The organism is Acetobacter farinalis, from assembly GCF_011516935.1.
In the GTDB taxonomy this organism is placed as follows: Bacteria; Pseudomonadota; Alphaproteobacteria; order Acetobacterales; family Acetobacteraceae; genus Acetobacter; species Acetobacter farinalis.
Genome location: NZ_WOTF01000001.1, coordinates 288,358 through 403,453, shown reverse-complemented (window position 1 = coordinate 403,453; position 115,096 = coordinate 288,358). Strand labels below are relative to the sequence as shown.

Below are 115,096 nucleotides of genomic sequence, written 5' to 3'. Positions count from 1 at the left end.
CCACGGCACCGATATTACCGATGGCCTCCCCATTGTCGTGCTGATCAACGGTGGTTCGGCCTCCGCCTCTGAAATTGTTTCCGGGGCGCTGCAGGACCATAACCGCGCCGTGCTGCTGGGCACGCGCACCTTCGGGAAGGGTTCGGTGCAGTCCATCATGCCCATTCCGGGCAACGGTGCCATCCGCCTGACCACGGCCCGCTATTACACGCCCTCCGGCCGCTCCATTCAGGCGCTGGGCATCACGCCCGATATCCCCGTGAAGGAAACGCGGGAAGACCCCGGCTTCAGCCTGCGTGAAGCCGACCTTGAGCACATTCTGAAAAATCAGGGTGGCAACCAGACCAAGGCCCCGCAGCGGACAGACCTGCCCGCCATTGCCAAGACCATTCCGGGCGAACCGCCCGCCAACTGGCCGGAGTTTGACTACACCAAGCCAAAAACGGACTTCCAGCTTCAGCAGGGCCTGAGAGTTGTCCGCTCCATGGCGGGCCTGCCCGCGCCAGACCCGTCCGCCGCCCTGCCCGCCGCCAAGCCACCGGCCGCAGGCAAGGACGAACCCACCCACCACTGATCAGGCAGGAGCCTCGCCATGTCCAGCATTGCCCCCGGCGCGCCGGGACTGCCCTCCGGGGCTTCTCTTTGGCACCAGATGCCCGCATCCGGGCGGGCTTTTGTCCGCTTCTGGGGGGGCTGCACGGCTCTGGCGGGCCTTGTCGCCATAACTTTGCAGATCATGGGGCCGCCCCATTCGGCGGTCGTGGGGCAGGATATTGATGTTGGCGGCGCGTCCGATGCCGCAACCGCCGCGGCCATTGCCAACAAAACGGATATTCCGGTCCCGCAGCCGGATATGCTGGAAAGCGAAACCGGCCCCGGCGGCTTTGCCCTGCCAAAACGCGGCCTGCATGGCCGCATGGCCCGGCAGGTTTATGCCGCCCCCGTGGTGCCCGTGCCCGCAGGCATGGCGCAGGTTGCCCTACTGATTGATGGCGTTGGCCAGTCCGACGCGCTGAGTGATGAAGCCATCGACTCCCTGCCCGGCCCGGTTTCCCTCGCGGTTTCTCCCTATGCATCCGATGCGGAAAGCCTGATGGAGCGGGCCAGAACGCATAAGCACGAAACACTGGTTTCCCTGCCCATACAGGGCAGCACCACGGGCGGGAAAGCCGCCAGCGGGGATGCAGGGCCGAACGCGCTTGGGGCCTCCCTCTCCGCACAGAAAAACAGTGATAATCTGAACTGGGCGCTTTCTCATCTGGCAGGCTATGCCGGTGTGACCAATGCGTTTTCCGGCCAGAATGGCGGGGACTATCCGCATTCCCCCGCTTTCACGCCCATTCTTTCCGCCCTGGACCAGCGCGGCCTGTTCTACCTGAACGCCACCCCCGGCACCCCTTCCAATGGTCCGGGCGCTGTGGGCACGGCGGATGTCGCGATCAATACCGATGCGGATATCGTGACGATTGATATCCAGCTTCTCAAGCTTCAGCAGGCCGCCCGCAAAAACGGGCGCGCCATTGGCATCATAGGGCCGCTCCGCCCCGTGGCGCTGGCCTGCCTGCGGGCCTGGATTCCGCATCTGAAAGACGTGGGCATTACGCTGGTGCCTGTCAGCATGCTGGTTGCCCCCCAGCAGCCCGCACCTCCCACGCAGGGAGCCTCCACCCCCAGCCAGCCAACGGCGGCAAACGGTGCCATGCATGTTCATGTGACCAGTCCCGACATGGGCCGGCAGAACCAGCAGCCTTCCTCCTTCGGACTCCCCCAATGAGCACCAGCCACGCGGCGGAAGCCCTCCCCTACCGTCCGAACGTTGCCGCCATGATCTTCCGGAAAGATGGGCGTATTCTCATCGCCCGCCGCATGGACCAGCCCGGCGCGGGCGGCCCGCTCTCAGAAGGTGTGTGGCAATGCCCGCAGGGCGGCATTGATGAGGGAGAAGACCCGAAAACCGCCGTGTTTCGTGAAGTGCAGGAAGAACTGGGGCTGGATGCCAGCCTGCTGCACCTCCTGCAGGAACACCCGGACTGGATTACCTATGATCTGCCAGAGCACCTGATCGGCAAGGCGCTGGGCGGGCGCTTCCGTGGGCAGACACAGAAATGGTTTGCGCTGGCGTTTAACGGCACGGATGCTGATATCCGGCTGGACGCCCATACACCTGCGGAATTTGATGCCTTCCAGTGGATCAATCTGGCAGACCTGCCCTTCGGGAATGTCGGTTTCAAAAAACCGATCTATGAGCGGCTGGTTCAGGATTTTGGCGCACTCGCCACACCGGCCTGACCCTGCGGGGAAATCCCGAGGCTTCAGCTGCACTGAGAACATACGGGCGCGGCCCGTGTGCATAGACAGGCCACACCACCTGCGGGACATGTTCTGGCGGAGTGGCCTGTGGATGCGCCGCCATCCCATGCGCGGCCCACAGCCATAAGGTCTGTTGAGCCGGACTCCCCGCTCCTCTTCCCCTCCTTCTGCGTCGGACGCGCCGCTCCTGCCTGCCTGTGAGCAGTTCCTGCCGCCCAGCCCTGCTGTTATGCCCTCTGAGAGCGGCGCGCCACGCCCGATGCAGGCGCACGCCTTTGACCTTTCTGTGCAGACCCCACTCTCAACTGCACACCCACGTTATCCGCGACGTTTCGAGAAATTCCGCATACTTGTCGTTTTCAAACATCATAGAGTTATTATATCCGTTCAGATATAGCGTTATATACGGATGGATATGGACAACCTCACACGCGCACGGCAAAAGACCGTATTGCTGCCTTTGTGCCATCGCGGAACTGCCAGACCCATGCATGATCGTTTTCATAGTCTTTTCATCACAGGAACGTTTTCTGCCATCCTTCTGGCCTCATCGGCCCTCGCCGCAGCACCCGTCCGGCAGGACACGCCTGCCAAACAGGGCACGCTCAAAACAGCCCCAGCCAAAACGCCACAGCACCCTGCCACCTCAAGCCCCATTGCGGGCGTTCTGGACGGCTCGAACGGTGAGGCCGTGACTGTGCTCGGCCACCATGCCGCAGATGGCACGGCAGCCAGATATATGAACAAGGTGATCTATCTCGGCCCGCTGGGAAACCGGGATACGCTTGATACGCCATATTCCGTCATGGGGGTTCCGCATGATGTTGTGGTCAATCAGCAGCTCCGCAATCTCAATGACATGGCGCAGTATCTGCCCTCCGTGCAGTTGGAAGTGCGTGGAGACCCCAATACATCCCGCCCGCAGTCCCGCGGCTTTGAAGCCGATGTGGTGGCCAACTCCCGCCTTGATGGGCTGAACGTGGTTTCCACCACCCCGTACCCTGCCGAATGGGTGGACAATCTTCAGGTGCTCAACGGTCTGGCCGGGGCGCTATACGGGCCGGAAAACCCGGCGGGGGTGTTTGAATACACCCTCAAGCGCCCGACAAACCGCCGGACCGAGCGGCTTTCCGTGGGGGTGGACTCCATCGGCACCCCAACGATCAACGGGGATATTTCCGGGCGTCTGGGCCGGAACGGCTGGTTTGGCTACCGCCTGAACATGCTGCATGCGGATGGCACGGCCTATACGCAGGGCAGTTCCGTCCGCCGTGACATGGTCAGCGGGGATTTCGATTTTCATCTGGATGACAGGACGGTGATTGAAATTGACGCCAGCCATTACACCTATGACCAGCGCGGCGGTGCCCCCGCCTTTGGCATTCTGGCAACCGGCGTTGGCGGCAGCGCACTCCCCGAGGCACCGGACCTGAGCAAGCGTCTGGCCCCCGAATGGAGCGGCTACCACATGGAAACCAATACATTCCTCGGCAAGATCAAACACCAGTTCAACCCGGACTGGAGCCTGACACTGGGCGGGTTGTATCAGGATGCGGCGCGGCAGTCCTTCGGCGTGGCCGATACGCTGTGTGACGGCGGCAAAACCTGCTCCGGACGGCGCGGCAGTTCTGGCTGGTTCAGTTCTACCGCCACAGCCACCACCACCGCGAACGATTTCCGCGTGGGCAGCACCATGGCCTACATCAACGGGCGGGTTTACACCGGGCCCATCCGGCATGATCTGGTGATCGGCACCAATGGCTACATGATGGGAAACTACAACCCCATGGGCGCTTCAACCCCTACGCAAAATCTGGGCATTCATAACCTTGATGGCCCAACGCCCTCCGGCGGCACACAGCCCTATTATCACGGGCGCTACAAATCCAGCAGCATCATGAGCCAGTCCTTCATTGTGGGGGATACCCTGCGGCTGAACCGGCACTGGTCGATCATGGGCACATTATCCTGGGGCTGGATCCACCAGAAGGGTGCTCTGAACGCAAGCAGCGCCCTGAGAGACACCTTCCAGACCTCCGCCGCCTTCAGCCCGACCACCAGCATCCTCTACCAGCCGACTGATAACCAGACCTTCTATTTCACCTATGGGCGCACCGTTGCCGCAGGGCCTGTCACGCCCAACAGCAGGAGCTATACGAATACCAACATCGCCCTCCCCGCCGCGCATTCCGAAGAATATGAGGTGGGCTACAAACTGCGTTACCAGGCCATGCAGCTCAACGTAGCGGGCTTCCGCATGACCTCCCCCTACGCCCTGTATGTCGCCGCACCCAACCCCAATGCCGGATGCGCCGCCCTGAGCAACTGCCAGACGTACCAGTATGGCGGCACGCAGCGTAACTATGGTGTGGAAGCCCAGATTTCCGGAGAGGTACTGCCCAACCTGTCTGTTCTTGCCGGGATGACATGGCTGGATGCGGAGCTGGTGGGCGCGGCCTCCCCCGCCCTCAACAAGAAGGAAATTGTGGGAGCGGCCCCGCTTCAGGCCAATCTGCTGCTGGACTATCGCCTGCCCGCCGCCCTTGGCGCCTTTGCCTCCGGCTGGGCCGTGAATGCCAACGTGCACTACATGGGCAACCGGGCCGCCAATGTCACCAACACGCTGCACACGGGAGCCTACACCACGCTGGATCTGGGGGTGCGTAACACGTTTCGCGCCGCAAAGCTTTCCTGGGTGGTGCGCTTTGGCGTGAGTAACGCCACGAATGCGCGGTACTGGGCCTCGGTCTATACCGGCGCGCCAAGCGGCACATCCGGCGCGGCCTCAAGCCTGTATGCCGGCCTGCCGCGTGTCTACCATTTCACCCTCTCGGCGGAATTCTGACCCACGCCCTGCGGGGGAACCGGCGGTGCCTCTCCAGCACCGCCGGGGCCTTTAATGTGCTGCGGTCGGCTTGCCGCCGCCCCTCATATTGGAGAACAGAAAACAGAACGGCACGCACAGGAACGCGCCAATGCCCAGGATCATGAAGACCTCGTTATAGGTCAGCATGGACACCTGACGGGAAAACTCCTGATACTGCACATGCTGCGCCACGGCGCGCGCGGTATCCTCCGTCATGCCCCGGTTCATCCCCGCATTCTGCGCCTGTGTCAGATAGTCGTTATACGGCTGATGATACGGTGTCATCCACTGGGTCATATACGACTGATGCGCCTGCTTGCGCTCCGTCAGAAGGGCCGTGGCCCCTGAAATAGCCAGAGACCCCAGCACGTTGCGCGACATACTGAACAGGGCGGAGGCATCCGCATTCAGGCGTTCCGGTATGGTGGAATAGGCAATGGTTGAAAGCGGCACGAACAGGAAGGCCAGGCACGCGGTCTGGCTCATCCGGTACAGCACCAGATGCCGGAAATCGAGTGCCGGGGCGAGGTGGGCCGAGAAGAACAGGGAAACCCCCATCAGACCAAAGCCCAGCGCAATGACATTACGGACACTGGTGAAGCTCATCAGCCTGCCCACAATGGGAATAAGGATAATCACGGCAATCCCGCCCGGGGAGAGGATCAGCCCGGAGAGTGTTGCCGTATAACCCATCACCTGCTGCGCAAACTGCGGCACGATAATTGCGGAGGCATAGAGCAGCGCGCCCATGGCCCCCATCATGGCGGTGCCGACGGCAAAGTTGCGGTCCTTGAACACCCGCAGGTCCACAGCGGGTTTATCCGTATGCAGCAACCAGAGCACCGCGCCACCAATACCCAGCACGGCCAGCACACCCATCACGCGAATGAAGGTTGAGCCGAACCAGTCCGCATCCTCCCCACGGTCCACCATCACTTCCAGACAGCTGAACCCGAGGGTGATCAGGCTGATGCCAATCACATCAATCGGGGCCTTGCGCTTTCTGGCCCATGGCGGATCTTCCACCATGGCGGCAACGCCCAGCGTCGTCACAATCCCGAACGGCACGTTGATGAAGAAAATCCAGCGCCATGAGAAATTGTCGGTAATCCAGCCGCCCATCGTCGGGCCGATCACCGGGCCGACCACTGTGGCGATCGCTGTCAGCCCGAACGCCGCAGCGCGTTTTTCGGGGGGAAAGCTGTCCAGAATGATGGATTGCTGGTTGGGTTGCAGCCCGCCACCAAAAAAGCCCTGCATCATGCGGAAAATGATCAGCTCCGAAAGACTGGTGGCCATGCCACACAGAAAGGAGGAGACCGTGAACATCACGATACAGATCATGAAGTAGCGTTTTCGGCCAAAAACCTTGCCCAGCCATCCGGAGATGGTGAGCACGATCCCATTGGCGACGAGATAGGCCGTAAGGGTCCATGTCGCATCATCGTAGGTGCTGGAAAGGCTCCCGGCGATGTGCGGCAGGGACACGTTGACGATTGTCGTGTCCAGAATTTCCATGAACGCCGCCATCGTCACAATGAGGGCGACGGTCCATGGATTATGTTTGGGCTTCCACCCTCCGGCGGCCAGCTCGCCCTGCGCACTCATTGCGCAGAGGTCTCATGGCCGGGGGTGGGCGCCTCCTTCTGCCGCTGTGCTACGGCCTGCTGCACATCACGCGGCGCGGCATCGGAGCGGCCCTGCGTATCCACATGCACCACCGGCACAACGGACAGGCCCAGCGCAAGCTGCTGGTTGGGGTCCAGACCATCATCAATCAGGATTTTCACCGGCACGCGCTGCACGATCTTCACGTAGTTGCCCGTTGCGTTTTCCGGCGGGAAGGCACTGAAGGTTGCCCCCGTTCCTTTCTGCAGCGAATCAATATGCCCGTGCAGTTTAAGAGAGGGATAGGCATCCACGCTGATATCCACCGCCTGGCCGGGGCGCATGCGCGTGATCTGCGTTTCCTTGTAGTTGGCCACCACCCAGACTTCCGGCTCAACGATGGAGAAGAGCGCCTGCCCTGCCCGGACATAATTGCCCTGCTCCAGATTACGCTGGGAAATCCAGCCATCACACGGCGCGCGGATAACAGTCCATTCCAGATTGAGGCTCGCATTATCCAGATCAGCCTGATCCGCCTTGGCCTGACCTTCCTGCTGCGTGATCGTAATCAAGGTGTTCTTGATGTTCGGCTGAACGGGGGTGGCAATCTGCACCGCACCCTCTGCTTCCGTCACCTGTGCCTTTGCGGCATCCAGCGCCGCCTTGGCGTAATCAATATCCTGCTGTGAGGTCGCGGCCCGTTCCACGGAATGCTGCCGTTTGTAATCGGTTTCCGCCTTGAAAAGCTGGGCTTTGGCTGCGGCAAGATTCCCCTGCGCCCGGATCAACTGCCCCGGAAAGCTCTGCATGGCCACCTCATGCAGCATGTCACTGGCCCGCATGGAGGCCTGAGACTTCATGAGCATGCCTGCCGCCTTGTCCCGCGTGGCCTGCCAGTCTCTGTGGTCAATCCGGGCAAGAACCTGCCCTTTACGAACAAACTGGTTATCGTTCACCAGCAGTTCTGTCACATAGCCGCTCACATGCGGCGCAATGGAGACAGCGCGCCCTGCGGTAAACGCGTCATCCGTCTCGACTTCATTGCGAGTCAGAAACCAGTAACCCCCGGCCGCCACTGCAAGCACAATCACAATGCTTGTCAGAATAATCCTGCCGCGCGCGCTTTTCTTCTTCCCCGGTGCGCCGCTCCCATTATCAGACGTTGCATCAGACTGTTCGTTATCGTCGTCGGCCATTCTGTTTCCGTCCCTGAACACACTTCATATACAAAACCAGTCAGGGAAACTGTCGTCTCCACTGCTCTGACCGATCGGTTCGGTCAGTATGTTGCATGATCGGAAAACGGCATCAAGCGGGCATAACGCCCGCCACGCCGGTTCAGGCCAAAAAGCCTCCCGAATGCTGAAAAAAAAGCGGCCGGAAAAAGAAGCGCCTAACGCTCCAGCCCCTGTGTGCGCACAAGCCGGGCGTAGAGGCCATCCTGCGCAATCAGTTCATCATGCGTGCCATATTCCACCGCATGGCCTTCCCGCATGACCACCACCAGATCCGCCGAGCGGATGGTGGAAAGCCGGTGCGCAACCACAATGGTCGTGCGGGCATGGCGGAGCGTGCCCAGTGCTTCCTGCACGGCGGCCTCATTCTCACTGTCCAGAGCACTGGTGGCTTCATCCAGCAGCAGCAGGCGCGGATTCCGCAGCAGGGCGCGGGCCAGCGCCACGCGCTGCCGCTGCCCGCCGGAGAGCCGCTGCCCACCGGGGCCAACCACGGTGTCATACCCGTCAGGCAACGCCAGAATGAATGGTTCTGCCGCAGCGGCCCGGGCTGCTTCACGCACGGCCTCATCAGAGGCACCTTCCCGCCCGATCAGGATGTTATCGCGAATGGAGAGGTCAAACAGAAGCGGGTCCTGACTGACATAGGCAATGGCATCCCGCAGGCTGGAAAGTGTGAGGTCCCGCAGGTCCACCCCATCGAGCATGATGCGGCCGGATGTCACGTCATGCAGGCGCGGCACCAGAGAAAGCGCTGTGGATTTCCCTGCGCCGGAAGGCCCGACCAGCGCCACGGTAAAGCCGGGCGCGGCCTCCAGACTCAGCCCGTCCAGCCCCACACGCCCGTCCGAATACACAAACCCGACATTCTCAAACGCCAGATGGCCCTGCCCCGGCGGCAGCGCAACCGCGCCGGGCCGCTCCAGCACAGCCGGTTTTTCATCAATCACATCAAACACACGCACAAGGCCCGCCAGACCTTCCTGCAATGCGGCATTCAACGCGCCCAGTGCCCGCAGGGGGCGGGCCGCCAGCAGCAGCGCCGCCACGAACCCTGAGAAGTCCCCCAGTGTGGCGCCCCCCATAGCCGCGCGCCAGCCTGCAAACCCCAGCACCGCCGCCACGGCGGAACCGCCCAGCGCCTCCAGCAGGGGGTCCACCCGGGCACGACCCCGGGTAATGCGCAGCATGGCGCTGTAGAGATGGTCAAAAGAAAGGGCGGCCCGGGCGCTTTCCAGCTTTTCCATGCCATACACGCGCACGGTGCGGGCCTGAGAAAAGCTTTCCGTCAGGAAGGCTGCGGTTTCCCCGATTCTTTCCTGCATCCCGCCAGAAGCCCGGCGCACGCGCTTGCCCAGTTTCTGGATAGGCACCGCCGCCACCGGATACAGCAGACCGGCAATCAGGCTCAGCTCCCAATCCATGTAGAACATGGAGGCAATCAGCCCGAGCACCGTCACCACATCCCCCAGTGAGTTGACGGCGCGAATCATGGCTTCGCGGATGGACACTGCATCCGTGGTGAAGCGCGCCGCCAGCTTGGCGGGCGGTTCACGCTCGATCCGGGTGACATCCGTCTGCACGAGATGCTCGAACATCTCCCCCTGCAAACCCCGGATCACCACCAGCACCAGCCCCTGTGCCGCCAGCGTCTGGGCGTATTGGGAGGCGGCCTTTGAGATGGTGATCAGCACCACCAACAGCGGCACCTGATACAGGATGCGGGAGTCGTGCGTTGCAAACATGTCCAGCGCGCGCTGGATAACCAGCGGGTATAGCGCCGTGAGGGCGGCCGTCAGCACGGTGAGCAGGATCACCGCGGCAATACGCGCGGGGTGCAGGCGCACCTGCTCCCGCCAGAGGCGTCTGAGCAGAACACGCGAATCATCGGGCAGCAGGGAACGGCGCCGCGCCGCAGCCGCGCCATCAGGCTTTGCAGAAATCATGCGAGACCTCTACCAGTCTCGCCCCCCGCTATGCAAAGGGGCGCGCTGAGGTTTACGGGTTTAAAATGTTTTTCAAAAACGCCAGACACGCCTCGCGCGAGGCGATACACCCCTCTGCCAGCCACCAGGCCCGCACCTGATTCAGCACAACCCCCACCTGCGCCCCCGGCAGAGAGCCAGCGGCCAGCACATCCCGCCCCGCAAGTGGGAAGACAGGCGGCTTCAGGGCGGCCAACCGCGCCCTGATAGCCTTCCAGCCTCGTGCGGAACCATCGGCGCCCCCGTCCTGCCCCGCCTGCCGCAGCCATGTGCGGCCCAGCAGAACCTGAGGGGATGTTTGCACCAGCAGGCGGCGCAGGTCTGCATCCGTCATGGCGGGTTCCGGCACAGGTTCGCCTGAAAGATCAACCAGAAACGCCCTCTCCGCGCCGGACAGTTTCAGGCGTCGGGCCAGAGCGGGCCTGTCTCCCTGCACCAGCAAGGCCAGCCGCAGGACTGCATCCGCCGGAACCCCGGCCTCCAGCGCACGCGCCAGCCGCGCCTGCGCCACACCCTCCGGAAACAGAACCGCCAGCACGCCCGACTGCGCCATAAGCTCCACCACGGATGACACGGCCGGGCCTGTGAGAATCCGTTTCAGTTCGGACCATATCCGCTCGACGGAAAGCCCGCGCAGCAGCTCCGCATGCCGGGCAATGGCCTGCATGGCCTCCGGATCTGGCTGGCCGGTGCCATACCGCGCCTGAAAGCGGAAAAAGCGCAGAATCCGCAGGGCATCTTCCTGAATGCGGGTTGCGGCATCCCCCACAAAGCGCACCCGGCCCTGCTCAAGGTCTGCCCGACCGCCAAAATAGTCATGCAGCACGCCATCCCGCCCGCGGGACATGGCGTTTATGGTAAAGTCACGCCGGGCGGCGTCTTCCTGCCAGTCAGACGTCCATGCCACCACGGCATGCCGCCCGTCTGTCTCCACATCGCGCCGCAGGGTTGTGATTTCATAGGGGGCGGCCTCAAGCACCGCCGTCACGGTTCCGTGCGCCAGCCCTGTCGGCACGGCTTTTATGCCCGCCTGCTTCAGGCTCGCCTGAACCACCTCTGGCGGTTCAGGTGTTGCCAGATCAATATCCGCAACGGGCCGCCTCATGAGCAGATCCCGCACAACACCGCCCACCAGACGCGCCTTGGGCAACACAGCCCAGATGCTGCCAAGCGCTTCGATCTGCTGCGGGGAAAGGCGTGCGAACGCGCCTTCAGATACACTCTCCGGCATGTCTCTCACACAGCGGAGTTTTCAGCAGGCATGCGGGCCAGCGGGAAAAAGCAGTCACAACTCCACACCCCCATGCAGGGCACGCCCTGACACACCCCCGGCTCCGCCAGCGCGGCGAGCTCATACCAGACCGTGCGGGAGAGGCGGGCTTCTATGGGAAACTTCCCCTCCCCTTGTCGCACCAGCAGATAGGGAGGGCATCCGCCATTCCCGCAGGCTTCGTTCGGCACGTCCCACACGGCCCGAATCGGGTGTTCCCGGCAGGCAACCACCGGTTCATCCACATTGGTGCGAAAGCACAGCTTCTGCATCCGCCCGCAGCCCTGCCAGTCCAGCTCCACAGCCAGAAAGGGCACGTCCTCCACCTCGATATACCCGGTCTCGAACGGTGAGCGCAGCAGATAGCCCCCGGCTTCATCACGCGTCAGCAGGGACCCGAACAGGCAGACCATGGCCTTGCGCTTTATGGGCGAGCCCCGATAAAGCCAGACTCCATCACGCCGGACAAGAAAAGGCAATTTTCCCGGCACGGCATCTGCCCGGGCCTTCTCCTCACAGGGAGGAGTCTGGCAAGACGCTGCAATCTTCTGGGTTTGGCCTTCAGCATTCACCGGCGGATAATCCTGTTCATGACTGTTTCACTGCTTTGGGAATGATATAGGGATGATACCCCGCTTGATGTAAGCCCTGTATCTGTCAGACTGGACCCATGACCTCATCAGACACATCGCCCCGCACCAGCCAGCCTGCCCCTCACTCCCCTGCCACCATACCGGATGTGCGTGAAGCAGATATTATCTGCGAGCGTCTCCAGCATGCCCGGCAGGAAACATCCCGCATTATTTTCGGGCAGGAGAAAGTCATCAGCCAGACGCTCACCGCCATTCTGGCGGGCGGGCACGCGCTGCTGGTGGGGGCGCCGGGGCTGGGCAAGACCCTGCTGGTCACAACGCTTGGCACCGTTCTGGGGCTGGATGCCCGCCGCGTGCAGTTCACGCCGGACCTGATGCCCTCTGACATTACCGGCAGTGAAATTCTGGATGAAGACGCCACCGGCCGCCGCAGCTTCCGCTTTGTGCCCGGCCCGGTGTTCTGCCAGCTTCTGATGGCTGATGAAATCAACCGCGCCAGCCCGCGCACGCAATCGGCCCTTCTGCAGGCCATGCAGGAGCGCCGCGTGGCCATTGCCGGGGCCGAGCACCCGCTCCCGCGCCCCTTCCATGTGCTGGCCACCCAGAACCCGCTGGAGCAGGAAGGCACCTACCCTCTGCCGGAAGCACAGCTTGACCGCTTCATGCTGCAAATCCCGCTGACATTCCCGGATGAGCAGGCCGAACGCACCATGCTTCTGGCCACCACCGGAACGCAGGACGCCCTTGCCCAGCCTGTCATGACCACTGAAGAGCTGATGGAGGCACAGGCACTGGTGCGCCGGCTGCCAGTGGGTGAGAAAATTGTGGATGCCATTCTGGCTCTCGTGCGCGCAGCGCGCCCCGAAACATCACCTGATGACACACTCCGCGCCCAGATTGCCTGGGGCCCCGGCCCGCGTGCGGCACAGGCGCTCATGCTGGCCACCCGCGCCCGCGCCCTGCTGGACGGGCGGCTTTCCCCCAGTCTGGATGACGTGATTGCACTGGCCCGCCCCGTGCTGGCGCACCGTATGGCCTTGACCTTCGCCGCCCGGGCGGAGGGTGTGCGTCTGGACGATGTCCTCACCCGTCTTGTCAACAGGCTTGGCTGACGCATTGCCCTTGTTTGATTTCTCTCCTTCCGCCCTGTTCCGGCGCCTGCGGCCTCAGGGGGCTTCCCCCCACGGTACCCCGGCGCAGGCTGGGGCAGCCGGTGCAGGCCCTGCCGCCGTCAGCACGGCCTCCGCTCTGGCGGCGCGCCTGCCGGGGCTGGTGCTTCAGGCAGACCAGAGTGCCGCAACGCTTTTTGCGGGCCAGCACGGCCAGCGCCGCTCCGGCGGGGGAGAGACCTTCTGGCAATATCGGCAGGCACTGCCCGGTGAGCCCGCCAGCGCCATAGACTGGCGGCAGTCCGCCCGCAGCACTCACGCCTATGTGCGGGAGACAGAGGCCGAGTCCGCCCAGACCGTGTTCCTCTGGTGTGATCTCTCCTCCTCCATGGCCTGGCGTTCCGCCTCCTCCCTGCCCGAAAAGCTGGACAGCGCCCTTCTGATCACGCTCGCCACGGCGGCACTGCTGCTGCGCAACGGGGAGCGGGTCCGCCTGCTTGCCCCCACCGGTCCGGCCACGCTGCCCACAGGCGGCAGCCCGCTGGAACGTCTGGCGCTCGGGCTGGCCCAACTCGCGGCGGAACCACCAGCCCGCCGCCCGGCCCTGCCCTCCGGCACCATGCTGCCCCGCCATGCCCACCTGCTGATTGTCAGTGATTTCCTCTGCCCGGAGGAGGATGTCCGAAGCTGCCTGCATCATCTGGCTGCTCGCCCGGTGCGCGCGCATCTGGTGCAGGTGATGGACCCGGCGGAACGCACCCTGCCCTATCAGGGCCGCGTGCGGTTTGAAGGGCTGGAAGGTGAACCCGAGCGTATCCTGCCAAACGTGCAGACACTGCGGCAGGACTATACGCGTCTGGTTGAAGCCCGCACCGAAGAGCTTGCAGCTCTCGCCACCCGATACGGGCATGACCTTGTCCTGCACAGCACGGATGAACCGCCCCTGCCCACCCTTCTGACCCTGCACTCTCTCTTTTCCGGCCGGTTCTCCGGCGCACCGTCCAGGGCGCGGGCGGACACACGCTCTGGCACGCATTCCGGCACGCACGGGGGCCAGTCATGATTTTTCTGGCACCAATCGCCCTTCTCGGCTTTCTGACGCTCCCCATTGTCTGGTGGCTTCTCCGCGCCACGCCGCCTGCCCCGCGCCAGCAGATTTTCCCCGCAGTGGCGCTCCTGCTCGCCCTGCGCCCGCAGCAGAATGACGCCGTGCGCTCCCCGCTCTGGCTGCTCCTTGTTCGTCTGGCCGCCGTAACCTGTCTGGTGCTGGGGCTGGCACAACCCGTGCTGCAGGGAGACCGCCTGCCCAGCACAGGTCAGGGCCCGCTGGTTCTGGTGATGGATGATGGCATGTTCTCGGCATCCGACTGGGGACAGCGCATCGCCACCGCGCAGGGGCTGGTGGATGATGCCGGGCATGCCGGTCGCCCCATCCTGTTTGTACGCACCGCCCCCGCCGCGGACGGACGCCCCACACAGCCGCCCGCCGCCCGCACCGCCCATGCGGTCCGGCAGGAGTTGGACAGTATGCGTCCCGCCCCCTGGGGCACGGACCGCGCCGCCATAGCCCGCACTCTGGAGGCAGCCCCCCGGACAAAAGGCAGCGTGATCTATCTGGCGGACGGCGTTGCCTCTCCCGGTGATGCCGCCTTTGCCCGCGCCCTGCGGTCCTGCGGCCCGGTGAGGGAGATACATTTCCCGGAAGCCTCTGTTCTCGCACTGGCTCCGGCGGCTGAACGCACCAGCACACAAATGGCGCGGCTTCTGGCCCTGCCGCAGCCTGCACCCCGCAGCTTTTCCGTGCGCGTACACGCGCAGGACGGCGGCACACTGGCCGTCATGCCTCTGGTTCTGCCCGCCGGAGCCGCGGAGATGGATGTGCCCGTCACACTCCCCACCGCTGTCCGAAACCGGATTGATCAGCTTTCCCTCTCAGGGCAGGCCAGCGCCGCCACAACCCTGCTGTTTGATGAAGGAGACCGCCTGCGTCCCGTGGGGCTGATGACCTCGGGTGCGGCGGATACCCCCCTGATCGGCCCGCTTTTCTACCTGCGCCGCGCCCTTGCCCCCACGGCGGACCTGCATGAAGGCACACCGGCGGCCCTGCTGGCCCAGCCGCTCTCCGTCATCATCGCGCCGGATGGCACACTGGCAAACCCGGCCATCCGCCGGAAGGTGCAGGACTGGGTGAAAAACGGCGGCACACTGATCCGCTTTGCAGGCCCGGCTCTGGCAGGCGCACAGCATACGGATGCCGCGGGCGCGCTCCCGGACGCACCCACCGGCGCAGACCCGGAGGATAAGGACGCGGACGCACCGCCAGCGCACACCGGCCCCTCGGCGGATGGCACCATGGCAGACCCGACGGCAGACCTCCTGCCGGTTGCCCTGCTGGATGGTTCCCGCCAGCTTGGCGGCACCATGACATGGGGCGCACCGCAAAAGCTGGCTCCGTTTGATGCGTCCTCCCCGTTCCACGGGCTGAGCATCCCGGCGGATGTCACGGTCTCACGGCAGGTTCTGGCCAGCCCGGTGGCCGATCTTTCCGCTCATAGCTGGGCGCGTCTGGCCGATGGCACGCCGCTGGTCACCCATGCCACGCTGGGCAAGGGGGATATTATCCTCTTCCATGTAAGCAGCACGGCGGACTGGTCCAGCCTGCCGCTGTCCGGCCTGTTTGTCGCCATGCTCCAGAGGCTGACAGACCACGCCAATGGCGTGACCCTTCCGCCGGATGACAGCCTTCTGGCCCCGGTGCTGACACTGGATGGAGATGGTGTACTCGCCCCGCCCCCACCTGCCGCACGCGGCCTGAAGGCCAGCGATTTTGCCCGCACGACTGTCTCCCCCGCGCACCCGCCGGGCCTCTACGGCCCGCAGGCGGCCCGCCGCGCGCTGAACGCCAGCACCCCGAACACCCATCTTTCCGCAGCGGCACCGGTAGGCACCGTCACCAGCCCCGGCGGTCGCAGGCCGGATACCGCCTTCGCGCCCTTCTTCCTGTGTGCCGCCGCCGCCCTGCTGCTGCTGGATGGCTTGCTGGTCCTGCTCATGCGGGCGGGTTTTCTGGGCCTGCCGCTCAGAAAAACCCCTCCCGGCAACTCCGCCCTGCCTCTCCTGCTGCTTTGCGGGCTTCTCTCTCCGGCCCTGTTCCCCCCGGCTCCCGCCCACGCCCGGCCAACCGTTGCCCCGGCAGCGGCACCTGCTGAAAATGCATCTCCCGGAAGCGCGCCGGAAGCCGGACAGGGAGTGACACCTGCACCCGCCTCCGTGTCACCCGCCGCCACGAAAAATCCGCCCGTAGCGAGCACCCTCACGCCACCCGGCGCACCGCCTACTCCCGCGAGCCCTACTCAGGTGCCTGGGGCAGCGCTGGAAACACGGCTGGCCTATGTCATCACCGGGCATGACGAGATTGATACGGTCTCCCGTCAGGGACTTCAGGGGCTGTCCGATTATGCCAATGCCCGCACCTCCGCCATGCTCGGGCACCCTGATGGTGTGCGGCCGGGGCAGGATGACCTCAGCTATTACCCGCTGCTCTACTGGCCCATTACGCCGGATGCCGCGCCAACCCCGGCCATGACCGCAGCCCTCACCGCCTACATGGCGCATGGTGGCATCCTGCTGATTGACACACAGGGGCAGGACCCCGCCGCGCAGAGTGAAGAAGGCGGCAGCCCTTTTGCGGGGGATGCCCCCGGCACCCGCTCTGCCCTGCGCCGGGTGACCGCCGGTCTGCCCATCCCGCCTCTCATGACCATGACAGACCACCATCTTCTGGCGCACACGTTCTACATGCTGCATGACTTCCCCGGCCGTTATGCCGGGCAACCGGTATGGGTGGCGCGGGAAGGTGAAGCCGAAAATGATGATGTCAGCCCGGTGATTATCGGCTCGGCAGACTGGGCGCATGCATGGGCGGTGGATGAAAACGGCAATACACCCTTCGCCGTGCTGCCCGAAGGCGCAGACCAGCGGCAACTGGCCTACCGTTTTGGCGTCAACACCATCATTTATGCGCTGACAGGCAACTACAAGGCTGATCAGGTGCATGTGCCCATGTTGCTCAAGCGGCTGGGAGAATAAGCACCATGCCTCACGCTCTTTCCCGCTCCCTTGGCTTTGCCCCCCTTGTTCCGCTCTGGGTGCTGGCGGCCCTTGGCCTCCTTGCACTGGCACTCTGCGGGTATGCCCTCTTCCGCCGCTCGAAAGGCGCCGTCTTCCGGCTGGCGGCTATGCTCTCCCTTCTGCTCTGGCTGGCGGGGCCGCAGCGGCTGCATGAAAGCTGGCATGTCCTGCCCGAAACAGCGCTGCTGCTGGTGGACCAATCCCCCTCCATGTCCGTTGGCCAGCGCGCGGCCATTGCCCGGCAGGCCGCCAGCACTCTGGCGCAGGCCCATACGGAAGGGCTGAACCTGCGCACCGTGCCGGTCCGCTCCTCCGGCCATAATGGTACCCGCCTGTTTGATGCGCTGGATCAGGCCGCGGCCGATATCCCGCCAGACCAGCTTGCTGGCGCGGTGATGATCACGGATGGGCAGGTGACTGACATCCCTCCCGGCATGCCGGACCGCCTGCGCCCGACCACGCCGGACGGCCAGCACCTGACCCTGCCCCTGCATATTCTCCTGCCCGCCAGGGCGGAGGAGACTGACCGGCAGCTCCGCATTCTTCAGGCCCCGCCCTATGCCATTGTCGGCCAGCCTGCCAGCCTGCGCGTGCAGGTGGATGATCTCGGCCCCGGCACCACGCCCGGCATGCAGGCGGATGTGACCTTGCGCGTCAATGGGGAAGAGCCGGTTGTCATCCCCGTGCGCACGGGCTCCCCGCAGGATATTTCCCTTCCGGTGCCGCGCCCGGGGCAGATGCTGGTCAGCCTCTCTGTCTCACCGCTGGAGGGAGAAGTCTCACAGATCAACAACCAGTCCGTCACGCGCATTACCGGCATTCGGGACAGGCTGCGCGTGCTGCTGATTTCCGGCACCCCCAATCAGGGCGAGCGCGTCTGGCGGCGGCTGCTGAAGGCTGATCCTTCGGTTGATCTCATTCACTTCACCATCCTGCGCCCACCAGACAAGGATGATGGCACGCCCCTGTCCGATCTTGCGCTGATAGCCTTCCCCGTACGGGAGCTGTTTCAGGACAAGATCAACCAGTTTGATCTGATCATTCTGGACGGGTTTGAGAACAGAAACATCCTGCCGCATGCCTATCTGAACAACATCGCCAACTTTGTACGCAAAGGGGGCGGGCTGCTGCTGACGGGCGGTCCGGAATTTGTCGGCCCCGGCACCCTTCAGGACACACCGGTGGGGGATATCCTGCCCGCGCATGTGCCGTCTGAAGGGGGTATGGTGGAGCAGCGCTTCCGCCCGAAGCTGACAGCCGAAGGCCGCCGCCACCCGGTAACCGCCGCCCTGCCCGGCGCGCCGCCGCCCAACAGCGTGGGGGCGGATACAGCACTGAGCATCCCCGGACAGTGGGGCCCGTGGTACCGCGCGCTCAAGCCGGACTCCACCCACGGGCAGACGCTGATGAGCGGGCCGGACAACGCCCCTCTTCTGGTGCTGGACCATGTGGATCAGGGGCGTGTGGCGCTGCTGCTGTCTGACCAGATCTGGCTGTGGTCCCGCGGTGAAGGCGGCGGTGGCCCGCAGGCCGAACTGCTCCGCCGGATTTCGCACTGGCTGATGAAAGAGCCGGAGTTGGAGGAAGAACAACTCACGGCGGGCATCGCCGGAGGAGAACTGACTGTCACGCGCCGCAGTTCAACGGGAGACCCGCACCGGAGCGTTACCGTCACATCCCCCTCCGGCGCCACGACATCCCTGCGCCTGCAACCGCCTGCGGAAGATACCGGAAACAGGGAGGACGCCTCGGGCCTCAGCCTTGGCCGCATGCCCGCCGAACAGCCCGGCATCTGGCAGGTGGATGATGGCACGCACAAAGCCTTCGCCGCCCCCGTGCAGGCTGACCCGCAGGAGTTTGCGGACCTGAGAACCACAGCCACCCGCCTGAACGCCCTGACCACAGCCTCCGGTGGTGGCGTGTTCTGGCTGGGGGCAGACAGCGAACATCCCACCGTTCCGGCCCTGCGCCTGACAGATGACAGCACGCCCCACGGAGCGGGCTGGATGGGCTTCCCGCACCGGAACGCCCATGTGGTAACCGGCAGAAGCGCCACCCCCCTGCTCCCGGCATGGGTGATGCTGGTGGCTTCGCTCGGCCTGTTCTTCGCAGGCTGGTGGCGGGAAGGACGGCGCTGAGTGCCTTTTCCTTTCCGCCTGCACGCCAGTATGGTAAATAATGATTCACGTGCCCCTTATGGACAGATCATGACCCGTTCCTTCCGCTTTACTCCGGCTGCTCTCATGGTTTGTGGCAGTCTCCTTTTTGCCTGCGCCACACCCGTTCTGGCCCAGTCCGCCCGTGAGGCCGAGGCTCAGGCTGCAGCGGAAGCCGCGGCCCAGAAAGCGGAAGCCGCCAAGGCCATGAAGCGCGCAGCGCCTCCTGCCGCCATCCCCGGTGCTGTTGAGGATGATGACGAGAATGACCATTACAACACGGATATGGAGCCGACAGCCGCCCTGTTTGACGCCATCAACCGTGGCAGCCTGAATTCCGCCAAGGAAGCGGTGAACCGTGGCGCGGACCTTGAGCACCGCAATGTGCTGGGTCAGACCCCGCTGGATATGTCCATTGATCTGAACCGCAACCCCATCACCTTCCTGCTGCTCTCCCTGCGCGGTGGTGATGAACGCCCCCGCACCGATGTCGCGACGCAAACGCGCGAAATGGATACGGAAAGCGGCTCCGGCCATCTGACCATTGGCGGCACCGCCGGACGGCATAATGCGAAATCAGCCACGGCCAGCCGCTTTGATCATAGCGGCGGCACAGCCCGCCCGGATGTTGGCTTCCTCGGGTTTGGCGGAAGCTAATTTCCGCAACGCCGCAACAGACTTCACCATAAAAAAAGCCGCCCCTGACGGGCGGCTTTTTTTATGAACGGCATCCTGCCCGGAGCAGGGCCAAAGCCCTGCCCCCGTTTTTCAGACAGAAATCACGTTGCTGGCACCCGGCCCGGACTGGTTCAGGCTTTCCTGCCGCAGCACATCCAGCGGCAGCCACACGCCATCCCGCTCAAAGTGCCAGAAGGTCCAGCCATTGCAGGAAGGCGCATTGGTCAACATGGCCCCAATCTTGTGAATGGACCCGCGCTTCATGCCGCTGACCAACGTGCCATCAGGCGAGACCGTGGCATGCACGCGCTGCTTTTTATCCGCCAGCACCACACCGGCGGACAGGAAGCCCTGCTCGACCAGACTGCCAAACGGCACGCGCGGCGCTTCACGCTTGTCCAGCGTGGTCGTCACGGCATCATCCGCCAGAGGCTCTTCCCGCGCCACACGCGCCCGAGCCGCTTCCACATAATCCGGGTGGCGCTCAATCCCGACAAACCGGCGGCGCAGCCGCTTCGCCATGGCCGGTGTGGTGCCTGTGCCCGTGAACGGGTCCAGCACGACATCCCCCACCGAGGTTGAGGCCAGCAGAACCCGGTGCAGCAGGCTTTCGGGCTTCTGGGTGGGGTGCAGCTTCAGGCCGTGCTCATTGCGCAGGCGCTCATTGCCCGTGCACAGCGGCAGATACCAGTCAGACCGCATCTGCACGTCATCATTCAGGGCCTTCATGGCCTGATAGTTGAAGCGATAGCGGCTGTCCTCGCTCCGGGCAGCCCAGATCATCGTTTCATGGGCATTGGTAAAGCGCCGCCCACGGAAATTCGGCATGGGGTTGGACTTGCGCCAGACAATGTCATTCAGAATCCAGAACCCCAGATCCTGCAAAATCGCGCCGATGCGAAAAATATTATGATAGGAGCCAATCACCCAGATCGTGCCATCCTTGTGCAGCACGCGGCGCGCTTCTGTCAGCCAGGCACGGGTAAAGCGGTCATACTCCGCCAGATCGGAAAACTTGTCCCAATCATCATCCACCCCATCCACGAGACTGTCATCCGGCCGACGCAGTTCACCGCGCAGCTGGAGGTTATACGGCGGGTCAGCAAACACACAGTCAACCGAACCGGATGGCAGGCTGCGCATGGTTTCCACACATTCGCCGCGCAGGATCTGATCAAGAGGGAGTTCCATAGTGAGTGATTCAGCGCCGCTCATGCCCGGCCCTCCGTTGCAATATGTTCAATCTGCCGGCGCACTGTGCCGAATGTTTTACGATGGTGCGGGGTAACCCCCACGCTCCCCAGAGCCTCACGGTGGTGTTCCGTGCCGTATCCCGCATTGCGCTCCCAGCCATAGGCGGGCCAGCGCGTATCCAGCCGGGCCATGATGCGGTCACGCACCACCTTGGCCATGATGGACGCCGCGGCAATGGAAAGGCTCAGCCTGTCCCCGCCCACAACGGCTTCCGCGCTGCACCCGAAGGATGGCAGCTTGTTCCCGTCCACCAGAACATGGTCCGGCAGGCGCGGCAGGCGCGCAACGGCACGCTGCATGGCCAGATGCGCGGCGTGATGGATGTTGAGCGTATCAATTTCAGTGGTGGAGGCTGCGCCCAGGGCAATTTCAATGCCGGGCACACTTGGCAGGCGGGCCGCAATAGCCTCACGCACCGCCGGTTTCAGTTTTTTGGAATCATCAATAACGGCTGCCAGATCGTCCGGCACGCCTGCACCGAACACCACAGCGGCAGCCACCACGGGACCAGCAAGCGGACCACGCCCGACTTCATCAACGCCGGCCACGCGACCGCCGTGCTGCTTCTCCCGTGTAAAATCCGGCATGACCCCTCTTTCCACTCATTTTGCTCGACTCGGTTAAAATAACCGAGTCGCACAAATTGCGACTCCGTGGAAAGAGGAGAATCACTTTTCACCGGAACGCGCAAGAGTCCCGGTGAAATGAATTTTCAGGAGCGCTTGGAACGAGGGAACAGCAGCCAGCCGACCAGAATCCCCACGAAGGACACAATACCGAGTGAAAGCAAGGGCTTATCGCGCACAAAGGTGACGGCTTTTTCCACCACACCTTCCCCTTCCTCATACAGATCAGCAAATTCCTGCTGCGCCATTCCGGAGACCTGATCGAACTTGCCTTCGGCCTGCAACCCCAGATCACCCGTCAGACCACCAACGGCGTCTTTCACGCGCCCCTTGGCTTCATCCGCAACACCTTCGAGCTTGTTACCGAGGTTTTTGAGTTTATCGTCAGTCATTTGATCTTTCTCCTTTTTTAGACCGGCCCGTCAGGGTGTCCGTCACTGAAAAATATCGCTTGAGGACGGTCTTCTGTTGCATCACACCGCAAAAACTCGTCTCTGGCCAGCATGCTGTTCATCAGTCGTCCTCACCTGATCGCCCTGATTGTCGCTTCCATGTTTTTCATGGAGCAACTGGACGGGACCATTCTCTCCACGGCCCTGCCCTCCATTGCGCACAGCCTGCATGTGGATACGGTTTCCACATCCATCGCGCTGACGTCCTATATTATCGGGCTGGCCATTTTCATCCCGCCCTCCGGCGCGCTGGCGGACAGGCTGGGCAGCCGCACGGTGCTGACAGGCGCCATCATCATGTTCGTGACCTGCTCGGTGCTGTGCGGTCTGGCCAGCAACCTGCTCTTTCTGGCGTGCATGCGCACACTGCAGGGCATTGGCGGCGCGCTGATGGTGCCGGTCGGGCGGCTGGTGGTCCTGCGCGGCACAGCGCAGGAAGATCTGGTGCGCACCATGACGTGGATGATGCTCCCCGCAACCCTCGGCCCGCTGCTCGGGCCAGTGGTGGGCGGTTTCATCACCACCTATTTTTCCTGGCGCTGGACGTTTTACCTGAATGTGCCGGTGGGCATTCTGGGGCTTCTCCTCACCCGGCGCTTCATCCCCAATACCCGTCCTGCCAATCCGCCGCCGTTTGACCTGAAAGGCATGGCGCTGGCGGGCTGCAGCCTTGCCATTCTCTCCATTGCCGCAGAACTGTTCAGCCACGGAGAAGGCAGTGCAGGCCTGCTTCTCGCCATGCTGGCGGCAGGCGGCAGCCTGATGGGGCTGTATGTCCTGCATGCTGGCCACACAAAAACACCGCTGCTGGATTTAAGCCTGTTTCGCGTGCCCACCTTCTGCATTTCCGTTCTGGGCGGGGCGGCCTCCCGCGTGGCGGTGGGGGCGCTGCCGTTCCTGTTCCCCACCTTTCTGCAGGTGGGCTACAGCCTGAGCGCCGCCCAGAGCGGCATGATCACCTTTGTCGCTCCTATGGGAGCCATTCTCATGCGGCCGTTTGTGCCCGCGGCACTCGCCCGGTGGGGCTTCCGGCGCGTTCTGATGTTCAACGGGTTTTCCGCCGCCATCCTGTTTGCCCTGATAGCCAATTTTCACAGGGGCCAGCCGCTGTGGACCCTCTCTCTCATCCTGTTTGTCGCGGGTATGGCGCAGGCCATGCAGTTTTCCGCCTACAACACCATTGCCTATGCCGATATTCCCGCCTCGAAAATGAGTGCGGCCACCAGCCTCTACTCCACCCTGCAGCAGCTCATGCTTTCCCTTGGCATCTGCACCGCCGCCGGCACGCTGACAGCCACACATATCCTGCGCCAGCACCCCACCCCCACGCTGAATGATTTTTCAATCGCGTTTATTGTCACCGGAGCTGTCTCGATGCTGGCCGTGCCAGCCGCGGCCTGCCTCTCCCCGCGAGCCGGAGCCCGCATGAGCGGCAACAAGGAGTAAGGCCTCCCCTTTCCCCGGCTAAACCGTTTTTTAATTTAATGTTTATAGCGTTCTATTTCCGCAATAAATCTTTGATGCACATTTCAATCCGTGTAAGCTGAAGTCCGGTTTTTGCTACACTCTCAACATGCTTTCAGCCCGCCTGTTTCTTGTCAGAATTGAAATGGAAGCACGGGAAAAAGCTGCTACTGTCTCAACCGGTTTCGGCTGGCCTGCACCCCGCAGGCAATGCCTTCAACCCTAGCTGTCAGGTGAAACGAGCCGCGCGCCCTATGGATGATTATACCACGGACACACGATCCGATTCACCCACGCCCCCCCGTACCTCTGGCAGGAAAAAGCGCCTTATCTGGAGCGGCGTGGCCCTTGCAGGCGTCTGCGTGCTGGCCTTTGCCTTCCTGCGCCCGCATGCCAACAGCCCCGGCGGCACGCATTCGCACCGCCATTCCGGCAGCAAGTCTGGCGGGGGCGAAACAGCCCAGCCGGTTGCTGTACAGGCCGTAAAAACCGGCACCATGCCGGTGGTGCTGACAGAGCTTGGCACGGTTGTGCCCATTACCAATGTCACGGTGCAGACCCGCGTGGAGGGCTACCTGATGCAGGTGCTGTTCACTGAAGGCCAGCATGTGCACAAGGGCGACCTTCTGGCGCTGATCGACCCGCGCCCGTATGAGGTCCAGCTTGCCCAGTATGAAGGCCAGCTTGAGCGGGATCAGGCCCAGCTCGCGCAGGCCCGCGTGGATAACGCCCGATACCAGCGCCTGATCAAGCAGGACAGTATCGACGCCAAAACAGCGCGGGATCAGGAATTTCTGGTCCAGCAGTATGAAGGCACTGTCAAATCCGATCAGGCTCTGGTGGATAACCAGAAGCTCCAGCTGGTCTACTGCCACATCACTGCGCCAGTGGACGGGCGCATCGGTATCCGCGCCGTGGACAAAGGGAACTATGTCACAGCCGGGCAGTCTGGCGGTCTGGCGGTCCTGACGCAGATGCAGCCCATTTCCGTGATCTTCACCCTGCCGCAGAACCAACTCCCGCAGGTTGCCGAGCAACTGCGCACCAAAGGCTCCCTGAAGGTTGAGGCGTGGGATAGTTCAAACAGCACCAAGATTGCGGAAGGCACCGTCAGCGCGCTGGACAGCCAGATTGATACCGCAACCGGCACGGTGCGCCTCCGCGCCATCTATCCCAATGATGATGAACACCTGTTCCCCAACCAGTTTGTGAACGCACGCCTGCTGGTAAAGGATCTGGAGAACGTCATTCTGGTGCCCTCCACATCCCTGCAAACAGGCCCGTCCGGCCAGTTTGTCTATGTGGTGAAGACGGATAACACGGTGGAAGTCCGCCCCGTGACCATCGGCATTTCCGATGGCACGAACACCGTGGTGAACACCGGCCTGAAAGCGGGTGACCGCGTGGTGACAGACGGCGTGGACCACCTGCGCGCAGGCATCAAGGTCTCCATCCCTGACGCCACGGCCGCTACCACCGCCCCCGCCACCCCGCATGCCGGTACGCCTGCCCAGTGACCCCCTCCAGCCTCTTTATACGCAGGCCCGTCGCCACGACGCTGCTGATGCTCGCCATTATGATGAGCGGGCTTCTCGGGTATCACTTCCTCCCGGTTTCGGCCCTGCCGCAGGTGGATTATCCCACCATCACGGTAGAGACCTTCTACCCCGGCGCCGGGCCGAACGTGATGGCAACCTCCGTGACGGCGCCGCTGGAAACCCAGTTTGGCCAGATGCCGGGGCTGGACCAGATGACATCCCGCTCCTCCGGGGGCGCGTCCGTCATCACCCTGCGTTTCAATCTCTCCATGTCCATGGACGTGGCGGAACAGGAAGTGCAGGCCTCCATCAATCAGGCCAGTTCCCTCCTGCCGACTGACCTTCCGGCCCCGCCGATCTACGCCAAGGTCAACCCGGCGGATACGCCCGTGCTCACACTGGGCATCACCTCTTCCACCATTCCGCTGCCGGAAGTGGAAGATTATGTTGATACCCGCCTGGCCCAGAAAATCAGCCAGATTTCCGGTGTCGGGCTGGTCACGCTCTCTGGCGGGAACCGCAAGGCCATCCGTGTGCGCGTGAACGTGCCCAAGCTCACTTCTTACGGGATTGATCTGGATACGCTGCGCACCACCATCGGCAACGTCAACGTCAATTCCCCCACCGGCACGTTCGATGGCGCCACCCGTGCAGCCACACTGCAGGTGGATGGCCAGATTACCAATGTGGAAACACTGCTCAATCAGGTCATTGCGTATCAGAACAGCGGGCCGGTTCGCATCCGGGATGTAGCGACTGTTGTCATCGGCCCGGAAAACACCCAGCTTGCTGCATGGTCCAACCTGACCCCGGCTCTGGTCATGAACGTACAGCGCCAGCCCGGTGCCAACGTGATTGCCGTGGTGGACAATATTCAGGCCGCACTCCCCGTCCTGCGCAAGGCCCTGCCGCCGGGCATTGATATTGTCCCGCTGACAGACCGCACCACCACCATCCGCGCCTCTGTCAAGGATGTGGAATTCGAGCTGTTTCTGGCCCTGGTGCTGGTTGTGGCCGTTATTTTCGTCTTCCTGCGCAATATTCCGGCCACCATCATCCCCAGCCTTTCCGTGCCGCTTTCCATCGTCGGCACGCTGGCCATCATGTATCTGCTCGGCTTCTCGCTGGATAATCTCTCCCTCATGGCCCTGACCATAGCCACCGGCTTTGTGGTGGATGATGCCATCGTGATGATTGAGAACATCTCCCGCTACGTGGAAGCCGGGGAGGACCGGATGTCCGCCTCCATCAAGGGAGCCGGGGAGATTGGCTTCACCATTATCTCTCTGACCATCTCCCTGATTGCCGTGCTGATTCCGCTGCTGTTCATGGGGGATGTGGTCGGTCGCCTGTTCCATGAATTCGCGATGACGCTGGCCATCACCATCGTACTTTCCGCCGTGGTCTCCCTGACACTGGTGCCCATGATGTGCGCCCGTATCCTCAGCGAGCGCCCGCATGATGCCGCCAGCGCGAAAAGCGCCTTCCAGCGCTGGTCCGCACAGATGGAAGTGGCGACGGAAAAGCTGATTGCCGCGTATGACCGCGCTCTGGATGTAGTTCTGGCCCACCGGGTTCTCACACTGTTCGTGGCCGTAGCCACGCTGGTGCTGACCGGTTTTCTGGCCGTGATCATCCCCAAGGGCTTCTTTCCCGTCCAGGATACCGGGGTCATTCAGGGGATTTCGGTCGCCTCGCAGTCTATTTCATTCGAGAACATGAAGGAGCACCAGCAGGCTCTGGCCCGTGTGCTGCTGAAAGACCCGGATGTTGTCTCCCTCTCCTCCTTTGTCGGGGTGGACGGGCAGAACGCCACGCTCAATCAGGGCCGCTTTCTGGTCAACCTGCGCCCGCATGACAAACGTGCGGACAGTGCCGCGACCGTCGCCCGCCGTCTGGAAGAGGAAACCGCGCAGGTTGCCGGTATCAGGCTGTATATGCAGCCCATTCAGGACCTTTCTCTGGATACGACCGTAACCGCCACGCAGTATCAGTTCCTGCTGGAAAACCCGGATGCGGAAGCCTTCAACACCTGGATTCCCAAACTGCTGGAGCGGCTGCGGCAGGAACCCGCGCTGGCCGATGTCACGTCTGACCTTCAGGCGGAAGGTCTTGTGGCCCATGTCACGCTCGATCGCACCACGGGGGCGCGCTACTCCATCACCCCCCAGACCATTGACAACGTGCTGTATGACTCCTTCGGACAGCGGCAGATTTCCACCATCTACACGCAGTCCAACCAGTATCGCGTCATTCTGGAAGCAGACCCCAAATTCCAGACGAACCTGTCCTCCCTCAATCAGCTTTATCTGCCCGGCATTGGCGGAAATTCAGGTGAGAGCAGCTCCGGCCCCACACGCTCCCCCACCTCCGGGCTGGTGCCGCTGGCCGCCGTCACGAAAGTGACAAAGGGGAAAGCCCCCCTGCTGATCACGCATTTCGGGCAGTTCCCGGCCACAACCATCTCGTTCAACCTCAAGCCCGGATATGCGCTGGGAGATGCCACGGCGGCTATCCGCAAGGTGGAAGAAGAGATCAAGCTGCCGTCCTCGTTCCAGACCTCGTTTCAGGGCACCGCAGCGGCGTTTGAAGGCTCCCTGAGCAACGAGCTGTTTCTCGTCGCGGCGGCTCTGGTCGCGGTTTATATCGTGCTGGGCATTCTCTACGAAAGCTTCATTCACCCCATCACCATTCTCTCCACCCTGCCCTCCGCCGCCATCGGCGCGCTGCTGACGCTGATGGTGGCCGGGGTTGATCTGGATGTGATGGGCATTATCGGCATTGTGCTGCTGATTGGCATCGTCAAGAAAAACGCCATCATGATGATCGATTTCGCGCTGGAGGCCGAGCGTGAGCACGGCATGGACTCTCTCCAGTCCATCCGTCAGGCCGCCACCCTGCGTTTCCGCCCCATCCTGATGACAACACTGGCCGCCATGCTGGGGGCCGTGCCCATGGTGATTTCCAACGGCACAGGGTCTGAACTGCGGTACCCGCTGGGGCTGACCATTATCGGCGGTCTGGCCTTCTCCCAGCTTCTCACGCTGTTCACCACCCCCGTTATCTATCTGACACTGGACACGTGGGGGCACCGCTGGAACACATGGCGCCACCGTAATGACGCCCCGGCTGCCGACACACCTCCCGCCGGACAGGCGCACTCGTGAACATCAGCCGGATCTTTATTGACCGGCCTGTTGCCACCATTCTGCTGACCATAGCGCTCCTTCTTGCCGGAGCGCTGGGTTACAGAAGTCTGCCGGTTTCTGACCTGCCGAATGTCGATTTCCCGGTCATTCAGGTTCAGGCCCGTCAGCCCGGCGGTTCACCGGAAGAAGTGGCGAGTTCGGTCGCGGCCCCTCTGGAGAGGCGCCTCGGCCAGATTGCGGACCTCACGGAAATGACGTCCCGCTCCACCCAGAACATGACACGCATCACGCTGCAATTCGCGCTCTCGCGCGATATCAACGGCGCTGCGCGGGATGTTGAGGCAGCCCTTCAGGCCGCCCGTGCGGACCTGCCCACATCGCTGCGGCAGAACCCGGCCTATTTCAAGGCCAACCCGAACGGCGCGCCGATCCTGATCATGGCGCTGAGTTCGGAAACACACACGCAGCCGCAGCTCTATGATTACGCAACCAATGTTCTGGAGCAGCAGCTTTCACAAATTCAGGGTGTGGGACAGGTGGAAATCAGCGGGAGCGCGCTGCCCGCCGTGCGGGTGGAAATCAACCCGCTGCCGCTCTACCGCTACGGAATCAGTTTTGAAGATATCCGGGCGGCTCTCGCCTCCGCCAATGCCAACACGCCCAAAGGGATTATTGACCAGAACGGCCTGCGCTTCACGCTGGATACGAATGATCAGGCCCGCACCGCACAGGATTACCGCGATCTGATTATTGCATGGCGCAACAACCGCCCCGTGCGGCTGTCGGACGTGGCCTATGTGAAGGATAGCGTGGAAGACCTCCGGAACGCGGGCTACTATAATGGCACCCATTCCGTCATTGCCGTTGTGTTCCCGCAGGCGGGGGCCAACACCATCAAGACCGTTGATGAAATCAACGCGAAAATGCCGCTGTTGCGGGCGGCTCTCCCCGGAGGGGTCGCCCTGCATATCGGGCTGGACCGTTCGCTGACAATCCGGGCCTCACTGGCCGATACGCAATATACGCTTGTCATCTCCGTCATGCTGGTGGTGCTGGTGGTGCTGGCATTCCTGCATTCGGGGCGCATGACGCTTATCCCGGCCGTTGTGGTGCCAACGTCCATTGTCGCAACATTCGGTGCCATGGCGCTGCTGGGCTATTCGCTGGACAACATGTCCCTCATGGCCTTGACGGTTTCCACCGGCTTTGTGGTGGATGATGCCATTGTGGTGGTGGAAAATATCGCCCGCTATATCGAAAAGGGCTATTCCGCGCGGGAGGCCGCTATCCGTGGCACAGGAGAAGTCGCCTTTACGGTGCTGTCCATCTCCATTTCCCTGATTGCGGTTTTTCTGCCCATCCTGCTGCTGGGGGGGCTGGCCGGGCGGCTGTTTCATGAATTCGCGATGACAGTGTCCATCACCATTCTGGTGTCCATGGTGCTGTCCCTCACCCTTACTCCCATGATGGCGGCCCAGCTTCTTGGCCCGCGCCGGCCCGGCCATACGCCGGAAATCCTGCGGCGCATCACCGCCTTCATTACCCGTATGCTGGATGGCATGCAGGCGGGCTATGCCCGCACGCTGGAAGGCGCTCTGGCGCACCGCTGGCTCGTGCTGCTCAGCCTGCCTCTGACACTGGTGCTAATTGTGGCCCTCTTCATCCAGATGCCCAAAGGCTTCTTCCCCACGGAAGATACCGGCCTGCTGATGGGGCATCTGCAGGGGGACCAGTCCATTTCCTTCGCAGCCCTCTCCCGGAAGCTGGCTGAAGTGCAGGCGGTTATTATCAAAGACCGGGACGTGAAGAGTGTCTCCAGCTTTATTGGCGCGCGCGGCTCCAATCAGGCGAACCTGTTCCTGCAACTAAAAGACAAAAGCCAGCGGACAGACACCCCGGCAGATCTGATTGCGCGTATGTCGCGCAAGCTGCGCAACCTTGTCGGGGCACAGTTCTTCCTGATGCAGCCCGGCGCTGTCCGCGCGGGCGCGCGGCAGAGCAATGCCGCATATCAATATACGCTGGAAGGAGAATCCGCCTCCGAGCTGTACACCTGGACCAGCAAGCTTCAGGCAGCCCTGCAACGCCGCCCGGAATTTACCGATCTCTCATCAGACGTGCAGCAAGGTGGCTCCGCGATTGATGTCAAGATTGACCGTAACACCTCCGCACGCATGCAGATCACGCCGCAGCTTTTGTCCAACACGCTGTATGACGCCTTCGGCCAGCGCTCAGCCTCCGTTATTTACAACACCCTCAACCAGTACCGGGTGGTGATGGAAGCAGACCCGCAGCACTGGTCCAGCCCCAACTCCCTGACTCAGGTCTGGGTCAGCGTTGCCGGTGGCTCCGCCGGGGGTGGCACACGCTCCAACACCATACGGGTGCGGCGCGATGCCTCCGGACGCAATTCCTCTGGTAACAGCGCATCCTCCAGCACCAGCAGCCAGTCCTTCAAAAACCAGATTGCCAATGCTCTGGCGGGTGGGGCGAGTGCGTCCAACGGGTCGGCTGTCACCACCTCTTCAGAAACCATGGTTCCGCTTACGCTGGTCTCCCAACTGGCTTCAGCGACCACCCCCCTGTCCATCAACCATCAGGGGCAGTCTGTCGCCACCACCATTTCATTCAACCTCGCCAAAGGGGTTTCTCTGGGAACCGCCACGCAGATCATGCAGGCCACGCAGGTAGCCCTGCATATTCCGCCCACCATCCACGGCAGCTTTGCCGGAAATGCCGCACAGTTCCAGAAAACCGTGAATGATGAACCCCTGCTGGTGATCGCAGCGCTCGCGGCGGTCTATATTACGCTGGGCGTGCTGTATGAAAGCTACGTGCATCCGCTGACCATCCTCTCCACCCTGCCCTCTGCTGGTGTGGGCGCCCTGCTGGCGCTGCAACTCGCCGGGGAGGAGTTTTCACTCATCGCCATGATCGGCGTGATCCTGCTGATTGGCATCGTCAAGAAAAACGCCATCATGCTGGTGGATTTCGCCATCGAAGCCGAGCGGGAGCAGAATCTCTCCTCTCTGGAGGCCATCCGCACGGCCTGCCTGCTGCGGTTCCGCCCGATCATGATGACATCCGTCGCCGCGGCTCTTGGGGCGACCCCGCTGATTATTGCCAACGGATACGGAGCCGAGTTGCGCCGCCCGCTGGGAATTGCGATTGTGGGGGGGCTGATCGTCAGTCAGGCGCTCACCCTCTATACGACACCCGTCATCTACCTCATGCTGGATGGCCTGCGTCTGCGGTTCAGCCGCAGGCACCGCCGCCCTCTCCTTCTTTCCCGCAACATGCAAGATACCTGATACGCCCGATGAAGCTCTCCTCCCTCCGCCCGTCTTCTCGCCGCCTGAGTATCCTGCTGGCACCTCTTGTTCTGAGCGGCTGCATGGTCGGCCCCAACTACAAGCGCCCTGCGGCCATCATCTCCCCACAGTTCAAGGAGCTGCGGCCGGCTCCGGGCTGGAACTATGCCAACCCGGCACTTGCGGAACTGCCCAAGGGCACATGGTGGACCATTTATAATGACCCCATCCTGAACCAGCTTGAGGCACAGGTCGCGCTAAACAACCAGAACGTTCTGGAATATGACGCCCGCTATCGGAACGCCCGCGCCACCATCAATGCCGTGCGCGCCCAGCTTTACCCCACACTCAGTGGCTCCCTGTCCTTCAACCGGCAGAGTGCTGGTCGTGGCTCTCGTTCCTCCGGCACCATTATCAATTACGGCGGCAACGCAACCTCGGCCTCTCCGCCGTCCAACAGCACGGAAAACACCTACGGCATGGGGCCGACAGCCTCATGGGATCTGGATCTGTGGGGCAAGATCCGCCGCCAGATTCAGGCACAGGTGACAGAAGCACAGGCCAGCGCTGCGGATCTGGCCAATGCGCGCCTGTCCTATCAGGCACAGCTTGCCACCGCTTATTTCAACATGCGGTATCAGGACAGCCTGCATGATCTGCTGGAGCGGAATGTCAAATTCTACGAACGCTCCTACCAGATTACCAAAAACCAGTACGATGCCGGGACAGCCACCCCCACCACACTGCTTCAGGCCCAGACCCAGCTTGAACAGACCCGCGCGCAATCCACCGCCACGCAAGCGGCTCGCGCCCAGTATGAGCACGCCATTGCCATCCTGATTGGCAAACCCCCGGCAGAGGTATCCATCGCACCGGGTGCCCTGCCCCGCACCATTCCCGCCATTCCCGTCACGGTGCCCGCGGCCCTGCTGCAGCGCCGCCCGGATGTGGCGGCGGCAGAACGCCGCATGGAGGAATATAACGCCCAGATTGGCGCGGCCATTGCCGCGTTCTACCCGGACGTGAAGCTTCAGGCCTCCTATTCTTACAGCGGGGACCCTGTGGGCACGCTGGTGCAGGTGGCCAACCGGATCTGGTCTCTGGGGGCTTCTGCCACAGAAACGCTGTTCTCCGGTGGCAGCCGTACCGCCGCCGTGCATGAGGCCAACGCCAATTATGATTACTACGTTGCCACCTATCGTCAGGCCGTGCTGACTGCCCTGCAGGGCGTGGAAGATCAGCTTGCCAACCTCCGTGTTCTCGCCCAGCAGGCAGAGCAGCAGAACGTGGCCGTGCAGGCTTCAAACCGTGCGGTCACCGTGGCGCTCAACCAGTATATGGCAGGCACGGAAATCTATACGACCGTCATCACCTCGGAAATCACGGCCCTTTCCAACGCGCAAACAGCGCTCCAGATCCAGCAGAGCAGAATGCTGGATTCCGTCACCCTGATTGAAAATCTGGGCGGCGGCTGGGATGCCTCCGAACTGCCAAGCAAAAATTCCATGCAGACGGATAACCCGTTCCTTCCGTCTTTCATTCAGAAAGACAAAAACTGACCAATCTGGAATAATCCGGGTTTCGTAACAAAGTCCTTGCTGTTTTCAGCAGGGACTTTTTTTTATGGGGTGTGTTTCTCCATCACGCGTCGGGCACCACTCACATGCTGAAACGCCTGCCAACACTGCCCGCTCTGCTCTGCCTGTTTCAGGCCGCCGTGCTTGGCATGCCTGCTCCCTGCCTGTCCGCCAGTCTGCCTACCAGTCTGCCCACCCGCCCGCTTATCAGTTCGGCTGCCAGTCCCACGTCCAGGCTGATAGAAAAACCGCATTTGCTCCCGGCGGCAGACATCAGAACGCAGAGCATTCTGCCACCAGAGGCCCTCTCTTTTCGGGCGCAGCAGGCCCCGGCGTCCTCAGGGCTTCCGTCCTGGTTCTCAGAGGATCTGACCGTCCACGGCACACGCCGCCGGCTTCTTCCTCCGCCTGACCACCCTTTCCTGCGCCAGTATGACGACGGCCACGCCGAAGGCCGCGTCCCTCTCTGGAAAGACATGACGATCCATATGCAGTTTGGTGAAGACACAAAGCATGACCCGGTTACGGGATCATATATCGCACCGTTTGGAGAAGCCTATCGCCTCAGCAACCCTCTCAAGCAGCGCTGACAGGCATAAAAAAAGCCCCCGCCATGTCTGACGGGGGCTTTTCCATAAACGCCTGAACACCCTATCGGGTCAGAGCCTGCCCCGCCATCAGGGCGATCACAATAAACACCACGAACAGGATAATCGCGATAAAGAACAGGATTTTCGCAATCCCGGCGGCGGCAGCGGAAATCCCCCCAAAGCCGAACAGACCCGCAATGAGAGACACTACCAAAAAGAAAAGCGCCAATTTCAGCATTGATGTACGTCCTTCGGACTGAAAACCGATAAAGCCATCGGCCTGTTTAAATCAGGGTCTCCGGGCAATCATAGCGCCCAAAATAAAACCGAACAGCCCCGCCGTGGCAAGCGCCACACCCGGCTGGTCCGCAACGCAGTCCCGCACGGCATCCAGCGCCGCGCATCCGCCACCGCATGAGGCACCGTCAGCCTGAGCCGCAGCTTCGCCGGTGGCGCTTTCCACGCTCTCCTGAACATGCTCCACGCCTTTTTCCAGAGCGCGCTCAGCTTTCTTCTTTTTCCCACTCATGGGCACCCTCCCCCTTGGCATGTCTCCCGATAACGCACATCTGCGCCCGAAGATGCGTCCTGAGTGGTATGCCCTGCAAAAAACTAGATCTCGGCCGAGCGCCAGTAGGGAGCACCGCCGGGGTCCGGTTCTCCGGCAATCATCGCGCGCAGGCGGGCGGCATATATCCTGAACGCTGGCGAATCCGGCTCCTTCTGCTCCGCCTCAAGACGCAACTCGCCTGAAAGACCAGCCGGAGTGCCGGAAAGCACCACAATGCGGGTCGCCAGCTTCAGCGCCTCATCAATATCATGGGTTACGAACAGCACCGTTTTCCGGGTCTGCTGCCAGATCCGCAGCAATTCATCCTGCAAGCTGCTCCGCGTAATGGGGTCCAGTGCGCCAAAGGGTTCGTCCATCAGCAGCAGGTCCGGGTCCACCGTCAGAGCCCGTGCAACACCCACGCGCTGCCGCTGGCCACCAGACAGACGCTTGGGCCAGCGGTCCGCCGCCTCTTCCAGCCCGACCAGCCGCAGTGCCGCCAGAGCCCGCTCCCGCCTGTCCTGCCGGTTCAGGCCCAATCCTTCCAGACCAAACGCCACATTCTGCAGGACCGAGCGCCAGGGCATCAGCCGGGCATCCTGAAAAACCAGCGCCTGTGCACGCCGCCTGTGTGCTGAAGCCCCTGCACCCTGCGGCATGCTCTCCTGCGAGGGGCCTGCCACATCTCCCTCTGATGGCTTGCTCAGGCCCATCAGCACACGCAGGAGCGTGGATTTCCCGACACCCGACGGCCCCAGCAGGGCAACAAATTCGCCCGGTTGCAACGTCAGGCTGACATGGCGGAAGACGAAGCTCTTTCCTCCATCATGAGAAAGCCCGACATCCTCCAGCCGGGCCAGCGCCTCAGCCCCGCTCATGCCTGCCACCGCAACACGCGGATGCGCACAAATCCGAACAGGAAATCCGTCACCGCATAAAGAAGAGCCATGGTCAGCATATAAACCACGACCACATCGGTCGCCAGAAGGCTGGAGGCCTGCATCATCCGCGCGCCAATACCCGGCACACCAAACAGTTCCGCTGCCACGACAGACATCCAGCCCTGCCCCAGACCGGTTCTGAGCCCGGCCATGACACCGGGAGCCGAGGCCGGCAGCACAACCTTGAAGAGACGCCCCGGAAAGCTGCCATGCCCAAAGGCGGCCGCCAGCTCATACAGCTCCGGGTCCACACTGCGCACCGCCGCGTAGGTTGCATAAAAATTGATCCAGAACACCGAAATAGCGATGATAAATGTCGCGCCCGCCATGTTGAGCCCGAACCACAAAATGGCAAAAGGCACCCATGCCAGCCCCGGAACAGGCCGCAGCAGATGCACAATGCCTGACAAAAACGCATCCAGCACAGGCACCATACCGCAGAGCAGGCCTATCCCCGCCCCCAGCAGCGAACCTGCCAGCAACCCCAGCGCATAATGGCTCAGGCTGTCCAGAATCGCCTGCTGCCAGAAGCCGCCATGCACTTCATCCAACCATGCCGGCCACAGGGAGCTTGGGGCCGGAACCATGCCGGATGGCAGCAGGCCGGTGCGAACAGCGGCTTCCCATCCTCCAAAAAACACCACAAGACCAAGGCACGACAGCACCACGCGCTGCCGCCGGGAGACTGCCGCCATCACGGTTTAAGCTGCCGCCACAGGTCCAGATCAAAAAGCCCTTCAACCGGCTGAGCCTGCCGCAGCAGCCCCTGCTCGACCTCAAACGCCTGCAACTGCCGCACACCCTCGATAATCCGCGCCGGGTCACTCACAAAACGGGACGCGGACCCTTCCAGCGCCTTTTTCATGACATCCTCACTCAGAATGCCACCACCCAGAGCACGGGTGACAAACGGTGCGGCCTCATCCGGATGCGTTGCCAGCAACGTGGTCGCCCGCACAAAAAGCCCGCCAAGCACTTTGGCCCAGACTTGCCGGTCCGGTGCATCCGGCTTGACAACCGCCAGCACGGAACCGGGTTGATCGGGCATCAGATCATGCCCGCTGGCAAGAATGCCGGCGTCTTTCAGGCGACTGCGCACGACGGTCAGCGCAGGTTCTCTCAGCACAGCCGCATCCACAGCACCTGCAAGAAACGCCTGCTGCGCGGCATCAATATCCACACCGATAATCGTCACAGCGGACGTCACCGGGTTCACGCCAACCCGCTTTTGCAGCCAATAGCGCAGCAGGCTATCGGGCACCGAACCCGCAGGCTGCGCGGCAATGCGCGGAAGGTGAGACTGTTCCTGTTTAAATTTCTCCAGAACCGTTTTCACAGCCTCTGGAGCAAGGTTCCCGTTTGCCCCGGCAGGCAGCAATACTGCCAGAGGGCCGCGCGCCACCACTTCCAGTTCCTCGATGGACGCCGCCGTCACAACCTTCACGTCCGCACCATGCGCCCGTGCCTGTAGCAGCGGCAGGACACCAGCCACATAGGCATCGATCCGCCCTGAAACCAGCGCCTGAATCGCCTGAGGGCCGGAGGTGAAGCGAACCAGATTCAGGTCCAACCCGGCTTCTTTTGCCCAGCCCTCGCCATCCAGAACAAACAAGGCGGAAGACCCCAGAACAGGGATGTAGCCAATCCGCACCGGGGTGCCAGCCTGCGCCGCACCACCCACCGTGGACACCGCCAGAGCCCCCAGAACCATCAAGAACGAAAACAGCCGTTTCATTTCATCACCACGCTGAGCAAAAGCGTTTAATACTCTAGAGGCATAGTGAGAAAATACGGAACTCTGTCAATATCACAAATTGAAGTGGGGATTATTCGCTCACGTCATAGGCCGCGGGAAAATCCAACCGTGACACCACAGCGCATTCACAACCGCCAAACCGTCCCGCCACACACCGGGCATGATCTGACACGAACACACGCACTCAACAGGCTACCAGCTCACCCATCCTGACGCAGGCATGGGTATGGGTAGGGGTATGAGCATGGCCACGAGCACGAGCACGAGCATCACTCTCGGGCTTTAACTCTGACACCCGTCACCTCGGACACCCACCCCTTCGGTTGCGGCCGTCACACGCTTTCCTTGCGGGTTAACACTCATTTCTGGACTTCAGACCGAGGCCATGAGGAGTTACCCCAGCGCGCTCCAAACCCTCTTGAAGAAGCCTGACACTGGGCACATCCGGGAGGAAAACCATACCCGCCAAACGTCAACATCTTGTGCCGGCACGAGGATGAGAACCGAGTTGCCATCGGACTCACTCTGCCCTGCCACCATACGCAGGCAGTTGCAAAAAGACGCCTCGCCACCCGACAAAAGAGGCCGATCTTCAGCATGCGGAAAAGTATGCCGACACGCGCACAAACGCACCCAAAAGACTTTCCGGTGCAATGCATCTGGCAGATATCAAGCGGAAAGAGAGAGAGAGAGAGAGAGAGAGAGCTTCTCGAGCCCACTCATCAGCCGTCAGACGGAGTTAACCTCAACATCCGGGCTGAAACATACCTGCCGGGAGCAGGCGCAGCGCCACAGGGTGGCTAAAGAGACCGGCATTATTACGCCGGTCTCCCAGTCAGCGTCTGAAAGCCTCAGGCTGCCAGATCGTGTGCGTCCGTCACTTCCGGACGCGGGCCGCTATCCTGGCCCTTCGCGCTGATATCGCGATCAACCAGTTCGATCACAGCCATATCAGCGGCATCACCGTAGCGCATGCCAGCACGTATGACACGTGAGTAACCGCCCGTGCGGCCTTTGTAACGCTCAGCAATCGCGGAGAAGAGTTTCTTCACGATCACTTCGTCACGCAGCATGGCATAAGCCTGACGACGTGCATGCAGATCACCACGTTTGCCCAGCGTGATCAGCTTTTCGACGACGGGACGCAGTTCCTTCGCCTTGGGCAGAGTCGTTGTGATCTGCTCGTGTTTGATAAGAGCGACGGCCATGTTGCGAAACATTGCCGCGCGGTGAGAAGAGGTTACGCCGAGCTTTCTGCCGGCCATCCGGTGACGCATAGTTCAGTTCCTAGTCAGTAAGACGTGGGCTTAGAACGGCTCATCAAGCCGCTTTGCCAGATCTTCAATATTTTCCGGCGGCCAGGCCGGCACATTCATACCCAAAGAAAGCCCCATGGAGGTCAGGACTTCCTTGATCTCGTTCAGAGACTTCCGGCCAAAGTTCGGAGTGCGCAGCATTTCCTGCTCGCTCTTCTGGACCAGGTCCCCGATATAGATAATGTTGTCGTTCTTCAGGCAGTTCGCGCTACGAACAGACAGTTCCAGCTCGTCAACCTTGCGGAGCAGGTTACGGTTGAAGGGCAGGTCATCCTGCGGCTCTTCAGCCTGAACCGGGCGAGGCTCATCAAAGTTAATGAACAGCTGAAGCTGATCCTGAAGGATTCGCGCTGCAAGCGCAACGGCATCTTCCGGCGTGATGGCGCCGTTGGTTTCCACCGTGAGCAGCAGTTTGTCGAAGTCGGTCACCTGCCCGACACGGGTCGGCTCGACCTTGTAAGACACGCGCTTGACCGGTGAGTAGATGGCATCAATCGGAATCAGACCGATCGGAGCATCTTCCGGGCGGTTCGCGGCGGCAGGAACATAGCCCTTGCCCATGTTCACCACGAATTCCATGCCCAGCTTCACGCCGTCATCCAGCGTGCAGATCACCAGATCAGGATTCATGATTTCGATATCATGCCCGGTCTGGATCTGGCCTGCACGCACTTCGCCGGGGCCAGTGGCCGTCAGCACCATACGCTTCGGCCCTTCGCCATGCATACGCAGCGCAAGCTGTTTGATATTCAGGACAATGTCCGTCACATCTTCACGCACGCCGGCAACGGAAGAGAACTCATGCAGGACGCCGTCAATCTGCACTGCCGTAACGGCAGCCCCCTGCAGGGAAGACAACAGCACGCGACGCAGGGCGTTGCCCAGTGTCATACCAAAACCGCGTTCCAGCGGTTCTGCCACAACTGTCGCAATACGTGTCGGTTCCACACCGGATTCGACCTCAAGCTTTTCGGGCTTGATCAGAGATTGCCAGTTTTTCTGAAGGACCAAGGTACCGGCCTTTCAATATGAAAAAACACTGCCGATGCAGCGGTTTCTCAGAAAATTAACAGAACAGAAGAACGACTGCGGCTACAGTGAAGCAGCCGCATACTTCCAATGCTTAAACGCGACGACGCTTGCGCGGACGGCAGCCGTTGTGCGGCACCGGTGTCATGTCACGAATGGAAGTGATGGAAAAACCGACGGCCTGCAGAGCACGCAGAGCGCTTTCACGCCCTGACCCAGGACCGGAAACTTCGATTTCCAGCGTTTCCATACCATGTTCACGAGCCTTGCGGCCTGCGTCTTCAGCAGCAACCTGCGCCGCATACGGCGTGGATTTACGGGAGCCTTTGAAGCCCTGGGCACCAGCGGAAGACCAGGAAATGGCATTCCCCTGAGCATCAGAGATGGTGATCATGGTGTTGTTAAACGTGGACAGAACATGTGCCACGCCGGAGATAATGTTCTTGCGCTCTTTTTTACGAATGCGCGGTGTAGCGGCTTTCGCCATGTCTTTTCTACCTCAGTCCCTGCCCAGAAGCCCGCAAAAGCCGTCCGGCAATCTTCAACAAATCAGATTAACGCGTGGCTTTCTTCTTACCAGCGATCGCAACAGCTTTCCCCTTGCGGGTACGAGCGTTGGTATGGGTTCTCTGACCACGCACCGGCAGACCACGACGGTGACGAAGACCGCGGTAGCACCCCAGATCCATCAGACGCTTGATGTTCATTGCGACTTCACGACGCAGATCACCTTCAACGCGATAGTCGTTATCAATCAGCTCACGCAGCTTCGTGATTTCGTCATCGCTCAGCTCGTTAACCCGCTTTGCGTCGGCAATGCCAACTTTCTCGCAGATCTGAGCCGCTTTGGTTGCGCCAATTCCGTAAATATACTGAAGCCCGATAACAACCCGTTTGTTTGTCGGGACATTCACGCCGGCGATACGTGCCACGCCTTACACTCCTGTCGATTCAGCCCACTGGCCAAATACTACTGGCATCCTCATGGATGCATGATTTCAATCAGTGGCCGCGAAATATACCGGCCACCCGCACAAGTCAACGAAAACAGATCACTTTTTCGTGAGCTGTCACTTCCCTGCCATGACAGCTTCAATGTCTGCCGTGACCTGAGCGGTCGGTAGCATTCCATTAATTTTATAAAGCCGTCCGGTTTTTTCATAAAAAGGAAGAATCGGAGCCGTAAGATTCCGATACTCCTTCAGGCGCTCCACAACCGTTTCGCGCTTGTCATCCGCCCTGCGTGTGAACTCATGGCTACCGCACACATCGCATTCTCCAGCCTTCTGAGGGGGCTTGGAGACCTCATTGTACGTCGCGCCACACTTGCTGCACGTAAAGCGTCCAGAGATTCTGTCTGCCAGAATGTCTTCATCAACATCCAGAAAAAGAACCACATCGATTTTCTTGTTTTCGGCGGAAAGCATCTTATCCAGCGCATCCGCCTGCCCCAGCGTGCGGGGGAATCCATCCAGGATGAACCCCTTCGCACAATCCGGCTGAGAAATACGCGAATGCAGCATGGCGATAATCAGCTCATCCGGCACCAGTTTCCCGGCATCCATGAGCGACTTCGCCTGCTTCCCGATCTCAGAAGCCCGCGCCACTTCCGCACGCAACATGTCGCCCGTGGAAATCTGCACAAGGCCGTACTGCTCTTCCAGCCGCTTTGACTGCGTCCCCTTCCCGGCACCGGGAGGCCCCAGAAAAATAACGTTCATCGTCTGATAACCCTCTGCTTCTTTCCGCCACGAGAGCGACGCATCAGCCCCTGATACTGGTGCGCGACAAGATGCGACTGCACCTGTGTCACGGTATCAATCGTGACTGACACGATAATGATCAGACTGGTGCCGCCAAAATAGAAAGGCACGTTGTAACGGCTGATCAGAATCTGCGGCAGGAGACACACAAGAACCATATAGGCCGCACCGATCGTCGTCAGGCGCGTGAGAATCTTGTCGAAATAGGTTGCCGTTGCAGCACCCGGGCGAATCCCGGGAATAAACCCGCCCTGCTTGCGCAGGTTATCCGCTGTTTCAGCCGGGTTGAACGTGACCGCTGCGTAAAAATACGAGAAGAACACGATCATCGCAGCATAGAACAGCATATAGAGCGGCTGCCCCTGCCCCAGTTCCTCACCCAGGAACGAAAGCCATCCCGGCATGGACTTGCCATTCATGAAGCCGGAAATCGTTACCGGGATCAACAGCACGGATGATGCGAAAATCGGCGGGATAACGCCTGCTGTGTTCACCTTGAGAGGCATATGGGTGGTATCCCCCCCAAACATCCTCTGCCCCATCTGGCGCTTGGGATACTGGATCACAACGCGTCTCTGGGCCTGCTCCATGAAGACGATGAACGTAATCGTCACCGCGGCAAGAACAAGAAAAACCAGCACGAAAAATGGTGAGAGCGCGCCTGTATAGCCAAGCTGGAAGAGGCTCGCCATGGCATGCGGCAGATTGGCCACGATACCGGCGAAAATAATCAGCGAGATCCCGTTACCCACACCGCGGGACGTAATCTGCTCACCCAGCCACATCAGGAACATGGTGCCACCCACCAGGGTGATCACACAGGAAACCAGAAAGAATACACCGGGAGTCACCACGGCAGATCCAGCCGCGCTATGCATATTCTCAAGCCCGACAGCAATGCCGTACGCCTGGAACAACGCAATAATCACAGTGAGATAGCGGGTATACTGATTAAGCTTTTTCCGCCCCTGCTCACCCTCTTTTTTAAGGGCTTCCAGAGAAGGAACAGCCGTAGACATCAGCTGCACAATAATCGAGGCAGAGATGTAGGGCATGATGTTGAGGGCAAAAACGGTCATACGCCCGAGCGCACCACCGGTGAACATGTTGAACATGCCCAGAATGCCACCCTGATGCTGAGCCAGAAGCTGCCCCATCACCGTGGCATCAACACCCGGAACCGGAATGTATGTACCCAGGCGATAGATAATCAGCGCACCAAGCGTGAACCAAATCCGCTTTTTGAGTTCGGTTGCCTTGGCAAAGGAGCCCACATTAAAGTTGGCAGCCAACTGTTCGGCCGCGGAAGCCATGCGTCCGTCCTTTCACACAAACAGCGCCACCACATAACGCGGGACGCTGTCATGATAGTCTAAGAGTTAACCCAGACCACATCTGGAGACGCACAGGGCGGGAGAACAGTAAGAACCTGTCCTTCCCGCCCCGGACATCAGGATGCGCTGGCTTCAGCAGCTTTCGGTGCCACCAGGACCTTGATGGATCCGCCAGCTTTCTCAATAGCTGCCACTGCGGAAGCAGAAGCACCAGACACTTCGAACGTGACAGCACGGGTCAGTTCGCCTTCAGCCAGAATGCGCACACCGGCATACTTGCCAGTGCCGACAAGACCGGCATTTTTCAGCGTATCTTCCGTAACAGCCGCGCCAGCTTCAAGCTTGCCATCAGCAAAGGCTTTTTCAATCGCACCGAGGTTAACCGGAGCATAAACCTTGCGGAAGATGTTCTTGAAGCCGCGTTTCGGCAGACGACGGTAAATCGGGAGCTGACCACCTTCAAAGCCGTTCAGGGACACGCCTTCACGTGCTTTCTGCCCCTTCACACCTTTACCGGACGTCTTGCCCTTACCAGAACCGATACCACGACCGAGACGCTTTTTGCGGTAACGAGAGCCTTCGTTATCGCGCAGTTCGTTCAGATTCATATCAATCCTCCACCTTCACAAGGTGGGCCACCTTACGGACCATACCGCGGGTTGAAGGGGTATCTTCCAATACCCGCTCACGACCGATCTTGTTCAGGCCGAGACCCACGAGGGTCTCTTTCTGACCAGGCTTGCGACCGTTACCGGACGCAATCTGGATGACTTTAAATGTCTTGACCTCAGGCATCTGCCGCCTCCACAGCCGAAGCAGCCTGGTCGCGCTTACCGAAGATTTCAGCAACCTTCTTGCCACGACGATTGGCTACAGAACGCGGGCTTGCACACCGTTCCAGCGCCGCGAACGTCGCTTTCACCATGTTATGCGGGTTACGGGTCCCGAGGGACTTGGCAACCACGTCATTAATGCCCAGGCTTTCAAACACAGCGCGCATCGGACCGCCAGCGATGATCCCCGTCCCTGCTTCAGCAGAGCGCAGAATCACCTTACCGGCACCGAAGTGGCCAGCTACATCATGATGCAGCGTGCGGCCTTCCTTCATCGGCACGCGGATCATGCCACGTTTGGCACGTTCCGTCGCCTTGCGGATAGCTTCAGGCACTTCGCGAGCTTTACCAGCACCATACCCAACGCGGCCTTTCTGGTCACCAACGACAACCAGTGCAGCGAAGGCAAAACGCCGACCACCCTTAACAACCTTAGCAACGCGATTGATGGTTACCAGCTTATCAACCAGTTCATCGCCTTCGCGTTCACGATCACGGCCGCCTCGACCGCCTTCTCTTGGTTCACGAGCCATTACGTGATCCTTTCCTCAGAAGGAGAGACCGCCCTCGCGGGCAGCCTCCGCCAGGGCTTTCACGCGCCCATGATAAAGATACGACCCCCTGTCGAAAACAACCTGGGAGACGCCTGCGGCCACGGCACGCTGCGCAACAAGTTTGCCGACAGCGCCTGCGCTGTCCTTGTTGGCACCGGTCTTCAGAGACGTACGGAGTTCTTTATCCAGGCTGGAAGCGGCAGCAAGGGTGCACCCACGCACATCGTCAATGACCTGCGCATAGATGTTCTTGCCAGACCGGAAGACCGACAGACGCGGACGACCACCAGCCTTGCGACGGAGCTGAAAACGCAGGCGAGCACGCCGGCGATTCCGCAGTTCCTGCTGAGTGCTCATTATTTCTTCTTGCCTTCCTTGCGACGAATGGTTTCCGTCTCATAACGCACACCCTTGCCTTTATAGGGCTCAGGCTTGCGGAAACTGCGAATATCAAGAGCGACCTGCCCAACACGCTGCTTGTCGATACCTTCGACAAGGATAGCTGTCGGACGCGGCGTGGAGATCTTGATACCCTGCGGGATCGGATAAACCACGTCGTGAGAATAGCCGAGGTTCATCACAAGATTTGAACCCTGAACGGCAGCACGGTAACCAGTGCCGTTAATCTCAAGAGCCTTTGAAAAGCCTTCAGACACACCCTTGACTGCTGTCGCAATCAGAGCGCGGGTTGTACCCCACATCATACGAGCCTGCGCTGCAGTCCCAACCGGACGCACCGCAACCTTCCCGTCTGAAATTTCCGCCTCAATATGAGAGGAAAGCGGCAAAGATAATTCGCCCAGCTTCCCTTTCGCCTTGAAGACACCGTCTGCAATCGAGACAGTCACCCCGGCGGGAACATCAACGGGATATTTGCCTACACGTGACATTTATCCCTCCTCAGAACACGCGACAGAGGACTTCGCCGCCAACATTGGCAGCGCGAGCCTCGACATCAGACAGAACACCACGAGGCGTGGACAGGATCGAAACCCCGAGCCCAGCGCTCACACGCGGCAATTCCTTGATCTTGGAATATACGCGACGGCCCGGACGGGACACGCGATGAATTTCTTTAATGACCGGCTCGCCTTCGGAATATTTCAGCTCGATATGAAGCTGAGTGACGCCTTTGCGAATTTCTTCGTGTGAATAGCCACGGATGTAGCCTTCACGCTGCAGGGCATCGAGAACATTCGAACGCAGCTTGGAAGCCGGTGACACACAGGAGACATGACGTGCACGCTGTGCGTTACGAATACGGGTGAGCATATCACCCAGCGGATCAGAAAGTGACATTGTGCGCCCTTACCAGCTAGCTTTGACCAGGCCCGGGATCTGCCCGTTTGAAGCCAGATCACGCAGTGCAATACGGCACAGCTCAAACTTGCGGTAATTCCCGCGAGAGCGTCCCGTAAGTTTGCAACGAAGACGCACGCGAACGCGTGAGCCATTCCGCGGCAGTTCAGCCAGCTTTAAAGACGCATCAAACCGATCTTCCACAGGAAGCGAGCGGTCCATAACGATATTCTTCAGCGCCGCACGCTTTTCCTTGTCCCGCGCAGCCATGCGTGCCCGCTTGGCATTACGCGTGATGGCAGAAGTCTTAGCCATATAATTTTATCCTCCGGAACCCTTCGAAAACCTCCGACGGTTTTCCAAGACAACAACACTTGGTGACTGGTAGCCTATTTCACTCAAGCCGCAAAGGGGAGATCGAATGCTTTAAGAAGCGCCTTGGCTTCGGCATCCGTCTTTGCGCTCGTCACGAACACGACATCCATCCCGCGAATTTCATCTACCTTATCGTAGTCGATTTCGGGGAAAATGATCTGCTCTTTCAGACCGAGTGCGAAGTTACCGCGTCCGTCAAATCCCTTATTGGCCGGCAGCCCGCGGAAATCGCGAATGCGGGGCATTGCGATCGTGACCAGACGATCCAGGAATTCGTACATCTGTGCACGACGCAGCGTAACCTTACAGCCAATCGGCAGACCTTCACGGATCTTGAAACCCGCAATTGCCTTCTTGGCAACGGTCTTGACCGGCTTCTGCCCTGCAATCAGCGTCATTTCAGCAACGGCCGCGTCCAGCTTCTTCTGGTCGCCCGCAGCTTCACCAACGCCCATATTCAGGACAATTTTTTCCAGCCGAGGAACCTGCATCAGGTTTTTGTAACCAAACTGCTCACGCAACTTGGCGCGCAGCTCGGCTTCATAACGTTCCTGCATACGAGGAACGGAACGAACGCCCTTAGACTCACTCATTCTCGCCCCCTCAGCCTTCAATCACTTCGCCGGTCGCTTTAGCAACGCGAACTTTCCGACCATCTTCCAGAACACGGAACCCAACGCGGGTCGGCTTCTTGGAAGCCGGATCGATCAGTTTCAGATTAGACAGATGAATAGCGGCTTCACGTGTAATGATGCCACCTTCTTCACCCATACGCGTTGCTTTCTGGTGACGCTTGATCAGCGCAGCACCACGCACAACAGCACGGTTTTCAGCCGGACGGACGGAAAGGACTTCACCCTGCGTTCCCTTGGAGGAACCGCTGATGACAACAACCGTATCGCCTTTTTTAATGCGAGCAGCCATTTATAGAACCTCCGGCGCCAGAGAGATAATTTTCATGAACTTGCGCGCACGCAGTTCACGAACAACCGGGCCGAAGATACGGGTGCCGATCGGCTCCTGCTGCTTGTTGATCAGAACAGCAGCATTCTTATCAAAGCGGATGGCGCTCCCATCGGGGCGACGAACCGGATAAGAGGTACGCACGATAACAGCTTGGTGGACGTCGCCTTTTTTCACCTTCCCGCGGGGGATGGCTTCCTTGACAGACACGACGATCACGTCGCCGACCGAGGCGGATTTCCGTTTGGAACCGCCCAGCACCTTGATGCACTGCACCTGACGCGCACCAGAATTGTCGGCCACGTCGAGGTTGGTCTCGGGATGGATCATGATCTAGATATCCTTACCTTACGCCGACACGCCAGCGGAGGACGCATCAACGACCTCGCCGTTGCGTGCCACCACGGCCCACGTCTTGCGGCGGGAGATCGGTGCACACTCGATGATGCGCACGGTATCGCCAACTTTGCAGACATTCTCTTCATCGTGCGCTGCATATTTCTTTGAGCGACGGATGAACTTCTTATACAGCGGATGCATGACGCGACGATCGACAAGAACCGTTACGGTCTTGTCCATCTTGTCGCTGGTCACACGTCCGGTAAGGACGCGCCTTGGCATCGTCCAACTCCCTTCAGGAAATGGCAGCAGATGTTTTCGCACCTGCCGCAGACTTCTCAGTATTCTGCGCAGCAATCGTTTTGATGCGCGCAATTTCACGACGGACCACACGAATGCGGCTCTGGCCTTCGTTCTGCCCGGTTGCCTTCTGGAACCGGAGATTGAGCTGCTCACGCTTCAGCTCCAGCAGAAGCGTGTTCAGTTCATCGGCCGTCTTGGCACGCAGGTCAGCGGGCTTTGTTGCCTTCGCCATCTTACGCATCTCCAATTCGGGTCACAAATTTCGTCTTGATCGGCAGCTTTGCCGCACCCAGAGCCAGCGCTTCACGCGCAACTTCAGGCGGCACGCCTTCGATTTCAAACAAGATGCGACCGGGTTTCACACGGGCCACCCAGTATTCTGGTGATCCCTTGCCCGAGCCCATACGCACTTCTGCAGGCTTTGTCGAGACCGGAAGGTCAGGAAAAATACGAATCCACACGCGACCTGCGCGTTTCATCGCCCTGGTGATAGCCCGACGAGAGGCTTCAATCTGCCGTGCGGTGATACGTTCGGGCTGAAGAGCCTTCAGACCGAACGTACCGAAGTTGAGCGTCGTACCGCTTTTGGCCAGGCCGTGAATACGACCTTTGTGAGCCTTGCGGAATTTAGTTCGCTTCGGAGAGAGCATTGTCTTCTATCCTTCGCCTCAGCGCTGAGGGGCCTGCTCGGCCGCCCGGCGGTCCTGAGCCAGTGGGTCATGCGCAAGGATCTCACCTTTGAAGATCCAGACCTTCACGCCGCAGCTGCCGTAGGTCGTCCGCGCGGTGGCTGTTCCATAATCGATGTCAGCGCGCAGCGTGTGAAGCGGCACGCGCCCTTCACGGTACCACTCGATACGAGCGATTTCTGCGCCACCCAGACGACCGGAACAGTTGATACGGATACCCTGTGCGCCAAGACGCATAGCGGACTGCACGGCGCGCTTCATGGCGCGACGGAAGGCCACACGACGTTCAAGCTGCTGCGCAATGTTGTCAGCAACCAGCGTGGCATCGATTTCGGGCTTGCGGATCTCAACAATGTTGAGAGCCACTTCCGTACCGGCCATTTTGGTCAGCTCTTTGCGCAGAGCATCGATGTCCTGACCCTTCTTGCCGATCACAACACCCGGACGCGCGGCGTAGATGGTCACACGCGGCTTCTTGGCCGGGCGTTCGATCACGACGCGAGACACACCAGCACCGGAAAGCTTGCGGCGCAGGAACGCACGCAGCTTCAGGTCTTCATGCAGCAGGCGGGAATAGTCGGAGTCAGCGTACCAACGGCTATCCCAGGTGCGATTGATTCCGAGCCGCAGCCCGATTGGATTGACTTTATGTCCCATACGTCAGGCCGCCTTCTGCTCAGGAGAAGCTGCTTCGGGCTCCGGAGCCCGTTCGGCAACAACAATCTTCAGATGGCTGAAGAACTTTTCCACACGGGCGGAGCGACCACGGCCACGCGCATGGAAGCGACGCATGACGATGGATTTTCCGACCTCAGCCGTCTTCACAACCAGCTGGTCAACGTCCAGCTGATGATTGTTCTCTGCATTGGCAATCGCGCTTTCCAGGGTCTTTTTGACTTCCTGGGCAATGCGACGCTTGGAGAACGTCAAGGTTGCGACAGCCTGAGACGCGGGCTTGTTGCGGATCAGACCCGCAACAAGGTTCAACTTACGGGGACTAACCCGGATGTTGCGCGTAATAGCCTGCGCTTCTGTTTCCGCGAGCGTGCGCGGATGCTTCGGCTTGCTCATCTTAGCCCCGCTTCGACTTCTTATCGGCCCCATGCCCGTGGAATGTACGGGTGGGAGAAAATTCGCCGAACTTGTGTCCGACCATGTTCTCCGTCACCTGCACGGGCAGGAACTTCTGACCATTATAAACACCGAACGTCAAACCAACGAACTGCGGAAGGATCGTAGAACGACGTGACCAGATCTTGATCACTTCATTACGACCCGACGCGCGGGACGCCTCAGCCTTGTTCAGCAGATACCCGTCGACGAACGGGCCTTTCCAGACGGAACGTGCCATCTTCTATTGCCCCTTACTTGCCGGTCTTCCGACGACGGATAATCAGACTGTCCGTACGCTTGTTGACCCGAGTTTTATAACCTTTGGTGGGCTTGCCCCACGGCGTGACCGGATGACGGCCACCAGAGGTGCGGCCTTCACCACCACCATGCGGATGGTCAACCGGGTTCATCACAACGCCTCGGTTATGCGGACGACGGCCCAGCCAGCGCGAACGGCCAGCTTTACCGATATGCTGGTTCATGTTGTCCGGGTTGGAGACAGCGCCAACCGTAGCCATGCATTCACCACGCACAACGCGCAGCTCACCAGACTGCAGCTTGATCTGCGCATAACCGGCATCTTTACCGACGAGCTGCGCATACGTTCCAGCGGAACGGGCCAGCTTGCCACCGGCGCCCTGCTTCATCTCGATGTTATGCACGATCGTGCCAACCGGAATAGCGGCCAGCGGCATTGCGTTACCCGGCTTGATGTCCACGCGCGTGCCGGAGATGACATTGTCACCAACCTTCAGACGCTGCGGTGCCAGGATATAAGCCAGCTCACCATCTTCGTACTTCACCAGCGCGATGAAGGCGGTACGGTTGGGGTCGTATTCCAGACGCTCAACCGTGCCCAGCACATCAAACTTGCGACGCTTGAAGTCGATATAGCGGTAAGACTGCTTGTGCCCGCCGCCACGGAAACGAGACGTGGTGCGACCGTTATTGTTACGGCCGCCCGTCTTGTTTTTACCTTCCGTCAGCTGCTTGACCGGCTTGCCCTTCCAAAGGTCGGAACGATCGATCAGAACCGTACCACGAAGGCTCGGCGTGACGGGATTAAAGTGCTTCAGTGCCATTTGTTCCTACCCCACGTCACGCCAGTTTGGCGGTAAGGTCGATGGACTGACCTTCCGCGAGCTGAACGAACGCCTTCTTGATATCAGAACGCTGCCCCATACGCCCTTTGAAGCGCTTGGTCTTGCCCTTCTGGACAAGGGTGTTAACGCCAACGACCTTGACGCCGAACAGTGTTTCCACAGCCACTTTGATTTCAGGCTTGGTTGCAGAAATCGCAACCTTGAAAACAACCTGATTCTTCTCTGAAAGCGCAGTTGCCTTTTCCGTGATCAGCGGCGCACGAACAATGTCGTACATCGCTTCACGGGAAAGACGCTCGGCTTTCTTGCGCAGAGCAAGAATGTTCGTCATGCCAGGCGCTCCTTCAGACCCTCGAGGCCAGCCTGCGTAATCGCCAGGACCTCGTGATTAAGAATGTCATAAACATTGGCGCCAATTGTCGGCAGGACATCAATGCGCGGCAGGTTGCTTGCAGCGCGCAGGAAGCCTTCATCAACAGTTGCGTCAACAATAAGGGCAGACTTCCAGCCAAGCGTCTTCAGCTTCGCTGCCAGTTCGCTCGTGCGTGCCACACCGGAAGCGGACTGAAGGACAACCAGCTTGCCTTCTTTCGCTTTCTGGGACAGCGCAGAGATCAGACCGAGGCGACGCACCTTCTTGGGAAGGTCATACCCGTGATCACGCACAACCGGACCGTGGACCACGCCACCGGTGCGATACTGCGGTGCACGGAGAGAGCCCTGACGAGCGCTACCGGTGCCTTTCTGGCGATACGGCTTCTTGGTCGTGCCGGACACTTCGCCCATGCCTTTGACCTTGTGCGTACCAGCGCGGCGCTTGGCCAGCTGCCAGTGCACGACGCGCGCCATGATGTCATTGCGCGGCGCTACGGAAAACAGCGCATCGGGAAGCGTAGCAGATCCGGCGGTGCCGTTATCAAGCGTTTTGATTTCGATTTCCATGACCTCAGCCCTCCGCCGTCACGAGAGCGGCCGGATAAGGCGCATCGACATGGCGGGGTTTTTTAATCGCATCACGGACCAGAACGACACCGTTTTTAGCTCCGGGGACGGAACCACGGATCATGATCAGGTTCTTTTCCGGATCGATCGCAGCAATTTCAAGATTCAGCGTGGTAATCCGCTCGTCGCCGAGGTGACCAGCCATCTTCTTGTTCTTGAAGGTCTTACCCGGATCCTGACGGTTACCGGTAGAACCATGTGAACGGTGAGAGATGGAAACGCCGTGGGAGGCTTCCAGACCGGCAAAGTTCCAGCGCTTCATGGCGCCCGCGAACCCTTTACCCTTGCTGGTGCCTGTCACGTCGACTTTCTGCCCCACGACGAAGTGAGCAGCGGAAAGAGAAGCGCCGATATCCAGCGTAGCATCGTCTGCTACACGGAATTCAACCAGCTTCTTCTTCGGCTCAACCTGCGTGCGGGCAAAATGGCCGCGGTTCGGCTTAGAGACATTTTTTACCTTGGCTTTGCCCATACCCAGCTGAATAGCTGTATAGCCATCCCGCTCCTGGGTACGAACATCCACCACCTGCACGGAATCCACATGCAGGACGGTAACGGGCACATGTGTGCCATCTTCCTTGAACAGTCGGGACATACCCAACTTCTTTGCGATCAATCCGGTGCGCATCGTCTGGACCTTAAAGTTTGATCTCGACATCCACGCCAGCGGCGAGGTCGAGTTTCATGAGAGCGTCCACGGTCTGCGGAGTCGGCTCGACAATGTCGAGCAGGCGGCGATGAGTCCGAATTTCGAACTGTTCGCGACTTTTCTTATCCACGTGGGGGGAACGGTTCACTGTAAACCGCTCGATATGCGTCGGCAGCGGGATAGGACCCCGAACCCGCGCACCCGTACGCTTCGCCGTATTGACGATCTCTTTTGTGCTGTTGTCCAGCACACGATGATCGTACGCCTTCAGGCGAATGCGGATGTTCTGGTTGTCCATTGTTTCTTAGTCCAACACTTTACTGGTCCGGGGTAGCCCGGCCGCCAAGTAAGACCCCGACTGAAGAACTCAGCCGGGGTCATCCAGTCCTAGGCCTCTAGCCGATTACTCGGTGATAGAAGCAACCACGCCGGCACCAACGGTGCGGCCACCTTCGCGAATAGCGAAGCGCAGGCCTTCATCCATGGCGATCGGAGCGATCAGCTCAACATCCATAGCGCAGTTATCGCCAGGCATGACCATTTCCGTGCCTTCCGGCAGGTGAACAACGCCGGTGACGTCGGTCGTGCGGAAATAGAACTGCGGACGATAGTTGGTGAAGAACGGCGTGTGACGGCCACCTTCATCCTTCGTCAGGATGTATGCTTCAGCTTTAAACTTCTTGTGCGGGGTGATGGAACCCGGCTTTGCAAGAACCTGGCCACGCTCAACGTCTTCACGCTTCGTGCCACGCACCAGCGCGCCGATGTTGTCACCTGCTTCACCGCGATCAAGCAGCTTACGGAACATTTCAACGCCCGTAACGGTCGTCTTGATAGTGTCCTTCAGGCCGACGATTTCAACTTCGTCACCCACGTTCACAACACCACGTTCAACACGACCCGTCACCACGGTGCCACGACCGGAGATGGAGAACACGTCTTCGATCGGCATCAGGAACGGACGGTCAACCGGACGTTCCGGCTGCGGGATGTATGCGTCAACCGCATCCATCAGGTCGCGCACGCGGTTTTCACCGATTTCCGGATCACCATCTTCCAGAGTCACCAGAGCGGAACCCTTGACGATGGGGATATCGTCGCCAGGGAACTGGTAGGAAGACAGAAGTTCACGAACTTCCATTTCAACCAGCTCAAGCAGTTCCGGATCGTCAACCTGGTCAACCTTGTTCAGGAAGACAACCAGAGCCGGCACGCCGACCTGACGAGCGAGCAGGATGTGCTCACGGGTCTGCGGCATCGGGCCATCAGCTGCGGAAACCACGAGAATCGCGCCGTCCATCTGCGCTGCACCCGTGATCATGTTCTTCACGTAGTCAGCATGTCCGGGGCAGTCGACGTGTGCGTAGTGACGCTTTGCGGTTTCATATTCCACGTGAGCTGTGGAAATGGTGATCCCACGAGCGCGCTCTTCAGGAGCGGCGTCAATCTGGTCGTATGCCTTGAATTCAGCACCACCGACTTTCGCCAGCGTCTTCGTGATAGCAGCCGTCAGAGACGTCTTGCCATGGTCAACGTGACCGATGGTGCCGATGTTGCAGTGCGGTTTATTCCGCTCAAACTTAGCCTTAGCCATTTCTCTACTCCATGCCCCGAAAATTTATCGGGATGCAGTTTTTAATAAGTCCGCCCTCACTCCACAAGGAGTGAATGCCACACCTAAAAGATTACCAGCGATAGTGACTGAACGCCTTGTTCGCTTCAGCCATACGGTGGGTATCTTCACGCTTCTTCACAGCAGCGCCACGGTTGTTCACAGCGTCCATCAGCTCATTGGACAACCGGTCCTGCATGGTGTTCTCACCCCGCTTGCGGGAGGCGTCGATCACCCAACGAATAGCCAGCGCCTGACGACGCTCGGCACGCACTTCAACAGGCACCTGATAGGTCGCACCACCAACACGGCGGGAACGAACTTCTACTGCAGGCTTAACGTTATCCAGGGCATTGTGAAACAATGCGACCGGATCAGCGGAAGCTCCACTCCGGCGAACCATCGCCTCGAGAGCTCCGTAAACAATCCTCTCCGCAGTGGATTTTTTGCCATCATACATCAGAGCGTTCATGAAACGCGTAATGACAATATCTCCGAACTTCGGATCAGGAAGAATCTCACGCTTAACAGCGCGGTGACGGCGGCTCATACCTTAACTTCCTCTTACTTCGGACGCTTCGCGCCGTAGAGCGAACGCCGCTGACGACGCTTAGCAATACCCTGGGTATCCAGGACACCGCGAAGGATGTGATAACGCACACCCGGAAGGTCTTTTACTCGACCGCCACGGATAAGCACGACGCTATGTTCCTGAAGGTTGTGGCCTTCACCCGGAATATAACTCACCACCTCATAGCCATTCGTCAGACGCACCTTTGCAACTTTACGCAGTGCGGAGTTCGGCTTTTTAGGCGTCGTCGTATAAACACGGGTGCAAACACCACGTTTCTGGGGGCAACCCTGCAGTGCGGGCACTTTGTTGCGCTTAACCGCAGGCTTGCGCCCCTTGGCAATGAGCTGGTTGATGGTCGGCATGCGCCTTTCCCGATCCTTACACAGTTCGGCCGGCTAGTCTTTTTATCGACTGCCGACTGTCATTTGAAAAACCCACCAGGCAACAACACCCGTGTGGGGCTATCTAGGCATCCGGCCCCGCCTCCTACTGGAAGCCCACCGCATGCTTACACAAGAATTACGAATTTACCCCCGCTCCGGCACAGGAGCAGAAGCTGAGGGCTGCTAACTACCGCTCCCCCCCCCTTAAGTCAAGCGGGGTCTGCGATTCTCGGCCTTTAAAATGTAAAGAAGGCCTTTCATAAAAAGAAAGGGACCAAAGCGATGCTCTGGTCCCTCTCCTCTTCTCAGTCTTTACAGACGAATGCTGCGTTATTCGGCAGCAGATTTTCCGACACGCTGGCGGTCCTGAGACGCTGCGATAGCCCGCAGACGATTCATGACACTCCCCGTGCCCGCCGGGATCAGGCGGCCGACAATGACGTTCTCTTTGAGACCGTTCAGTGTATCCACCTTCCCTGCCGTTGCCGCTTCTGTCAGGACACGCGTGGTCTCCTGGAAGGACGCTGCAGAGATAAAGGACTGCGTCTGGAGAGACGCCTTCGTAATACCCTGCAACACCGGCATGGCATGCGCCGGACGTTCACCCGCGTTCAGGCGCTTGGTGTTTTCCGTCTCGTACTCAATCCGGTCAACGGTTTCGCCAATGAGGTACGTCGTATCTCCAGGCTCCAGAATTTCAACCTTCTGAAGCATCTGGCGCACGATGACTTCAATGTGCTTGTCGTTGATCTTCACGCCCTGAAGACGATACACATCCTGAATTTCATTCACGAGGTAGTCGGAAAGAGCCTCAACCCCCATGACTTTCAGAATGTCATGCGGCACGCGGGGACCGTCGACCAGCGGATCGCCTTTTTCGACGAAGTCGCCTTCCTGAACAGACACGTGCTTGCCTTTGGGGATCAGATATTCAGTCTCTTCACCCGTCTCATCGTTCTTCACGATAATACGGCGCTTGGACTTGTAGTCCTTCCCAAACTCAACACGGCCTTCCATTTCCGCGATAATCGCATGGTCTTTCGGGCGGCGGGCTTCAAAAAGTTCAGCCACACGCGGCAGACCACCGGTAATATCGCGGGTCTTGGAGCCTTCACGCGGCAGACGTGCCAGCACGTCACCCGCATGCACCTCGGCACCGTTTTCAACGGACAGAAGCGATTCAGGCGGCAGGAAGTAGCGGGCATCGTTGCCGTTATCCAGCTTGATGACCTCACCGTTGGCACCCTTGAGCTGCAGACGCGGACGCAGATCAACGCCCTTGCCTGCCTGCTTGTAGTCCACCACCGTCTTGGCTGTCAGACCAGTCACTTCGTCCATACGCTCGACGAGCGTGATGGAGTCGATCAGGTCAAGATACTCAACCTTACCGGCTTTTTCGGTGATGATCGGCAGGGTGTAGGGATCCCACTCGGCCAGCTTCTGGCCGCGCGCGACTTCCGCACCTTCCGTTGTCAGCAGGCGCGCACCATACGGCACACGATAGCGGGCTTTTTCCACCCCGGCTTCGTCGGTCAGCAGGATTTCACAGTTACGGGCCATGACAACCGGCACGCCCTGACTGTTCTGCACCACGTTCCGGTTGCGGATAAGAACCTTACCGTCACGAGAGGCTTCAATCATGGACTGCTCGGCACCACGCTGCGCCGCGCCACCGATATGGAAGGTACGCATGGTGAGCTGCGTGCCCGGTTCACCGATGGACTGCGCGGCAATAACACCCACAGCTTCACCAATGTTGACCGGCGTGCCGCGTGCAAGGTCACGGCCATAGCAGTGACCACACACGCCCACGCGGCTATCGCAGGTCAGCACGGAGCGGATCTGAACCGTTTCCACGCCAGAGGCTTCAATCCGTTCTGCATCAGCTTCGTCGATCAGGCGGTTGCGGGGAGCAACCACGCTTCCGGACGCAGGATCGATCACATCAGCAGCCAGAGTCCGGCCGAGGATCCGTTCGGACAGGGAGGAGACAACCTCACCACCATCCATGACAGCGCGAATGGTCAATCCACGCTCGGTGCCGCAATCATTTTCAACAATGATGCAGTCCTGCGCAACGTCAACCAGACGACGTGTCAGATACCCGGAGTTCGCGGTCTTCAGAGCGGTATCGGCCAGCCCCTTACGTGCACCGTGGGTGGACGTAAAGTAATCGAGAACCGACAGACCTTCTTTAAAGTTGGCGATAATCGGCTGTTCGATAATCTCACCGGACGGCTTGGCCATCAGGCCGCGCATCCCGGCAAGCTGCTTCATCTGAGCCGGCGACCCACGAGCCCCGGAGTGGCTCATCATCCACACAGAGTTGATGGGCTTGCCAATTTCCTGACGGGAAATCTCTTTGGTCATGGCCGCCTGGACTTCGTCCGTGCAGCGTGACCAGGCATCCACCACCTTGTTGTAGCGTTCGCCAGCCGTGATCAGACCATCCTGATACTGCTGTTCAAACTCTTTGACTTCAGCCGTCGTGCGGTCAACCAGAACTTTCTTTTCAGCCGGGATGATCATGTCATCCTTACCGAAGGAAATACCGGCTTTCGCAGCGTGGCGGAACCCGAGCGCCATCAGGCGGTCACAGAAGATCACCGCTTCTTTCTGACCACAGTGACGGTAAACCGTATCAATAACGTCAGACACGGCCTTCTTGGTCAGCTGCTTGTTGATCAGCGAGAACGGGATCGCGTCACTCTTCGGCAGAATCTGAGCAATCAGCACGCGGCCGGGTGTGGTCACGATCGTTTCGTGATGCTTCTTGCCGTCAGCGTCAATGCTCTCGAAGCGCGCACGGATCTTGTCATGCAGCTTCAGCACGCCGGCAGTCAGGGCGTATTCCACCTCACTGATAGACGAGAAGGACGGTGCACCTTTTTTGATCAGCTCACCGGTTGTGTCGTCATACTCATTGCGGTCCGGTGTCGCGCCGAATTCAGGCGTTTCGAGGCTGAGATAATACAGCCCGAGAACAATATCCTGAGACGGCACGATAATGGGCTTACCATTTGCCGGGCTGAGAATGTTGTTGGTGGACATCATCAGCACGCGTGCTTCAAGCTGCGCCTCAAGGCTCAGCGGCACGTGCACGGCCATCTGGTCACCGTCGAAGTCCGCGTTGAAGGCGGTGCAGACGAGCGGGTGAAGCTGAATGGCTTTGCCTTCAACCAGAACCGGCTCGAACGCCTGAATACCCAGACGGTGAAGGGTCGGGGCGCGGTTCAGCATCACGGGATGCTCGCGGATGACCTCTTCAAGGATATCCCAGACTTCCGGACGCTCTTTTTCCACCATCCGCTTCGCGGCCTTGATGGTTGTGGCGTGACCGTACTTTTCCAGCTTGGAGTAGATGAACGGCTTGAACAGTTCCAGCGCCATCTTCTTGGGAAGACCGCACTGGTGCAGCTTCATTTCCGGGCCGACCACGATGACCGAACGGCCGGAGTAGTCAACGCGCTTACCAAGAAGGTTCTGACGGAAGCGGCCCTGCTTGCCTTTCAGCATATCGGACAGAGACTTCAGTGGACGCTTGTTGGCACCGGTAATGGCACGGCCACGACGACCGTTGTCAAACAGGGCATCAACAGCTTCCTGAAGCATACGCTTTTCGTTACGCACGATGATATCGGGCGCACGCAGCTCCATCAGGCGCTTCAGACGGTTGTTACGGTTGATCACGCGACGATACAGATCGTTCAGATCGGACGTTGCGAAACGACCACCATCCAGCGGCACCAGCGGGCGCAGTTCCGGCGGAATGACCGGGACCAGATCAAGAATCATCCACTCGGGGCGTGAGCCGCTTTCCGAGAAGGCCTCAACCAGCTTCAGGCGCTTGACGAACTTCTTGCGCTTGGCTTCAGAGGTCGTCTCTTTCAGTTCCTGGCGCAGCTCGACTTTTTCGGCATCACAATCGATGCGTTCGAGCACCTTCTTGATCGCTTCAGCACCGATCCCGACTTCAATACCTTCTTCGCCATATTCATCCATGGCATCGAGGTACTGTTCTTCCGTCAGCAGGGAGTACTGCTTGAGCGGAGACGTGCCGGGTTCAAGAACCAGATAGTTCTCGAAATACAGAACCTTTTCGAGATCTTTCAGCGTCATGTCGACCATCAGGCCGATACGGCTGGGGAGAGACTTCAGAAACCAGATATGGGCGACAGGGCTGGCAAGCTGGATGTGACCCATCCGCTCGCGCCGCACCTTTGCCAGAGTGACTTCAACGCCGCATTTTTCACAGACAATACCGCGGAACTTCATCCGCTTGTATTTGCCGCACAGGCATTCGTAGTCCTTGATCGGACCAAAAATACGCGCGCAGAACAGACCATCGCGTTCCGGTTTGAATGTCCGGTAGTTGATTGTCTCGGGCTTCTTGATTTCACCAAACGACCAGGACCGGATCTGCTCAGGCGATGCAAGCTGAATCTTGATCTGGTCGAAGGTCATCGCCTGGCCGGTCTGGCCAAGAATTTTCATGAGTTCATTCATGTGCCGAAGCCCCCAAAGGGAAATGAGGAGCCGGAATCGTCATTCCGGCCTCCCCCTTAAAATAAGAACGGATCGTGGTGCGAAGGGTCACCTTTATTTGGTCCCCTGCTCCAGCTCAACATTAAGGCCAAGGGATTTCAGTTCCTTGATCAGAACGTTAAAGCTTTCCGGAATGCCGGCTTCGAAGTCATCCTGCTCACGCACAATGGCTTCATAGACCTTGGTTCGACCGGACACGTCATCCGATTTCACCGTCAGCATTTCCTGCAGCGTATAGGCCGCACCATAGGCTTCCAGAGCCCAGACTTCCATTTCACCAAAGCGCTGGCCACCGAACTGCGCCTTACCACCCAGCGGCTGCTGGGTCACAAGCGAATACGGACCGATGGAGCGTGCATGGATCTTGTCATCAACAAGGTGATGCAGCTTGAGCATGTAGATGTAACCGACTGTGGTCTTGCGCTCGAACGGCTCACCCGTACGACCATCAATCAGCTGCGACTGCCCGGATTTATCAACCCCTGCCTTTTCAAGCATGGCTTCGATATCCGGAATGGACGCACCATCAAACACCGGCGTTGCAATGGGCACGCCCTTGCGCAGGTTGTTGCACAGCTCGGTCAGCTCTTTGTTGTCCATATTGGCAATGGCATCATCATAGATGTTCTGCCCATAGACATCCTTGAGACGATCCAGCAGTTCCTGACGCTTCTCACCCGTGCGCTGGTATTCATCCACCAGATCACCGATGCCGCGCCCGATATTGGCGCATGCCCAGCCAAGATGCGTTTCCAGAATCTGCCCCACGTTCATACGAGACGGCACACCCAGCGGATTCAGCACGATGTCGACCGACGTGCCATCTTCCAGGAACGGCATGTCTTCAACCGGCACCACGCGTGAGACCACACCCTTGTTTCCGTGACGACCGGCCATTTTGTCACCCGGCTGAAGCTTGCGCTTCACGGCAACAAAGACCTTGACCATTTTCATCACGCCGGGCGGCAGTTCATCACCGCGCTGCAGCTTTTCAACCTTGCTTTCGAAGCGGGCCTGAATTTTTGCCACAGAGGCATCAAATTCACGACGCAGCGTTTCCAGCTCAGCCATCACCTCATCAGAGGCCACAACAATGTTGCGCCATGCGCCGCGAGGATGCTCGTCCAGAACCTCATCCGTGATCACGGTGCCGGAGCGAATACCCTTGAAGCCCGCACCAGCGGTCTGATCCAGCAGCTTCTCACGCAGACGGCTGTAGAAGGAACGTTCCTGAATGGCGCGCTCGTCATCACGGTCCTTGGACAGACGTTCGATTTCGGCGCGTTCAATCGCCATCGCACGTTCGTCCTTGTCCACGCCACGGCGTGAGAACACGCGGACGTCAACAATGGTGCCGGTGGTGCCGGGCGGCAGGCGCAGAGACGTATCCCGCACATCGGATGCTTTTTCACCGAAGATGGCACGCAGAAGCTTTTCTTCCGGTGTCATCGGGCTTTCACCCTTTGGCGTGACCTTACCGATGAGAATATCACCGGGGTTCACTTCAGCGCCGACATACACAATGCCTGCTTCGTCCAGGTTCCGCAGCGCTTCTTCACCCACATTGGGGATGTCACGCGTGATTTCTTCCTGACCGAGCTTGGTATCACGCGCCATGACTTCGAATTCCTCGATATGGATCGAGGTAAACACGTCATCTTTCGCAATACGTTCGGAGATCAGGATGGAGTCTTCGAAGTTGTAACCATTCCAGGGCATGAACGCGACGAGCGTGTTACGGCCCAGAGCCAGTTCACCCAGCTCCGTGGACGGACCATCCGCAATAATATCACCAGCGCGAACCGTATCCCCCACATGGACCAGCGGACGCTGGTTGATGCAGGTGGACTGGTTGGAGCGGGAATACTTCCGCAGACGATAGATATCGACACCCTGCGTGGAACCGTTTTCATCCGTTGCACGGACAACGATACGCGCACCGTCGATCTGGTCCACAATACCCTGACGGCGGGCAACGATTGTCGCACCGGAGTCATGAGCCACTGCGGCTTCCATCCCTGTGCCAACCAGCGGCGCATCAGAGCGCACCAGCGGCACAGCCTGACGCTGCATGTTCGAGCCCATCAGTGCGCGGTTCGCGTCATCGTTCTCAAGGAACGGGATCAGCGCCGCAGCAACAGACACAAGCTGCTTGGGGGAAACGTCACACGCCGTCACTTCAGTCGGCGGCACGAGGCGGAAGTCCCCACCACGACGCACGGACACCAGTTCACCCGTCAGCGTGCCATCGGCGCTCTGCTTGGCATCCGCCTGCGCCACGACCAGCTTTTCTTCTTCCATGGCGGACAGATATTTCCAGCCATCCTGAAGAACGCCGTCTTTCACCAGGCGATACGGCGTTTCAATAAAGCCGTACTTGTTCACCTTGGCGTAGGTGGAGAGCGAGTTGATCAGACCGATGTTCGGGCCTTCCGGCGTTTCAATCGGGCAGATACGGCCATAATGGGTCGGATGAACGTCACGCACTTCAAAGCCTGCGCGTTCACGGGTCAGACCGCCCGGGCCAAGCGCTGAAAGACGACGCTTGTGCGTGACTTCAGAGAGCGGGTTGGTCTGGTCCATGAACTGGCTGAGCTGGGAAGACCCGAAGAACTCACGCACAGCAGCGGCGGCAGGCTTCGCGTTGATCAGGTCATGCGGCATGACCGTATCAATATCGACAGAGCCCATACGCTCGCGAATGGCGCGTTCCATACGCAGCAGGCCAACGCGATACTGGTTTTCCATCAGTTCACCAACCGAGCGGACGCGGCGGTTACCAAGGTTATCAATATCATCGACCTGACCGCGGCCGTCTTTCAGTTCACACATGACCTTGATGGTGCGCAGGATATCTTCCTTGCGCAGCACGCGCACGGTGTCCGGCACATCAATATCAAGCCGCATGTTCATTTTCACACGACCGACCGAAGAGAGGTCATAACGGTCCGGGTCAAAGAACAGGCCATGGAACATGGCATCGGCGGTTTCAGCCGTCGGCGGCTCACCGGGGCGCATGACGCGGTAGATATCAATCAGCGCTTCATCACGTGAGCTGTTTTTATCAACAACCAGCGTATTCCGGATCCACGGCCCCTTGGCGGCATCAATCGCCAGAACCGGCAGGTCCGTAATCCCGGCTTCAGCCAGATCCGTCAGCGTAGCTTCAGTGATTTCGTCACCGGCTTCGGCATAGATCTCGCCCGTGTCCGTGTTGACGATATCGTGGGCGATAAAGCGGCCCAGCAGATCAATATCACCAACCAGCACTTCGCGGGTTTTTTCGGCAATCTTGCGCACCATGCGCGCTGTCAGCTTCGCTTCTGCCTCGGCGACGATTTCACCGGTTTCAGCATCCACCAGCGGCGCAAGCAGCTTCATGCCACGGAAGGAGTCCGCATCGAACGGACGTGCCCAGCCCTTGGCGGTTTTCGTGAAGACGACGGTGTCATAGAAATAGGAGAGGATTTCGTTATCATCCATCCCCTTGATATCCAGAGCATCAACATCGCCCCCTTCCGCCAGCTTTGCCTTGCGGGCAGCAGCGGAGGCAGCGCCTTCCAGCGCATAGAGCAGCGTGGTGACAGGCAGCTTGCGCTTGCGGTCGATACGCACATAGATCAGGTCTTTGGCATCGAACTCGAAGTCCAGCCAGGACCCGCGATACGGGATGACGCGGGCAGCAAACAGATATTTGCCTGAAGAGTGCGTCTTGCCCTTGTCGTGATCAAAGAACACGCCGGGAGAACGGTGCATCTGGCTGACGATGACACGCTCGGTCCCGTTGATGATAAAGGTGCCGTTATCGGTCATCAGGGGCATGTCGCCCATATAGACCGGCTGCTCCTTGATATCCCGGATAGAACGGGACCCTGTGTCTTCATCCACATCCCATACAATGAGACGGAGGATGACTTTCAGCGGAGCGGAATAGGTCAGCCCGCGCTGAATGCATTCTTCAACATCATATTTCGGCTCTTCGAATTCGTAGCTGACGAATTCGAGCCGCCCGCGACCTGCAAAGTCGTTAATCGGGAATACAGACCGGAAAACCTCCTGCAAACCTGTCGGTGTGCGCGCATCAGGCGACACATTCGCCTGAAGAAACGTCTCGTAAGACGCACGCTGCACGTCAATCAGGTTCGGCATCGGAGCGATTTCGGGGATCCGCCCGAAACTCTTGCGAATCCGCTTCCGTCCTGTGAACGATTTGGTGATTGCGTTCATCGTCGCTCCTGCCCCGCCCTTGTCTCGGACCATCAGGCCCGCCGCTTTACCGCGGGCCTGATGGTCCGATCTGTAGTAACCGGCCTTCACTCACGCCGGGAAATCCCGACTTATATACCCGCCCCGAACCGGATCCGGAACAGGCAAACGGGCAGAGGCAACACACCCCCACCCGAAAACCTCTTGCATCACCCCGCCAGCCTGAGGCAGCGGGGTTCTGGCAAACTTATTTAATTTCGACGGTCGCGCCGTTTTCTTCAAGAATCTTCTTGATTTTGTCGGCTTCGTCTTTCGTTGCGCCTTCTTTGACGGTCTTCGGTGCACCTTCAACCAGGTCCTTGGCTTCTTTCAGGCCCAGACCCGTGATGGCACGGATTTCCTTAATGACGTTAATTTTCTTGTCGCCAGCAGCGGCCAGAATGACGTCGAATTCGGTCTTTTCTTCAACCGGAGCAGCGGCAGCAGCCGGACCAGCAGCAGCAACTGCAACCGGAGCAGCAGCAGAAACGCCCCACTTTTCTTCGAGCAGCTTGGAGAGTTCAGCAGCTTCAAGAACCGTCAGAGCGGACAGTTCGTCAACGAGCTTGTTCAGATCAGCCATGATTGGACTTCCTAATATAATCACTGGTTTGCAAAGCACAACCTCCCAGATGAAAGGTCGTGCGATTTCTTGAACACGTCTTCAGAAGAAGGCGTGCTTCAGGCGGCTTCCGCCTCACCCGTTTTGGCATAGGCCCCAAAAACCCGGGCAAGCTGCGCTGCCGGCGCCTGGGTGACCGCTGCGATACGCGTAGCGGGCGTGGAGATAAGACCCACGAGCTGCGCGCGCAGTTCATCCAGAGACGGCAGTTCGGCCAGAGCCTTCAGTCCAGCGGCGTCAAGCACCTGTGAACCAAGAGAACCCCCGACCAGCTCAAGCTTGTCATTGGTTTTGGCGAACTCGACGATCACCTTTGCCACTGCTACCGGATCAGCTGCCCAAGCAAGGGCGGTTGGTCCTTTAAGCATCGGCACGATGCCGTCGAACTGGGTCCCATCCAGGGCGAGAGTTGCCAGCCGGTTTTTTGCGACCTTGTAAGTTGCACCCGCTGCACGCACTTTGCGTCGCAGATCCGTCACATCAGCTACGGTCAACCCGGCATTCCGGGTCACCACAACCATGGACGTTTCGGCAAACACGGCGGCAAGGGCTGCAACAGCGGCCTGCTTTTCCGTACGGTTCAAATCCCGTCTCCGTCTTGCTTTATCCAGCCTTGGCCAGACAAAGCGGGTTGCCCTCAGGATTTCACAAAGCAACGTGAAATCCGCTCGCCTGTCCTTCAAACGGAATACCCGGAGCCTGCCGAAAAACAGCCTGCAACCAGCATCCCCGTCTTACACGCGCAAACCCCAGGGGTTTTTATGGCATGACGCCACGTGTGATCTCGGACAGGTCGGGAAGCACAGCCCGAAGGCCGACTTCCCTTAATGTGCCGCACCGGACCGAGGCCCGATGCAGCAGCATCTCAAACTCAGCCTGCGAAGGCTGAGACGTCCAGCTGAACGCCCGGACCCATGGTGGAGGAAAGAGCAACCTTCTTGAGGTATGTGCCCTTCGCACCAGACGGACGAGCCTTCTGCACGGCATCAACGAACGCGCGGGCATTTTCAGCCAGCTTCGCTTCATCGAAAGAAGCCTTGCCGATGCCAGCGTGAACGATACCGGCTTTTTCAGCGCGGTATTCAACCTGACCGGACTTGGCTGCCGTAACGGCACCCTTCACGTCCATGGTCACGGTGCCCAGCTTGGGGTTCGGCATCAGGCCACGCGGACCGAGGATCTTACCCAGACGACCAACCAGAGCCATCATGTCCGGGGTTGCAATGCAGCGGTCGAATGCGATTTCGCCAGCCTGCACTTTTTCCATCAGGTCTTCAGCGCCAACAACGTCAGCACCAGCGGCGGTCGCTTCTTCAGCCTTCGCACCGCGTGCGAACACGCCAACGCGCAGTGTCTTGCCCGTGCCGTTCGGCAGGGAGACGAAGCCACGAACCATCTGGTCAGCATGACGCGGGTCGATACCCAGGTTGAGGGAGATTTCAACCGTTTCGTCGAACTTTGCCGTCGCGTTACCCTTCACCAGAGCAATCGCTTCGTCCAGCCCGTAAATGTGGCCGTGTGTCACCTTGCTGCGTGCAGCGGCAATACGCTTGTTCTTAGCCATATTCTCAGCCCTCCACCGTCAGACCGATGGAACGGGCGGAACCAACCAGCATCCGCACGGCACCGTCGATATCGTTGGCGTTCATGTCCTGGAATTTCTGTTCCGCGATTTCGCGCAACTGACCCATGGTCACCTTGCCAATTGGGGCAGACTTGCCAACCGTCTGGCTGCCTTTGGAGATCTTGGCGGCCTTGAGCAGGAAGTGCGTGTTCGGCGGGGTTTTGGTGATGAAGCTGAACGTACGGTCTGCATAAGCGGTGATGACGACCGGAATCGGCATACCAGGCTCAAGATTCTGCGTCTTGGCGTTGAACTCTTTACAGAACTGCATGATGTTCAGACCACGCTGACCGAGCGCGGGACCAACCGGCGGCGAAGGGTTCGCCTTGCCAGCGGGAATCTGAAGCTTGATGTAGCCAACAACTTTTTTGGCCATATCCGGGACTCCTCATTATTGAACCCGGACCGCGGTTCTCGCGACTCTCTGCGCCATACGTCATGGCACAGGATGAGCCTCCCGCGTTCCGATAGGAAAGGCGCGCTTACCGGTGCGCGCCGGACCTGTCAAGGGGGTGGGACACATTTGCGTCACCCGAGGTGAGATCAGCCGCTGCCGGATCACCCTGCGTGCTGATGCCCGCCAGAGGGGCCGCATGGCGCAGATGCCCATACTGCAGCGGCTGGAACGGCATGATCTTGTCCGACTGAGGCAGATCCGCGCGGGACCACCCCCCACCCAGAGCGCGAATCAGCTCCACACGCGCATTCACCGCGCGCGTCTGCACCTGCACAAGGGCAATGCGGGCATTCAGGGCCGCCACCTGTGCCACCACGACATCCAGATAGTTTGTCAGCCCGCCGGTATACAGGGCCATGGTCATGGTCTGTGTATGCAGTGCGGCATCCACGGCATTACTCTGCTGGCCTGCTTCCGTCTTCAGGCGCGTGGTGCGTGTCAGGTTATCTTCCACCTCCTGAAACGCATCGAGCACCGTGCTGCGGTACAGGTCTTCCTGCTGCCGGTATTGTGACCAGTTCCGCTGGAGTTCCGCACGCCTCAAACCACCCTGAAACAGCGGAAGCAGAGCCTGCACGCCAAACTGGTACATGGAGTTGGACAGGGATGCGAGATCAAACCCGTTATCCATGAAGCCTGTCATGGCGTTGAAGGTGATATGCGGATAGAACGCCGCGCGCGACACACCAATGGCCCTGTTGGCCTGCGCCATGCGCCGCTCGGCTTCCGCGATATCAGGCCTCCGCTCCAGCAGGGTGGAAGGGAGCGCCACCGGCGGCTGCACATCTGCAAAGGCCAGATGCTGCACCGGCGCGATATGGAAGGACGCCGGAGCCTGATTCACCAGCACCGCAATGGCATGTTCCATCACGTCACGCTGGGTGTGTACCTCTGTTTCCTGCGCCTGCGTGGTGTAAAGCTGCGTTTCCGCGCGGGAGACATCCATACCCGGCGCAATCGCCCCGGCCAGACGCATTTTGGTGACCTGCACCGCGGTCTGATAGTAGCGGATAGAGTCCCGGTAGACGGCATCCTGCGCATCCAGCCCGCGCAGCGCGACATAATCGCTCGCCAGTTCGGCCTGCAGGCTCAGGCGGGCCAGCGCATAGGCCGCGGCGGCTGCCTGCGTGCCCTGCTTGGCCATCCGTACCTTATTCCGGATAGCTGACCAGAAATCAGGCTCCCATGATGCCGTGCCCGAATACTGCTCGGAAGACATGTAGACCGGCCCTTGTGAGCCTGCCCCCCGCCACAGCCTGTGGCGGGACCCTTTGTATTTCTCTCCCCCGGCCGCGCCACTCACCTGCGGGTAGAGGTGGGATTTCGCTTCCATCGCCATATCACGCGCCTGCATGAAGGCTTCCGCTTGCGCCTGGATGTCCGCGTTCAGGCGCATGGCCTGCTCCTCCAGACGGTTCAGCTCAGGGTCTCCCAGCATGGTCCACCAGTCAGGCCGGATGGCATCATCCGCCGGGCGGGCGGACTGAAGCACACCATGCTCCTGCCCTTCCCACTGGGCGGGGAGTTTCAGCTTTGTCGGGTTATAGCGCGGGGCCATATCGCACCCCGAGAGCATTGTTGCCAGCGAAAGACCAACCAGAAAACTTCGCCTGATCCGCAGGGACACGACCCGCCCTGTCATGGGCGGCCTCCGGCTTCAATGGGGGGGCGGTTATCTTCCGGCATGGCGCGGGTATCGATCCTCTCCTGCCCGGCTTTCATCTGGCTACCCTCAGCCTCCCCTTTGGGTGGTTCGGGCTTTTTGGGGGGAAGATTATAGCCGGGGGTGCCTTTCACAATCCGTACCTCCTGCCCGTCCAGTAACCCGGCAGAGGGGCTGTTCACCAGACGGTCCGTTTTTTTCACGCCCCGCAGGATCTGCACCGTTGTGCCCAGATTTTTGCCCAGCGTCACCCCGACCAGATGCACATGGTTGGTTCCATCCACCAGCGCGACCTGCGTGCCTTCCGCCCGAAAGATAATCGCGCCTTCGGGCAGGATGAGCATGTCCGGGTCTCCCGGTGCCTTGAAGTTGGCCGTGGCGTAGGAATTCGGCCAAAGCTCACCGGATTTGTTGTCAATGGTGAGTTCTGTCGTCACCGTGCGGGTTGTGGGGTTGAACGCGGTGGCCGTTGCGAGGAATTTCGCCTTGAACGTGCGGTCCGGATATTGCGGGATGCTCAGATCCGCCTCCAGACGCGGGGAGATGATATCCGCATAATCCTGCGGCACCGCGACGAACACACGCATGGCATGCACATCCGCCACGCTGAACAGTTCCGTGGCATTCCCGTGGGAGTCCACATCACCGCGCCCGGCGTTCACATAATCCCCCACATCGGCGAAACGCGATGTCACGACACCATCAAACGGTGCGACAATTTTCTTGAAGCCTTCCAGCGCGGCAAAACGCTCCACCTCGTGGCGGGCCGCTTCCACCTGCGCCTGCTGGGCCTCGGCATTGGCCGCCTGCACGTCCACTTCCTGCTGAGAGACCGCCTGCGTGCCCTGCAGGGCTTTCCAGCGCCGTGCCGTGATCTGCGCCAGCTTGTAGCGGGCAAGAGCGACATCAAGATTGGCCTTCGCGGCGGCGTACTGGGCGTCCAGCCCCGGCGTATCGATAAGCGCCAGAACATCTCCCGTTTTCACAACGGCCCCGAAATCCTTGTACCACATTTTCACGTAGCCGGAGACCTGCGCGTAAATGGGGGCCTGATACCAGGCGGCAATATTGGCAGGCAGGGAAAGCGTGCGGATGGACGGCCCCGGCTGTGGAGAAATCACCTGCACAACGGGTATGGCGTTTTCCGCCGTTTCCTTTGCCAGATGCATATAGTGCGCCTGCCGCTGCACGATCCCGAGACCAGCCAGCCCTATGGCCACCACGGCAACAACACCAACCCCGATAACCCGTTTGCGGGAAGACGCCGCATCATGCCGTGTGGTCTGCTCCGGCTGGCCACCGTCTTCATGATACCCGCTCATGCGCCTTCTCCCTGTTCCGTCGTCGTGGTCTGCTTTTTCCGATTATGCAGCATGGCGAAAACACATGGCACAAACAGCAAGGTTGCAACTGTTGCCACCAGCAGGCCACCCATGACGGCTTTGCCCAGCGGCGCGTTTTGAGAATTACTGAGGGACATTGGCAGCATCCCGATAATCATGGCGGAAGCTGTCATCAGCACGGGGCGGATACGCTCAAACCCGGCTTCAATGGCCGCGGCAATCGCATCCCCGTGGGCCTCCAGCCTCTCCCGCGCGAAGGATACCACAAGAATGGCGTTGGCTGTGGCCGTGCCCATGCACATGATGGCCCCTGTCAGCGCCGGCACGGAAAGCGTGGTGTGTGTCAGGAACAGGCTCCAGGAAATGCCCGCCAGAGCCCCGGGCAGCGCCGTGATGATAATGAACGGGTCCAGCCAGGACTGGAAATTGACCACAATCAGCAGGTAGACTAGCAGCACGGACATGGCGAGGCCGCCCAGCAACTGCACATACGCATTGTTCATGGTCACAGCCTGCCCACGCACCACCAGTGTTGAGCCACGCGGCAGATCGGGGCGAACTTCATCCACAATCCGGCTGACTGCGCGTGAGACGGTGCCGAGATCGATCCCCTCATTGGACGCATAGATATCGAACACCGGCATGATGTTGTAGTGCGAGACTTCCCCCGGCGTGCCGGTCTGCACGATCTTGCTCAGACCGCCCAGAATTTGCGGCGGCTGCCCCGTCGGGTTGCCATCGCCCTTGTCAATCGGGGTCAGTTCCAGATCATTCAGGGTTTGCAGGAAGGTGGCGGGCGTCTGGATATTAATCAGATGCGAGACACCGGTTTTTGTATCCAGCCAGTAAACCTGCCCGACCTGAGAACTGCCGGAGAGGGAAACCAGCGCGTTGTTCGCCACGTCTGCTTCCGTGATCCCCGTCCCCAAAGCGTAGGTCCGTCGGGCGTTCACCCGCAGGGTCGGGGTTGTCATGGGCTGCTGGACAGAGATATCCGTCAGCCCCGTCACATGCCGCAGGCGGTCCGCCAGCCGGTTTGCAAAGCGGAAATTCTCTACAAGATTGCGCCCGGTAACCTGCACATCAATCGGGGCTGGCAAGCCGAAATTCAGAATTTTGGCTGTCAGGTCTCCCGGCAGGAAAGACACCTGCGTGCCGGGAAATTTCTGCCTCAGAGACTGGCGGATCATCTTGCGATATTCCGCCACCGGAGAATCCGGGCTTTTCAGAGCGACTGCAAGGTCGCAATCCTGCGTGCCCACAGTCGGGGTGGGGATAAAGGCCTGATTGAGCGCGCTGACGGGCTGGCCGCAATTATCAACAATACTTTCCACCTGCCCCGGCAGTGTGCGTTCAATCTCATCATTCACAAGCTGGGAGATCTTGCCTGCTTCTGAAAGCTTGGTGCCAAGTGGCGCACGGATATGGATTGCCATGGCATCGGAATTGATTTCGGGGAAGAAATCCTGCCCCACAAAAATCAACAGCCCCAGAGACGCGAGCGAACACACCACAAAGACCGGCACAAACGTGCCACGTGTGGCCACCAGATGCTTCAGCAGGTTCTGGTACCCGTAGCGGAACTTTTCGAACTTGCGTTCAAACGCTTTCTGGAAGCGCCCGAAAATGGTTTTGGGCTGCTGCGGGCCATGCGCATGCGCGGCCACCTGTGCCGCGAGCATGTATTTCGCCATGGTCGGCACGAGTGTCCGGGAGAGGATGAAGGAGGCAATCATCGCGAAGATGATGGCTTCCGCCATCGGCATGAACAGCCACCCCGCAACCCCGGTCAACTGGAACAGCGGCATCCACACGATACAGATACACAGGGTGGACACAAAGGTGGGGATAACGATCTGGTTGGCGGCATCGATAATCGCGGTCTCGAGATCTTTTTCCATCTCAAGGTGCGCATCGATGTTTTCAATCATCACGGTGGCATCATCCACCAGAATACCAACCGCCAGCGCCAGCCCGCCAAGCGTCATGACATTGATGGTCTGCCCGGCCCAGCCCAGCCCGATAATGGAGCACAGCATGGCCAGCGGAATGGAGGTGGCGATAATCACTGTTGAACGCCAGGACCCGAGGAACAGCAGCACCACAAGGCCGGTCAGGCAGGCGGCTGTCACCATTTCCCGCAGAACGTCCTCCACGGACTCTTTCACAAAGGTGGAGGCATCATTCAGCACCTTGATGCTCACCCCCTCCGGCAGGGTGCTGACAATTCCGGGCAGCAGCTTCTTCACACCCGCCACGACATCCAGCGTGGAGGCATCCCCACTTTTCATGACCACAATCAGAACGCCCTGCTGCCCCTTGACCAGCACAAGGTTGGTCTGCGGCGGGCCGCCCTGATGCACCCACGCCACATCCTGCAGGCGCACCACCGCATTGCCCACCTGCTTGATGGGCAGCATGTTCAGGTCGTTCATATCCCGTGGGGAGGCGTTGGTCTGCACCATCCAGTCAAACGCGCCAATCCGCTGATCCCCCGCGGGCAGCACGATGTTCTGGCTGTTCAGGGCCTTGGAGACATCAACGGGGGACATCCGGTGGGCCAGCAGCTTCACGGGGTCCAGATCCACCATGATGTTGCCGGGCTGGCCGCCATACGGGTTCGGGATTGCCGCCCCCGCCACGGACACCAGCGCAGGCCGGATGAGGTTGGACGACATATCGTAAATCTGTGAGGCCGTCATGGAGGTCGAGGAGACCTGCAACGTGATAACCGGCACAGAAGATGCGTTATAGGCCAGAACCAGCGGCGGCGTGGAGCCGGTGGGCATCTGCTTGATCACGGTCTGGGAGACGGAGGTGATCTGCGTCTGCGCTACGGAGGTATCCGTGCCCGGCTGGAAAAAGATTTTTACAATACCGCGGCCGTAATAGGACTGGCTTTCAATATGTTCGATATTATTGACCGTCGCGGTCAGAGCGCGTTCGTAGTAATAAATAACGCGGCCGGACATATCTTCCGGCATCAGCCCAGTATAGGTCCAGACCACAGCCACAACAGGGATCTTGATACTGGGGAAAACGTCCGTCGGGGTCGTGAAGATACCCCTGATACCAAACACCAGAATAAGAATGGAAAGAACAACGAAGGTATACGGCCTTTTCAGCGCCGTTACGACAATCTCATTCATACGCGGCAGCTCCTGCCGACACGCCCGAACGCCAGCATCCAGATAAATCCCTCATGCAGCCAGAGATACAGACATCACCCCTGAACGCCAATAAAAATGGTTTTAATCCGGGCTTTTCAGGGATGTTGTAATACAAAAGTAATATTGACGCGTGTCCCGCGTCCGCCAGGTCCGGCTTCAATCGCCACCGTGGCATCATGCAGATCCGCAATAGCGGCAACAAGGCTGAGCCCCAGCCCGCTGCCCGGCACATGCCGGCTTTTATCAGACCGATAAAAGCGTGAAAGCACAGCCCCACGTTCTTCCGGGGCAATGCCTATCCCGGTATCGGTCACCGAGAGGCATACGGAAGAGTCCAGAGGCGTGATGCTCACTGTCACCTGTCCGCCTTCGGGCGTGAACTTGATGGCGTTATCCACCAGATTAACCAGAAGCTCGATCAGCAGGTGCCGGTCTCCATTCAGGCAGACCGGCATGGCCGTGGGCTGCATGACCAAGGTCACCCCCTCGGTTTCGGCTATCGGCTCATAAAGATCCACCACATCGGCGCCCAGATCATTCAGGCTGACCGTCTCAAACCCCGCCCGGCGGCGGCTGCTTTCCAGTTCCGCAATCCGCAGCAGTGCCGTGATGATACCAAGACACTGGTCCAGATTATCCACGGCGCCACCCACAGCGGCCTCCAGTGCTTCACGCTCCCCGCCGGAAGCCAGAGCGCGCTCCAGCTTGGCCCGCACGCGGGAAAGCGGTGTGCGCAGGTCATGCGCAATATCGTTCCCCACTTCCCGCATGCCGTCCATCAGCCGTTCCAGCCGGTCCAGCATACGGTTCACGCTGCCAGCCAGACGCTCCACATCATCCCGCTCCTTCCCTGCGGGCAGGCGTTCATGAATATCCCCGGCCATGATCAGATCAATGGCCTCGTGCATTTCCTTCACCCGGAACAGGGCACGACGGCTGAGCACAATGCCCAGCAGCAGGGCGAACAGCAGTGTCGGCACCGCCGCCACCAGCGTGGCGTGGCGCAGCATCAGTTTCTGTTCGCCCAGCAGATGAAAACTGCGGCCCAGCACCAGAATTGTGCCATCCGGCAGAGGCTCGGCCAGCAGGCGCAGGGGGTAGGGCGCGCCTTCTTCGGGGTAGATTTCAATATTGTGGGATTTGCCGTCCGCCACCAGCCCCTTGGGCCATGAGTGCAGGTCTCCGGTAATCACGGCGTGGCTGGCGTCAAACAGCCCGGCACTGCTGATAACCAACCGCAAGTCATCCGTCGCGCGTTTGCGGATGACATATTCCAGATGCTCGGGCGTCATCTGCGCCAGCAGGCGCGCCTCTCCGCGCAGCAGTGCGGTTGAGCGCCGGGATTCCACAGCTTCCATCTGGGTATAAACCAGCGTGAACTGCATCACCATCACGCCCGCCATGGCCGCAACGGCCATCAGGGTCAGGCGGAAGGTCGCCGTGCGGAAAAGTTCAGTCAGGAACACGCAGCAGGAATCCCGTACCGCGGATACTGCGGATCAATGGCTCTTCTCCGGGGGCATCCACCTTCCGGCGCAGCTTGCCGATATGCACATCCACCAGATTGGTGCGCGGTATGAAGCGATACTGCCAGACATCTTCCAGCATCATGGAGCGAGTGAGCACCTGCTCCGGCCGCCGCATCAGATATTCCAGCAGGCGGAACTCACGCGGCAGCAGTTCAATTTCCCGCCCATCACGCCAGACGCGCCGCTCGATCAGATCCATGGAAAGCGGCCCCACCCGCAGCTTTGTGCTCCGGGTATCATCCGGGCGGCGCAGCAGGGCTTCCACCCGCGCCACAAGCTCTTCCATGGCGAACGGCTTGGTCAGATAGTCATCCCCCCCGGCCTTCAGGCCCCTCACCCGGTCATCCACGGCGGAGAGGGCGGAGAGCACCAGCACCGGTGTGCGGATGCCGCGCTGGCGGACCGTTTCAATCACCGTCAGACCATCCATGCCGGGCAGGAGACGGTCCACCACCATCACATGCGCCTCCCCCAGCAGGGCGGCTGTCAGGCCTGCATCGCCAGTTTCCTCATGGCGCACATCAAAACCGCGCGCCATCAGTTCCCCCACGATCTCCTCGGCAATGGCGCTGTCATCTTCTATCAGCAGCACGACACCGCCAGACGGACCGGGGGGAACCGGGTCTTCAAACTCTGCCTGTCTGTTCAGCTCTGTCTCTTCAGTCATGCCTGTCCTGATGCTGTGTTCCCTGGTGCGGGACCAGTAAATTCCATTTCAGAGTTCATTTCCATGCCCTCTGCCTCCGGGGCATCCAGTTCCCTCAAACGCCGGCTGACCACGCGGGTTCGCCTGCGGGCTTCCTCGATGGATGTTGACATGGCCTGTGCGTTCCGTGCCAGCTTTTCCAGCACGCCATCCATGCGGAGCATTTCCTGCCGTGTTGCCCCCAGCAGGCGGGCAATGGTTTCCGTGCGGTCTTCCAGCGCCAGGGTGACATACCCCAGATGCACCGTGCGCAGCAGGGCGGGCATGAGGGCCGGCCCCATGATCATCACCCGGCAGGTCCGCCCGATTTCATCAATCAGGCCGGGAATGCGGGCGGCCTCGGCATACAGGCCATCTGTCGGCAGATACAGCACCGCGAATTCCACCGTGCGGGGCGGGTGGATGTATTTGGTCGCAATTTTCCGTGATTCCAGACGCAGCGTGTTTTCCAGAGACTTGCGGGCAGCTTTTTCCGCCCCTGCATCCCCCTCCTCCACGGCATTCAGCAGGCGTTCATAGGCTTCAGTCGGGAATTTGCTGTCCACCGGCAGCACTGGCGGCGTGCTGGAGCGCACAGGCATACGGATGGCGAATTCCACCACATCGCTCCCCGGCCCCAGGCGCACGTTCGACTCGTAAGCCCCTTCAGGCAGCACATCATCCAGAATGGCCTTGAGCTGTGCCTCTCCCCACCCGCCCCGGGTTTTCACGTTCCCGAACAGCCGCTTGAGGTCACTGATCTGCGCGGTCATGGCCCGCACTTCCCCCATGGCTTTCTGCATGGCGGTAAACTGCTCCAGCACACGCTGGAAGGAGGTTTGCATCTGCCGCTCCACGGCTTCATGCAACTGGTCTGTCACCGCGACACGGATGGCGGAAAGCTGGCGGGCGGAGGTTTCGGCCATCTCCCGCAGGGCTTCGGCCTGAGCGGCCCGCACCTCGGCCTGCTCCCGCCCCATACTGCCGACCATACCGGCCAGACGCTCGGCCAGTTCCGTGCGCACCTGCTCGATCCGGCCTGTCATCACCCGTTCCAGTTCGCCCAGATGGGTTCTCTGGTGCATGGCTTCTGTGCGGGTTGCCGCGGCTTCCTGTTCGACCAGCACATAGAGGCGCGCCAGCAGGTCCGCATCGGCCCCACCTGCTCCGGCGCGCCCGCGCTTTCCCGCACCCAGCGCCCATGCCAGAACAGCCCCGCCGCCAAGCCCCGCCAGCAGCACTCCAAAAGCCACAACACCCGGCATTATCCCATCATCCATCCGTGATCTGCCTCATTTTCTCTCGGCAGGAAGGCCGGTTCGTGCTGATCTGCTCTGCGTGGTAGACTATATCGTTAATGTAATAACACCCGTGCATCGTCAGGTCGTGTATACATCACCACACGAGATTTGCCGCCCTGCCCGTGCGTTGGCAAGAATAATGAACAATCAGGGGACGTAACCCTTTGGCCATATCTTCTTCTCCCGCTTCCACCGCTTCCCGCGCGCACCTGCTCTACATTCAGGTTATCATCGCCGTCGTTGCCGGTGTTCTGACCGGCTACTTCTTTCCCGATCTCGGCGCGGCACTGCGCCCGCTGGGGGACGGCTTTGTCAAACTCATAAAAATGGTCATTGCCCCCGTCATTTTTCTGACGGTGTGTACCGGCATAGCCGGGATGGCGGACCTGAAACAGACAGGCCGCGTGGCGGGAAAGGCCATGGCCTATTTCCTGTGTTTTTCAACACTGGCCCTGATTGTGGGCATGGTGGTGGCCAACCTCTTCCAGCCGGGTGCGGGGCTGCACATCAAGCCTGCCTCGCTGGATACCGGGTCCATCGCAACATTTGTTTCTGAAGCGCATTCCCACTCCTTCACCGAATTCCTGATGCGCATCATCCCCAGCACCACTGCGGGGGCCTTTACCTCGGGCGAGATCCTTCAGGTTCTGCTGATTGCCATCCTGTTTGGCGTCAGTCTCGCGAATATGGGGAAGAACGGTGAAAAGGTGCTTGGCCTGTTCCGTTCCCTGACAGAGCTGGTCTTCGGCGTGGTGCGTCTGGTGATGTATGTGGCACCGATTGGCGCTTTCGGAGCCATGGCCTTTACCGTTGGCAAATTCGGTGTTGCCTCCGTCGGGCATCTGATCGGGCTGGTGCTGGCTTTCTACCTGACGTCCCTCCTCTTTGTCTGTGGCATTCTGGGGCTTGTCACACGCTGTCTGGGAATCAGCATTTTCCGGCTTCTGGCCTATATCAAAGAGGAACTGCTGATTGTTCTGGGCACAAGCTCTTCAGAATCCGGGCTGCCGGGCCTGATTTCCAAACTGGAAAATGCGGGTTGCCCACAGGGCATTGTCGGGCTGGTTGTGCCCATGGGGTATTCCTTCAATCTTGATGGCACGAATATCTACATGACGCTTGCGGCTCTTTTCATTGCACAGGCCACGGATGTGCATCTCGGGCTGGGCGAACAACTCGCCCTTCTGCTGGTTGCCATGGTCAGCTCCAAAGGCGCGGCCGGGGTCACAGGGGCCGGATTCATCACACTTGCCGCAACGCTTTCAGTTGTTCCCAGCGTGCCGGTAGGGGGCATGGCCCTCATTCTGGGCGTTGACCGCTTCATGTCCGAATGCCGCTCCCTGACCAACCTTGTCGGGAATGCCGTTGCGGCCCTTGTCATTTCCCGTTGGGAAAACACCTTGGATACACAGAAACTTCACAACGCTCTGGGTGACAAATCCGCCGCCCGCACCACCCCGGAGCCCACAGGAGACGCTGAATGACAGCGGCGCAACGCCTTCGAGGCATTCTGGCAGGATCCGCGGGAAACCTGCTCGAATATTACGACTGGTATGTCTATTCTTCCTTTGCCATCTATTTTGCACATGTGTTCTTTCCACACGGAAACCAGACAGCAGAACTGCTGAATGCGGCTGCCGTTTTTGCTGTTGGCTTCTTCATGCGGCCTGTGGGCGGGTGGCTGCTGGGCGTGGCGGCGGACAAGTATGGACGCCGCACGGCGCTCACGCTTTCCGTCACGGGTATGTGTCTTGGCTCCCTCGCCATAGCGGTCTGCCCGACCTATGAGCAGGTCGGCCTGCTGGCCCCGACCATTCTGGTGCTGGCCCGGCTCGCACAGGGGCTCAGCCTTGGGGGAGAATACGGGGCCTCGGCAACCTATCTGGCGGAAATGTCCTCTCCCGAGCATCGGGGTTTCTGGTCCGGCTTCCTGTATGTCACGCTGGTGATGGGCCAGTTGCTCGCCCTGCTGATCCTGCTGCTGATGCAGTATGTGCTGCTCACGCCGCAACAGATCGGCGCATGGGGCTGGCGGATTCCGTTCTTTCTTGGCGCGCTGGGGGCATTGCTGGTTTTCTGGCTGCGGCGGCAGATGCAGGAAAGCGAGCGTTTTGAAAAGACCAGAACCCGTCAGGAAAAAGGCGGTGTTCTCGCCCTGCTCCATTACCCCCGCGCGGTGCTGACCGTATGCGGCATGACGCTGGGCGGCACTGTCATTTTTTATACCTACACAATCTATATGCAGAAATATCTTGTGAACACCGTGGGGTTTCCAAAAGATACCGCAACGCTCATTTCCTCCGCATGCCTTCTCTTTTTTGCAGCCATACAGCCCGCATTCGGCGCACTCTCTGACCGTGTGGGCCGCCGCCCGCTGCTGCTGTTTTTCGGCATTGGCGCAACGCTGGGCACCGTACCCCTGCTGACAACACTTTCGGGTGTCACATCCCCCTGGGCGGCCTTCGCCCTGATTAGTACGGCCCTGTTTATCGCCTCGGGCTATACGTCCATCAATGCCGTGGTGAAGGCCGAACTCTTCCCCACGCGCATCCGTGCGTTGGGAGTCGCTTTTCCCTACGCTGTGACTGTCTCGGTTTTTGGCGGCACAACGGAATATGTCGCCCTGTGGTGCCGGCAGATGGGGCATGAAAGCTGGTTTGCCTGGTATGTTTCCGCCTGTGCTGCCGTCACGCTGTTTACCGTGCTGACACTGCGCAAAACGGATGAAATTGGCGGGACCTGATCCCGCCGCCGCCTAATTTTTTATACGAACACAAATCGCCCGGATGCGGCCTTGAAATTGCCATGAGGCGGCGCGTTACTGTGCAGTGAGAGAGGATACGCTCCGGCGTTTCCTCCTACTGTTTCGAGGAGGCACACTATGCGCCGTATAACAAAATTTCTTCTCGCCCTGCCTGTTATTGCAGGAACCGCACTGGCCACAGTTCCCACCGCGCAGGCGCATCCCGGTGGCTGGGGGTACGGTGGTTGGGGCCATGGTGGCTGGGGTCACGGTGGCTGGGGTCATGGTGGTGGATACTGGGGCCACAGAGAGTGGCGCCGTGGCCCGGGTGGCGGCGCCATTGCCGGCGCCCTGATTGGCGGCCTCGCTGTGGGCGCGCTGGCTGGCGCAGCAATTGGCGGCGGTGCCCCGCCGCCAGTCTATGCTCCGCCCCCGCCGCCTGCCATGGGGTATGCCGTGCCGGTTGTTCCGGCGGTGCCTGTCGCACCGGTTGCTCCGGGCTATTATTACAGCGCCCCCGGCAGCTATTACTCCGGCTGGTAACGCCAGTCGCCCCGGCTCAGCCTGTCCGACTGGGCAGGCGCTCGCCGGGTGAAAATCACGCGGACCAGAAAATGGTCCAAAAATACGCAAAAAGCCTCTGAACAGAAAAACTGAAGGCAGGATTTCCTGCCTTCAGGGTTCAGGCGCTGTATAACCCGCCGCACGCCCTTGCGCGGACAAGCCCTTCAGCAGCCTTCTCCCCCCCCTTGAATTCAGGCTCCCCACTTCAGTTTTCCTGAAGCAGGGCTCCTGTTTCGGCCCCCTGTTTCAGGCCAGAGCCTGCGCGGCAGCAAGCACCGCTTCAACATGCCCAGGCACCTTCACCTTGTGCCAGATCCGGGCAATCCGCCCTTCCGCGTCAATTAGGAATGTTGTCCGGTCAATGCCCATATATGTCCGGCCATACAGCGATTTTTCGACCCACACCCCATAGGCCTCCGTCACCGCACCACTCTCATCCGAGGCCAGAGGGAAGGTCAGGGCATATTTCTCTGCAAATTTATCCAGCTTTTTAACCGGGTCGCGCGAGACGCCAATCACCGTCAGGCCCGCTTTTTCAAACTGGGCAAGGGCTTCATTAAAACCGCAGGCTTCCGTGGTGCAGCCGGGTGTGTCCGCCTTGGGATAAAAATACAGCACAAACGGTTTTCCCTTCTGGGCCGCAAGGCTCACCGTGCGCGCCCGGCTGGCGTCCATGCTGAAATCCGGGGCGAGATCCCCTTCTTTCAGAACGATTTTTTCAGCATCGTGTGTGTCTGTCATTGTCAGTTTCTCCCTGAAACCCTGTGTCTTCGGACTTTAAACGGCGGAGGACGCCGGGCGTTCTTTGTCTGTTGCGCCCGCCGCCTCAATGGCTCCGGTTGAACGTCCCGCCACACCTACCGGGCCAACACGCTGCTCAAACACCTGCCGCACAGACTGCGCGAGCAGATTTGTCCGCGCGATGAGATCCGGCAGACTGGCATCCCCCATGGCGCGCAGCAGAACTTTCACAGCCGCGGGTGCCATCTCCCGCTCCAGATCAACCGGCGGCACAGGGCCGCACAGCAGGCGCAACAGACACTGCAGCTGCCGCCACACGGCATCGGCTTCCAGCAGAAGCTGCGTATCCGCCGCATTCAGAAAACCGCCTGATTTCAGCAGCATCAACGCCCGCCGGGTGCAGGAATTACGCGCTGCTTTCGTGCCCGCCACAAGCTGCATGATCTGGGCGATGAATTCCACCTCCATCAGCCCGCCATCCCGCCGCTTGATATCCCACGGGCCGGAGGCTGGCAGATCCCGCGCCAGACGCACGCGCATCTGCCGGGCATCCTCCAGCAAAGCCTTGGGAGAAGGCCGGGGCTTGCGCACCGCGCCATCCAGAATACGCGCCAGATCCTCCTGCAGCAGCTTTTTCAGCGCTACCGGGCCGGTAATCAGGCGCGCACGGGTCAGGGCCATGCGCTCCCATGTCCAGGCGGCTTCTTCATGATATTTCAGGAACGCTGTGCGGAACACCGCCACCGGCCCCGCGGCACCGGAGGGGCGCAGGCGCATATCCACCGCGTAAAGCGGCCCTTCCGGCCCCGGAGCCGTGAGGGCAGCAATAAAGGCATGTGCCAGACGGGTGTAATATTGTGAGACGGCAAGAGACCGGGGCGGGCGCACTGGCAGGCCATCCGCGCGCTTCGGGCTGCGTTGTGGCACCTGACTCGCCTGCACTCCCTCCGGGTGGTCAAACACCAGAAGGAGGTCAAGGTCGGAACCAGGCATCATCTCGCGGGAGCCTGCCTTGCCCAGCGCCAGCACAACCATCCCGCCGCCGGGCACACGCCCGTAGCGCTCCCGGTGCTCCTTCTCCACGGCCCGCATCAGCACGGTCATGATGGTATCCGCCAGTTCCGTGCGCTGCTTTTCGGCTTCGTTCTCCGTCAGCCGTCCTTCCAGAACCGCCACGGAAAAACGGAACTCCTCCCCGCGCAGCAGAGGGCGCAGGGCTGTAACCAGTGTTTCCACACTGTCTGCTTCCGTTGCCAGATGCAGCAGGCGCTCCAGCACGTTGCGGCCTTCCTCGGGCTCCGGCTCCAGCAGGCCTTCCAGCGCGGAAGGCGTATCGGCCAGATGATTTGCCAGAAACGCCGAGGAATCGAACAGAGCGGCAATCCGGTCTATCAGCGCCGGGTTCCGCTCGAACAGGGAGAGCAACTGAACCCCGGCATGCTGCCGCGCAAGCAGCGCCTCAAACCGCCGCAGGCAGGCCAGCGGGTTGCTCCGCGCCGCGAAACTGGCCAGCAGCGCGGGCAGCAGGCCACGCAGCAGGGCGCGCGCGCGTTCGGAGCGGAGGGCGCGCAGGCTGTTATTGTGCCAGCGCGCCAGCACCCGCACCGCCTCCTCCGTCTGGCTGGGGGGGAAGCCGAAACTTTCAAGCAGGGCTGGAGAATTTTCATCATCCGGCGCCACGGCCAGCAGGGTGGCCTCCTGCCCCGGCGCGCTGGCCTGCGGCGTGGCGAAATGCCGCTCAAAAATCCGCCGGGCTTCACGCATGCGTGGCAGCATATCCAGCGCCAGCGCTTCACCATCCGTGTAGTTCATGAAGACGGCAAAGGCATCGAACGCGTCCGGGCGGTCCGGCAGGGCGTGTGTCTGGTGGTCCGCCCGCATCTGGAGCCGATGCTCCGCATCCCGCAGGAAGCGGTAGGTGCGGGCCAGCACTTCCGCTTCCTCTCGCGGGAGATAGGCCGAGCCCACCAGCTTTTTCAGTGCGCCAAAGGTTGTGCGCTCCCGCAGGGCGGGCACCCGCCCACCCCAGACAAGCTGCATGGCTTGCGCAAGAAACTCAATTTCCCGAATACCGCCCTGCCCCAGCTTGACGTTATGGCCCAGAAGCCAGTCCCGGCTGGCCGCAGGGTCTGCCAGCACGGCATCCGGCAGGTCCGCAAGCCCTGTGCGCCCGGCCTTGCGATAGCGGTCGATGCGCGCTTTCATGTCATGAATATCGTCAATCAGCGCGAAATCGAGGTGCCGCCGCCAGACAAACGGGCGGATTGCCGCCAGAAAGCTCCGCCCCAGCGTGATATCCCCCGCCACGGGACGCGCCTTGATCATGGCAGCGCGTTCCCATGTCTGCCCCAGGCTTTCGTAATACTGAATGGCGGCCTGCACGGACACCGCCGGAGGGGTTGAGGACGGGTCTGGCCTCAGGCGCAGATCAGTCCGAAAAACGTAGCCATCTGCATCCCGTGCTTCCATGAGGCTGACAAGATCGCTAGTCATACGAATGAACACACGCCGTACGGCGTCCGGCTGTGCGTGCGCAGACGGATCATACAGCACCATCAGATCAATATCTGAGGAGAAATTCAGTTCCCGTGCCCCATGCTTCCCCATTGCCAGGACAACCAGACCACAGGCATGCGCCGGGCGTTTCGGGTCTCGCAACTGAAGCTGGCCAGAACAATGGGCGGCCCACAGCAGGTGTTTGAGCGCAACATCCAGCGCGGCATCAGCCAGACGGCTGAGGGTCTGCGTGACGTCCTCCAGAGACCATATCCCTCCGAGGTCCGCCACGGCGCAGATCAGGGCTGTGCGTTTTTTGGCCTGACGCAGGAAGCTTGCAACACACTCTCGCCCCGATGTGATGTCAAACTCGGCAAATGCCGCAAACACATCCTTTGCACAGGGTTCGGGCCCATCCTGCACCAGAGCCGCGAAGGAAACAGGGTCCTGCCGTGCCAGATCAGAGAGATACGGGCTGTTTCCGCCCAGACATGCCACCAGTTCCGCCGCACCGGGCAGGGCCAGCACATCGGTCGGTACATGCGCGTTCTGCATGGCTTCGGCCATATCGGCCGCAAAATGCGTAGCCGCCTGCGTATCGGCCGGAGCGGGCCATCTGGCATCCGGCCAGATGCGGGCGGGCGCGCCACGTGGCGCCCTGACATCTCGAAAGCAAGAAGAAACAACTGCCGTCATACTCTGACCATTCTTATGGAACGCAAAGGCTTGCTGTGTTGACGCCCACCGGTCAAGACCTTCCGCGCCCCCTGCATAAGCGGGCCTTGCGCGTTCTGACTGTTCTGGCGGCTGCCGTGCTGGTGGTGCCGGTGCTGTGTGCTGCCATGCTGCTGGTACGGATGATATTCGGGCCAGTCAACATCACACCGCTCATGCGCCCCTTCCTGCCGCTGGCCGTCATGGCGGGCCGCCCTGGTGAACCGGCCGCCGCCACCATCACCCTTCGCCATGCCGATATCAGGTGGAATGGCCTGCGCGGCGGGATGAGCGCGCCGGTTGTGCTCACACTCCATGATATCCGCATCCTCAAGGCCGACAAAACCACAGCCGACACCATTCGCACAGCCAGCATCACCATGAACCCGCTGGCGCTGATGCACGGAAACCTGGCATTGCGCACGGTGGACCTGAATGGCGTGCGCATGGCGCTGCGCCGGGGGCGCGATGGAGCCATCGGGTTTGATATTGATACACCCCCCGCCCGGGGAGGCTCATCCGGTGGCAACGCAGCACTCGACCCATCCAGTCTGGAACGCCTGAGCCTGACCGATGCACAGGTCACGATTGATGACAGGCTGACCAACACCCGCTGGATTGCCTCCCCCATTACCTCCACGCTTCATGCCGTCAGCCTGCATGGGGCAAGCGGGCTGACCGGTACGGTCGCCATCACATTTCAGGCCCAGCAGGACAATTCCCCTGCCCTCAGCCTGACAGCGGAAGGCACGCAGGCAGATCAGGACAGCGTGCGCTGGCACCTCGCACTGGCCCCTGTGCGCCCCTCCAGTTTTTCCGCCCTGAACCCGGCGCTGAAAACCGTGGATATGCCCATCAGCCTGACAGCCGATACCGTTTTTGCCGCCGCCCCGAAAAACGTCTGGCTGCTCCCTTCCTCACTGGACCTGAAAACAGAGCTGGGAAAAGGCACTTTTCAGGCTGGCGGCTCCACCTATCTGCTGAAGCACGGCACCCTTACCGCGCATCTGGCGCTCAACCATCAGTCCCCCCCTCATACGCCCGCCACCATTACCATGCAGGGCCTGACGCTGGATCTGGCGAACCCGAAACACCCGGACGCGCCGGATGAGGGCATTACAGTCAGCCTCACAGGGCAACTGAACGCATCCGACCTGTTCAGCCCCACCGTGCTCTCGGGCCGGATGGCGCTGGATATTCCCACCATTCCCTTTGCAGACGTGGCCGGTTACTGGCCCGCCAAAGCCGCAAAAGGCGGGCGGCGCTGGGTGGATACCAACATCACCGATGGCACGGCAAAGGGCCTGCATACCGCCATCACGCTGCATAGTGACAAAGGCTGGAGCGGCATAACCCTCAGTTCCCTGCAAGGCAGTGTGGAGGGCACTGGCCTGACCGTGCACTGGCTGCGCCCCATCTCCCCCCTGCATAATCTGGACGCCCACCTCGAGGTGAATGATCTGGACAAGCTCACAATCCATTTTGATCATGGCTCGCAGCGTGTGGAGCTGGCGGATAAAAATGTGGGGGCCACCGGCACGGGGCGCATTGCCGCTGGCCCCGGCTCCATGGAGATTACCGGCCTTTCCCAGAAGGACCAGATGGGGACCATCAGTACGGAACTGCATGGAAACCTGCGGGATATACTGGCTCTGCTGGCAGAGCCAAGGCTGCACCTGCTCTCCCGCCATCCGCTCAGCTTCACCAAACCCTCCGGGGATGCCAGCGTCAAATTCTCCCTGACCCTGCCGCTGGAAAGCCATGTCACGACTGACCAGATGCATGTGGATGCGCATGCGGACGTCACGCACACCATGCTGGGAAATGTGGTGGCAGGGCGCGCCATTACTGATGGGCGCTTCAGTATTGCCGCCACCACGCAGCAGATGGACCTGCGCGGGCATGGCGTGCTGGGCGGCCTGCCGTCAGACATCACCTATTTCATGAACTTCCGCTCCCTGCAGCCGCAGGACACGGCGGAAAAGGCGCATCTTTCCAGCCGGATCACCCCGGAGACAGCCGCCGCGGCCGGGATTGAAACCGGCACTTATTTCTATGGCAGCGCCGATCTGGCCGTGGACTACGCCCGCAAGGCCAGCAAGCAGGGCAGCGTGACCATCGCCATGGACCTTGGGCAATCCGGCATTGTCATCCCCCTGTGGCATAAGGCTGCCGGTCGCCCGGCGCAGGCGGCCGCCACCCTTGCCTTGCAGGAGGGGCGGATTACCTCGGTGGAGAATATTTGCGCCACGGGGCCGGATCTGGATGTGCGCGGGCACGCCCTGCTGCGGAATAAAGCCGCCCCGGAACTGCTGATTTCCTCTTTCAGAATAGCACGTTCCTCCGGCCATGCCCGCCTAGTGCTGCCCTATGGCGCGCAGGACAAAACCATTCAGGTGGGTGTCTATGCGGATACGCTGGACCTTGCCCCCCTGGTGGATGGAGACCCCAACGCCCCAAAGAAACCCTCCTCCCCCGGCTACCATGTGCCCGAAGCCGCCACAGGAACGCTGCACGGCCCCCCAGGCAACGCCTGGACCATCGATCTGACAGCCAACGCCCTGTATTACAGCCAGACCCGCGCGCCCCTGCAGACAGTCACCGCGCATTTTGAAGATAACGGGCGGCGGCTGGAGCGCATGCACTTCACCATACTCAGCCCATCCCCCGCCAGCATGACGCTGGAACCCCAAGGGACAACCCGCAGGCTGCATGTCACAATCCCGGACATGGGGGGCTTTCTGGCGGCGCTGAACATCCTGCCCAACGTGCAGGGCGGGCACGCCACCCTGAACGGCACATTTGATGACACACAAGCCACAGCCCCTTTCAGCGGCACGCTGGATATCAGCCCCTTCGTGCTGACAAAGGCCCCGCCCGCGCTGCTGCTGGCCCGCAACCTCTCCCTCTATGGCTGGGTAAATGCCCGCAAGGCCCCGGAATTCGAGGTTTCCCACCTCAAAATTCCAGTCACCTTTACGGACGGCATCATGACCATTCAGGATGGCCGCATGGGGAATGATGCGCTGGGGGCCACCCTTGCGGGTAACATTGATCTGGACCGTGGCAAGCTGGACCTGAACGGCACCGTGGTGCCTGCCTTTGCCATCAACAGGATTCCGGGCACGCTGCCCGGCATTGGCAAGCTGTTCAGCCCGGAAAAAGACGGCGGGCTTGTCGCCATGACATTCGGGATTGCCGGAAAGCTGAAAAACCCGGAACTGCGGGTAAACCCCTATTCTGTCCTGCTGCCCGGCGTGCTGCGCAAACTCTTCTGACCCTGCCCGTCGGGCTGGGCCCAATCCGGCCCCATGGCATTCTCATCCACCGGAGGAATATCCGCCGGTGTTTCCGTCAGATACACCGTCTCCTTAAGAACAGCCTGAACGCGGGCCGTCAGCGCGCCGGTTTTCACCGCGCTGCGAAAGCTGTCGGGTTCGTTCCCAAACGCGGTATCAACCCCATTCCCGCTGACTTCGCCCACAGGCCGCAGCACCACCGGTTGCGGGCGCACAGGGTCTACCAGCCAGTGGCGGGTGCGGGAGACAACGCTTGAGGCATCCGCCCCGCTACAGGGCTGCATATCTGTCAGTGTCACGGTTTCCGTGGTGACAACACCTTCCATCGGGGTGCTCCGGTTCCGCGCCACGGGAGCACTGCTGCCCGCAAACACGGTGCCGGAGGGAATCACCAGCACCGTATCCCGCGCGGCGCCTGCTCCGGGCTTGAAGCAGACAGACACCGCCCCCTGACTGGCTCCGGCAGCCTCAGTCGCCCCGGCGCCTGAGGCAGTCCCCGATACTACGCCCGCTGCCACCCCCGATACCGCCGCCGGGGCTGCCTGTGCCGGATATGCCGCCGCACTCTGCCAGTGTGCGGCCAATCCTTGCCCGAGCAGTGCCAGCCCCAACGTTAGTCCCAGTGTCAGTGTCAGTCCCAGTCTCAGCAACCCGGATACCACACGCCCCGGCACCACAGGCCGCAGCCTCACAGGGTCGCGCTGCCGCATGCCCCTTCCCCTTCCTCATCAGGGTCCGGTGCGTCAGGGTCTGACGGGAGCCTCTTTCCGCAGGCCTGCCGGGATGGCAAAAACCTCGTCCGGCTGAGCCCCCCGGGTGACGCGCAACGCCCGGACAGTAACCTGCCCCTGCTGCGCAACCTGCAACAGCAGACCATCCGCCGTGTAACAGACATCACTCGCATGTCCGTCAGCGTCTCTGGTGCGCCAGATAGTGCAGCGTTCCCCTGCCACAACGGAACCACCCAATCGTGCATAGGTGCCCACCATGGCAGGCTGGCCGGGCGGTGTGAGCGTCTGACTGGGGGCGGGCATCACGCTTTCGCGCTTCCGGTCCGGGTCCACCACAGTCAGCGTATGGTCGGGCCATGAGGTGATCATGAACAGGGCGGAGCCTTCCGGGTCCAGCCGCTGGCGAAGGGTGGCAACCTGCCAGCGCATCCGCTGCGTCATCACCGCCTCTCCCTTGGGCGAGGTCAGTTCATACAGGACATCAACATCAACCGAGGGCGTGATGAACGGTGCATCCTGCGGCACGGCGGAAGCCGCCGGGGCAGCCGAACCGGAAACCGGTGCTGGTGGCGCTGCTGGCAATGCCGATGCGCTCGTCTGGGCTTGGATCTGGGCCTGCGCCGCAGGCAGCACTCCCGGGAAAACCGCCAGAAAGACCGCAAGCCCCGGCATGGCAAGTCTGGCAACAGGCCGCGAAGAGGGCGCAGCCGGACGCGATGACACCGCCCGGCAGATGTTCAGACGGCTCATGGCGTAGTGTCCGATGTGTCACGCATCGCAGGGCCTGCCTGCGGAATGGCGGGGACCGGCCCTACACCCGGCATGCCGCCACTGGCAAGAGGTGCGCCGGTATGATCCTCCCGGGGCATACCGCCCGGCCGCATGACAGACGGTGGCGGTGCCTCCCCCTCTCCGTCCCCGCGCTTGCCCGGAGCATGGGGCGTGACCTCCTGAAAGCCCTCAGGCGGCTGAAAGGCACTGGCGGGAACCGTATCATAGGAAATTTTCATGGCCTTGAGGTGCCCGTTCAGGCCATCCACATCCACGCCATCCTGCTCCAGAATGAAGCCATCATCCGTCACGCAGGCCGAGCCGTCTCCCCGTGGAGAATGCACAGCCCAGACCGTGCAAGGCTGGCCGATAATCGTGGACCGGCCCTTGCGCGTGAACGCCATGGACATATCCAGCAGGAACGGGCTGCGGGCCACTTCCTGCTGCACCAGCCGGGTATAAACCTTCCGGTCATTCAGGATCACCAGCACTTCCTGTGCCGCCCGGTTCAGGATCACGGCCCCACGGCTTTCCGGGCCATCCATGCCGATCATGTAATTAATGCGCATCAACCCGCCATCACCCGAAAACAGAACCTGCACATGGCGGTTCTGCACCGGCAGGGCCGGGGGCGGAACGGGCGCACCGCCTGCGGGGGGGCGGGGCTGAAAGACGTAATCAATCGTGGCATCCCGCGCGGGCATCAGGCGCGGGTGGTCCGCCGCCTGCGGGGCCGCAGGCGCGGAGGCCTCCGCTGGAGATGCCATGGCCTGCGCCTCCGCCGCATGACCCGGCTGGCACAGCAGCCCTCCCGCCAGCGGTGCCGCAGCCAGAAGGCTGCAAAAGCTCAGCAGGCGGCGTGTCCGGCTCGGCTGGCAGTGTGTCATGCGTCTCGTCTTTCCTGTTTTTCATCCAGACCGCTCCGGGGCCGGAGTGGTCTTTATCTGTGCCGCAATGCGGCTGCTTCCGTTTCCGCACGCAGGGTGCGGATTTCAGCCTCCAGCACGTGCGCGGGAAATGTGGCCTGCCAACATGGCATCATATGGACAGCTTTTTCCAGTGTGGCCTTATAATCGACCGCAGGGATCTCCACCCCGCCAAAGCGCGCGAGATGATCCGTTCCAAATTGTGTGTCAAGCAGGATAAAGCCTGAAACCCGCATCCGCGCCACCAGATGCACCAGAGCAACCTTGGAGGCATCGGTCGCACGGCTGAACATGCTCTCTCCAAAAAAAGCGCCGCCCAGAGCCACGCCATACAGGCCACCCACCAGCACTCCATCCTGCCGGCATTCCACACTATGGGCATAGCCCCTCTCATGCAGGGCGCAGAACAGGCGGAAGATTTCGCTATTGATCCAGGTTTCCTCCCGCCCTTTTGCGGGAGCGGCGCAGGCCTTCATCACGCCGGGAAAATCCTGATCCACCGAGACATCAAACCGCCCGGACAACACCGTGCGTTGCAGGCGGCGCGGCAGGTGAAACCCGTGCAGGGGCAGAATGCCCCGTGGGTCCGGGTCATACCACTGCAGGTCCTCATCCTCCGCGCTGGCCGCCATGGGGAAAATGCCTGCAGAATAGGCTCCCAGAATCAGTTCCGGTGTCAGCGCGTCCATCATGCTCTCTCCTCCACATGGAGGCATATAGCGGCTTTTTGAATACACACGCCTGATCCAACCTCCGTTTTCACCGTTATAAACCAACCTGGAGAGCCACCGTGGTTTTCCTGAGGCTTCATGCTAGTCTGCCTTTACGGAAACTCAATCTGTCTGTCCTGTTCAAAAGGAATGCGCATGCCTTCTGAAAAACCCCGCCTGATCCGCTCCATACGTCTGCCTGTGGCGGCTGAAAAACGGATTGAGACCGACTTTATCGCACCACCCCCGCCGGATGCGCCGCTGGACACCCCCGCCCTGCTGGCGCTGGCTGAAAAAGAGCAGGCTTCCGCCATGCTGGTCACACACCACAGCCCGCTGAGGGGGGCTGATGTGGCCGCCATTCCGGCCTGCGTGAAGCTGGTTGCCACAGTCAGTGTCGGGCTGGACCATCTGGATGTGCCAGCCCTTCTGGCGCGCGGCATTAAAGTCTCCAACACCCCCGATGTGCTGACCGACTGTAATGCCGATCTGACCATGATGCTCATTCTGGCAGCCTGCCGCCGGGCTGCGGAATATTACACGCTGATGAAGAACGGCTGGGGCCACACCTTGGGCATGGATGAAATGCTGGGCCTGCGCGTGAGTGGCAAAACGCTGGGTATTGTCGGCATGGGCCGCATCGGGCAGGCGCTGGCACGCCGGGCGCGCGGGTTCGAGATGAAGGTGCTCTACCACAACCGGCGCAGGCTGGACCCCGCGCAGGAAGAAGGGGCGACCTATTTTGAAACTCTGGAAGACATGCTGCCGCACTGCACCATTCTCAGCCTGCATATGCCCGGCACACAGGGGGCCCCACCTTTGATGACAGCCCGCACACTGGGCCTGCTGCCACGCGGCAGTGTGCTGGTGAACGCGGCCCGTGGCTCTCTGGTGGATGAAACCGCGCTGATTGACGCCCTGCGGTCCGGCCATCTGTTCAGTGCCGGGCTGGATGTCTATCAGAACGAACCCCACCCCAACCCGCGCCTGCTCGCACTTCCCAATATTTTCATGACACCCCATACTGGCAGCGCCACCGTGGAAACCCGCACGGCCATGAGCATGCTGGCGCTGGACAATGTCGCGGCTCTGGCAGCAGGGAAGCCGCTGCCCTCCCCGGTTACCGCCTGAAGAGGAAAGAAACGATCATGAATTTAAGATTGGCCTGCCTGCTGGGCATCATCGCCTGCTTCGTGGTGAACCTGATAGATTTTCACTACCGGCAGACCTGTATCACCATCGGTACCACGCTGCTGGCTCTGGCACTTTTCGGCACCTTCTTCGCCAGAGAACCGGCACCTGTGCAGAATGCCGGCTCCAAAAAAGCAACCTGACGGGCACAATACCAGCCGGAAGTGAGGCCGGGGCTACCTTGCCCCGGCGTTACTCCCGAGCCGGTTCAGGACGCCCGGCCACCCCGTGCCGCAGCCTGATCACGCAGAGCTTCCGCGGTATCCCGCACCACCGGGCCATGTTCCCGCTCCAGCCGACGAATGGTGAAATGCGCCCGCGCCAGCGCGCGATAATGGTTGAGGAAGGCCGTATTGAGAGAAGCGCCGCACAGCGCCCCCGCAACGGGCATAAGCTGAACAGACACTTTCTGCCCGAGTGCCAGACCGTAATGTGAGGCCACTTCCGCAATCAGCATCACCACCGGGCGGCCACGCAGCAGCGCACGGGCCGAGAAATAGCCCAGTTCGCTCTCATCATCCTTCCGTGCATTGGGGAAGGCCCGCAGCGCGAACACTTCCAGACAGGCGCGGCGCGCATCCGGGTCGGACAAATCCTCCCCTTCTTCCCGCGCAATACGGCCGATCTCACGCATGATGGTCAGCGTGGTAAAGCTGATATCGGGAGCCAGCCCCGCAAGACCGGCAAAACCACCCACAGCACCGGAAACCGCCACCGCCGCCTGCAGCGCAGGGCCGCGCCACGGCTGCGGTTCCGCCGGAGCATCCGTCGGGCTGCGCAACCCCAGAATAGCGACATCGAACGCACGGGTGATGGCGGTTTCCGCCAGCCCGCGCAGTTTATCTTCCAGACCGGGGGCCATACCCAGCCCGCGCAGGCCCAGCCGTGTGGCATGGCCCACGGCCCCCCCCATCAGGTCCGCCAGCCGCACAAGAACGCCCTTGCCAGACTCGACCTGCTCCAGAGCCTGTTCCAGCTCTCCCAGTTCATGGCCGCTGAGCCTGAGCGTCACTATCTCGCTGCCCGTCATGTCCTGCGTGCTCATCTGTGCCCTTTCTGCTGCTCTGCCCAACACCCCGAAAGGCGGGCCGGGGCGCATTCCAGCGCCCGCAAAAATCTGTTCTACAAAAAAGTATGTAACACAGGACGCCCGAAAAGCGACACGATGCGCCCCCCGTCTGGCCTATGCCTCCCATCTGCCGGGCATCCGTCTTACCGCCCTTCATCAAAGCCCGGCGACCGCAGAAGTTGCCACGTTTATCCATATCTTCCGCGAGGTTCAGGTTCCTGCCCCCCGCTATTGTCACTCGCGCGGGGAGCGCTTAACACAAAAGAACGCAAGACCACACAGGCGCAGAATGTGCGCCAAAAGGAGTTCGCCATGCCGCGCTTCACATCGCCTTCTCGTCTGGCCCGCCCCCTTCACTGGCAGCATCTGCTGCGCGCCGCCTGCGCTGTGGCTGTTCTGGGGGCCGCAGGCTGTGCGGAAACCCCGCAGCAGCAAGCTTATCACTCTGCTCTGGCACAGGCCCGGACAGACCCCGCCTTCTGTTACGCGCACCGGTATGACACCATCCTGTCCGAAGCCATGCAGCGTGCGCAGGCCGCACAGGCCGACACCGCATCGCCCAAAGCTGAAAAGCCGGATACGGCCTTCCAGCCCACCGCGCCGGTCACCGTTACGCAGGCCTCCGCCATGCCGGACCTCAGCCTGCCGCCCTATTTCCAGAGAGCCTGCCGCCTGACCGTGCAAAAACCAGATGGCACACCAGAAAGCGGGTTTCTGACCTTCACCTATCTGATCCGCAACGGGGATGTGCAGTCCGCCCTGAGCGAATGGCATTCCGATACGGAAGTTTCGCAGAAATACGCCACGACCATGAAGCAGATCGAAGCCGGGCTGGACATGAGCAACCCGGACCTGAAAGCCTGCATTGCGCGCTATCCGGCATTCGATAACCCTTCCAAAGACCCGATGGTGCAAAAAGCCGCGTTTGACCTGCGTGCGCATCTGGTCCGCCGCTGCATGGCCAACAAGGCGGCTCTGAAAGACCTGTATTCAGACCTGTATTTCATTCACCGTTAAGGCGGAGCGGCACTCCCGCTCCTACGCCAGAACCGTCGCCTGTCCGGGGTTTCGTTCCGGGTTTCTCCAGAACAGTTCACCGGACAGACGCGCAACCACATCTGGCGGCAACACAGGCCGCCGAGGCACATACGCCACTTTTTTACGCACCGTATGCAGCCCCGGCGTTTTTAAGGCCTGATCAAACGCTGTAGCACCCTCGAACTCCACAGCATCAAAATCATAACGCCAGTCTGGAAGTTTTAAAATCCAGCAACCATCCGCGCAAACTGTGTCATATCAACATTCCCGCCGGAAATAATGACACCCACGCGCTTGCCCTGCCACTCCGGCGCTGCGGCAAGGGCAGCCGCCACACCAAGGCAGCCGGTTGGTTCCACAATAATTTTCATCCGCTCCGCCAGTGTGCGCATGGTCTCCACCAGAACAGCGTCCTCCACCGTGACAATCTCACGCAGAAGCCTGCGCAGAATTCCGAATGTCAGCGGGCTGATGGCGGTGGTCTGCGCGCCGTCCGCCAGTGTTTTCGGCACGGGAATCTGCACAATATGGCCTGCGGCAAGTGACTGCCGCGCATCATCTCCGGCGGCGGGTTCCACCCCGATCACGGCGCATCCCGGAGAGACAGCCTCCGCCACCAGCGCACAGCCGGACGCAAGGCCACCGCCACCAATCGGCACGAAAAGTGCATCCAGCGGGCCGGTTTTTTCAAACAGTTCGAGTGCTGCGGTGCCCTGCCCGGCAACAATATCCGGGTGGTCAAACGGCGGCAGCACTGTCGCCCCGCGTTCCGCTGCAATGGCTGCGGCAATGGTCTGCCGGTCCTGCGTATAGCGGTCATATGTCACCACATGCGCGCCATACCCTCGGGTTGCCGCCAGTTTCACGGCGGGAGCATCCTCCGGCATTACGATTACGGCAGGAATACCCGCCTGCTGCGCGGCACAAGCGACTCCCTGCGCATGATTGCCGGAAGAATACGCCACCACACCGCGCCGGCGCACCTCTTCGGGCAGAGACAAAATGGCGTTCAGCGCCCCACGGAACTTGAACGCCCCGACACGCTGAAAATTCTCCGCCTTGAAAAACAACTCAGCACCGCTGAGGTTATTGAAATACCGAGAGGTCAGAACCGGTGTGCGGTGCGCGTGTCCTCTCAGGCGAATGGAGGCCGCAACAACATCTGAAAAATCCGGACTTTCCTGCATCTCTCATGCCTCCCCTGCTTTTCCGCGCCAGACACTCTTGCGCTTGGATCAGAGAGTAGCGTGCATACCGGAATACCGCCACCGCAGGGCTGCCACCTCTTTCCGCCTGAAGCCTCCGGGCCTAAAAGGGAAAAATACGTATGAGCATGTTGCTTTCGTGAGGATTTTGCCGACCATGACTTATCGCAGCCTGTCCCCCGATTTTGTTATCGCACCGCAGATCAGCGTTGCGGATATCCCCGCCATCAAGGAAGCCGGGTTCAAAACCATTGTCTGCACCCGCCCCGATGGTGAAGACCCCGGCCAGCCGACAGCCGAAACCATTGGAGAGGCCGCAAAGCAGGCTGGCCTCTCCTTTATCTCCATCCCTGTTCAGGGCGGGCAGGCGCCTTCCTCTGATGCCGTGATCATCATGCAGGAAACCCTCAACACCCTGCCCGGCCCGATCTTCGCCTATTGCCGCTCCGGCAACCGCGCGGGCCAGCTCTGGATGCTCGCCACACAGGGCTGAACACCGTAACCGGCATACGGAAACGATGCATGAAAAAAGGGAGCAGCCTTGCCGGGCCGCTCCCTTTTTTTTCGGCACTCAGGCTTTTCACAACCCGGAGGCTGTCAGTCCCCCGTCCAGCCGCCCATCTGGCATAAATGCCGCCAGTGCTCCGCGGAGACGGGGCACACGGAAAGGCGGGACTGGCGAACCAGAGCAAGGTCAGCCAGTGCGGCATCCTGCTTGATATCCGCCAGCGTGACAGGATTGGGCATGGGGCCGATGGCTTTGACATCCACACACACCCAGTTGCCACTTTCTGCCGTGAGGTCCGGGTAGGCTTCCCGCACGATCTCCACCACGCCCACAATCGCGCGCTGGATATTGGAGTGGTAGAAAAAGGCGCGGTCACCCAGCTTCATGCCGGCAAGATTTTTTTTGGCCTGATGGTTCCGCACCCCGGTCCAGGGTTCCACCCCGTTCGCCACCTGCTCATCCCAACTGAAGGCGTCAGGCTCGCTTTTGATCAACCAGTACGCCATGGCTATTCCACCAGAGCGCCATCACGGAACACGGTCCGTAACGGGCGCACAATCACGCTTTCAAACAGGTTGACCTCCGCATACGGGTCCGCCGCGGCAAAGCCTTCCGCCGCCGCGCGGTCGGGCACATCCAGCAGCACCAGACTGCCGCAGGGGTTGCCGCTCACGTCAAGTTGAGGACCGGCGAACTGAATCGCCTTTTTATATGTTTCCAGAAAAGCCAGATGCTTCTCACGGGTTGCCTTGCGTATTTCGAGGGCGCCGGGGCGATCTGTGCAAATAATGGCAAACAACATGTGTTCTCTCCGCTGTGTTGTCGGAACAGGACGCCCATGAATAACTGCCTCGTGTCAAGATGGCTCGAATGATGTAAAAGGTGCGCGAGCGCATGCCCCAACCGGAAATCCGGCATAAGGCCACTGCACGCCAACCTGATTGTTCAGATAACGGAACGGACTGACATTTGAGCGCCACACCGACCCTTGTCGCGCGTACCGGGGCTTTTTTCCATCGGTATGCCAACCCCGGCCGGTTTCTCAAGCTGGGCGCACGTCTGCAACCCTGGCTGACCTGGCCTGCTCTGCTGCTCACCCTCGCGGGGTTGGGCTGGGGGCTGTTTTTCTCCCCTGCCGACTGGCAGCAGGGAGATTCCGTCCGCATCATGTATGTGCATGTCCCGGCTGCCATGCTGGCCTCTGCCGGTTATGCGGGGCTTGCTGTGTGCGCCGTGCTCTCGCTGGTCTGGCGGCATCCGCTGGCGGATCTCGCTGCGGTGGAAATCGGACCTGTGGGTGCCTGCATTACCGCGCTGTGTCTAGCCACCGGCTCCCTGTGGGGCAAGCCGATGTGGGGCACATGGTGGGTGTGGGATGCCCGGCTGACCTCCGTTCTGGTGCTCTTCTTCCTGTATCTCGGCCATATCGCCCTTATCCGCGCGTTTGATGACCCGCAGCGGGGCTACAAAGCCGCGGCCATTCTGGCGCTGGCCGGCGCGGTGGATCTGCCTGTTATCAAGTTCAGCGTGCAATGGTGGAACACCCTGCACCAGCCGGACAGCATTACGCTGACAGGGGCCCCCACCATGTCCTCTTCCATGCTGTGGCCGCTTGCTCTCTCCACCCTCGGGTTTTCGCTCGGATTTGCCGCCATTGTGCTGGCCCGCACCCGGGCCGCCGTGATGGAAAGCCGCATCCGCAGCCTGCTCTCCAGCCCGCGCCGCCGTGCGGACGCCACGCAGACCACCTTGCAGGGAGACGCCGCATGACGCATCTGCCCTATATTCTGGCCAGCTATGGTCTGGCCACGCTCATCGCTCTGGTTCTGTCCATCGGAGCCGCCCTCCGCCTGAAGCAGGCTCGTACGCAGCTGGCCGTTCTCGAACGCCCATCTGACCGCACCACAGGAGCCACCTCACCTCTATGACCCGCAAGACACGTCGCCTCTGGCTCGTCATCGCCTGCGTTGCCTGCCTCGGGGCCGCAGCCGCCCTTATGCTCAAGGCGTTTTCCTCCGATATCGTCTTCTTTGTCACCCCCTCTCAGGTGGCGGCCTCCCCTCCTCCGGCAGACCGCACCGTGCGGCTGGGCGGCATGGTGGTGGCGGGTTCCGTCAAACGGGAAAAGCAGGGGGAAACCCCCATTGCCCGCTTTGATGTGACAGATGGACAGGCCGCCATTACGGTACGCTATGAAGGAATCCTGCCTGATCTGTTCCGTGAGGGGCAGAGCGTGGTGGCGGTGGGCACCATGCACAAGGATGGATTTGTCGCCAGTGAAGTTCTGGCCAAGCATGATGAAACCTATATGCCGAAGGAAGTAGCGGAAGCCCTGAAAAAATCCGGCAAATGGGACCCGCGCTTCGGCCCGCCCCCGAGTGCCGCAAGCTGGAACAGCATGACGGCGCAGGATGCGAAAAAGATGCTCCCCGCGGGCAACTGAGCCCCATGCCGTGCCGCCCCGGCACCCCGCCTTTCCTGACCCCGGCGTGGCAGGTTTTTTCACCTGCCATCCCTCTTCCGCTGTTCTGACAGCCCGCCACCCGGAGACACCCTTCTGACATGCTGAGCCCTGAACTCGGACATTATGCGCTGGCCATGGCCTGCATCCTTGCCGCCGCGCAGGGCATTCTGCCTCTTATCGGCGCGCAGCGGCGCGACAGACGGGTGATGATGCTCGCCCCGGGGCTGGCTGTCGGCCAGTTGCTGGCTTTGCTGGCGTCTTTCCTGTGTCTGGTGAATGCCGCTGTGACGGACGATTTTTCGGTCCAGAACGTTGCGGCCAACAGCGCTGTCTCCAAGCCGCTGCTGTATAAAATCACCGGGGTGTGGGGCAACCATGAAGGCTCCATTCTGCTGTGGGCCCTTATTCTGGGGTTCTGCGGGGCGGCAGTGGCCGCGTTCGGGCGCAATCTGCCCTCAGCCCTGCGCGCACGGGTGATTGCGGTGCTGGGGGCTGTGGCCGCCGGGTTTGAGCTGTTTTCCCTCACCACATCAGACCCGTTTGCCCGTGTCTGGCCCGCCCCGATGGATGGGCAGGGCATGAACCCCCTGCTGCAGGACCCCGGTCTGGCCTTCCATCCGCCGGTTCTCTACACCGGCTATGTCGGGTTTGCGGTGCCGTTCGCCTTCGCCATTGCCGCGCTGATCGAAGGGCGGGTGGATGCCGCATGGGGCCGCTGGGTGCGCCCGTGGGCCGTGGCGGCATGGTGCTTCCTGACCTGCGGCATCGCCCTTGGCTCCTGGTGGTCCTATTACGTGCTGGGCTGGGGCGGTTACTGGTTCTGGGACCCGGTGGAAAACGCCTCCCTCATCCCCTGGCTGACGGGAACGGCTCTCATCCATTCCGCCATTGTGGTGGAAAAGCGCGAAAGCCTGAAAATCTGGACCGTGCTGCTGGCCATTGCCACGTTCTCGTTCTCGCTCTCCGGCACGTTCCTTGTGCGCTCGGGCATTCTGAACTCCGTGCATGCCTTTGCGAATGACCCGGCCCGCGGCATTTTCATTCTCGGCCTGCTGGCTATCGTGATCGGTGGGTCACTCGCCCTGTTTGCCTGGCGTGCGCCCTCCCTCACGGCGGGCGGCCTGTTCGCGCCTGTCTCGCGTGAGGGCGCGCTGGTGCTCAACAATATCCTGTTGTGCTCCCTGTGCGCCGTTGTGCTGACAGGTACCATGTACCCGCCCTTCATGTCCCTGCTGTTTGACCGCACCATTTCCGTCGGCAAACCGTTCTTTGATGCCACGACCATTCCGCTGGCCATCCCGCTGTTCATTTTCATGGGCTTTGGCCCCATGCTGCCCTGGAAGCGCGCACAGCTCTGGCCGGTGCTGCAACGGCTGTGGATTGCCGCCCTGCTGGCGGCGGTGGCCTTTGCTGTGGCAACATTTGGCATGTCCGGCATTCTGCCCATCCTGTGCAGCGCTCTGGCCGTGTGGGTGATCCTTGCCTCCGTGCTGGATCTGACGGAGCGCGTGCGGCTGTTCCGCATGCCGCTTTCCGGCAGCCTCCAGCGGGCACGCATGCTGCCCCGCTCCATTTTCGGCACGGCCATTGCCCATGCCGGTGTGGGCGTGACGGTTCTGGGGCTGGCCGCCATGTCTCAGGCACAGCACAAGATTGTGGAAGTGCCGGTTGGCACCACCGAACATCTGGCGGGATATGACTGGACACTCACCAACGTCACGCAGGAACCCGGCCCGAACTATACTGCCCTGACCGCAACTCTTGAGGTGCGGCATAACGGCAGGCTCATCACCATCATGCATCCCTCCAAGCGCAGCTTTAACAGCCAGAACCAGACCACCACGGAGGTGTCCATCCACACCAATCTGCTGGCGGACCTGTATGGCGTGCTGGGGGATAAACACGGAACGGATGCCGCGCCCACCTATGTACTACGCCTGCATTACAACCCTCTGGCCCCCTGGATGTGGCTGGGCGCGCTGATCATGGCGATTGGCGGCGCGCTTTCCCTGTCTGACCGGCGCATGCGTGTGGGCGCACCGCGCCGTGCCCACTCTTCCCCCAATACGGTGACGGCAGCATGAGCACCCCTCCTGAAAACATGAAGCGCCGGCGGCTGCTGATGGCCGCCCCCCTTGCCGCCGCGGCGGTTGCGGGTGTGGGATTCTGGAAAATGCTGTCCGGCATGCAGCGCGGCTCCTTCAACCCGCATGACATCCACGCCCCCGTGCTCAACCGCCCGGTGCCGGATTTCAGCGTGCCTGATCAGGCGCCTGGTCAAGGCTTTGGCGCGCAGGATCTGCGGGCGCTCACCCAGCCGGTGCTGGTCAATTTCTTTGCCTCATGGTGCATCCCCTGCCTTGCGGAAATGCCAACCCTGATGGCTCTGAAGGATGACCTCCCCCTGTGGGGCATTGCCTATAAGGATCGCCCGGAGAACGCGGCTGGTTTCCTCAAGCATTCCGGAAACCCGTTCACCCGTCTGGGAAGTGATCGGGATGGCCGCGTAGGGATCGACTGGGGTATTTCCGGTGTGCCGGAAACCTTCCTGATCGGCCCCGGCGGCGTGATCCGCTGGCACAGCGCCGCCCCGCTGGATGTAGACACCATCCGCGGCACACTGATGCCCCTGCTGGAAAGCCTGAAAAAATCATGATGCTGCGCCGCCTGTCCGCCCTGCTTCTGGGCTGCGCCCTGCTTGTGGCTCCGGCACTGGTTCTGGCAGTGGATGACCCTTCCGAAATGCTGCCCAACCCGCAGGAAGAAGCGCGGGCCGAAGCCATTGGCTCCCAGCTCCGCTGTCTGGTCTGCCAGAATGAATCTATTGAGGACAGCAGCGCAGGGCTGGCACGGGACCTGCGCCGCGTGGTGCGTGAGCACGTTGCCAAAGGCGAGAGCAACAGCCAGATCATGGCCTGGATGGTCCAGCGCTATGGCAACTTCATTCGCCTCAGCCCGCCTTTCTCCCTCGGCACCCTGCTGCTATGGAGCATGCCGGTTCTGGCTCTGCTGCTGGGGCTGGGCATTGCGTTTTTCTCCTACCGCACCAGACGCACAACACCTGCCGCTCCGCCGCCCCTGACAGCGGAAGAAAAGGCCCGGCTGGCCAGCCTTGCCAAAAACGCAGGCCAGCACGACACCGGCCGACCAGACACAGACCAGCCCGATAATGGCCACACCGATAAAGGACCAAGCGCATGATCTGGCTTTCCATCGTGCTGTTAAGCGGCCTGGCTCTGGTTCCGGCCGCCCTGCCCCTGTGGCGACGCACCCGGCATGTACGGGACGAGCGCAGTGCCGCGCTGGCGCTGCATGACGCCCAGCTTTCTGAAATTGACCGTGATCTGGATATCGGCCTGATTGCCCCGGCGGAGCATGACATCGCCCGGCTGGAAATCCAGCGCCGCATTCTGGTGGCGGATACCGCCCCCACCCGCGCGGATGACAGCATTCCCCCCCTTGCCGTATGGGGTGCTCTGGCCCTCATCCCGCTGGCTTCCGTTGCCCTGTATCTGACCAACGGATACCCCTCCCTGCCCGCGCAACCGCTTGGCCCTCGTCTGGTGCGCCAGCATGAAGCAAACACGCGTGGGGATGCCGTCATCCAGCGCCTGAAAGCCGCACTGGCCACCATCCCGGCGGATGACCCTAATGCGCGGCAGGGCTACCTGCTTCTAGGGCAGGCCGAGGCAGGCCGCGAACACTATGCCGAAGCCGCCGAGGCCTGGACCCATGCACTTTCTCTGGGTTTTGACCCTGAAGTGGCCGCCCGCACGGGCGAGGCGCTGACACGGGCGGCAAGCCACGTCACACCGCAGGCGCTGGATCTGTTCCGCAAGGCCCTTGATGCTGCCCCGAAGGACGCCCCGTGGCGCGCGGCCATACAGGCCCGTATCGCCGAAGGGGAGCACGAGCAGGATAATCCCTGAGAACGCTGCCCACGCGCAACGAAGAACAAACGGGCGAATTCAGGCCGTGGCCGATTTCTGCCGCGTACTACCCATGCGCGTGACGGAGAACGAACGCTGGAAAGAAAAGGTTGATACCGCCTGAAGGGCTTTTCCAGCGTTCGTCTGACTGCTGACCCGCAAAAATCTGGCACTGGCACTGGCACTGGCACTGGCACTGGCACTGGCACTGGCACTGGCACGCATGGGCCTTCTGGAGCAGGATGGTCAACTGTCACACGCAGGTGCTGACAATACAGTACCGAGCGCTTTTACAGCCTGCACCGAGACTTTTTATTCTGATCACACATGATGCTCGGCAAAGCAGAAATCCGGCCTGTGACGGTAGCCCAGTCTCCGTAACCGCAGCACGGATTGCCCCGCCAAGCGGACAAGACGCAGGCAGGCGAACAAACACCCCCGCACACAGTTTTACAATCACGCGGAAAGTCGGGAGCAAGCGGGCAGTCCGGGCTGGTGCGCAATCAGGCCCGTCCGCCTGTCTCGCCTGCCCCTGCTTTGGCTCCGTGCGCTGTAATGAGACGCATCGTGAGCATGCGCGTTTTCACGGAGCACGCTTTACTGAAAACCTCGCAGCCCGCCTCCGGCCCGGCCGGCTCTGCCTGAACCGGCTGAGCAGAAGACGCGATCAGGTGTGTGCTGGCTGCACAGACACCGTTAACAGGGGCGCAGCCTCAGGCTGGATACGCCTTAAATGACATCATCCGTCGGGCCATCGGACAGAACCCCTTCCCATTTGGCAGAAATGGCGGCGGCGTAGCCATTGCCCAGCACGTTGGTGGCGGTGCGGGCCATGTCCAGAAAATGGTCGATCCCGAGGATCAGCGTAATGCCGGCTTCCGGCAGGCCGAACTGCGGGAGCACGGCCACCAGCGTCACGATGGAGGCGCGCGGCACACCGGCAATCCCCTTGCTGCTCAGCATCATGACCATCACCATGGTAAACTGCTGGGCCATGGAGAGATGGATGTCATAAACCTGCGCAATGAACAGCGCCCCAAAGGTCTGGAACAGAATGGAGCCATCCAGATTGAAGCTGTAGCCCAACGGCAGCACAAACCCGCTGATGCGGCTGGGCACACCGAAATCCTCCAGCTTTTCCAGAAGCAGCGGATAGACGGATTCACTGCTGGCGGTGGCGTACCCCAGAATGAGCGGCTGGATGAGTTCACGGATCAGATCTTTGATCCTGCGGCCCAGCACCAGAAAAGCCAGCGTGGTGAGCACCGCCCACAGCACCAGAATGGTGCCGTAGAACTCCACCAGAAAGCGGCTGTACTGAATCAGCATCCCGCCGCCGCTCTGGGCCACACTCCCCATTACGGACCCGAATACCGCCATGGGGGCCAGCAGCATGACCATATCTGTCATCCGCAGCATGATGTGCCCCAGCTCCTCCGTCCAGCCGAGCATGGTTTTTCCGGCCTTACCCGCGGCAGGCAGGGCGAGGCCGAACAGAACGGCAAAGACAACAATCTGGAGAATATCGTTCCGCGCCATGGCATCCAGCGCGCTGGTGGGCACAATATGCAGCAGGAATTCAACCGGCTGGAACGGGTGCTTCAGCGACCCGAGGTCTCCCGTGGCAGGAGGCACAAAGCCCGCGCCCGGCTGAAGGATATTACCCGCCAGCAGCCCGATCATCAGGGACACGAAGGACATACTGACAAACCACAGCAGGATTTTACCCCCGATGCGGAAAACCTGCGTATCATCCCCCAGCTTGCCAATGCCGCTCACCAGCGTGGCGAACACCAGCGGCGCAATGACCATCTTGATCAGACGCAGGAAAATCCCCGTCATGAGGGTAGCGGCCTGCTCGGAAAAATGAATGACGGCAGGGGAGAGCGTATGAATGAAAAGGCCGCTCAACACCCCCAGAACCAGAGCTGCCAAAATGGCATAAGTCCGCCGTCTTGTGTTGACGGACTGCGTCCCGATAGCCATTGCGTGCTTCCTTTGTTCTGTTTTTTCGCCACTATTTGGGCGTTTTTTACGCCACTGGCGGAAATATTTGAAGAGTACTCCGCCAGGCAACCGCCATTTCCCTCTCCACAAAGTGACGACACCAGAATAGATAAACAATCGAAACAATAGATTTTTGATGTCGCGGAAAAAGAGAGTAAAAATATCGTTATTCGCCTCAAAGACTCCTCTTGTTTTAAAAACAATAGAAAAATCTTTAAAAAAAATCTTCCCCTCTTGTTGATTTCATGGGATTTTACTGCTTTCTCTCAGCCAAAATAAAAAGAAAAAGGCTGTTTTAAAGGCAATGGTCAGGCTGTCGTCCTCCCACATTTTCCGTGCAGTGTTGATCGGATCTGCCCTTACATCCCCCCTGCACACGGCACAAGCAGACTCCCAGTGGTATACCGGGTCTCTGGTCTCCCCCTCAGGCGCCAAGTCTCATGCGGGAGACGGCGGGGTTGAGCCTTATTATTCCTATAGCCAACCCATCGGTACCTTTGCGGCCAACGGCACCAGCCATCCGTTGCATCCACGCCAGCAAACCATCAGCAATTCCACCCTGTGGAAGTATGGCATTACGGATGACATCAGCATTCAGGCCCACACCGTTGTCAGCTATGGGTGGAAACACACGGCCGGACACACGCACGGGCCACAGTTTGGTGATTTTCCGGTTGATTTCATCTGGCGCTTTCTCCACCCGGACGCCAAACGGTTTATTCCCGACCTCAATCTTTTTGCCGGCGTTGTTCTGCCTACCGGGGCTTATTCACACCTGCGCTCCGCACAGGATGGCACGGGCGCCGGGGCTTTTGTTTTCCGCATGGCCATAACGGAACAATCCACCTACACCCTGCCCGGCAACCACGCCCTGCGGCTGCGCGTATGGAACTGGTGGCGCAGAGCCCTGACCAGCGCGCATCTTCGGGATATCAGCAGTTATGGCACAGCCGTCGGGTTTCGCGGGCAGGCGCGCCCCGGCATGAGTGGGCAGACCGGATTTTCTCTGGAATACGGGCTGAACCAGCGCTGGGTTCTGGCCATGGATCTTGCACGGGACTGGGCCAATGGCACCCACCTGAAGGGGCATACTGGCACCGGGAGCCGCGTTGATAAAATCAGCGCGGCCTCAACAGACTGGCAGATTGCTCCGGCCGTTGAATATAACTGGAATGCGCGATGGGGCGTTATTGCCGGCTGCGCCATTTACTATGCCGGGCATAATACAGGCGTGAAAATGGCCCCACAATTTGCAGTGAATACCGTATTTTAAGGCGCATCACCCGGCGCGTTTAAAGCCTGCGCCTAACTGCGGCCCACTTCATGAAGCGGGGTGCGCGCCCAGATATCCTCCCGCGCACGGCGCTGGGGCGGGCGGGGCTGGCAGGAAATGAAATACAGCCCCACGGCAAACACGATATTGGACAGCGCGTTAAACCACATGGGGAGTTGAAACGGCGCGGGAGCATCAAACGCCTGATACAGCACATAGGCTGTAAACGGGAGGGACACCAGCCGCACCCCCACCAGCATGAACCGCAAAGGGTTGGGCCTGCCGGGCTGAACCAGCACGCGCATGCGGTTCAGGCCAATAAAAAATGTGACGCACAGGCCCCAGACCAGCACGTTGAACATCATGTTGGAAATATCTTCCATCCCGCCGATCACAAACACGGCGATGATGGACACAGCAGAGAGCAGCAGAGAGCCGAGCTGGCAGCTCATGCCCACTTCAAGCGCAGGCAGGCGCTCGGGCAGCCTGTCCGCAAGGGGCTGACAGAGTTCATCCAGCAGCCAGCTATCAATGCGCGTGATGCGCTCACCTAGAGTCATGCGGGTATCATAACGGATTATCCGCCATGTTGCACGTTTCAATCCTGCACAGTGCCGCAGGGAGGCAAAACTCCCCGGCCCGCAGGCCGGGGGCTCAACCGCATCAGGCTTCCTTGGTCGGCCCGGCAGAAGGCAGCGTGCCTTCCGGTGTGTTCTTGTCCACCGCGTCCGGCAGGAAATGGGCCAGCGCGCCCAGCACGGCATCCACCGGCAGGCCGGTGCGCTCTACCAGATCATGCACCGTGCTGCTGCCCAGAATATTGCGGATTTCATCAGCCGTGGCCGGAACATTGCTGCCCTGACCAATCCAGGACCGCACCTTGTCACCCAGCCCGGCCTGATCAGCCTGCGTCAGAATGTTCTGAATCATTTCCGGCTGAAGCAGTTTCTGAAGCTGTTCCTGCACGCCCCCCTGAAGATCGACGCCCAGAGCGCCTTCAACCTTGCCTACCAGATTCTGAATAAAGTCGGACATATTAAAGCCTCTCTGCTATTCCATTAAGCTGGTGAGCACGTTTCACGTTCATACAGCGATACACGCCTTACCAGAAGCCATCAGACACGAGATGACCATGGACCAGACCGCTCTCATATGCGAGATCAATAACAGTCTTTCTGATATCCGGGCACCTCAGCCAGACTGAACCGATAGCTGATATGCATCTGACACCTCAAGGAAAATTCAGGGAATCGGGCTATTTTGAGAGACTGAATCGCCCTGAACAGCTTCACCCGATAAAGTAGCCGCTTTTGCCCAGCATCCCTCTTTTCCTTCTCGAGCGTATCGGGCCATTGCGCCATCTGCGCCCCCTGCGTCGCCCCGGTGAGCAGAAAAGCAGCCATCTGCAATGGCTGTTTGCTCCCACGCTCCCCGCTGTGGGATTTGCCGTGCGCACCACGGCGGCGGCCCTCATCTCGCTGGTTATCGCCCTGTGGATGGAGCTGGATGACCCGCAGTGGGCCCCCATGACCGTCTGGATCGTGGCGCAGGGATCACGCGGGGAAAGCCTTTCGAAGGCGCGGTGGCGTCTGGTCGGCACCGCCGTTGGCGTGGTGATGTCCATTACGCTGATATCCGCCTTTATCCAGCAGGCGTGGCTGTTTTTCCCGGCTCTGGCTATCTGGGTGGGGCTGTGCTGCACGCTGGCAACCCTTGTCCGCAATTTCCGTTCCTACGCGCTGGTGCTGGCGGGCTATACCTGCGCCATTATTGCCATCGGGGCCATTCCAAACCCTGAAAACGTCTTTCTTACCGCCCTGTCCCGTGCGACCTATATTGTGCTGGGCATTGCCTGTGAGAGTGTTCTGGCGGGCCTGTTCGCGCATAATCTGGCGGATGTCGCCCGCCGCAATATCCGCGACAAACTGCGCACCGCGCTGAGCAATGTCTCGGCCTCGGTCTCCAGCCTTCTGGCTGGGGATGAGGAAGCGCTGGTCCGCTCCCGTGCGATGTTCGGCCCCATTTTGTCCATTAATGACCAGATTGAATTCTCGGAAGTGGAAATGGGCCCGCACGGGCATGAGGGAGACCACGCCCGCGCCGCCCTTGCTGCGGTTTCCGTTCTGCTCTCACGCGGTCTGGGCATGGCGGTGCGGCTGCAATATGTGAACACCAACCAGCCGGTGTTCCACGCCACCGCCAGCCGTGTCAGCGCCTTTCTCACCGCCTTGCCGCCCCAGCTTGAAAATGATGATACGGTCCAGACGCTTCTGGAAAACCTCCGCCTGCTGCGCGGCGAATGCCGACAGCAGATTGTGGATGCGCTGACGAAGGAAATCAGCATCCAGCAGGTTCAGGTGCAGGACAATCCGGAAATTCAGGCCCTGCTGGATGGGCGTATCCTGCATAACGCGCTGGATGAACTGCTGGGCGAGTTGGAACAGGCCATTCGGGAATATGATGCCAGCCAGCATTATATACGCGGGGACCATTTCCATTTCCGCCTTCAGTCCCATGTCGACAAGCGCGAAGCCTTTTATAACGGCCTGCGCGCGACCGTTGCCATCACCTGCGCCGGGCTGGTGTGGGAAGTCACGGCATGGCCTGCGGGTCTTGGCTTCATCACCTTTGTGGCCATTGTCTGCGGTCTGTTCGCCACGCGGGAAAACCCTGTGGTGGCCACCACCCAGTTCATGGTGGGCAGCCTCTGGGCCGCGCTCGTTTCCTTCTTTCTTGTGTTTGTGGTGCTGCCCACACAGGAAAATTATGAAATGCTGGTAGCCACCCTCGCCATCCCCATGATTGCGGGCGGGCTGGCCAGCCGCAACCCGGCAACAGCCCTGCACGCTGCCGCCTATACGCTGCTGCTCCCCAATTTCGTGCACCCGTTGAACCAGGGCCGAGAAAACGAGATAGCCTGGTTCAACTCCACCGCCGCCATTCTTCTGGGAGTGGCTTTCGCCGTTGTGATGTTCCGGGCTGTCATGCCCTTCAGCAGTGCGGCGGAACGCTGGCGCATGCGCCGCACCCTGCTACGGGACCTGCGCACGCTGGCCTCCGCGGAGCAAATCCCGCTCAACCAGAACTGGATTGGCCGGAATATTGACCGCTTCGCCCGCCTGATCCGCCATGCTGGCCCCACGCCCTCCCCCACCATTGAGGGCTGCCTTCAGGGCACACTGGCGGCCATGACCATCGGCCTGAACATTATCCGCCTGCGCACCCTGCTGGAGCGCAACCAGATCCCGCCTTCCGCCCGCAAACCGATTGAGGTGGTGATGAAGCGTATGAGCCGCTTTACCGGAAAATACGGCCGCACGGCCCAGAGTGCGCGCATTGCCACCCAGACCCTGCGCCGCATTGAGGCCATGGAGCCCAACATCAGCACCCGTATCGAGCTGACCCGCGCCATTGCCTATCTGATTGTGGTGTCACACGAGCTGGACGCAAACGCCGTGTTCCTTGACGCCTCCAAACCTTACCGGGCGGCTTGAGCCCGGAGAGCCTGTAAAAGCCCGTCCCGGTGGCGCTGTTTCCGCAGGGCTCGCTGCAAGGCCCGGGATGCATGGTGTGTTACCCGAGTGCCCTCGCACTGGCGCCACCAGCGCACCGAAACGGTGATTACAAAACTCAAAGACTGACACGGCATGAGTGCGGCCCTCATACACTTAGAGGCCACGCACCCTGCGGCCTGTTTCCCGAAACCTGCACATTTTCCCGCAACCCGATATAGTGACAAAACCTCAGCAATTATGCGCACAGGGCTGGGTAGAAGAGCGTCTAACACGCCGTGTGACAGAGGCACAGGAGGGAACAATGTCCGGTTTCAATGATGCGGAACGCGCCGCCCTGCTGGCGCTCAAGGGCATCGGTCCACGGGTTGTGGCGCGCCTTGAGGCAATGCAGATCAACGGGTTTGCGGATCTGGCCACGCGTAATGTGGACGATCTCTGCGCTCTGGGGGCAGCCCTGGCAGGTTCAAGCTGCTGGAAAAACAGTCCTCAGTCCCGCGCAGCAATGAAAGCCGCCATTGAGAGAGCACAACGGGACATCACCCCGCTCACACACGCGCAATAAGCCGTTTTTTTTGAAAAAGAATTTTAGGAAGGACCGGACCCGCCTCTGTGTTATAACAGAAGCGGGGAGGAAAACTGGTCCGTGCGCTTGTCCTTATTCTCTGAACGCCTTGTTCGACACCTGCCTGCGTGGGTTACCGGTGCAGTGCAGGGCCGAGCCGGTCTTCCAGAAACTGCGCCGCTGGCCTGGTTGATTGCCCCCTCCCCCGCTAATCTCGGCTTTGCCCTGCGCACAACCTGCGCGGCCCTACTCGCCCTGAGCATTGCGTTATGGATGGAAATGGACAGCCCGCAATGGGCCGCCATGACCACATGGATTGTTGCCCAGAACTCACGCGGGCAAAGCCTCTCCAAAGCCAAATGGCGGCTGATAGGCACCTGTGCCGGAGCGATTGCCGGTGTGGCCTTTCTGGCAGCCTTCCCGCAGGAGCCCTGGCTGCTGTTCCCCCTGCTGGCGCTGGGAGCCGGAGCCTGCTGTGCGGAAGCCACCTTCCTGCGTAATTTCCGGTCCTACGCGCTGGTGCTGGTGGCCTTCACCTGCACGATTATTGTGCTGAGTGCGGCAAACCAGCCGGACAATGTGTTCATGATCGCCTTGTCCCGCACGACATACATCACGCTGGGCATTGTGTGCGAAAGCACACTGGCGGGCCTGTTTGCACCCCGGCTGGATACCATTGCGCAGGAGGAACTCCGCAGGCGCATGCAGGAAACCCTGTCCGGTGCCTGCCAGAGCATGACGGGACTGCTTCTGGGGCAAAAGGACGGCCTGTTCCGCTCCCGCGCCCTGATGAGCAGCATCCCTTCTCTGGCAGACCAGATTGAGTTCAGTGAAATCGAGATCGGCCCGCATGCCCATGCCGGAGACCATGCCCGCGCGGTTCTGGCCAGTATTTCCACCTTTCTGGCGCGTGGGTTGAGCCTGCATATCCACATGGAAGCCGCCTCTCCCCTGCCTTCGGCATTCAGAAAAACCCTCTCCAGTTTTACCACGATTTTGAACCACGTACCGGAACAGCTTCAGAATACCACACCGGTTGAAGCCGCCCGCGTGATCCGGAAAGCGCTGTACCGCGCCCGGACGGACTGCCTGCAATCCGCAACAGATACGTTGATCCTTTTTGAGCAAGCCCGCGCCCAGCCCGCCTGCCCGGATGACCTGATACGGGATCTGCTGGAAAGCCGTATTCTGGAAACGGCTCTGGCAAAGCTGATCCTGGAACTGGATGAAGCCCTGCTGCATTTTATTGCCCTTTATGACCCAGCCCCCACGGACCGCTTCCGCTTTAAGCAGCATATTGAAAAAGACCCCGTTCTGGCTCTGAACAACGGCCTGCGTGCGGCCGCCGCCATCTGCATTGGCGCATTGATCTGGGAGGTTACTGCGTGGCCGAACGGTGCCACACTGGCCATGTTTGTAGCCGTGACCAGCACACGCTTTTCCGCCTTTGAGAATCCTGTTCTGGCTTCGAGCGGTTTTCTCAGGGGAGCCTTGTGGGCGGCGGCGGTGTCCTGGGTGTTGGTTTTTGTGGTGCTGCCGGAGCAGGCCAGTAATGAAACCTTGCTGGCCTCACTATTCTTTCCCATGCTGGTGGGCGGGCTGGCGCTGCGCGCGCCCGGCACTATTGGCACCGCCGCGGCCTATAACAATTTCATGCCGTTCATGGTGGGGCCAGCCAACCATGCGCGCCTGAATGAACTGGTCTGGTTCAACACCACCCCGGCAGTTGTGCTGGGTATTGCACTGGGTGTGTGGGCATTCCGGCTGGTGCTGCCGTTTGACCCGGCGGCGGAGCGCTGGCGCCTGCGCCGCAAGCTGGTGCGGGACCTGCGCAGGCTAGCCGCACGACAGAGCGCCTTTACCCCGGCGGAATGGATGGCGCAGTCTTGCGGGCGCATTGCACAGATTATCCACCATGCGGGTGAAAGCCCCGATACACTGACAGAAGCCTATCTGGCGGGAGCCATGGGAGTCATGACGGTAGGGCTTCTGGTTTTACGGATTCAGCATGTTCTGGAACACAAGATTCTGCAGCCGGGACAGACGCAGCTGTTGCAGGATGTCCTGCACAGCATCGCCACCCTGCACGGTCGCACCACCACGCCCGCGCAAACAGCCGCCAGAGCGCTTGCACTGCTCCGCCCCGCGGCTTTGGCGGAACCCAACCTCTCCCGGCAAATGGACCTGACCCGCGCCGTGGGCAGTCTGGAAGTCATGAAGCGGGAGCTGGCGGATAATGTCACGTTTCTGGATACAACGCGCCGCTTCCACCTCCCCTCCGCTGCGGCCTAGTGGCCCGGAGGCGACCTGAACGTGGGCTTCAGCCAGTCCTGGCAGGTCTTCCCCCCCCCGATGCGCTTCAGTGTTTTTCAATATCGTGAAAACGCGTGTAATCCACAGCAATTCGGCCATCCGGCCGAGGGGCGACAATATCCACAAACCGGTGATTATGGTGCACAAGGTCAAACCGGTATGCTGTTCGGGCAAAAACGGTCTGACCCAACGCTTCGTCCGTACCGGTCACTGTCACGACAATTTCGGCTGTTTCCTTATCCAGTTCCGCCATGCTCTTCCCGTAAAGCGGGCTTTCCGGCCCGATCACATGCGCCATGACAAATGCAAACCGCAGGACCGGCACATGAGACTGCACCAGCAGAAGCTGGTCAAACTGCCGCACCAGATGCCCGTTTTCACTCATGACCAGACGGGAGAGTGCGACTTCCACATCCACGGATAAAATGACACTGAGCCGCATGTTGGCAATGCGGATGCACAGGGCAGGCACTCCGTTCTCACTGCTGATAACTGCTTTGTTGCTGAACATGATGCGGGCACGCGGGCGGGCAAAGCGCGCAAACACCACGCCCGTTGCCAGAGCGTTGATCATCATGCCCGCCAGCACTTCAAACGACACGATGACATTGGCCGTGGTCCCCACCGGCACCATGCCGCCATACCCCACGGTGGAGAGGGTCTGCACACTGAAAAAGAACAACGACAACAGGCCATGCTGCCCTGTCCCGGTTACCTGCATCGGCACGATCAGGTAGAGCAGCGCGAAAAACAGGTTCACCAGAAAATAGAAAACGACAGATAGCGCCGCAAAAGAAGGCCAGCTTATCGTCAGCGCATGATGGTACAGGTCTGTCCAGACACTGTCTGTCAGCCCCACACGCACGATATCCCGATGGCTTTTTTCCTCCACCAGCGCATGAGCGCGGAACCGGCGTATGGCTTCCTTTGTTGTAAAATGGACTTTTTTGCCAGTGCCGTTTGTGTTCTGAAGCGGGGCATCATCCAGTTTGTTATAGCGCGCCGTCAGTCTTGCCTCGCGCTTTTCCTTAAGCTGCCGCAACAAACTTCTCATCTCTGCCTTCTGGTCTGAAAGGCCGCCCTGCCGCGCGCCTGTATCTCCAGAGGGTCATACACGGCCTCACGACAGCCTTCTCACGTCAATTGCGCATGGCAAATCCGCTTCACAGTTCAGAGATTCTTCTGGCGGTTTCTTAAGGTTTTTTCTCTTCCTCAAACGGATGCAGGGAAACACCGCCAGCCAGATGCCCCCACTGCGCCGCATCACTGCGGGAGGTGTCCGCCCCACCCCGCGTCAGATGGTTGCCCTGCGTCACGGTGGCGGCATCCATCGTATCGGCAAACTTCGCCTGCACGGAGGCACTCTGCGCGGCCCGGGCCCACAGGCTGGCCGCCTTCTGCCGGTCTCCAGAGCGGTCCGCCGCCTGCCCGGCCAGAGCCAGAGCGCGCGCCATATCCCGGTAAGAGGCTTCCTGCCGCCGCAGGTCGGCGGCCTGTTCGGCCAGCATGTCCGCCTGCGCGGGGTTACTCGCCAGCAGGGCGCGGGCCTGAATTTCCGCCTTGTCAGCCTGCTCCGTAAGGGAGAGCGGCGGCTTGAGTCCGTCAAAAAACGCAAGAGCCTTCTGGAAGGCAACGCTATCCTGCCCGGCATCCGCCGCAAGCCCCAGCACAAGCGCGGCCCGCGCCACACCGGCCCGCTGGGGGGCAGCCATACCGGCAGACGCCAGTGTTATGGCCTGCGGATACTGCTTCAGGCGGTAGTAAGCCGCGGCCTCAACCAGATCAAACTCCGGCTGTGCCGCTGTCCGCCGCAGAGCGGCTGCCTGCCGGGTGATGCCCACGGTTTTAATAGCGCCCGCCGGATCATCCGCCGCAAGCTGGGAGACGGCAAGATCATACCCGGCGGCGGAGGCCGCCACACCATCATCCCGCAACAGAGCCAGATCCGCCGCTTTGCGGTACTGGGTGATGGCCACGCTGTAGCGACCCAGTTCGAAGGAATCCTGCCCGGCTGTCATGGCCTGATCCCACGCGGCATCATCCCGCGCGGAAGGCGCATCCGCAGCCTGCCCGCCGCACCCTGCCAGCAGAAGCGGGAGCAGAAGGAAGGAAGCCGGGAGGCGGGACGCCTTACGCCGCGGGGCCTGCCGGAGCTGGTGCACACCGCGCCTCATGGCCGCACCTGCCGGGGGGCCAGAAGGTTCTCGTGTGTTGTTTTCTTCCCCCCCAGCAGCCACATGCCGCGTAACTGTTCCGTCAGTTTTTCCAGCCCATACAGCGTGGTCTGGGCCTGTGCGAGCAGTGCTGGCAGATCGGCCGTGCTGGCTTCCACACTGGCGGCAATGGCTGGCAGATGGGGTGTCGCCCCTTTCAGATCATGCGTGGACGCGCGCAGATTGCTCATCGTGCCATCCGTTTTGGTCATGATGCCGGATACCTGCTGCTCAATCGGCTTGAGGCGATCAATCACGGTGTTCAGTGAAACAACCGCCGCTTGCGCCTGTTTGAGCAGTTCATCATTGGTCAGCAGTTGCCCCACCGTGCCCTTGCCCGCATGCATATCTGTCATGGTGGCATCCAGTTCCGCCATCATATGTCGGGCGCTGGCAATGGCCGGCATGATCTGGTCCTGAATATCATTCAGCGTGGCGGTAATCTGATCCGCCGGATTGGGGGCCGGTGTGGCGTTGAGCACCGCATAGCTCCAGTCCATGGCATCACCATGCCCACGGCTCAGCTCCAGATAGGAGGAGCCGGTGACAATAAACTGCTTGCGGATAATGGCCGTGCTGTCCCGCCGGATGAAGGGTTTGGCCTGCGGGTCCAGATCCACCAGCGCATACATCTCGCCCGAGGGGTTGAGTTTGACCGCACGAACAGAGCCAGCATGGGTGCCGAGCAACTGCACATCACTCCCCACGGTCAGCCCGCCCACGCCGGAGGCAGGCAGTGTGACATGCAGGCGCGCAGGCGGTGTCAGCCAGTCACGCAGCACACCGGCCTCCACCACGGCACCGGCAAACAGCACCACGCTGAGCAGTACGAGGAACCCGACCCATTCATCCGCATAGCGCAGGGAAATAAGCGGTTTGATCTTCTGTCGTAAGCGGATCTGGAACATTATGCTGTCCGTACTTCTACAAGCCCGTCATCAGCCAGGCGCCATAAACTTGTAATCCCCTGCCGGTAGCCCTGCCATACGGCATTGCCACGCACCAGCCAGATCACACCGGCTCCCCTGTCCCGCGCCTCCGTTATCGCACTCAGAAACGGATTGAGCAGGTCCACAGGGCTTGCTTCCAGCGGGTCTTCCAGAAGCAGCAGCCGGGGGCGCCCCATAAATGCCCGTACACACCCTGCCCGCAGCAGGTCTACATCGGAAAGCCTGCTGGGGGGCAGCACCGGCAGGCCCGGAAGGCCGAACAGTTCTCCCAGCCGGGCGGCTTCCGCCACCACCTCGTCCAGCGGGCGGTTGGTATGGTGCAGTTGCTGGAGCGTGATGGCAAGGTGCGTGTTCAGGAACTCCGGCCAGCTTGGCCTGCGGGTCATACGGCCAATGCGCCCGCGCAGAGCGTTCAGTTCCCTGTCATGCAGTTCAGCCCAGTCCAGCCCCATGAATTTTACCGCGCCCTCTTCCAGCGGCACCAGCCCGCAGCACAGATCCGCAAACATGGTGGCGCGAGAGGCGGAACGCGCCTCCACCACCACGCAGTCCCCCGGCATCAGCTTCATGCTGAACGGCAAAGGCGGCAGGCCGCTTTCTTCAAAGGAGGGCACAGCCTTGTTCAGTTCCAGCAATGGCCCGACGGTGCGTGTCTCCATGGCTTTACAGGTCCAGACTGAACAGAACGCTGACAGCCATGACAATCAGCATACCACGGGAGAAGCCGCGCGGCAGGAGTGTGCGAAGGTTGTCTTCGTTGGTTGCGGTCAGCCCGGTCAGGCAGCCACCCAACCCCACGACAAACCCGACCGCGATGAATTTAAGAGGGATCACCAGATAATCCGCGCGGGACATGGCGGTAATCACATCATAAAAAAACGTCCAGACAGGGTTGGTCACCACGCCGGAAATCCGGCTGATCACATAGCCGGTGAGCAAGGCCGCGAAGGAGAACAGGATGCCCAGCGTAAACCCGCCGACCGTAAACGCCAGCGTACGCGGCATGACCAGCAGCAGGAACGGGTCCAGCCCCTGCGCCTGCATGGAGCGGATTTCTCCCCCCGTGGTCAGCAGTCCGAGCTCCGTGACGGAGAGCATGCCATTCCGCCCCAGCAGCAGCATACCGACCAGAATGGGGGCAATTTCCCGAATAACGACGTCCACCAGAATGGTGCCCGTCATTTTGGTCATGCCCGCCAGACCCAGCCAGTAAATGGTTTGGGAGACAGCCGCCACGCCTGTCAGCGTGCCGGCGAACAGGGTGGCCACCATCCCGCCGCCCACAACACTGTTCAGCGTGGCCCCGAATTCGAACCGGACTGTCCGTCGCCAGGAATGCGTGCGGAAGCTTTCAAAAATAACGCCCCAGCTTGCCCCGAGCATGATGAGGAAAAAGCGGATCTGCCTGCGTGTCAGCCGCCCCACCAGGCCAAGTTTTTCGTACACCCACAGACGCAGCGCAAATTTCTGCCCGTGATGCGGGTGGCTGGCGGCATCAGCCGCCAGAATGGGATCAAGCTCCCCTCCGGGCTCACGCGGTTCGTTCGTACCACTCATCGCCGGGCTGCCAGAACATACGCCCGGCCAAGGCCGAGATG

At 60.5% G+C, this 115,096-nt stretch carries 110 protein-coding genes (2 of these 110 running past the window's edge); 34 read left to right on the top strand and 76 right to left on the bottom strand.

Annotated elements, in window-relative coordinates:
• The 4 genes from GOB82_RS01820 to GOB82_RS01805 form a co-directional block, all read left to right on the top strand.
• On the top strand, positions 1-574 hold the 3' portion of the coding sequence (locus GOB82_RS01820) for a S41 family peptidase (RefSeq protein ID WP_166118877.1). Its footprint begins 875 nt before the window's first position; only the last 574 of its 1,449 coding nucleotides appear in the window; its start codon lies beyond the left edge, outside the window; it ends in the stop codon at positions 572-574.
• Between the two features lie 18 nt (positions 575-592).
• Positions 593-1,774, top strand: coding sequence for a divergent polysaccharide deacetylase family protein (locus GOB82_RS01815; RefSeq protein WP_166118875.1), 1,182 nt, complete (start codon positions 593-595; stop codon positions 1,772-1,774).
• Entirely contained in the window at positions 1,771-2,289 is a 519-nt protein-coding gene (locus GOB82_RS01810) for an RNA pyrophosphohydrolase (RefSeq protein ID WP_166118872.1), read from the top strand. Before GOB82_RS01815 ends, GOB82_RS01810 begins: the two co-directional genes overlap by 4 nt.
• Before the next feature lie 508 nt (positions 2,290-2,797).
• Positions 2,798-5,155 (top strand): TonB-dependent siderophore receptor, encoded by a 2,358-nt coding sequence (locus GOB82_RS01805; protein ID WP_166118870.1) that lies wholly within the window; start codon positions 2,798-2,800, stop codon positions 5,153-5,155.
• A 51-nt stretch (positions 5,156-5,206) separates the two neighbouring features.
• Here the strand turns inward: GOB82_RS01805 and GOB82_RS01800 are convergent, their stop codons facing one another.
• From GOB82_RS01800 to GOB82_RS01780, 5 genes are all read right to left on the bottom strand, one after another.
• Positions 5,207-6,784 carry a DHA2 family efflux MFS transporter permease subunit gene (locus tag GOB82_RS01800; RefSeq protein WP_166118868.1) on the bottom strand — a complete coding sequence of 526 codons (1,578 nt, stop codon included), beginning with the start codon at positions 6,782-6,784 and terminating at the stop codon, positions 5,207-5,209.
• Positions 6,781-7,980 carry an HlyD family secretion protein gene (locus GOB82_RS01795; RefSeq protein ID WP_166118865.1) on the bottom strand — a complete coding sequence of 400 codons (1,200 nt, stop codon included), beginning with the start codon at positions 7,978-7,980 and terminating at the stop codon, positions 6,781-6,783. The genes GOB82_RS01800 and GOB82_RS01795 overlap by 4 nt, the downstream gene beginning before the upstream one ends.
• Before the next feature lie 197 nt (positions 7,981-8,177).
• On the bottom strand, positions 8,178-9,965 hold the full coding sequence (locus tag GOB82_RS01790) for an ABC transporter ATP-binding protein (RefSeq protein WP_166118863.1): 1,788 nt from the start codon (positions 9,963-9,965) through the stop codon (positions 8,178-8,180).
• Positions 9,966-10,017: 52 nt separating this feature from the next.
• Positions 10,018-11,235, bottom strand: coding sequence for a CCA tRNA nucleotidyltransferase (locus GOB82_RS01785; RefSeq protein WP_166118860.1), 1,218 nt, complete (start codon positions 11,233-11,235; stop codon positions 10,018-10,020).
• A 5-nt stretch (positions 11,236-11,240) separates the two neighbouring features.
• Positions 11,241-11,819, bottom strand: coding sequence for a DUF1285 domain-containing protein (locus GOB82_RS01780; RefSeq protein WP_166119645.1), 579 nt, complete (start codon positions 11,817-11,819; stop codon positions 11,241-11,243).
• 107 nt (positions 11,820-11,926) lie between these two features.
• On the opposite strand from GOB82_RS01780, the gene GOB82_RS01775 reads away from it, so the two are divergent.
• From GOB82_RS01775 to GOB82_RS01755, 5 genes are all read left to right on the top strand, one after another.
• Complete coding sequence (locus GOB82_RS01775; RefSeq protein ID WP_265794090.1) at positions 11,927-12,979, top strand: AAA family ATPase; 1,053 nt, start codon at positions 11,927-11,929, stop codon at positions 12,977-12,979.
• A 4-nt stretch (positions 12,980-12,983) separates the two neighbouring features.
• On the top strand, positions 12,984-14,039 hold the full coding sequence (locus GOB82_RS01770; protein WP_242007141.1) for a DUF58 domain-containing protein: 1,056 nt from the start codon (positions 12,984-12,986) through the stop codon (positions 14,037-14,039).
• Positions 14,036-17,065 carry a DUF4159 domain-containing protein gene (locus GOB82_RS01765; protein ID WP_166118853.1) on the top strand — a complete coding sequence of 1,010 codons (3,030 nt, stop codon included), beginning with the start codon at positions 14,036-14,038 and terminating at the stop codon, positions 17,063-17,065. Before GOB82_RS01770 ends, GOB82_RS01765 begins: the two co-directional genes overlap by 4 nt.
• Before the next feature lie 5 nt (positions 17,066-17,070).
• Positions 17,071-19,245 carry a VWA domain-containing protein gene (locus GOB82_RS01760; protein ID WP_166118852.1) on the top strand — a complete coding sequence of 725 codons (2,175 nt, stop codon included), beginning with the start codon at positions 17,071-17,073 and terminating at the stop codon, positions 19,243-19,245.
• A 69-nt stretch (positions 19,246-19,314) separates the two neighbouring features.
• Positions 19,315-19,920, top strand: a complete 606-nt coding sequence (locus GOB82_RS01755; RefSeq protein WP_166118849.1) for an ankyrin repeat domain-containing protein — start codon at positions 19,315-19,317, stop codon at positions 19,918-19,920.
• Positions 19,921-20,031: 111 nt separating this feature from the next.
• On the opposite strand, the gene GOB82_RS01750 is transcribed toward GOB82_RS01755, so the two are convergent.
• The 3 genes from GOB82_RS01750 to GOB82_RS01740 all read right to left on the bottom strand — a co-directional run bounded on the left by GOB82_RS01750 (position 20,032) and on the right by GOB82_RS01740 (position 22,213).
• Positions 20,032-21,156: a site-specific DNA-methyltransferase gene (locus GOB82_RS01750; protein WP_166118847.1), complete on the bottom strand. Its 1,125-nt coding sequence runs from the start codon at positions 21,154-21,156 to the stop codon at positions 20,032-20,034.
• Positions 21,153-21,782, bottom strand: a complete 630-nt coding sequence (locus GOB82_RS01745; RefSeq protein WP_166118845.1) for a ribonuclease HII — start codon at positions 21,780-21,782, stop codon at positions 21,153-21,155. Before GOB82_RS01745 ends, GOB82_RS01750 begins: the two co-directional genes overlap by 4 nt.
• A 125-nt stretch (positions 21,783-21,907) precedes the next feature.
• Complete coding sequence (locus GOB82_RS01740) at positions 21,908-22,213, bottom strand: CsbD family protein (RefSeq protein WP_166118842.1); 306 nt, start codon at positions 22,211-22,213, stop codon at positions 21,908-21,910.
• A 111-nt stretch (positions 22,214-22,324) separates the two neighbouring features.
• On the opposite strand from GOB82_RS01740, the gene GOB82_RS01735 reads away from it, so the two are divergent.
• The 6 genes from GOB82_RS01735 to GOB82_RS01710 all read left to right on the top strand — a co-directional run bounded on the left by GOB82_RS01735 (position 22,325) and on the right by GOB82_RS01710 (position 33,902).
• Positions 22,325-23,719 (top strand): MFS transporter, encoded by a 1,395-nt coding sequence (locus GOB82_RS01735; RefSeq protein WP_166118840.1) that lies wholly within the window; start codon positions 22,325-22,327, stop codon positions 23,717-23,719.
• A gap of 272 nt (positions 23,720-23,991) precedes the next feature.
• Positions 23,992-25,254: an MdtA/MuxA family multidrug efflux RND transporter periplasmic adaptor subunit gene (locus tag GOB82_RS01730; protein WP_166118837.1), complete on the top strand. Its 1,263-nt coding sequence runs from the start codon at positions 23,992-23,994 to the stop codon at positions 25,252-25,254.
• On the top strand, positions 25,251-28,442 hold the full coding sequence (locus tag GOB82_RS01725) for an efflux RND transporter permease subunit (RefSeq protein WP_166118835.1): 3,192 nt from the start codon (positions 25,251-25,253) through the stop codon (positions 28,440-28,442). Before GOB82_RS01730 ends, GOB82_RS01725 begins: the two co-directional genes overlap by 4 nt.
• Positions 28,439-31,735, top strand: a complete 3,297-nt coding sequence (locus tag GOB82_RS01720) for an efflux RND transporter permease subunit (RefSeq protein WP_166118832.1) — start codon at positions 28,439-28,441, stop codon at positions 31,733-31,735. Before GOB82_RS01725 ends, GOB82_RS01720 begins: the two co-directional genes overlap by 4 nt.
• 8 nt (positions 31,736-31,743) lie before the next feature.
• The gene (locus GOB82_RS01715; RefSeq protein WP_166118830.1) at positions 31,744-33,294 is read left to right on the top strand and encodes an efflux transporter outer membrane subunit; all 1,551 of its coding nucleotides are present in this window, start codon (positions 31,744-31,746) and stop codon (positions 33,292-33,294) included.
• Positions 33,295-33,398: 104 nt separating this feature from the next.
• Complete coding sequence (locus tag GOB82_RS01710) at positions 33,399-33,902, top strand: hypothetical protein (RefSeq protein ID WP_166118828.1); 504 nt, start codon at positions 33,399-33,401, stop codon at positions 33,900-33,902.
• 61 nt (positions 33,903-33,963) lie between these two features.
• On the opposite strand, the gene GOB82_RS01705 is transcribed toward GOB82_RS01710, so the two are convergent.
• The 47 genes from GOB82_RS01705 to GOB82_RS01475 form a co-directional block, all read right to left on the bottom strand.
• Positions 33,964-34,140: a DUF1328 domain-containing protein gene (locus tag GOB82_RS01705; protein WP_166118825.1), complete on the bottom strand. Its 177-nt coding sequence runs from the start codon at positions 34,138-34,140 to the stop codon at positions 33,964-33,966.
• 51 nt (positions 34,141-34,191) lie between these two features.
• On the bottom strand, positions 34,192-34,431 hold the full coding sequence (locus GOB82_RS01700) for a hypothetical protein (protein ID WP_166118823.1): 240 nt from the start codon (positions 34,429-34,431) through the stop codon (positions 34,192-34,194).
• Positions 34,432-34,514: 83 nt separating this feature from the next.
• Positions 34,515-35,339, bottom strand: coding sequence for an ABC transporter ATP-binding protein (locus GOB82_RS01695; protein ID WP_265793846.1), 825 nt, complete (start codon positions 35,337-35,339; stop codon positions 34,515-34,517).
• On the bottom strand, positions 35,327-36,088 hold the full coding sequence (locus GOB82_RS01690) for an ABC transporter permease (RefSeq protein WP_166118820.1): 762 nt from the start codon (positions 36,086-36,088) through the stop codon (positions 35,327-35,329). Before GOB82_RS01690 ends, GOB82_RS01695 begins: the two co-directional genes overlap by 13 nt.
• Positions 36,088-37,128, bottom strand: a complete 1,041-nt coding sequence (locus GOB82_RS01685) for an ABC transporter substrate-binding protein (protein ID WP_166118817.1) — start codon at positions 37,126-37,128, stop codon at positions 36,088-36,090. The genes GOB82_RS01690 and GOB82_RS01685 overlap by 1 nt, the downstream gene beginning before the upstream one ends.
• An 872-nt stretch (positions 37,129-38,000) precedes the next feature.
• The gene (rplQ, locus tag GOB82_RS01680; protein WP_166118815.1) at positions 38,001-38,426 is read right to left on the bottom strand and encodes a 50S ribosomal protein L17; all 426 of its coding nucleotides are present in this window, start codon (positions 38,424-38,426) and stop codon (positions 38,001-38,003) included.
• Between the two features lie 30 nt (positions 38,427-38,456).
• Positions 38,457-39,476 carry a DNA-directed RNA polymerase subunit alpha gene (locus GOB82_RS01675; RefSeq protein WP_166118813.1) on the bottom strand — a complete coding sequence of 340 codons (1,020 nt, stop codon included), beginning with the start codon at positions 39,474-39,476 and terminating at the stop codon, positions 38,457-38,459.
• A gap of 112 nt (positions 39,477-39,588) precedes the next feature.
• Positions 39,589-39,981 (bottom strand): 30S ribosomal protein S11, encoded by a 393-nt coding sequence (rpsK, locus tag GOB82_RS01670; RefSeq protein WP_006557780.1) that lies wholly within the window; start codon positions 39,979-39,981, stop codon positions 39,589-39,591.
• 67 nt (positions 39,982-40,048) lie between these two features.
• Complete coding sequence (gene rpsM / locus GOB82_RS01665) at positions 40,049-40,426, bottom strand: 30S ribosomal protein S13 (protein ID WP_166118810.1); 378 nt, start codon at positions 40,424-40,426, stop codon at positions 40,049-40,051.
• A gap of 138 nt (positions 40,427-40,564) precedes the next feature.
• On the bottom strand, positions 40,565-41,215 hold the full coding sequence (locus GOB82_RS01660) for an adenylate kinase (protein ID WP_166118808.1): 651 nt from the start codon (positions 41,213-41,215) through the stop codon (positions 40,565-40,567).
• Positions 41,212-42,570 carry a preprotein translocase subunit SecY gene (secY, locus tag GOB82_RS01655; RefSeq protein WP_166118806.1) on the bottom strand — a complete coding sequence of 453 codons (1,359 nt, stop codon included), beginning with the start codon at positions 42,568-42,570 and terminating at the stop codon, positions 41,212-41,214. Before secY ends, GOB82_RS01660 begins: the two co-directional genes overlap by 4 nt.
• A gap of 137 nt (positions 42,571-42,707) precedes the next feature.
• Positions 42,708-43,199, bottom strand: a complete 492-nt coding sequence (rplO, locus tag GOB82_RS01650; protein ID WP_166118804.1) for a 50S ribosomal protein L15 — start codon at positions 43,197-43,199, stop codon at positions 42,708-42,710.
• Between the two features lies 1 nt (position 43,200).
• Positions 43,201-43,386, bottom strand: coding sequence for a 50S ribosomal protein L30 (gene rpmD, locus GOB82_RS01645; protein WP_166118802.1), 186 nt, complete (start codon positions 43,384-43,386; stop codon positions 43,201-43,203).
• On the bottom strand, positions 43,379-43,957 hold the full coding sequence (gene rpsE / locus GOB82_RS01640) for a 30S ribosomal protein S5 (protein ID WP_166118800.1): 579 nt from the start codon (positions 43,955-43,957) through the stop codon (positions 43,379-43,381). The genes rpmD and rpsE overlap by 8 nt, the downstream gene beginning before the upstream one ends.
• A 15-nt stretch (positions 43,958-43,972) precedes the next feature.
• The gene (gene rplR / locus GOB82_RS01635) at positions 43,973-44,335 is read right to left on the bottom strand and encodes a 50S ribosomal protein L18 (RefSeq protein WP_166118797.1); all 363 of its coding nucleotides are present in this window, start codon (positions 44,333-44,335) and stop codon (positions 43,973-43,975) included.
• Positions 44,335-44,868, bottom strand: coding sequence for a 50S ribosomal protein L6 (rplF, locus tag GOB82_RS01630; protein ID WP_166118794.1), 534 nt, complete (start codon positions 44,866-44,868; stop codon positions 44,335-44,337). Before rplF ends, rplR begins: the two co-directional genes overlap by 1 nt.
• 10 nt (positions 44,869-44,878) lie before the next feature.
• Positions 44,879-45,277 (bottom strand): 30S ribosomal protein S8, encoded by a 399-nt coding sequence (rpsH, locus tag GOB82_RS01625; protein ID WP_166118792.1) that lies wholly within the window; start codon positions 45,275-45,277, stop codon positions 44,879-44,881.
• Between the two features lie 9 nt (positions 45,278-45,286).
• Positions 45,287-45,592, bottom strand: a complete 306-nt coding sequence (gene rpsN / locus GOB82_RS01620) for a 30S ribosomal protein S14 (protein ID WP_166118789.1) — start codon at positions 45,590-45,592, stop codon at positions 45,287-45,289.
• A gap of 83 nt (positions 45,593-45,675) precedes the next feature.
• Positions 45,676-46,245 carry a 50S ribosomal protein L5 gene (gene rplE, locus GOB82_RS01615; RefSeq protein ID WP_166118787.1) on the bottom strand — a complete coding sequence of 190 codons (570 nt, stop codon included), beginning with the start codon at positions 46,243-46,245 and terminating at the stop codon, positions 45,676-45,678.
• 10 nt (positions 46,246-46,255) lie between these two features.
• Positions 46,256-46,576: a 50S ribosomal protein L24 gene (rplX, locus tag GOB82_RS01610; RefSeq protein WP_166118785.1), complete on the bottom strand. Its 321-nt coding sequence runs from the start codon at positions 46,574-46,576 to the stop codon at positions 46,256-46,258.
• Positions 46,577-46,945, bottom strand: coding sequence for a 50S ribosomal protein L14 (gene rplN, locus GOB82_RS01605; protein WP_006557767.1), 369 nt, complete (start codon positions 46,943-46,945; stop codon positions 46,577-46,579).
• An 18-nt stretch (positions 46,946-46,963) separates the two neighbouring features.
• The gene (rpsQ, locus tag GOB82_RS01600) at positions 46,964-47,236 is read right to left on the bottom strand and encodes a 30S ribosomal protein S17 (RefSeq protein ID WP_166118782.1); all 273 of its coding nucleotides are present in this window, start codon (positions 47,234-47,236) and stop codon (positions 46,964-46,966) included.
• A 13-nt stretch (positions 47,237-47,249) separates the two neighbouring features.
• Entirely contained in the window at positions 47,250-47,489 is a 240-nt protein-coding gene (rpmC, locus tag GOB82_RS01595; RefSeq protein WP_166118779.1) for a 50S ribosomal protein L29, read from the bottom strand.
• A gap of 1 nt (position 47,490) precedes the next feature.
• Complete coding sequence (rplP, locus tag GOB82_RS01590) at positions 47,491-47,907, bottom strand: 50S ribosomal protein L16 (protein WP_048838102.1); 417 nt, start codon at positions 47,905-47,907, stop codon at positions 47,491-47,493.
• 18 nt (positions 47,908-47,925) lie between these two features.
• Positions 47,926-48,603: a 30S ribosomal protein S3 gene (rpsC, locus tag GOB82_RS01585; RefSeq protein WP_166118776.1), complete on the bottom strand. Its 678-nt coding sequence runs from the start codon at positions 48,601-48,603 to the stop codon at positions 47,926-47,928.
• A 3-nt stretch (positions 48,604-48,606) separates the two neighbouring features.
• A complete protein-coding gene (gene rplV / locus GOB82_RS01580) occupies positions 48,607-49,017 on the bottom strand; it encodes a 50S ribosomal protein L22 (protein ID WP_043552246.1) in 411 nt (136 codons plus the stop codon).
• A gap of 1 nt (position 49,018) precedes the next feature.
• On the bottom strand, positions 49,019-49,297 hold the full coding sequence (gene rpsS / locus GOB82_RS01575; RefSeq protein WP_025860199.1) for a 30S ribosomal protein S19: 279 nt from the start codon (positions 49,295-49,297) through the stop codon (positions 49,019-49,021).
• A gap of 13 nt (positions 49,298-49,310) precedes the next feature.
• Positions 49,311-50,141, bottom strand: coding sequence for a 50S ribosomal protein L2 (gene rplB / locus GOB82_RS01570; protein WP_166118774.1), 831 nt, complete (start codon positions 50,139-50,141; stop codon positions 49,311-49,313).
• A 16-nt stretch (positions 50,142-50,157) separates the two neighbouring features.
• Complete coding sequence (locus GOB82_RS01565) at positions 50,158-50,493, bottom strand: 50S ribosomal protein L23 (RefSeq protein WP_166118771.1); 336 nt, start codon at positions 50,491-50,493, stop codon at positions 50,158-50,160.
• The gene (rplD, locus tag GOB82_RS01560; protein ID WP_166118769.1) at positions 50,490-51,104 is read right to left on the bottom strand and encodes a 50S ribosomal protein L4; all 615 of its coding nucleotides are present in this window, start codon (positions 51,102-51,104) and stop codon (positions 50,490-50,492) included. Before rplD ends, GOB82_RS01565 begins: the two co-directional genes overlap by 4 nt.
• A gap of 4 nt (positions 51,105-51,108) precedes the next feature.
• Positions 51,109-51,792: a 50S ribosomal protein L3 gene (rplC, locus tag GOB82_RS01555; RefSeq protein WP_166118767.1), complete on the bottom strand. Its 684-nt coding sequence runs from the start codon at positions 51,790-51,792 to the stop codon at positions 51,109-51,111.
• 10 nt (positions 51,793-51,802) lie between these two features.
• Complete coding sequence (gene rpsJ, locus GOB82_RS01550) at positions 51,803-52,111, bottom strand: 30S ribosomal protein S10 (protein ID WP_007282720.1); 309 nt, start codon at positions 52,109-52,111, stop codon at positions 51,803-51,805.
• A 105-nt stretch (positions 52,112-52,216) separates the two neighbouring features.
• On the bottom strand, positions 52,217-53,407 hold the full coding sequence (gene tuf / locus GOB82_RS01545; RefSeq protein WP_166118764.1) for an elongation factor Tu: 1,191 nt from the start codon (positions 53,405-53,407) through the stop codon (positions 52,217-52,219).
• 91 nt (positions 53,408-53,498) lie between these two features.
• Positions 53,499-53,975, bottom strand: a complete 477-nt coding sequence (gene rpsG / locus GOB82_RS01540; protein ID WP_166118762.1) for a 30S ribosomal protein S7 — start codon at positions 53,973-53,975, stop codon at positions 53,499-53,501.
• Positions 53,976-53,989: 14 nt separating this feature from the next.
• A complete protein-coding gene (gene rpsL / locus GOB82_RS01535) occupies positions 53,990-54,361 on the bottom strand; it encodes a 30S ribosomal protein S12 (RefSeq protein WP_003622698.1) in 372 nt (123 codons plus the stop codon).
• Positions 54,362-54,712: 351 nt separating this feature from the next.
• Positions 54,713-58,888, bottom strand: a complete 4,176-nt coding sequence (gene rpoC / locus GOB82_RS01530; protein WP_166118759.1) for a DNA-directed RNA polymerase subunit beta' — start codon at positions 58,886-58,888, stop codon at positions 54,713-54,715.
• Between the two features lie 93 nt (positions 58,889-58,981).
• Entirely contained in the window at positions 58,982-63,154 is a 4,173-nt protein-coding gene (gene rpoB / locus GOB82_RS01525; RefSeq protein WP_166118757.1) for a DNA-directed RNA polymerase subunit beta, read from the bottom strand.
• Between the two features lie 226 nt (positions 63,155-63,380).
• The gene (gene rplL / locus GOB82_RS01520; RefSeq protein ID WP_166118754.1) at positions 63,381-63,755 is read right to left on the bottom strand and encodes a 50S ribosomal protein L7/L12; all 375 of its coding nucleotides are present in this window, start codon (positions 63,753-63,755) and stop codon (positions 63,381-63,383) included.
• A gap of 98 nt (positions 63,756-63,853) precedes the next feature.
• Positions 63,854-64,378, bottom strand: coding sequence for a 50S ribosomal protein L10 (gene rplJ / locus GOB82_RS01515; RefSeq protein WP_166118751.1), 525 nt, complete (start codon positions 64,376-64,378; stop codon positions 63,854-63,856).
• 287 nt (positions 64,379-64,665) lie between these two features.
• The gene (rplA, locus tag GOB82_RS01510) at positions 64,666-65,358 is read right to left on the bottom strand and encodes a 50S ribosomal protein L1 (RefSeq protein ID WP_166118748.1); all 693 of its coding nucleotides are present in this window, start codon (positions 65,356-65,358) and stop codon (positions 64,666-64,668) included.
• Between the two features lie 4 nt (positions 65,359-65,362).
• Entirely contained in the window at positions 65,363-65,794 is a 432-nt protein-coding gene (gene rplK, locus GOB82_RS01505) for a 50S ribosomal protein L11 (RefSeq protein WP_166118746.1), read from the bottom strand.
• Positions 65,795-65,900: 106 nt separating this feature from the next.
• The gene (locus GOB82_RS01500; protein ID WP_377792162.1) at positions 65,901-67,451 is read right to left on the bottom strand and encodes an efflux transporter outer membrane subunit; all 1,551 of its coding nucleotides are present in this window, start codon (positions 67,449-67,451) and stop codon (positions 65,901-65,903) included.
• A gap of 62 nt (positions 67,452-67,513) precedes the next feature.
• Positions 67,514-68,860 carry an efflux RND transporter periplasmic adaptor subunit gene (locus GOB82_RS01495; RefSeq protein WP_166118740.1) on the bottom strand — a complete coding sequence of 449 codons (1,347 nt, stop codon included), beginning with the start codon at positions 68,858-68,860 and terminating at the stop codon, positions 67,514-67,516.
• Positions 68,857-72,030 (bottom strand): efflux RND transporter permease subunit, encoded by a 3,174-nt coding sequence (locus GOB82_RS01490; protein ID WP_166118738.1) that lies wholly within the window; start codon positions 72,028-72,030, stop codon positions 68,857-68,859. Before GOB82_RS01490 ends, GOB82_RS01495 begins: the two co-directional genes overlap by 4 nt.
• Before the next feature lie 116 nt (positions 72,031-72,146).
• The gene (locus GOB82_RS01485; protein WP_166118735.1) at positions 72,147-73,517 is read right to left on the bottom strand and encodes an ATP-binding protein; all 1,371 of its coding nucleotides are present in this window, start codon (positions 73,515-73,517) and stop codon (positions 72,147-72,149) included.
• Positions 73,504-74,247 (bottom strand): response regulator transcription factor, encoded by a 744-nt coding sequence (locus GOB82_RS01480; protein ID WP_166118733.1) that lies wholly within the window; start codon positions 74,245-74,247, stop codon positions 73,504-73,506. The genes GOB82_RS01485 and GOB82_RS01480 overlap by 14 nt, the downstream gene beginning before the upstream one ends.
• Complete coding sequence (locus GOB82_RS01475; protein ID WP_166119644.1) at positions 74,244-75,530, bottom strand: DNA recombination protein RmuC; 1,287 nt, start codon at positions 75,528-75,530, stop codon at positions 74,244-74,246. Before GOB82_RS01475 ends, GOB82_RS01480 begins: the two co-directional genes overlap by 4 nt.
• Before the next feature lie 200 nt (positions 75,531-75,730).
• Between GOB82_RS01475 and GOB82_RS01470 the strand changes: the two genes are divergently transcribed.
• The 3 genes from GOB82_RS01470 (at position 75,731) to GOB82_RS01460 (ending at position 78,852) form a co-directional block, all read left to right on the top strand.
• Positions 75,731-77,050 carry a dicarboxylate/amino acid:cation symporter gene (locus GOB82_RS01470; protein ID WP_166118730.1) on the top strand — a complete coding sequence of 440 codons (1,320 nt, stop codon included), beginning with the start codon at positions 75,731-75,733 and terminating at the stop codon, positions 77,048-77,050.
• Positions 77,047-78,309: an MFS transporter gene (locus GOB82_RS01465; protein WP_166118728.1), complete on the top strand. Its 1,263-nt coding sequence runs from the start codon at positions 77,047-77,049 to the stop codon at positions 78,307-78,309. The genes GOB82_RS01470 and GOB82_RS01465 overlap by 4 nt, the downstream gene beginning before the upstream one ends.
• 138 nt (positions 78,310-78,447) lie before the next feature.
• Positions 78,448-78,852: a hypothetical protein gene (locus tag GOB82_RS01460; RefSeq protein ID WP_166118725.1), complete on the top strand. Its 405-nt coding sequence runs from the start codon at positions 78,448-78,450 to the stop codon at positions 78,850-78,852.
• Between the two features lie 267 nt (positions 78,853-79,119).
• On the opposite strand, the gene bcp is transcribed toward GOB82_RS01460, so the two are convergent.
• On the bottom strand, positions 79,120-79,614 hold the full coding sequence (gene bcp, locus GOB82_RS01455) for a thioredoxin-dependent thiol peroxidase (RefSeq protein ID WP_166118722.1): 495 nt from the start codon (positions 79,612-79,614) through the stop codon (positions 79,120-79,122).
• A 36-nt stretch (positions 79,615-79,650) separates the two neighbouring features.
• Positions 79,651-82,806, bottom strand: coding sequence for a bifunctional [glutamine synthetase] adenylyltransferase/[glutamine synthetase]-adenylyl-L-tyrosine phosphorylase (locus GOB82_RS01450; protein WP_166118720.1), 3,156 nt, complete (start codon positions 82,804-82,806; stop codon positions 79,651-79,653).
• 38 nt (positions 82,807-82,844) lie between these two features.
• On the opposite strand from GOB82_RS01450, the gene GOB82_RS01445 reads away from it, so the two are divergent.
• Positions 82,845-86,102 carry an AsmA-like C-terminal region-containing protein gene (locus GOB82_RS01445; RefSeq protein ID WP_242007140.1) on the top strand — a complete coding sequence of 1,086 codons (3,258 nt, stop codon included), beginning with the start codon at positions 82,845-82,847 and terminating at the stop codon, positions 86,100-86,102.
• On the opposite strand, the gene GOB82_RS01440 is transcribed toward GOB82_RS01445, so the two are convergent.
• The 4 genes from GOB82_RS01440 to aat are packed head-to-tail and all read right to left on the bottom strand — an operon-like array spanning position 86,060 to position 89,243.
• On the bottom strand, positions 86,060-86,833 hold the full coding sequence (locus GOB82_RS01440; protein ID WP_166118717.1) for a hypothetical protein: 774 nt from the start codon (positions 86,831-86,833) through the stop codon (positions 86,060-86,062). The genes GOB82_RS01445 and GOB82_RS01440 overlap by 43 nt on opposite strands.
• Before the next feature lie 33 nt (positions 86,834-86,866).
• Positions 86,867-87,604, bottom strand: coding sequence for a DUF4412 domain-containing protein (locus GOB82_RS13340; protein WP_242007139.1), 738 nt, complete (start codon positions 87,602-87,604; stop codon positions 86,867-86,869).
• Positions 87,601-88,512, bottom strand: coding sequence for a DUF4412 domain-containing protein (locus tag GOB82_RS13335; RefSeq protein ID WP_242007138.1), 912 nt, complete (start codon positions 88,510-88,512; stop codon positions 87,601-87,603). Before GOB82_RS13335 ends, GOB82_RS13340 begins: the two co-directional genes overlap by 4 nt.
• A 53-nt stretch (positions 88,513-88,565) precedes the next feature.
• Positions 88,566-89,243 (bottom strand): leucyl/phenylalanyl-tRNA--protein transferase, encoded by a 678-nt coding sequence (gene aat / locus GOB82_RS01425; protein ID WP_166118714.1) that lies wholly within the window; start codon positions 89,241-89,243, stop codon positions 88,566-88,568.
• 174 nt (positions 89,244-89,417) lie between these two features.
• On the opposite strand from aat, the gene GOB82_RS01420 reads away from it, so the two are divergent.
• Together GOB82_RS01420 and GOB82_RS01415 are read left to right on the top strand one after the other, a co-directional pair.
• Positions 89,418-90,392 (top strand): 2-hydroxyacid dehydrogenase, encoded by a 975-nt coding sequence (locus GOB82_RS01420; RefSeq protein ID WP_166118712.1) that lies wholly within the window; start codon positions 89,418-89,420, stop codon positions 90,390-90,392.
• A gap of 17 nt (positions 90,393-90,409) precedes the next feature.
• Entirely contained in the window at positions 90,410-90,595 is a 186-nt protein-coding gene (locus GOB82_RS01415) for a hypothetical protein (RefSeq protein ID WP_166118709.1), read from the top strand.
• 65 nt (positions 90,596-90,660) lie between these two features.
• On the opposite strand, the gene GOB82_RS01410 is transcribed toward GOB82_RS01415, so the two are convergent.
• Positions 90,661-91,497, bottom strand: coding sequence for an EcsC family protein (locus tag GOB82_RS01410; RefSeq protein WP_166118706.1), 837 nt, complete (start codon positions 91,495-91,497; stop codon positions 90,661-90,663).
• 336 nt (positions 91,498-91,833) lie between these two features.
• Between GOB82_RS01410 and GOB82_RS01405 the strand changes: the two genes are divergently transcribed.
• The gene (locus GOB82_RS01405; RefSeq protein ID WP_166118703.1) at positions 91,834-92,538 is read left to right on the top strand and encodes a hypothetical protein; all 705 of its coding nucleotides are present in this window, start codon (positions 91,834-91,836) and stop codon (positions 92,536-92,538) included.
• Between the two features lie 21 nt (positions 92,539-92,559).
• Here GOB82_RS01405 and GOB82_RS01400 read toward each other — a convergent pair whose 3' ends face one another.
• On the bottom strand, positions 92,560-92,748 hold the full coding sequence (locus GOB82_RS01400) for a hypothetical protein (protein ID WP_166118700.1): 189 nt from the start codon (positions 92,746-92,748) through the stop codon (positions 92,560-92,562).
• A 32-nt stretch (positions 92,749-92,780) separates the two neighbouring features.
• Positions 92,781-93,746: a threo-3-hydroxy-L-aspartate ammonia-lyase gene (locus tag GOB82_RS01395; protein WP_166118697.1), complete on the bottom strand. Its 966-nt coding sequence runs from the start codon at positions 93,744-93,746 to the stop codon at positions 92,781-92,783.
• A gap of 175 nt (positions 93,747-93,921) precedes the next feature.
• Between GOB82_RS01395 and GOB82_RS01390 the strand changes: the two genes are divergently transcribed.
• Positions 93,922-94,257, top strand: a complete 336-nt coding sequence (locus tag GOB82_RS01390) for a TIGR01244 family sulfur transferase (RefSeq protein ID WP_166118694.1) — start codon at positions 93,922-93,924, stop codon at positions 94,255-94,257.
• A gap of 104 nt (positions 94,258-94,361) precedes the next feature.
• Here the strand turns inward: GOB82_RS01390 and GOB82_RS01385 are convergent, their stop codons facing one another.
• Together GOB82_RS01385 and GOB82_RS01380 are read right to left on the bottom strand one after the other, a co-directional pair.
• Positions 94,362-94,778, bottom strand: a complete 417-nt coding sequence (locus GOB82_RS01385; protein ID WP_166118691.1) for an EVE domain-containing protein — start codon at positions 94,776-94,778, stop codon at positions 94,362-94,364.
• 2 nt (positions 94,779-94,780) lie between these two features.
• Positions 94,781-95,074 (bottom strand): YciI family protein, encoded by a 294-nt coding sequence (locus GOB82_RS01380; RefSeq protein WP_166118689.1) that lies wholly within the window; start codon positions 95,072-95,074, stop codon positions 94,781-94,783.
• A gap of 167 nt (positions 95,075-95,241) precedes the next feature.
• Here GOB82_RS01380 and GOB82_RS01375 point away from each other — a divergent pair, with 167 nt between their 5' ends.
• From GOB82_RS01375 to ccmI, 7 genes are all read left to right on the top strand, one after another.
• A complete protein-coding gene (locus GOB82_RS01375) occupies positions 95,242-96,042 on the top strand; it encodes a heme ABC transporter permease (protein WP_166118686.1) in 801 nt (266 codons plus the stop codon).
• The gene (locus GOB82_RS01370; RefSeq protein WP_166118683.1) at positions 96,039-96,200 is read left to right on the top strand and encodes a heme exporter protein CcmD; all 162 of its coding nucleotides are present in this window, start codon (positions 96,039-96,041) and stop codon (positions 96,198-96,200) included. The genes GOB82_RS01375 and GOB82_RS01370 overlap by 4 nt, the downstream gene beginning before the upstream one ends.
• On the top strand, positions 96,197-96,715 hold the full coding sequence (gene ccmE, locus GOB82_RS01365; protein ID WP_166118680.1) for a cytochrome c maturation protein CcmE: 519 nt from the start codon (positions 96,197-96,199) through the stop codon (positions 96,713-96,715). Before GOB82_RS01370 ends, ccmE begins: the two co-directional genes overlap by 4 nt.
• 119 nt (positions 96,716-96,834) lie before the next feature.
• Complete coding sequence (locus GOB82_RS01360; protein ID WP_166118677.1) at positions 96,835-98,820, top strand: heme lyase CcmF/NrfE family subunit; 1,986 nt, start codon at positions 96,835-96,837, stop codon at positions 98,818-98,820.
• Positions 98,817-99,392 (top strand): DsbE family thiol:disulfide interchange protein, encoded by a 576-nt coding sequence (locus GOB82_RS01355; protein WP_166118675.1) that lies wholly within the window; start codon positions 98,817-98,819, stop codon positions 99,390-99,392. Before GOB82_RS01360 ends, GOB82_RS01355 begins: the two co-directional genes overlap by 4 nt.
• A complete protein-coding gene (locus GOB82_RS01350; RefSeq protein WP_265794086.1) occupies positions 99,386-99,937 on the top strand; it encodes a cytochrome c-type biogenesis protein in 552 nt (183 codons plus the stop codon). Before GOB82_RS01355 ends, GOB82_RS01350 begins: the two co-directional genes overlap by 7 nt.
• Positions 99,934-100,665: a c-type cytochrome biogenesis protein CcmI gene (gene ccmI / locus GOB82_RS01345; protein ID WP_166118669.1), complete on the top strand. Its 732-nt coding sequence runs from the start codon at positions 99,934-99,936 to the stop codon at positions 100,663-100,665. The genes GOB82_RS01350 and ccmI overlap by 4 nt, the downstream gene beginning before the upstream one ends.
• A gap of 39 nt (positions 100,666-100,704) precedes the next feature.
• On the opposite strand, the gene GOB82_RS01340 is transcribed toward ccmI, so the two are convergent.
• Both GOB82_RS01340 and GOB82_RS01335 read right to left on the bottom strand, forming a co-directional pair.
• Positions 100,705-100,890 (bottom strand): hypothetical protein, encoded by a 186-nt coding sequence (locus GOB82_RS01340; RefSeq protein ID WP_166118667.1) that lies wholly within the window; start codon positions 100,888-100,890, stop codon positions 100,705-100,707.
• Positions 100,891-101,394: 504 nt separating this feature from the next.
• Complete coding sequence (locus GOB82_RS01335; RefSeq protein ID WP_166118665.1) at positions 101,395-102,651, bottom strand: dicarboxylate/amino acid:cation symporter; 1,257 nt, start codon at positions 102,649-102,651, stop codon at positions 101,395-101,397.
• A 325-nt stretch (positions 102,652-102,976) separates the two neighbouring features.
• Here GOB82_RS01335 and GOB82_RS01330 point away from each other — a divergent pair, with 325 nt between their 5' ends.
• Positions 102,977-103,945: a hypothetical protein gene (locus GOB82_RS01330; RefSeq protein WP_265793794.1), complete on the top strand. Its 969-nt coding sequence runs from the start codon at positions 102,977-102,979 to the stop codon at positions 103,943-103,945.
• Between the two features lie 32 nt (positions 103,946-103,977).
• Here GOB82_RS01330 and GOB82_RS01325 read toward each other — a convergent pair whose 3' ends face one another.
• Complete coding sequence (locus tag GOB82_RS01325; protein WP_166118663.1) at positions 103,978-104,505, bottom strand: hypothetical protein; 528 nt, start codon at positions 104,503-104,505, stop codon at positions 103,978-103,980.
• A 103-nt stretch (positions 104,506-104,608) separates the two neighbouring features.
• A complete protein-coding gene (locus tag GOB82_RS01320) occupies positions 104,609-104,980 on the bottom strand; it encodes a YidB family protein (RefSeq protein ID WP_166118660.1) in 372 nt (123 codons plus the stop codon).
• Positions 104,981-105,255: 275 nt separating this feature from the next.
• On the opposite strand from GOB82_RS01320, the gene GOB82_RS01315 reads away from it, so the two are divergent.
• From GOB82_RS01315 to GOB82_RS01305, 3 genes are all read left to right on the top strand, one after another.
• A complete protein-coding gene (locus GOB82_RS01315; protein WP_166118658.1) occupies positions 105,256-107,439 on the top strand; it encodes an FUSC family protein in 2,184 nt (727 codons plus the stop codon).
• 322 nt (positions 107,440-107,761) lie between these two features.
• The gene (locus GOB82_RS01310; RefSeq protein WP_166118655.1) at positions 107,762-108,022 is read left to right on the top strand and encodes a helix-hairpin-helix domain-containing protein; all 261 of its coding nucleotides are present in this window, start codon (positions 107,762-107,764) and stop codon (positions 108,020-108,022) included.
• Positions 108,023-108,103: 81 nt separating this feature from the next.
• On the top strand, positions 108,104-110,314 hold the full coding sequence (locus tag GOB82_RS01305; protein ID WP_265793790.1) for an FUSC family protein: 2,211 nt from the start codon (positions 108,104-108,106) through the stop codon (positions 110,312-110,314).
• A 67-nt stretch (positions 110,315-110,381) separates the two neighbouring features.
• Here the strand turns inward: GOB82_RS01305 and GOB82_RS01300 are convergent, their stop codons facing one another.
• From GOB82_RS01300 to GOB82_RS01275, 6 genes are all read right to left on the bottom strand, one after another.
• Positions 110,382-111,389, bottom strand: coding sequence for an ion channel (locus GOB82_RS01300; protein WP_166118652.1), 1,008 nt, complete (start codon positions 111,387-111,389; stop codon positions 110,382-110,384).
• Between the two features lie 139 nt (positions 111,390-111,528).
• Positions 111,529-112,509, bottom strand: coding sequence for a hypothetical protein (locus GOB82_RS01295; RefSeq protein ID WP_166118650.1), 981 nt, complete (start codon positions 112,507-112,509; stop codon positions 111,529-111,531).
• Positions 112,506-113,456, bottom strand: a complete 951-nt coding sequence (locus GOB82_RS01290; RefSeq protein WP_166118648.1) for an MlaD family protein — start codon at positions 113,454-113,456, stop codon at positions 112,506-112,508. The genes GOB82_RS01295 and GOB82_RS01290 overlap by 4 nt, the downstream gene beginning before the upstream one ends.
• Complete coding sequence (locus GOB82_RS01285) at positions 113,456-114,157, bottom strand: P-loop NTPase family protein (RefSeq protein WP_166118645.1); 702 nt, start codon at positions 114,155-114,157, stop codon at positions 113,456-113,458. Before GOB82_RS01285 ends, GOB82_RS01290 begins: the two co-directional genes overlap by 1 nt.
• A 4-nt stretch (positions 114,158-114,161) precedes the next feature.
• The gene (locus tag GOB82_RS01280; protein ID WP_166118631.1) at positions 114,162-115,055 is read right to left on the bottom strand and encodes an MlaE family ABC transporter permease; all 894 of its coding nucleotides are present in this window, start codon (positions 115,053-115,055) and stop codon (positions 114,162-114,164) included.
• Positions 115,052-115,096: the final stretch of an adenylate/guanylate cyclase domain-containing protein gene (locus GOB82_RS01275; protein ID WP_194300300.1), read on the bottom strand. 2,334 nt of this gene lie beyond the right edge of the window; only the last 45 of its 2,379 coding nucleotides appear in the window; its start codon lies off the right edge, out of view; the stop codon is at positions 115,052-115,054. The genes GOB82_RS01280 and GOB82_RS01275 overlap by 4 nt, the downstream gene beginning before the upstream one ends.

What these genes read in the sequence shown, in the direction of transcription:
- GOB82_RS01815 (WP_166118875.1), top strand. Translation starts at nt 593, where the DNA reads ATGTCCAGCATTGCCCCCGGCGCGCCGGGACTGCCCTCCGGGGCTTCT.
- GOB82_RS01810 (WP_166118872.1), top strand. Translation starts at nt 1,771, where the DNA reads ATGAGCACCAGCCACGCGGCGGAAGCCCTCCCCTACCGTCCGAACGTT.
- GOB82_RS01805 (WP_166118870.1), top strand. Translation starts at nt 2,798, where the DNA reads ATGCATGATCGTTTTCATAGTCTTTTCATCACAGGAACGTTTTCTGCC.
- GOB82_RS01800 (WP_166118868.1), bottom strand. Translation starts at nt 6,784, where the DNA reads ATGAGTGCGCAGGGCGAGCTGGCCGCCGGAGGGTGGAAGCCCAAACAT.
- GOB82_RS01795 (WP_166118865.1), bottom strand. Translation starts at nt 7,980, where the DNA reads ATGGCCGACGACGATAACGAACAGTCTGATGCAACGTCTGATAATGGG.
- GOB82_RS01790 (WP_166118863.1), bottom strand. Translation starts at nt 9,965, where the DNA reads ATGATTTCTGCAAAGCCTGATGGCGCGGCTGCGGCGCGGCGCCGTTCC.
- GOB82_RS01785 (WP_166118860.1), bottom strand. Translation starts at nt 11,235, where the DNA reads ATGCCGGAGAGTGTATCTGAAGGCGCGTTCGCACGCCTTTCCCCGCAG.
- GOB82_RS01765 (WP_166118853.1), top strand. Translation starts at nt 14,036, where the DNA reads ATGATTTTTCTGGCACCAATCGCCCTTCTCGGCTTTCTGACGCTCCCC.
- GOB82_RS01760 (WP_166118852.1), top strand. Translation starts at nt 17,071, where the DNA reads ATGCCTCACGCTCTTTCCCGCTCCCTTGGCTTTGCCCCCCTTGTTCCG.
- GOB82_RS01755 (WP_166118849.1), top strand. Translation starts at nt 19,315, where the DNA reads ATGACCCGTTCCTTCCGCTTTACTCCGGCTGCTCTCATGGTTTGTGGC.
- GOB82_RS01750 (WP_166118847.1), bottom strand. Translation starts at nt 21,156, where the DNA reads ATGAGCGGCGCTGAATCACTCACTATGGAACTCCCTCTTGATCAGATC.
- GOB82_RS01745 (WP_166118845.1), bottom strand. Translation starts at nt 21,782, where the DNA reads ATGCCGGATTTTACACGGGAGAAGCAGCACGGCGGTCGCGTGGCCGGC.
- GOB82_RS01740 (WP_166118842.1), bottom strand. Translation starts at nt 22,213, where the DNA reads ATGACTGACGATAAACTCAAAAACCTCGGTAACAAGCTCGAAGGTGTT.
- GOB82_RS01735 (WP_166118840.1), top strand. Translation starts at nt 22,325, where the DNA reads ATGCTGTTCATCAGTCGTCCTCACCTGATCGCCCTGATTGTCGCTTCC.
- GOB82_RS01730 (WP_166118837.1), top strand. Translation starts at nt 23,992, where the DNA reads ATGGATGATTATACCACGGACACACGATCCGATTCACCCACGCCCCCC.
- GOB82_RS01715 (WP_166118830.1), top strand. Translation starts at nt 31,744, where the DNA reads ATGAAGCTCTCCTCCCTCCGCCCGTCTTCTCGCCGCCTGAGTATCCTG.
- GOB82_RS01710 (WP_166118828.1), top strand. Translation starts at nt 33,399, where the DNA reads ATGCTGAAACGCCTGCCAACACTGCCCGCTCTGCTCTGCCTGTTTCAG.
- GOB82_RS01705 (WP_166118825.1), bottom strand. Translation starts at nt 34,140, where the DNA reads ATGCTGAAATTGGCGCTTTTCTTTTTGGTAGTGTCTCTCATTGCGGGT.
- GOB82_RS01700 (WP_166118823.1), bottom strand. Translation starts at nt 34,431, where the DNA reads ATGAGTGGGAAAAAGAAGAAAGCTGAGCGCGCTCTGGAAAAAGGCGTG.
- GOB82_RS01690 (WP_166118820.1), bottom strand. Translation starts at nt 36,088, where the DNA reads ATGGCGGCAGTCTCCCGGCGGCAGCGCGTGGTGCTGTCGTGCCTTGGT.
- GOB82_RS01685 (WP_166118817.1), bottom strand. Translation starts at nt 37,128, where the DNA reads ATGAAACGGCTGTTTTCGTTCTTGATGGTTCTGGGGGCTCTGGCGGTG.
- rplQ (WP_166118815.1), bottom strand. Translation starts at nt 38,426, where the DNA reads ATGCGTCACCGGATGGCCGGCAGAAAGCTCGGCGTAACCTCTTCTCAC.
- rpsK (WP_006557780.1), bottom strand. Translation starts at nt 39,981, where the DNA reads ATGGCGAAAGCCGCTACACCGCGCATTCGTAAAAAAGAGCGCAAGAAC.
- GOB82_RS01660 (WP_166118808.1), bottom strand. Translation starts at nt 41,215, where the DNA reads ATGAACGTTATTTTTCTGGGGCCTCCCGGTGCCGGGAAGGGGACGCAG.
- secY (WP_166118806.1), bottom strand. Translation starts at nt 42,570, where the DNA reads ATGGCTTCCGCGGCCGAACAGTTGGCTGCCAACTTTAATGTGGGCTCC.
- rplO (WP_166118804.1), bottom strand. Translation starts at nt 43,199, where the DNA reads ATGAATCTGAACGAACTGCGCGATAACGAAGGCTCTCGTTACCGCAAA.
- rpmD (WP_166118802.1), bottom strand. Translation starts at nt 43,386, where the DNA reads ATGCCTGAGGTCAAGACATTTAAAGTCATCCAGATTGCGTCCGGTAAC.
- rpsE (WP_166118800.1), bottom strand. Translation starts at nt 43,957, where the DNA reads ATGGCTCGTGAACCAAGAGAAGGCGGTCGAGGCGGCCGTGATCGTGAA.
- rplR (WP_166118797.1), bottom strand. Translation starts at nt 44,335, where the DNA reads ATGAGCACTCAGCAGGAACTGCGGAATCGCCGGCGTGCTCGCCTGCGT.
- rplF (WP_166118794.1), bottom strand. Translation starts at nt 44,868, where the DNA reads ATGTCACGTGTAGGCAAATATCCCGTTGATGTTCCCGCCGGGGTGACT.
- rpsH (WP_166118792.1), bottom strand. Translation starts at nt 45,277, where the DNA reads ATGTCACTTTCTGATCCGCTGGGTGATATGCTCACCCGTATTCGTAAC.
- rpsN (WP_166118789.1), bottom strand. Translation starts at nt 45,592, where the DNA reads ATGGCTAAGACTTCTGCCATCACGCGTAATGCCAAGCGGGCACGCATG.
- rplE (WP_166118787.1), bottom strand. Translation starts at nt 46,245, where the DNA reads ATGAGTGAGTCTAAGGGCGTTCGTTCCGTTCCTCGTATGCAGGAACGT.
- rplX (WP_166118785.1), bottom strand. Translation starts at nt 46,576, where the DNA reads ATGGCTGCTCGCATTAAAAAAGGCGATACGGTTGTTGTCATCAGCGGT.
- rplN (WP_006557767.1), bottom strand. Translation starts at nt 46,945, where the DNA reads ATGATCCATCCCGAGACCAACCTCGACGTGGCCGACAATTCTGGTGCG.
- rpsQ (WP_166118782.1), bottom strand. Translation starts at nt 47,236, where the DNA reads ATGCCAAGGCGCGTCCTTACCGGACGTGTGACCAGCGACAAGATGGAC.
- rpmC (WP_166118779.1), bottom strand. Translation starts at nt 47,489, where the DNA reads ATGGCGAAGGCAACAAAGCCCGCTGACCTGCGTGCCAAGACGGCCGAT.
- rplP (WP_048838102.1), bottom strand. Translation starts at nt 47,907, where the DNA reads ATGCTCTCTCCGAAGCGAACTAAATTCCGCAAGGCTCACAAAGGTCGT.
- rpsC (WP_166118776.1), bottom strand. Translation starts at nt 48,603, where the DNA reads ATGGGACATAAAGTCAATCCAATCGGGCTGCGGCTCGGAATCAATCGC.
- rplV (WP_043552246.1), bottom strand. Translation starts at nt 49,017, where the DNA reads ATGAGCAAGCCGAAGCATCCGCGCACGCTCGCGGAAACAGAAGCGCAG.
- rpsS (WP_025860199.1), bottom strand. Translation starts at nt 49,297, where the DNA reads ATGGCACGTTCCGTCTGGAAAGGCCCGTTCGTCGACGGGTATCTGCTG.
- rplB (WP_166118774.1), bottom strand. Translation starts at nt 50,141, where the DNA reads ATGGCACTGAAGCACTTTAATCCCGTCACGCCGAGCCTTCGTGGTACG.
- GOB82_RS01565 (WP_166118771.1), bottom strand. Translation starts at nt 50,493, where the DNA reads ATGACGAACATTCTTGCTCTGCGCAAGAAAGCCGAGCGTCTTTCCCGT.
- rplD (WP_166118769.1), bottom strand. Translation starts at nt 51,104, where the DNA reads ATGGAAATCGAAATCAAAACGCTTGATAACGGCACCGCCGGATCTGCT.
- rplC (WP_166118767.1), bottom strand. Translation starts at nt 51,792, where the DNA reads ATGCGCACCGGATTGATCGCAAAGAAGTTGGGTATGTCCCGACTGTTC.
- rpsJ (WP_007282720.1), bottom strand. Translation starts at nt 52,111, where the DNA reads ATGGACAACCAGAACATCCGCATTCGCCTGAAGGCGTACGATCATCGT.
- tuf (WP_166118764.1), bottom strand. Translation starts at nt 53,407, where the DNA reads ATGGCTAAGGCTAAGTTTGAGCGGAATAAACCGCACTGCAACATCGGC.
- rpsG (WP_166118762.1), bottom strand. Translation starts at nt 53,975, where the DNA reads ATGAGCCGCCGTCACCGCGCTGTTAAGCGTGAGATTCTTCCTGATCCG.
- rpsL (WP_003622698.1), bottom strand. Translation starts at nt 54,361, where the DNA reads ATGCCGACCATCAACCAGCTCATTGCCAAGGGGCGCAAGCCTGCGGTT.
- rpoC (WP_166118759.1), bottom strand. Translation starts at nt 58,888, where the DNA reads ATGAATGAACTCATGAAAATTCTTGGCCAGACCGGCCAGGCGATGACC.
- rpoB (WP_166118757.1), bottom strand. Translation starts at nt 63,154, where the DNA reads ATGAACGCAATCACCAAATCGTTCACAGGACGGAAGCGGATTCGCAAG.
- rplL (WP_166118754.1), bottom strand. Translation starts at nt 63,755, where the DNA reads ATGGCTGATCTGAACAAGCTCGTTGACGAACTGTCCGCTCTGACGGTT.
- rplA (WP_166118748.1), bottom strand. Translation starts at nt 65,358, where the DNA reads ATGGCTAAGAACAAGCGTATTGCCGCTGCACGCAGCAAGGTGACACAC.
- rplK (WP_166118746.1), bottom strand. Translation starts at nt 65,794, where the DNA reads ATGGCCAAAAAAGTTGTTGGCTACATCAAGCTTCAGATTCCCGCTGGC.
- GOB82_RS01500 (WP_377792162.1), bottom strand. Translation starts at nt 67,451, where the DNA reads ATGCTCTCGGGGTGCGATATGGCCCCGCGCTATAACCCGACAAAGCTG.
- GOB82_RS01495 (WP_166118740.1), bottom strand. Translation starts at nt 68,860, where the DNA reads ATGAGCGGGTATCATGAAGACGGTGGCCAGCCGGAGCAGACCACACGG.
- GOB82_RS01490 (WP_166118738.1), bottom strand. Translation starts at nt 72,030, where the DNA reads ATGAATGAGATTGTCGTAACGGCGCTGAAAAGGCCGTATACCTTCGTT.
- GOB82_RS01480 (WP_166118733.1), bottom strand. Translation starts at nt 74,247, where the DNA reads ATGACTGAAGAGACAGAGCTGAACAGACAGGCAGAGTTTGAAGACCCG.
- GOB82_RS01475 (WP_166119644.1), bottom strand. Translation starts at nt 75,530, where the DNA reads ATGCCGGGTGTTGTGGCTTTTGGAGTGCTGCTGGCGGGGCTTGGCGGC.
- GOB82_RS01465 (WP_166118728.1), top strand. Translation starts at nt 77,047, where the DNA reads ATGACAGCGGCGCAACGCCTTCGAGGCATTCTGGCAGGATCCGCGGGA.
- GOB82_RS01460 (WP_166118725.1), top strand. Translation starts at nt 78,448, where the DNA reads ATGCGCCGTATAACAAAATTTCTTCTCGCCCTGCCTGTTATTGCAGGA.
- bcp (WP_166118722.1), bottom strand. Translation starts at nt 79,614, where the DNA reads ATGACAGACACACACGATGCTGAAAAAATCGTTCTGAAAGAAGGGGAT.
- GOB82_RS01450 (WP_166118720.1), bottom strand. Translation starts at nt 82,806, where the DNA reads ATGACGGCAGTTGTTTCTTCTTGCTTTCGAGATGTCAGGGCGCCACGT.
- GOB82_RS01440 (WP_166118717.1), bottom strand. Translation starts at nt 86,833, where the DNA reads ATGCGGCAGCGCGACCCTGTGAGGCTGCGGCCTGTGGTGCCGGGGCGT.
- GOB82_RS13340 (WP_242007139.1), bottom strand. Translation starts at nt 87,604, where the DNA reads ATGAGCCGTCTGAACATCTGCCGGGCGGTGTCATCGCGTCCGGCTGCG.
- GOB82_RS13335 (WP_242007138.1), bottom strand. Translation starts at nt 88,512, where the DNA reads ATGACACACTGCCAGCCGAGCCGGACACGCCGCCTGCTGAGCTTTTGC.
- aat (WP_166118714.1), bottom strand. Translation starts at nt 89,243, where the DNA reads ATGATGGACGCGCTGACACCGGAACTGATTCTGGGAGCCTATTCTGCA.
- GOB82_RS01420 (WP_166118712.1), top strand. Translation starts at nt 89,418, where the DNA reads ATGCCTTCTGAAAAACCCCGCCTGATCCGCTCCATACGTCTGCCTGTG.
- GOB82_RS01415 (WP_166118709.1), top strand. Translation starts at nt 90,410, where the DNA reads ATGAATTTAAGATTGGCCTGCCTGCTGGGCATCATCGCCTGCTTCGTG.
- GOB82_RS01410 (WP_166118706.1), bottom strand. Translation starts at nt 91,497, where the DNA reads ATGAGCACGCAGGACATGACGGGCAGCGAGATAGTGACGCTCAGGCTC.
- GOB82_RS01405 (WP_166118703.1), top strand. Translation starts at nt 91,834, where the DNA reads ATGCCGCGCTTCACATCGCCTTCTCGTCTGGCCCGCCCCCTTCACTGG.
- GOB82_RS01395 (WP_166118697.1), bottom strand. Translation starts at nt 93,746, where the DNA reads ATGCAGGAAAGTCCGGATTTTTCAGATGTTGTTGCGGCCTCCATTCGC.
- GOB82_RS01390 (WP_166118694.1), top strand. Translation starts at nt 93,922, where the DNA reads ATGACTTATCGCAGCCTGTCCCCCGATTTTGTTATCGCACCGCAGATC.
- GOB82_RS01385 (WP_166118691.1), bottom strand. Translation starts at nt 94,778, where the DNA reads ATGGCGTACTGGTTGATCAAAAGCGAGCCTGACGCCTTCAGTTGGGAT.
- GOB82_RS01380 (WP_166118689.1), bottom strand. Translation starts at nt 95,074, where the DNA reads ATGTTGTTTGCCATTATTTGCACAGATCGCCCCGGCGCCCTCGAAATA.
- GOB82_RS01370 (WP_166118683.1), top strand. Translation starts at nt 96,039, where the DNA reads ATGACGCATCTGCCCTATATTCTGGCCAGCTATGGTCTGGCCACGCTC.
- ccmE (WP_166118680.1), top strand. Translation starts at nt 96,197, where the DNA reads ATGACCCGCAAGACACGTCGCCTCTGGCTCGTCATCGCCTGCGTTGCC.
- GOB82_RS01360 (WP_166118677.1), top strand. Translation starts at nt 96,835, where the DNA reads ATGCTGAGCCCTGAACTCGGACATTATGCGCTGGCCATGGCCTGCATC.
- GOB82_RS01355 (WP_166118675.1), top strand. Translation starts at nt 98,817, where the DNA reads ATGAGCACCCCTCCTGAAAACATGAAGCGCCGGCGGCTGCTGATGGCC.
- ccmI (WP_166118669.1), top strand. Translation starts at nt 99,934, where the DNA reads ATGATCTGGCTTTCCATCGTGCTGTTAAGCGGCCTGGCTCTGGTTCCG.
- GOB82_RS01340 (WP_166118667.1), bottom strand. Translation starts at nt 100,890, where the DNA reads ATGCGTGCCAGTGCCAGTGCCAGTGCCAGTGCCAGTGCCAGTGCCAGT.
- GOB82_RS01335 (WP_166118665.1), bottom strand. Translation starts at nt 102,651, where the DNA reads ATGGCTATCGGGACGCAGTCCGTCAACACAAGACGGCGGACTTATGCC.
- GOB82_RS01330 (WP_265793794.1), top strand. Translation starts at nt 102,977, where the DNA reads ATGGTCAGGCTGTCGTCCTCCCACATTTTCCGTGCAGTGTTGATCGGA.
- GOB82_RS01325 (WP_166118663.1), bottom strand. Translation starts at nt 104,505, where the DNA reads ATGACTCTAGGTGAGCGCATCACGCGCATTGATAGCTGGCTGCTGGAT.
- GOB82_RS01320 (WP_166118660.1), bottom strand. Translation starts at nt 104,980, where the DNA reads ATGTCCGACTTTATTCAGAATCTGGTAGGCAAGGTTGAAGGCGCTCTG.
- GOB82_RS01310 (WP_166118655.1), top strand. Translation starts at nt 107,762, where the DNA reads ATGTCCGGTTTCAATGATGCGGAACGCGCCGCCCTGCTGGCGCTCAAG.
- GOB82_RS01300 (WP_166118652.1), bottom strand. Translation starts at nt 111,389, where the DNA reads ATGAGAAGTTTGTTGCGGCAGCTTAAGGAAAAGCGCGAGGCAAGACTG.
- GOB82_RS01295 (WP_166118650.1), bottom strand. Translation starts at nt 112,509, where the DNA reads ATGAGGCGCGGTGTGCACCAGCTCCGGCAGGCCCCGCGGCGTAAGGCG.
- GOB82_RS01290 (WP_166118648.1), bottom strand. Translation starts at nt 113,456, where the DNA reads ATGTTCCAGATCCGCTTACGACAGAAGATCAAACCGCTTATTTCCCTG.
- GOB82_RS01285 (WP_166118645.1), bottom strand. Translation starts at nt 114,157, where the DNA reads ATGGAGACACGCACCGTCGGGCCATTGCTGGAACTGAACAAGGCTGTG.
- GOB82_RS01280 (WP_166118631.1), bottom strand. Translation starts at nt 115,055, where the DNA reads ATGAGTGGTACGAACGAACCGCGTGAGCCCGGAGGGGAGCTTGATCCC.